98 protein-coding genes and 1 pseudogene (2 of these 99 only partly in view) are annotated in these 115,343 nt (G+C 35.4%); 70 read left to right on the forward strand and 29 right to left on the reverse strand.

Annotated elements, in window-relative coordinates; all coding sequences use genetic code 11:
- Positions 1-1,592, forward strand: the 3' portion of a protein-coding gene (gene menD / locus CLU82_RS17720; protein ID WP_100844351.1) for a 2-succinyl-5-enolpyruvyl-6-hydroxy-3-cyclohexene-1-carboxylic-acid synthase. It extends 70 nt beyond the left edge of the window; only the last 1,592 of its 1,662 coding nucleotides appear in the window; the start codon falls outside the window, past its left edge; its stop codon occupies positions 1,590-1,592.
- A gap of 62 nt (positions 1,593-1,654) precedes the next feature.
- Here the strand turns inward: menD and CLU82_RS17725 are convergent, their stop codons facing one another.
- Positions 1,655-3,007, reverse strand: a complete 1,353-nt coding sequence (locus CLU82_RS17725; protein WP_100844352.1) for a M28 family metallopeptidase — start codon at positions 3,005-3,007, stop codon at positions 1,655-1,657.
- Between the two features lie 128 nt (positions 3,008-3,135).
- Positions 3,136-3,309 (reverse strand): hypothetical protein, encoded by a 174-nt coding sequence (locus tag CLU82_RS20775; RefSeq protein ID WP_157813396.1) that lies wholly within the window; start codon positions 3,307-3,309, stop codon positions 3,136-3,138.
- A gap of 116 nt (positions 3,310-3,425) precedes the next feature.
- Between CLU82_RS20775 and CLU82_RS17735 the strand changes: the two genes are divergently transcribed.
- Together CLU82_RS17735 and CLU82_RS17740 are read left to right on the forward strand one after the other, a co-directional pair.
- Positions 3,426-3,743 (forward strand): roadblock/LC7 domain-containing protein, encoded by a 318-nt coding sequence (locus CLU82_RS17735; protein WP_100844354.1) that lies wholly within the window; start codon positions 3,426-3,428, stop codon positions 3,741-3,743.
- Positions 3,744-3,762: 19 nt separating this feature from the next.
- Positions 3,763-4,137: a hypothetical protein gene (locus CLU82_RS17740; RefSeq protein ID WP_100844355.1), complete on the forward strand. Its 375-nt coding sequence runs from the start codon at positions 3,763-3,765 to the stop codon at positions 4,135-4,137.
- Positions 4,138-4,573: 436 nt separating this feature from the next.
- Here the strand turns inward: CLU82_RS17740 and CLU82_RS17745 are convergent, their stop codons facing one another.
- Complete coding sequence (locus CLU82_RS17745) at positions 4,574-5,830, reverse strand: MFS transporter (RefSeq protein WP_100844356.1); 1,257 nt, start codon at positions 5,828-5,830, stop codon at positions 4,574-4,576.
- A 699-nt stretch (positions 5,831-6,529) separates the two neighbouring features.
- Between CLU82_RS17745 and CLU82_RS17750 the strand changes: the two genes are divergently transcribed.
- Together CLU82_RS17750 and CLU82_RS17755 are read left to right on the forward strand one after the other, a co-directional pair.
- Positions 6,530-6,871 carry a DUF2853 family protein gene (locus CLU82_RS17750; RefSeq protein WP_100844357.1) on the forward strand — a complete coding sequence of 114 codons (342 nt, stop codon included), beginning with the start codon at positions 6,530-6,532 and terminating at the stop codon, positions 6,869-6,871.
- Positions 6,872-7,011: 140 nt separating this feature from the next.
- A complete protein-coding gene (locus CLU82_RS17755) occupies positions 7,012-7,866 on the forward strand; it encodes a S1 RNA-binding domain-containing protein (RefSeq protein ID WP_100844358.1) in 855 nt (284 codons plus the stop codon).
- 68 nt (positions 7,867-7,934) lie between these two features.
- Here the strand turns inward: CLU82_RS17755 and CLU82_RS17760 are convergent, their stop codons facing one another.
- Together CLU82_RS17760 and CLU82_RS17765 are read right to left on the reverse strand one after the other, a co-directional pair.
- A complete protein-coding gene (locus CLU82_RS17760) occupies positions 7,935-8,765 on the reverse strand; it encodes a hypothetical protein (RefSeq protein WP_100844359.1) in 831 nt (276 codons plus the stop codon).
- 987 nt (positions 8,766-9,752) lie between these two features.
- The gene (locus CLU82_RS17765) at positions 9,753-10,607 is read right to left on the reverse strand and encodes a DUF3943 domain-containing protein (RefSeq protein WP_198520237.1); all 855 of its coding nucleotides are present in this window, start codon (positions 10,605-10,607) and stop codon (positions 9,753-9,755) included.
- 454 nt (positions 10,608-11,061) lie between these two features.
- Between CLU82_RS17765 and CLU82_RS17770 the strand changes: the two genes are divergently transcribed.
- From CLU82_RS17770 to CLU82_RS17805, 8 genes are all read left to right on the forward strand, one after another.
- Entirely contained in the window at positions 11,062-11,673 is a 612-nt protein-coding gene (locus tag CLU82_RS17770; RefSeq protein ID WP_100844360.1) for a TetR/AcrR family transcriptional regulator, read from the forward strand.
- 89 nt (positions 11,674-11,762) lie between these two features.
- Positions 11,763-12,587 carry an SDR family NAD(P)-dependent oxidoreductase gene (locus tag CLU82_RS17775; RefSeq protein ID WP_100844361.1) on the forward strand — a complete coding sequence of 275 codons (825 nt, stop codon included), beginning with the start codon at positions 11,763-11,765 and terminating at the stop codon, positions 12,585-12,587.
- 33 nt (positions 12,588-12,620) lie between these two features.
- Positions 12,621-13,874, forward strand: a complete 1,254-nt coding sequence (locus CLU82_RS17780) for a TolC family protein (RefSeq protein WP_100844362.1) — start codon at positions 12,621-12,623, stop codon at positions 13,872-13,874.
- A 100-nt stretch (positions 13,875-13,974) separates the two neighbouring features.
- Positions 13,975-14,874 carry an HlyD family secretion protein gene (locus tag CLU82_RS17785; RefSeq protein ID WP_100844363.1) on the forward strand — a complete coding sequence of 300 codons (900 nt, stop codon included), beginning with the start codon at positions 13,975-13,977 and terminating at the stop codon, positions 14,872-14,874.
- A complete protein-coding gene (locus CLU82_RS17790) occupies positions 14,874-15,800 on the forward strand; it encodes an ABC transporter ATP-binding protein (RefSeq protein WP_100844364.1) in 927 nt (308 codons plus the stop codon). Before CLU82_RS17785 ends, CLU82_RS17790 begins: the two co-directional genes overlap by 1 nt.
- Positions 15,797-16,534, forward strand: a complete 738-nt coding sequence (locus CLU82_RS17795; protein ID WP_100844365.1) for an ABC transporter ATP-binding protein — start codon at positions 15,797-15,799, stop codon at positions 16,532-16,534. Before CLU82_RS17790 ends, CLU82_RS17795 begins: the two co-directional genes overlap by 4 nt.
- Before the next feature lie 89 nt (positions 16,535-16,623).
- Positions 16,624-17,730, forward strand: a complete 1,107-nt coding sequence (locus tag CLU82_RS17800) for an ABC transporter permease (protein WP_100844366.1) — start codon at positions 16,624-16,626, stop codon at positions 17,728-17,730.
- Positions 17,730-18,851 (forward strand): ABC transporter permease, encoded by a 1,122-nt coding sequence (locus CLU82_RS17805; RefSeq protein WP_198520238.1) that lies wholly within the window; start codon positions 17,730-17,732, stop codon positions 18,849-18,851. The genes CLU82_RS17800 and CLU82_RS17805 overlap by 1 nt, the downstream gene beginning before the upstream one ends.
- 243 nt (positions 18,852-19,094) lie before the next feature.
- On the opposite strand, the gene CLU82_RS17810 is transcribed toward CLU82_RS17805, so the two are convergent.
- The 4 genes from CLU82_RS17810 to CLU82_RS17825 form a co-directional block, all read right to left on the reverse strand.
- On the reverse strand, positions 19,095-19,709 hold the full coding sequence (locus CLU82_RS17810; protein WP_100844367.1) for a DapH/DapD/GlmU-related protein: 615 nt from the start codon (positions 19,707-19,709) through the stop codon (positions 19,095-19,097).
- A 312-nt stretch (positions 19,710-20,021) separates the two neighbouring features.
- Entirely contained in the window at positions 20,022-20,582 is a 561-nt protein-coding gene (locus CLU82_RS17815) for a hypothetical protein (RefSeq protein WP_157813397.1), read from the reverse strand.
- Positions 20,583-20,755: 173 nt separating this feature from the next.
- On the reverse strand, positions 20,756-21,616 hold the full coding sequence (locus CLU82_RS17820; RefSeq protein ID WP_157813398.1) for a hypothetical protein: 861 nt from the start codon (positions 21,614-21,616) through the stop codon (positions 20,756-20,758).
- Positions 21,617-22,202: 586 nt separating this feature from the next.
- Positions 22,203-22,379 carry a histone H1 gene (locus tag CLU82_RS17825; protein WP_100844370.1) on the reverse strand — a complete coding sequence of 59 codons (177 nt, stop codon included), beginning with the start codon at positions 22,377-22,379 and terminating at the stop codon, positions 22,203-22,205.
- A 487-nt stretch (positions 22,380-22,866) separates the two neighbouring features.
- On the opposite strand from CLU82_RS17825, the gene CLU82_RS17830 reads away from it, so the two are divergent.
- The 5 genes from CLU82_RS17830 (at position 22,867) to CLU82_RS17850 (ending at position 31,349) form a co-directional block, all read left to right on the forward strand.
- A complete protein-coding gene (locus CLU82_RS17830) occupies positions 22,867-24,456 on the forward strand; it encodes a peroxidase, FMP-type (protein ID WP_100844371.1) in 1,590 nt (529 codons plus the stop codon).
- Between the two features lie 177 nt (positions 24,457-24,633).
- Positions 24,634-26,136, forward strand: a complete 1,503-nt coding sequence (locus CLU82_RS17835; RefSeq protein ID WP_100844372.1) for a ferritin-like protein — start codon at positions 24,634-24,636, stop codon at positions 26,134-26,136.
- Between the two features lie 42 nt (positions 26,137-26,178).
- A complete protein-coding gene (locus CLU82_RS17840; protein ID WP_100844373.1) occupies positions 26,179-28,470 on the forward strand; it encodes a hypothetical protein in 2,292 nt (763 codons plus the stop codon).
- Positions 28,467-29,852 (forward strand): radical SAM protein, encoded by a 1,386-nt coding sequence (locus CLU82_RS17845; RefSeq protein ID WP_100844374.1) that lies wholly within the window; start codon positions 28,467-28,469, stop codon positions 29,850-29,852. The genes CLU82_RS17840 and CLU82_RS17845 overlap by 4 nt, the downstream gene beginning before the upstream one ends.
- A gap of 6 nt (positions 29,853-29,858) precedes the next feature.
- Positions 29,859-31,349: an NAD(P)/FAD-dependent oxidoreductase gene (locus CLU82_RS17850; protein ID WP_100844375.1), complete on the forward strand. Its 1,491-nt coding sequence runs from the start codon at positions 29,859-29,861 to the stop codon at positions 31,347-31,349.
- Between the two features lie 360 nt (positions 31,350-31,709).
- On the opposite strand, the gene CLU82_RS17855 is transcribed toward CLU82_RS17850, so the two are convergent.
- Complete coding sequence (locus CLU82_RS17855) at positions 31,710-32,033, reverse strand: helix-turn-helix domain-containing protein (protein ID WP_100844376.1); 324 nt, start codon at positions 32,031-32,033, stop codon at positions 31,710-31,712.
- A 360-nt stretch (positions 32,034-32,393) separates the two neighbouring features.
- Here CLU82_RS17855 and CLU82_RS20780 point away from each other — a divergent pair, with 360 nt between their 5' ends.
- The 6 genes from CLU82_RS20780 (at position 32,394) to CLU82_RS17880 (ending at position 42,303) form a co-directional block, all read left to right on the forward strand.
- Positions 32,394-32,690: a hypothetical protein gene (locus tag CLU82_RS20780; protein ID WP_157813399.1), complete on the forward strand. Its 297-nt coding sequence runs from the start codon at positions 32,394-32,396 to the stop codon at positions 32,688-32,690.
- Positions 32,691-33,009: 319 nt separating this feature from the next.
- Positions 33,010-33,327 (forward strand): DUF6660 family protein, encoded by a 318-nt coding sequence (locus tag CLU82_RS17860; RefSeq protein ID WP_369829038.1) that lies wholly within the window; start codon positions 33,010-33,012, stop codon positions 33,325-33,327.
- A gap of 148 nt (positions 33,328-33,475) precedes the next feature.
- The gene (locus tag CLU82_RS17865) at positions 33,476-37,786 is read left to right on the forward strand and encodes a CusA/CzcA family heavy metal efflux RND transporter (protein WP_100844377.1); all 4,311 of its coding nucleotides are present in this window, start codon (positions 33,476-33,478) and stop codon (positions 37,784-37,786) included.
- A 10-nt stretch (positions 37,787-37,796) separates the two neighbouring features.
- The gene (locus tag CLU82_RS17870; protein WP_100845074.1) at positions 37,797-39,029 is read left to right on the forward strand and encodes an efflux RND transporter periplasmic adaptor subunit; all 1,233 of its coding nucleotides are present in this window, start codon (positions 37,797-37,799) and stop codon (positions 39,027-39,029) included.
- A gap of 92 nt (positions 39,030-39,121) precedes the next feature.
- Positions 39,122-41,149, forward strand: a complete 2,028-nt coding sequence (locus CLU82_RS17875; RefSeq protein ID WP_100844378.1) for a heavy metal translocating P-type ATPase — start codon at positions 39,122-39,124, stop codon at positions 41,147-41,149.
- Between the two features lie 287 nt (positions 41,150-41,436).
- Entirely contained in the window at positions 41,437-42,303 is an 867-nt protein-coding gene (locus CLU82_RS17880; RefSeq protein ID WP_100844379.1) for a DUF3943 domain-containing protein, read from the forward strand.
- 577 nt (positions 42,304-42,880) lie between these two features.
- Here CLU82_RS17880 and CLU82_RS17885 read toward each other — a convergent pair.
- Positions 42,881-43,117 (reverse strand): helix-turn-helix domain-containing protein, encoded by a 237-nt coding sequence (locus CLU82_RS17885; protein ID WP_100844380.1) that lies wholly within the window; start codon positions 43,115-43,117, stop codon positions 42,881-42,883.
- Positions 43,118-43,717: 600 nt separating this feature from the next.
- On the opposite strand from CLU82_RS17885, the gene CLU82_RS17890 reads away from it, so the two are divergent.
- From CLU82_RS17890 to CLU82_RS17900, 3 genes are read left to right on the forward strand one after another with little or no spacing between them, the layout of a single operon-like run.
- Positions 43,718-46,744, forward strand: coding sequence for a SusC/RagA family TonB-linked outer membrane protein (locus CLU82_RS17890; RefSeq protein ID WP_100844381.1), 3,027 nt, complete (start codon positions 43,718-43,720; stop codon positions 46,742-46,744).
- A gap of 17 nt (positions 46,745-46,761) precedes the next feature.
- Positions 46,762-48,180: a RagB/SusD family nutrient uptake outer membrane protein gene (locus CLU82_RS17895; RefSeq protein ID WP_100844382.1), complete on the forward strand. Its 1,419-nt coding sequence runs from the start codon at positions 46,762-46,764 to the stop codon at positions 48,178-48,180.
- A 7-nt stretch (positions 48,181-48,187) separates the two neighbouring features.
- Positions 48,188-50,839 carry a S9 family peptidase gene (locus CLU82_RS17900; protein ID WP_100844383.1) on the forward strand — a complete coding sequence of 884 codons (2,652 nt, stop codon included), beginning with the start codon at positions 48,188-48,190 and terminating at the stop codon, positions 50,837-50,839.
- Between the two features lie 69 nt (positions 50,840-50,908).
- On the opposite strand, the gene CLU82_RS17905 is transcribed toward CLU82_RS17900, so the two are convergent.
- The 4 genes from CLU82_RS17905 to CLU82_RS17920 form a co-directional block, all read right to left on the reverse strand.
- Complete coding sequence (locus tag CLU82_RS17905; protein ID WP_157813400.1) at positions 50,909-51,148, reverse strand: hypothetical protein; 240 nt, start codon at positions 51,146-51,148, stop codon at positions 50,909-50,911.
- A gap of 133 nt (positions 51,149-51,281) precedes the next feature.
- Positions 51,282-52,760: a MauE/DoxX family redox-associated membrane protein gene (locus CLU82_RS17910; RefSeq protein ID WP_100844385.1), complete on the reverse strand. Its 1,479-nt coding sequence runs from the start codon at positions 52,758-52,760 to the stop codon at positions 51,282-51,284.
- A gap of 112 nt (positions 52,761-52,872) precedes the next feature.
- Positions 52,873-53,790: an AraC family transcriptional regulator gene (locus CLU82_RS17915; RefSeq protein WP_100844386.1), complete on the reverse strand. Its 918-nt coding sequence runs from the start codon at positions 53,788-53,790 to the stop codon at positions 52,873-52,875.
- A 32-nt stretch (positions 53,791-53,822) separates the two neighbouring features.
- Complete coding sequence (locus CLU82_RS17920) at positions 53,823-54,206, reverse strand: hypothetical protein (protein ID WP_100844387.1); 384 nt, start codon at positions 54,204-54,206, stop codon at positions 53,823-53,825.
- A gap of 218 nt (positions 54,207-54,424) precedes the next feature.
- On the opposite strand from CLU82_RS17920, the gene CLU82_RS17925 reads away from it, so the two are divergent.
- The 24 genes from CLU82_RS17925 to CLU82_RS18040 all read left to right on the forward strand — a co-directional run bounded on the left by CLU82_RS17925 (position 54,425) and on the right by CLU82_RS18040 (position 86,925).
- Complete coding sequence (locus tag CLU82_RS17925) at positions 54,425-56,854, forward strand: aminotransferase class I/II-fold pyridoxal phosphate-dependent enzyme (RefSeq protein WP_100844388.1); 2,430 nt, start codon at positions 54,425-54,427, stop codon at positions 56,852-56,854.
- Positions 56,829-57,719 carry an RteC domain-containing protein gene (locus CLU82_RS17930; protein ID WP_232735267.1) on the forward strand — a complete coding sequence of 297 codons (891 nt, stop codon included), beginning with the start codon at positions 56,829-56,831 and terminating at the stop codon, positions 57,717-57,719. The genes CLU82_RS17925 and CLU82_RS17930 overlap by 26 nt, the downstream gene beginning before the upstream one ends.
- A 489-nt stretch (positions 57,720-58,208) precedes the next feature.
- The gene (locus tag CLU82_RS17935) at positions 58,209-58,544 is read left to right on the forward strand and encodes a helix-turn-helix domain-containing protein (RefSeq protein ID WP_100844389.1); all 336 of its coding nucleotides are present in this window, start codon (positions 58,209-58,211) and stop codon (positions 58,542-58,544) included.
- Positions 58,545-58,600: 56 nt separating this feature from the next.
- Positions 58,601-60,052 carry a DUF3945 domain-containing protein gene (locus CLU82_RS17940; protein WP_100844390.1) on the forward strand — a complete coding sequence of 484 codons (1,452 nt, stop codon included), beginning with the start codon at positions 58,601-58,603 and terminating at the stop codon, positions 60,050-60,052.
- Positions 60,053-60,058: 6 nt separating this feature from the next.
- Positions 60,059-62,146: a type IA DNA topoisomerase gene (locus CLU82_RS17945; RefSeq protein ID WP_100844391.1), complete on the forward strand. Its 2,088-nt coding sequence runs from the start codon at positions 60,059-60,061 to the stop codon at positions 62,144-62,146.
- Positions 62,146-63,027: an ORF6N domain-containing protein gene (locus CLU82_RS17950; protein WP_100844392.1), complete on the forward strand. Its 882-nt coding sequence runs from the start codon at positions 62,146-62,148 to the stop codon at positions 63,025-63,027. Before CLU82_RS17945 ends, CLU82_RS17950 begins: the two co-directional genes overlap by 1 nt.
- 24 nt (positions 63,028-63,051) lie before the next feature.
- The gene (locus tag CLU82_RS17955; protein WP_024981684.1) at positions 63,052-63,489 is read left to right on the forward strand and encodes a DUF1896 domain-containing protein; all 438 of its coding nucleotides are present in this window, start codon (positions 63,052-63,054) and stop codon (positions 63,487-63,489) included.
- The gene (locus CLU82_RS17960; protein ID WP_100844393.1) at positions 63,476-68,857 is read left to right on the forward strand and encodes an N-6 DNA methylase; all 5,382 of its coding nucleotides are present in this window, start codon (positions 63,476-63,478) and stop codon (positions 68,855-68,857) included. Before CLU82_RS17955 ends, CLU82_RS17960 begins: the two co-directional genes overlap by 14 nt.
- A 194-nt stretch (positions 68,858-69,051) precedes the next feature.
- On the forward strand, positions 69,052-69,423 hold the full coding sequence (locus CLU82_RS17965) for a hypothetical protein (protein ID WP_100844394.1): 372 nt from the start codon (positions 69,052-69,054) through the stop codon (positions 69,421-69,423).
- 159 nt (positions 69,424-69,582) lie between these two features.
- Positions 69,583-70,431 (forward strand): DUF3347 domain-containing protein, encoded by an 849-nt coding sequence (locus CLU82_RS17970; protein ID WP_100844395.1) that lies wholly within the window; start codon positions 69,583-69,585, stop codon positions 70,429-70,431.
- Between the two features lie 4 nt (positions 70,432-70,435).
- Entirely contained in the window at positions 70,436-71,053 is a 618-nt protein-coding gene (locus CLU82_RS17975) for a heavy metal-binding domain-containing protein (RefSeq protein WP_100844396.1), read from the forward strand.
- A gap of 30 nt (positions 71,054-71,083) precedes the next feature.
- Positions 71,084-71,650, forward strand: coding sequence for a DUF3347 domain-containing protein (locus CLU82_RS17980; RefSeq protein ID WP_100844397.1), 567 nt, complete (start codon positions 71,084-71,086; stop codon positions 71,648-71,650).
- Between the two features lies 1 nt (position 71,651).
- Positions 71,652-72,122: a heme-binding domain-containing protein gene (locus CLU82_RS17985; RefSeq protein ID WP_100844398.1), complete on the forward strand. Its 471-nt coding sequence runs from the start codon at positions 71,652-71,654 to the stop codon at positions 72,120-72,122.
- Between the two features lie 5 nt (positions 72,123-72,127).
- Complete coding sequence (locus CLU82_RS21105; RefSeq protein ID WP_100844399.1) at positions 72,128-73,408, forward strand: efflux RND transporter permease subunit; 1,281 nt, start codon at positions 72,128-72,130, stop codon at positions 73,406-73,408.
- A 10-nt stretch (positions 73,409-73,418) separates the two neighbouring features.
- The gene (locus CLU82_RS21110; protein WP_024981693.1) at positions 73,419-75,356 is read left to right on the forward strand and encodes an efflux RND transporter permease subunit; all 1,938 of its coding nucleotides are present in this window, start codon (positions 73,419-73,421) and stop codon (positions 75,354-75,356) included.
- Entirely contained in the window at positions 75,343-76,602 is a 1,260-nt protein-coding gene (locus CLU82_RS18000) for a TolC family protein (protein ID WP_100844400.1), read from the forward strand. Before CLU82_RS21110 ends, CLU82_RS18000 begins: the two co-directional genes overlap by 14 nt.
- Positions 76,599-77,846: an efflux RND transporter periplasmic adaptor subunit gene (locus tag CLU82_RS18005; protein ID WP_100844401.1), complete on the forward strand. Its 1,248-nt coding sequence runs from the start codon at positions 76,599-76,601 to the stop codon at positions 77,844-77,846. Before CLU82_RS18000 ends, CLU82_RS18005 begins: the two co-directional genes overlap by 4 nt.
- A gap of 2 nt (positions 77,847-77,848) precedes the next feature.
- Positions 77,849-79,066: an efflux RND transporter periplasmic adaptor subunit gene (locus tag CLU82_RS18010; protein WP_100844402.1), complete on the forward strand. Its 1,218-nt coding sequence runs from the start codon at positions 77,849-77,851 to the stop codon at positions 79,064-79,066.
- 161 nt (positions 79,067-79,227) lie between these two features.
- Positions 79,228-79,518 (forward strand): heavy metal-binding domain-containing protein, encoded by a 291-nt coding sequence (locus tag CLU82_RS18015; protein ID WP_100844403.1) that lies wholly within the window; start codon positions 79,228-79,230, stop codon positions 79,516-79,518.
- Between the two features lie 81 nt (positions 79,519-79,599).
- The gene (locus tag CLU82_RS18020) at positions 79,600-80,160 is read left to right on the forward strand and encodes an AraC family transcriptional regulator (protein ID WP_100844404.1); all 561 of its coding nucleotides are present in this window, start codon (positions 79,600-79,602) and stop codon (positions 80,158-80,160) included.
- Positions 80,161-80,238: 78 nt separating this feature from the next.
- Entirely contained in the window at positions 80,239-82,776 is a 2,538-nt protein-coding gene (locus CLU82_RS18025; RefSeq protein ID WP_100844405.1) for a heavy metal translocating P-type ATPase, read from the forward strand.
- A 34-nt stretch (positions 82,777-82,810) separates the two neighbouring features.
- Positions 82,811-84,055 carry a hypothetical protein gene (locus tag CLU82_RS18030; RefSeq protein ID WP_100844406.1) on the forward strand — a complete coding sequence of 415 codons (1,245 nt, stop codon included), beginning with the start codon at positions 82,811-82,813 and terminating at the stop codon, positions 84,053-84,055.
- Between the two features lie 9 nt (positions 84,056-84,064).
- A complete protein-coding gene (locus tag CLU82_RS18035; RefSeq protein WP_100844407.1) occupies positions 84,065-84,670 on the forward strand; it encodes a class I SAM-dependent methyltransferase in 606 nt (201 codons plus the stop codon).
- Between the two features lie 11 nt (positions 84,671-84,681).
- On the forward strand, positions 84,682-86,925 hold the full coding sequence (locus tag CLU82_RS18040) for a multicopper oxidase domain-containing protein (RefSeq protein WP_100844408.1): 2,244 nt from the start codon (positions 84,682-84,684) through the stop codon (positions 86,923-86,925).
- A gap of 145 nt (positions 86,926-87,070) precedes the next feature.
- On the opposite strand, the gene mobC is transcribed toward CLU82_RS18040, so the two are convergent.
- Positions 87,071-89,071 carry a conjugal transfer protein MobC gene (mobC, locus tag CLU82_RS18045; protein ID WP_100844409.1) on the reverse strand — a complete coding sequence of 667 codons (2,001 nt, stop codon included), beginning with the start codon at positions 89,069-89,071 and terminating at the stop codon, positions 87,071-87,073.
- Between the two features lie 207 nt (positions 89,072-89,278).
- On the opposite strand from mobC, the gene CLU82_RS18050 reads away from it, so the two are divergent.
- The gene (locus CLU82_RS18050) at positions 89,279-89,836 is read left to right on the forward strand and encodes a hypothetical protein (RefSeq protein WP_100844410.1); all 558 of its coding nucleotides are present in this window, start codon (positions 89,279-89,281) and stop codon (positions 89,834-89,836) included.
- A gap of 27 nt (positions 89,837-89,863) precedes the next feature.
- Here CLU82_RS18050 and mobB read toward each other — a convergent pair whose 3' ends face one another.
- Complete coding sequence (gene mobB / locus CLU82_RS18055; protein ID WP_100844411.1) at positions 89,864-91,150, reverse strand: conjugal transfer protein MobB; 1,287 nt, start codon at positions 91,148-91,150, stop codon at positions 89,864-89,866.
- Between the two features lie 7 nt (positions 91,151-91,157).
- Entirely contained in the window at positions 91,158-91,589 is a 432-nt protein-coding gene (mobA, locus tag CLU82_RS18060; RefSeq protein ID WP_100844412.1) for a conjugal transfer protein MobA, read from the reverse strand.
- A gap of 723 nt (positions 91,590-92,312) precedes the next feature.
- On the opposite strand from mobA, the gene CLU82_RS18065 reads away from it, so the two are divergent.
- From CLU82_RS18065 to CLU82_RS21040, 16 genes and pseudogenes are all read left to right on the forward strand, one after another.
- A complete protein-coding gene (locus CLU82_RS18065; RefSeq protein ID WP_024981706.1) occupies positions 92,313-93,080 on the forward strand; it encodes a ParA family protein in 768 nt (255 codons plus the stop codon).
- A 4-nt stretch (positions 93,081-93,084) separates the two neighbouring features.
- On the forward strand, positions 93,085-93,501 hold the full coding sequence (locus CLU82_RS18070; RefSeq protein ID WP_100844413.1) for a DUF3408 domain-containing protein: 417 nt from the start codon (positions 93,085-93,087) through the stop codon (positions 93,499-93,501).
- 2 nt (positions 93,502-93,503) lie between these two features.
- Entirely contained in the window at positions 93,504-94,136 is a 633-nt protein-coding gene (locus CLU82_RS18075) for a conjugal transfer protein TraD (protein ID WP_100844414.1), read from the forward strand.
- 38 nt (positions 94,137-94,174) lie between these two features.
- Entirely contained in the window at positions 94,175-95,023 is an 849-nt protein-coding gene (locus tag CLU82_RS18080) for a hypothetical protein (RefSeq protein ID WP_100844415.1), read from the forward strand.
- A gap of 206 nt (positions 95,024-95,229) precedes the next feature.
- The gene (locus tag CLU82_RS18085; protein WP_100844416.1) at positions 95,230-95,535 is read left to right on the forward strand and encodes a DUF4134 domain-containing protein; all 306 of its coding nucleotides are present in this window, start codon (positions 95,230-95,232) and stop codon (positions 95,533-95,535) included.
- A gap of 12 nt (positions 95,536-95,547) precedes the next feature.
- Complete coding sequence (locus tag CLU82_RS18090; protein ID WP_100844417.1) at positions 95,548-95,877, forward strand: DUF4133 domain-containing protein; 330 nt, start codon at positions 95,548-95,550, stop codon at positions 95,875-95,877.
- Positions 95,874-98,369 carry a TraG family conjugative transposon ATPase gene (locus CLU82_RS18095; protein WP_100844418.1) on the forward strand — a complete coding sequence of 832 codons (2,496 nt, stop codon included), beginning with the start codon at positions 95,874-95,876 and terminating at the stop codon, positions 98,367-98,369. The genes CLU82_RS18090 and CLU82_RS18095 overlap by 4 nt, the downstream gene beginning before the upstream one ends.
- 33 nt (positions 98,370-98,402) lie before the next feature.
- Entirely contained in the window at positions 98,403-99,035 is a 633-nt protein-coding gene (locus CLU82_RS18100) for a DUF4141 domain-containing protein (RefSeq protein ID WP_100844419.1), read from the forward strand.
- 3 nt (positions 99,036-99,038) lie between these two features.
- Positions 99,039-100,031 (forward strand): conjugative transposon protein TraJ, encoded by a 993-nt coding sequence (gene traJ, locus CLU82_RS18105; protein WP_100844420.1) that lies wholly within the window; start codon positions 99,039-99,041, stop codon positions 100,029-100,031.
- Positions 100,032-100,055: 24 nt separating this feature from the next.
- Positions 100,056-100,679, forward strand: a complete 624-nt coding sequence (traK, locus tag CLU82_RS18110) for a conjugative transposon protein TraK (RefSeq protein ID WP_100844421.1) — start codon at positions 100,056-100,058, stop codon at positions 100,677-100,679.
- A 10-nt stretch (positions 100,680-100,689) separates the two neighbouring features.
- Entirely contained in the window at positions 100,690-101,118 is a 429-nt protein-coding gene (locus tag CLU82_RS18115; protein WP_100845075.1) for a hypothetical protein, read from the forward strand.
- Positions 101,119-101,428: 310 nt separating this feature from the next.
- Positions 101,429-102,757 carry a conjugative transposon protein TraM gene (traM, locus tag CLU82_RS18125; RefSeq protein WP_100844422.1) on the forward strand — a complete coding sequence of 443 codons (1,329 nt, stop codon included), beginning with the start codon at positions 101,429-101,431 and terminating at the stop codon, positions 102,755-102,757.
- A 25-nt stretch (positions 102,758-102,782) separates the two neighbouring features.
- Positions 102,783-103,676: a conjugative transposon protein TraN gene (gene traN, locus CLU82_RS18130; protein WP_100844423.1), complete on the forward strand. Its 894-nt coding sequence runs from the start codon at positions 102,783-102,785 to the stop codon at positions 103,674-103,676.
- A gap of 27 nt (positions 103,677-103,703) precedes the next feature.
- The gene (locus tag CLU82_RS18135) at positions 103,704-104,264 is read left to right on the forward strand and encodes a conjugal transfer protein TraO (RefSeq protein WP_100844424.1); all 561 of its coding nucleotides are present in this window, start codon (positions 103,704-103,706) and stop codon (positions 104,262-104,264) included.
- Positions 104,265-104,275: 11 nt separating this feature from the next.
- On the forward strand, positions 104,276-104,716 hold the full coding sequence (locus tag CLU82_RS18140; RefSeq protein ID WP_100844425.1) for a DUF3872 domain-containing protein: 441 nt from the start codon (positions 104,276-104,278) through the stop codon (positions 104,714-104,716).
- A gap of 107 nt (positions 104,717-104,823) precedes the next feature.
- Positions 104,824-105,110 (forward strand): annotated as a pseudogene (locus CLU82_RS21040) (molybdenum ABC transporter permease).
- Positions 105,111-105,591: 481 nt separating this feature from the next.
- Here CLU82_RS21040 and CLU82_RS18150 read toward each other — a convergent pair.
- From CLU82_RS18150 to CLU82_RS18185, 8 genes are all read right to left on the reverse strand, one after another.
- On the reverse strand, positions 105,592-106,398 hold the full coding sequence (locus tag CLU82_RS18150) for a PRTRC system ThiF family protein (RefSeq protein WP_100844427.1): 807 nt from the start codon (positions 106,396-106,398) through the stop codon (positions 105,592-105,594).
- The gene (locus CLU82_RS18155) at positions 106,398-107,120 is read right to left on the reverse strand and encodes a PRTRC system protein B (RefSeq protein ID WP_100844428.1); all 723 of its coding nucleotides are present in this window, start codon (positions 107,118-107,120) and stop codon (positions 106,398-106,400) included. Before CLU82_RS18155 ends, CLU82_RS18150 begins: the two co-directional genes overlap by 1 nt.
- The gene (locus CLU82_RS18160; RefSeq protein WP_100844429.1) at positions 107,117-108,292 is read right to left on the reverse strand and encodes a hypothetical protein; all 1,176 of its coding nucleotides are present in this window, start codon (positions 108,290-108,292) and stop codon (positions 107,117-107,119) included. Before CLU82_RS18160 ends, CLU82_RS18155 begins: the two co-directional genes overlap by 4 nt.
- Before the next feature lie 17 nt (positions 108,293-108,309).
- Positions 108,310-108,528 carry a PRTRC system protein C gene (locus CLU82_RS18165; RefSeq protein WP_099715392.1) on the reverse strand — a complete coding sequence of 73 codons (219 nt, stop codon included), beginning with the start codon at positions 108,526-108,528 and terminating at the stop codon, positions 108,310-108,312.
- 17 nt (positions 108,529-108,545) lie between these two features.
- Positions 108,546-109,082, reverse strand: coding sequence for a PRTRC system protein E (locus CLU82_RS18170; protein WP_100844430.1), 537 nt, complete (start codon positions 109,080-109,082; stop codon positions 108,546-108,548).
- Between the two features lie 43 nt (positions 109,083-109,125).
- Positions 109,126-109,434: a hypothetical protein gene (locus CLU82_RS18175; protein WP_157813401.1), complete on the reverse strand. Its 309-nt coding sequence runs from the start codon at positions 109,432-109,434 to the stop codon at positions 109,126-109,128.
- A 141-nt stretch (positions 109,435-109,575) separates the two neighbouring features.
- Positions 109,576-110,649 (reverse strand): DUF932 domain-containing protein, encoded by a 1,074-nt coding sequence (locus tag CLU82_RS18180; protein WP_100844432.1) that lies wholly within the window; start codon positions 110,647-110,649, stop codon positions 109,576-109,578.
- Positions 110,650-110,692: 43 nt separating this feature from the next.
- On the reverse strand, positions 110,693-111,070 hold the full coding sequence (locus CLU82_RS18185) for a single-stranded DNA-binding protein (protein ID WP_100844433.1): 378 nt from the start codon (positions 111,068-111,070) through the stop codon (positions 110,693-110,695).
- Positions 111,071-111,842: 772 nt separating this feature from the next.
- On the opposite strand from CLU82_RS18185, the gene CLU82_RS18190 reads away from it, so the two are divergent.
- A complete protein-coding gene (locus CLU82_RS18190) occupies positions 111,843-111,986 on the forward strand; it encodes a hypothetical protein (RefSeq protein WP_198520239.1) in 144 nt (47 codons plus the stop codon).
- A gap of 471 nt (positions 111,987-112,457) precedes the next feature.
- Here the strand turns inward: CLU82_RS18190 and CLU82_RS18195 are convergent, their stop codons facing one another.
- The 3 genes from CLU82_RS18195 to CLU82_RS18205 form a co-directional block, all read right to left on the reverse strand.
- Positions 112,458-113,708 (reverse strand): type II toxin-antitoxin system HipA family toxin, encoded by a 1,251-nt coding sequence (locus tag CLU82_RS18195; protein ID WP_100844434.1) that lies wholly within the window; start codon positions 113,706-113,708, stop codon positions 112,458-112,460.
- A 60-nt stretch (positions 113,709-113,768) separates the two neighbouring features.
- Complete coding sequence (locus CLU82_RS18200) at positions 113,769-114,059, reverse strand: helix-turn-helix domain-containing protein (protein ID WP_100844435.1); 291 nt, start codon at positions 114,057-114,059, stop codon at positions 113,769-113,771.
- A gap of 144 nt (positions 114,060-114,203) precedes the next feature.
- Complete coding sequence (locus CLU82_RS18205) at positions 114,204-114,620, reverse strand: EamA family transporter (protein ID WP_100844436.1); 417 nt, start codon at positions 114,618-114,620, stop codon at positions 114,204-114,206.
- A 248-nt stretch (positions 114,621-114,868) separates the two neighbouring features.
- On the opposite strand from CLU82_RS18205, the gene CLU82_RS18210 reads away from it, so the two are divergent.
- Positions 114,869-115,343, forward strand: the start of a protein-coding gene (locus CLU82_RS18210) for an outer membrane beta-barrel family protein (RefSeq protein ID WP_100844437.1). The gene runs 1,982 nt beyond the window's last position; 475 of the gene's 2,457 nt are visible here — the first part of the coding sequence; its start codon is at positions 114,869-114,871; the stop codon falls past the right edge of the window.

The raw sequence follows: 115,343 nt of genomic DNA on the forward strand, positions 1-115,343 counted from the left end.
TTATCATATCTCCTGGTTCAAGAAACGCACCCTTAACAATAGGTTTTGCAAGTAATCCAGCTTTTCAATGTTATAGCATAGCTGATGAGCGTGTAGCTGCCTTTTTTGCTTTGGGAATCGCTCAGCAAACCCGAAAACCAACTGTACTTGTTTGTACTTCAGGTTCGGCTTTGTTAAATTATTATCCAGCACTTGCAGAAGCTTTTTACAGCGAGATTCCACTGATTGTTATTTCGGCAGACAGGCCTCAAAGTAAGATTGATATTGGTGACGGACAAACCATTCGTCAGCAAAATGTTTTTGAAAATCATTCTTTGTACAATGCCAATTTAACTGAGGAAGTATCTAAAGAAAATGATAGAAAAATCAATGAAGCAATTAATATGGCAATCGATAAAAAGGGACCGGTTCATATTAATGCGCCTTTTGAAGAGCCTTTGTATGAAACGGTTTCCGAGTCAAGTGTGAATAGTGAAATTTTTGCTTCCGCAAAAGAGCTACAGACAATCGATACTGCAACGTTACTGGAAAGCGCGAGTCTTTGGAACATAGCTACTCGGAAATTGATTCTTGTTGGGGTAAATGAACCCAATACAATTGATTCAGAAATTATTGAAGCTTTTGCAAATGATAAATCGGTGGTTGTAATGACCGAGACAACTTCAAATTTGCATCATCCAAGCTTTATAAATAGTATTGATACGGTTATAACTCCTTTTGCTGCAGAAGATTTTGAGGCATTTCAACCAGAAATTCTAGTTACTTTTGGTGGAATGGTAGTTTCCAAACGTATAAAAGCTTTCTTAAGAAAATACAACCCCAAACAGCATTGGCATATTGATACTTTGAGAGCTTATGACACTTTTGGTTGTTTGACGAAACACTTTGAATTAAATCCTAATACTTTTTTCAACTCCTTTTTGCCATTAAGAGCAAAAATTGAAAGTGATTATTTCAGTAAAATGGATGCGATTAGAATGTTGCGTAACGAGAAACACGAAATCTATTTGTCTAAAATTCCTTTTACAGATTTGAAGGTTTTTGAAAAAGTAATTCAGAGTTTGCCAAAGAATAGTCAATTGCAAATTAGCAATAGTTCAGCCATTAGATATGCTCAATTAATTCCTATTGATAGTTCAATTGAAGTGTATTGTAATAGGGGAACGAGCGGGATTGACGGAAGTACTTCGACAGCTATTGGTGCTGCGGTAGGAAATAACAATCCAACAGTTTTTATTACTGGAGATATTGGATTTTTATATGATAGCAATGCGCTTTGGAACAATTATATTCCTAAAAATTTCAAAATTATTTTAATTAATAACGGAGGAGGAGGTATTTTTAGAATTTTACCAGGGCATGAAGAAACTCCTGTTTTTAATACTTACTTTGAAACATCACATAAATTAACCGCAGAACATTTATCTAAAATGTATGGTTTGAATTATTTGGTAGCAAATGATGAAGCTAGTCTAATAAGTGAGTTGAATTCATTGTATGAACAAAATGACAAACCAACTATTCTGGAAGTTTTCACTCCTACCTTAGATAACAATGCAGTTTTATTGCAGTATTTTAAAGAGTTGGTTTAGGAAAACTAAATAGATTAAAATCCAAAAAAAGCGCCTGAGTTGGCGCTTCTTGCATTTTATATTTATCGAATTGGCTTTGGGAAAACAGCCAAACTTGGGTGCCCTAATTTATCGATTGCTTGAACTGCAAAAAAATAATTGTCTTTAGAGTAGGGTATTTGAGCCTGAGTATCTGTAACGAAAATGGCTTTTTGCCATTGTGATTCAGACGTACTTCTAATTAAAATTTGGTAGCCAAAAGGAGTTTTTCCTTCAGGAGCATTCCAAACCAGTTTAGAAAAATTTGTTAACTCTTTGACTTCAATACCTACATTTTTAGGCACTTTAGGTGACCAGGCCAAATTAGCTAAACTGGCTAAATTTGAGGCAGTTGTTTTTCTTAAATAATCGAAATCCATAAATTCAGGTAAATCACCATATTTTATACCATTTTCAGTTCTTAAATCTTGGTGTTGATGATCATAGTTTTCGTTCATTTCACACATACGTATTGCGGTAAATCCATTTTGACTAAATGGAGTGTGGTCTCCTCCACGCAAAAATCGATCGTTTCTGTATACTAATTCTACTTCTAGTTGAGGAACATATTGTTCCGTAGTAGTTTTTATATAGCGAGCTAATTGTCTTGAAGGACTATCATTATCACTATTTGTTGCTTTACGCATTTTAGCTTCATCTTCAGTTTCTAAATAAGGAATAGTTTCACTAAACACACGAACTTTTGTGTTATCACTCAACCGTGTACCATTTGATAAACTATTACCTATCATGTCATTATTAAACATAGCTAAAATATTCCATTGTTCTGTTTTGGCAGTGTCAGCGAGATGTTTTGCGCCATATAGTCCTTGTTCTTCACCAGTTACGGCAACAAATACAATAGTACAAGGGTAAGAACGTTTGCTGATAATCTTAGCAAGTTCCATCATAGCGGCTACTCCAGATCCGTCATCATTTGCTCCTGGAGCATCTGCCGTAATATTCATAACATCAGAAACACGAGAATCTAAATGTCCGCTAACGATTAGTATTCTGTTATCTTGTGGATCGTTTCCTTTTAATGTTGCCATTACATTTCCTAACTGACTGTCAACTGTTATTCTTTTTCCATCCGCTTTTACAGTGAAATAATCAATTTTTGACGTAAGTCGTCCATTTGATTCTAATGCATACTTGTCAAATTCTGATTTTATCCAAGCTTGAGCTGCACCTATACCGCGAGTTTTACTTTTGGTGTCACTTAAAGTATGTCTGGTGCCAAAAGAAACAAGTTTTTTAACGGTATTTTCTAAGTTTGTAGCTTTAATTTCAGTGACCATCTTGTTTATTTCAGGATCATTTAAAACGGTTTGAGAAGATAGAATAGAAGAAAAAAGGGTTAAAGGGATTAAGTAAATAATAGTTTTTAGTTTCATTTTTTATTATTTTGATGCTTTTTGGTTTTGAGCCAACTTTTCTAGAAGTTTATACTTCTAAATTAGATGATACTATTTTTTATTATAGTTTTTTAAAGTATTAACTTAATTTAATGGTTTCGATATTACTATTTATTTAAAAATTTTGAAAAGAAACCTTTTGATTTTGGCTTTTCATTATCAGTTGTTATTGCTGCTTTTTCTACTTCGTTTTGGATATTAGAAACTCGTAGTGTTCTAAAATTTTCTAGTTTTTTATTTAATTCATGTTTTAACAATTCGGTTTCTCTAGTGTTTTTCATATACATATTTTTTTTATAAAAATACTTTTTTTTTGTGATTTTTTTTTGTTTTTGTAATAAAAAAAAACTTAATTTTATGAAAAATATATGTATTTTTATACAAAACAATAATTTAAATGGATTTAAATCAATTAGAAAAAACAGGCTTAGAAGCTGCTTTAGTGTTTGATAAAAATGGTGATGTTGTTGATTCTTTAAATATAGAGAATTCTATAAATATAGCTGCAATGTCCAATGTTATTTTTACAATGTGTAAAGAGATGTTGGAAGATATGAAATTTAATGATTTGAAACAAATCGTACTAAAAACGGATTCAGGGTTATTAGTTGGAAATAAATTAAGTGATGATTTATTTTTAATTACAACTACGAATGATATTTCTAAATTAGGATTGCTTCTTAAAGTAATAGATAATTTAGTTCTTAAATTGTAACCTATTTAATATATATACTATGTCAGACTTTTTAAAACAATTCGGAGAAAATTTAAAAGAGAATATGCCTGGTTTTATTGCTGTTGCAATTGCTGAAATCAAGAGCGGGATTTCTTATTATTCATTAACAACCGTAGATTCTTTTGATCCAGAATTAGCATCAGCTTTTAATTTGGAAGTTGTAAAATCAAAAATGAATGTTATTGCCTCTTTGGGATTAAAAGAGAAAATAGATGACATTATTTTTACTCTTACTACGCAAATTCATATTGTGGATGTTTCAGATAATGGAGAGTATTTAATTTATTTGGCGGTAGATTCTTCAAAAGGGAATATTGGTATGACTAAGGCGATGCTTAATCGCTATAAAAAAGATATTGATAATAAAATTTAATTTATTATGCTGTAATAATACATTAAAAAGAAAGTTGATTTAAAATAAATAAATCATATTCTAATCGTCATTAAATAATAAAACATTTTAATTTAGAGAATATTTAATTCTCTATTAAGAGAAGACCTTAAGCATTTATGTTTAAGGTTTTTTTTTTTTAATATTTTGAATTGTGATGTTAGTAAGTATTTTGAATTGAAATACTCATATTTATTTAAAATTAAAGATTTCAATATTGCTGTAAAAGGAAATTATTAAAAATGGTATTGGGGTATCTAAATGAACAAATGTAATATTGAGGGCAAAAAAAAACACTTATAAAAAATATAAGTGTTAAATACTATTATGGATTATGTTGGACTAAGCTAAAAGGAATTAATTTTCAGCTTCAAATTTTATATTAAAGAATAATAGAAACTATTAAAGTTGCGAAAAATTAGGAAGCCTCTTTTTGAGAAAAAAGAGATTTTTTAATTTTGAGTTCAATGTTTTCTCTTTCTTCCTTTAGCATTATTGATAACCAATAGCATAAAACTAAAGCGGTAGAGCCAAGTGTCCCCATAAAAATCCAGTTTGCTTGATAGGAGTAAGCTTGAATGATTCCCATACTCGTTTTTGCACTTAAGATATGAGCAAAACTATAGCTCATTGTGAATACTGCTATATATCTTCCTTTTAGATCCATGTGTACTCTGCTCATTGCAAATGAATTAGCAAAAGGAAAGGTTAGCATAACACCGATAGACATTAAGCATACCATGACAATCAAAATACCATTCCAATCACTAACAAGCATTAGTAATAAGCTTATAGACATACAAAGAATTCCTAAAGAAATTATCTTAATTCTGTCTATGTTTTTCTCTTCAATATATCTTACTAGCGGAAGTTCAAAAAGAATTATAATTAAACCGCTTAAACTCAGTAATAAACCAGTTTCAAATTCAGTAAAATTAAATTGCTCTTTATGGTATAAAGGAAGTGTTGTAAACATTTGAAAAAATAAAATACCTGTTATCATTGTAATAAGCAAATGCAATAAAAAGGGTTTGTCATTAAGAATAATTTTATTTGAATTAATATCGCTTTTTATTTTCTTAAGTTTAAAAGGTAACTTTTTTTCTTTTACCAGTATGCTAAAAATTAAAATGGCAAGTATACAGGTTAAGCCATCAACCCAGAATAATCCACTATAGCCAACTTTCATAATTATTAATCCGCCTAAAACTGGTCCTATTAGAAAACCAGAGTTTATAGCAATCCTAGTTAATGTTAATGCACGTGTTCTAGTTTCTTTATTTCCATAAGTGTCTAAGGCTAATAGCATTGCTGGTCGATACATGTCGGCAATTGAAGTTAGAATTAAGATTCCAACACAAAGGCTTACAAATGAGGTCAAAAATTGTAAAACAATAAAAACGATACCGCTCATGAATAAACTAAAAATCATCACTTTGTAAAATCCTATTTTATCTGAAATTTTACCACTTAAATAAGAGCCAATTATAGAGCCAACTCCAAAGAAAACCATTATCCATCCAATTTGATTGTAAGAAAAGGATAGGTCATCCTTCATGTATTTGGAAAGAAAAGGGATTACCATAGTTCCTGCACGATTGAGGAAAGTAATAAAAGTAAGAATCCAAATTTCTCTGCTAAATCCTTTAAAATTAGATAAGTAGTTTTTAACCATGTTTTTTTTTTTAATTATTATATAGATTTGGGTTTGGGAGCAAAAGTGATTATTAAAAATATTACGTTATTTAATGATTTTTTTTTCACAACTATAAAATCTATTTTAATTTTCTAAAACAAATTTTAAGAAAATAAATATCGCGAATATTTTAGAATTATTATCAAAGTAATTAGACTATTTTTTTGTGAGGTCATAGATTTTTGTGCTTTTTTATAATTCGTAAACATACTAATTTGAATAATTAAATACTTACAAATTTTATCAAAAATTTAGGACATACTATTTTTATAACATTTTTATAAGTAGAAGTAAGTAAATATACTCAAATGGTAATTACATCTTAGATTTTAACAAAATATTGAAAAAATAAGTGTCCTTTTATTTTGGATGGATAAAAAAGATATTTAAAGGTTTAATAAATAATAAAGATTGAAAAGTATTTTTAATTAATATGGGGGTACTGTATCTGTATCAATATTGAATAATAATACAATTTTATTGTAGTATTTTATGGGAGTTGTATAATTGTAGTAATTAGACTTAAATGTTACGTAAGAACAATTCTCTATATAAATTTTTTAGTTAAACAAGGTAACAATAATTTTATGAAAAAATAATGAATAAAAATCGCACACATAAATAATAAATCACTAAATTTGAGTAAGTTATAAAGCTAACAAACTTAATTTTAATGTTATGAGCGCAAAAGATGTATTGATTGTAAAGTATGCAGCCGACTTGAAAGAAAAATGCGGTATTAATCCAGATATGGAGCTATTGACTAAGGTAACAATAGGTTGTGGTCCCTCGATATACAATCCGGATTCTTCCATTATAGCAGGTACACAACAATCAGAAATAGTTACGGTAAAGAAAAATTTTTTGATTAAGAAATTAGGTTTAGCTGACGGTCCAGCTCTTAAGGCGGGAATTGATGCTGTATTAGAACAATATGGAAAATCCAATAAAAATAAATATCGTGCAGTGGTTTACTATTTGCTAACTCTTCATTTTGAAAGAGAAAGTGCTTACAATTAAATTCAAGAATATTGTTTAGAAAAGCGTCTTTATGAGACGCTTTTTTTTTATTAAAAATGTTTTATAAATCACGTTTTCAAAGTTCGTATCTTTGCCTTTTATAAAATAGTTCGTCAAAAGCGAAATAGAATCTCAAGATAATGATTGAAATAGGAAAATACAATACACTTACTATATTACGTGATACCAAAGTTGGTTTGTTTTTGGGGAATCCAGAAAAAGATCCAGAAGGAATACACGATATACTTTTGCCTAATAAATATGTACCCAATGAATTTGAAATAGGTGAGGAGCTTATTATTTTTGCTTATTTGGATCATGAACAACGGCCAGTTGCAACTACTTTAGAGCCTTATATTTTTCTGAATGAGTTTGCTCTTTTGCGAGTGAATTACATTAATCAAATAGGGGCTTTTATGGATTGGGGAATGGAAAAGGATATTTTGGTACCTTTCAAAGAGCAAGCCCGTCCTATGGAAAAAGGAAAACGTTATTTGGTGCATTTGTTTTTGGATGAAAAAACAAATCGCTTGGTAGCTTCGAGTAAATTAAATCAATTTTTGAATAACGATCACCTAACTGTTGAAAAAGGTGAGGAAGTAGACTTAATTGTGTCACACATTACGGAATTAGGCATAAATGTTATCATTAATGAAAAACATAAAGGATTGTTGTACAAAGATGAAGTATATGATGATGCTATTCGAACAGGTGACCGTTTACGGGGATTTATAAAAAATATTAGACCTGATAATAAAATTGATGTAGCCTTGCAAATTCAAGGTTATCAAAGTATAGAGCCCAATGCTGAAAAAATTATGGACGAATTAAGGGCCAGTAGAGGTTTTTTGCGTTTAACAGACAATTCGCATCCAGAAGACATTAAGACAGTACTGAAGATGAGTAAAAAAAACTTTAAAAAAGCAATTGGAGCTCTTTATAAAGAAAAATTGATTGAGATAAAGGAAGATGGAATTTACCTAGTTAAGGAATAAAAAAAAGGCTAATCACTGTGATTAGCCTTTTTTAATAAAATTATTTTTTAGAATAAGTTTGTTAATTACTATTTTACGCTTTCAGATTTTAATATAATTTCTTTAATCACATCATCAAGTTCTTCGCTTGAAATAATTATATTATCCAAAAAAAATAATTTTTCTTCTTCTGTTGTATTGGTGTTTTTCAAAAGGTCTGCAATAGCCAGTAAGCGAGATAATGGAGCTCTAACTACGTGCGATTGTATCCAAGTTATTTCTTTTAATAAATTGTTTTGTTTTTCTATTTTTTTTGCATGAAGAATACTTTCTTTGAAACTATCGTCTAATCCATTAAACAGTTTTGGTATTAAAATGCAGATTAAGAAACTAAGAAAAATTAAGTTAGAGAAAACAGCAAAAAGTTCATTTGATTTAAAGTTCTTATCTGGAATTGTTATAAAATCAAAGGAATACAGAAGAATATAAATAATCGAAATATTTAGATTTAAAAGTGCTGGTGTGTATTTGTTTTTAAAAGAATACACAAAAACTGATAAAAAACAGGAAGCGAGTAAATAAAGAGAACTATTGATGCCAACATAGTAGAGCAGGAAGAAGCTTAGAATGTAGGTGTTGGCAATGAATAATAGTTTTCGGTATTCTATTTTTATCCCTTTTTTGAACCCCACCATTATAATGATTAAAACACATAATATGTCAATGAAAGTCATTAGATAATGACCAGAATCAACCGCCCATATAATAGAAGGTATTAGTGCGATAAGGCTTAATGGTATGATAAAAATGATAATATTAGAGAACATATCATCACGCCAATATTTCAAATCTTTATTTTGATTTAAAGAATTAAAAATAGTATTCTTTATACCCGAAGTATATTTTTCCCAAATTTCCATTTGTTTAGTGTATTAGGTTAATAACTAAAGGATAAGCAGGTAGGCCTTGAAAGTAAATGTAATGAAATTATACTAAAAATAGTAATAAACGAATTAAGCTTTTGTAAGATTATTTTTTGTAGCTGTTTTTTTTGCTTGGAGTCTGTTATTTTAATGATGGTCTAAATATAAGAGGATAAATAGCATCCAGAAAATAGAAAAGGATGCTAGTTAGAGTTTTGTGCGAAGAAAAGTTGATTGAGATAAAGGAAGGCGGTATTTATTGGATTAGCAAATAAAAAAAAAGAAAGACTAGTTATATATATACCTAGTCTTTCTCTTTTTATTTTTATTTATACCCTATAGGTTTAATTAAAAATAAAACTCTTTTGTACATTTTTAAAAGTATGTTTAACCACATTTAATACTATAGGCATATGTGTACCAGTATTTACAGCTCGTAAATCACTTTGTTAAATGGATTGTCTATAAATCAAAGCATTGTTGTAATTAGTAAAGGCTAAATTTTACATTACGACCATTGGTTAATCAATACATTGAAAGTTTACATTCTTTATACAATTTCTTGTTATGCCACAAAATTATTGTAATGTAAATCTTTTCCTGAACCTTTAGGTGTTACTTTTTATCAATTATAATTTTTAACAAACACTTTATTTATTGGCTTGTATTTTAAAATAGTTTTTGAAAAAATTATATAATTTAAAACCATAAAAATAAAAGCGACAATAATTTTAAATTCACTCAAAAAAATCATTTTTAAAGGTTAATAAATTAGTGAACAATCAGTGCTAATCTGAATTAATAACTAACAATAGTTTTACTATAAAGTATTGATTAGCAGTAAATAAAAGTAGTAATTATTTTTCCTTACGAATGTTAAATTCTAATTTATTTTTAAATTTTAACGATTTAATTTGCTTTTAAATTGTAATGAAAGAAATGATTTAATAAAAAGATTGTCAATGTATTAAAACTTCCAATTTATTAAAACTGTATATTTAAATTAAATCCCATAGCGCTTTTGTTGGTTCCTGGCCCATAACCGACCGGAGTCATATTCGTTTGAATTTTCACTTTTTCTTTATATCCGAAACTATCTAATAGAGTATTGAATGGATCCATAAGAAGTAAAGAAGTATATCCTAAGAATCTAGATTTTAAAACCCTGCGATCGTGTCTTAAAATAGTTTTTTTAGCATAAAAGAAACCTTCTCCAACAACAGATCCTAATACAGGTGTTATAATAAGATCTTGTTTGGATGGTATTTCTGCAAAAGCTTCAATTCCATATTCCCAGAAACAAGTGGACATGAATGCTGAATATAGAAAAGATTCAAAAATATTAAAACCACTACTTCTAGCTGTCATATAATAAACACCCCCAGAATATGGGTGTGTTATATAGTTAAGAACCCAGTCATCATCATCCCAAACTGGACCTGCTTTTACATTTTCCTTCCATTTCCATAAAACTCCCTTTTCTTTAATTTCATCTTTGTCCCAATTACTAACACTTTCTGGCATAACCCAAAGTACTCCAAAAGCAAGTGTAGCAGTTCCAGCATACATAGCACTTGCATATCCCAGTCTTCTCCAATCTCTTTTTGCAGGAGGGTAAGCAGTTCCATTTTTCAGCATTGCAGTACTGTCACCAATTGTAAGCATATTATAACTGTCTGCTTTTATTAGTTGAGCATCAGTGAAGGCAATTGAATTTGCAGTAAGAAATGTAGGTAGTGGGTTTTGGTTTATTGATGTTTCTTCTCCTCGTTGAGCAAAAATTACATTTTGAGAAAGTAAAAGTAGAATGGCGTATAAACCGTTTTTAAATGGATTCATTTTATGAATTGAATGCTGTTTGAAAGAAAACCAATTTATATTGGATTCAAAATTAAATATTTTTATAACTACTGAATTACAACTATTTTTAGATTGAAATTAGGATAGTTTTAAGACGGCGCAAATATAATTAATTAATTAAGAAAGGTAAGGATTTTTGCAGCTTAATCTCAAATTGTCAATTAAACGTAATTCATTAGTAAAGATGTTTATTCTCCTTTAATATTTTTCATGTGTTTTTTGTTAAATTCCAATAAGGTATTGCTGCCAGATTGTGTTTTATTAGGTGTGCTTTATATTAGAGTTAAGAAATTTTAACTGGCTTGAGACTATTTTTTTAAGTAAAATCTAAGGAGAGATGTGCATCCATTTTTGTTTTTAATCATTTGATTAAAATGTTTGATTAAATTAATTTTTTTTTTTTAATTTTAGAACTCAATTCAAAATAAATAAGATGCCCAAGATATCTAAAACAGAATCTGAATCTACCGAGGAGAAAATAAAAGAAGCAGCACGAAAGGTTTTCATGCGTAAAGGCTTTTCGGGGACTCGAACTAGAGATATTGCTGAAGAAGCTGGTATTAATCTGGCTCTGTTGAATTACTATTTTCGAAGCAAACAGAAGCTGTTTGATGAAATAATGCAGGAAAAATTTAAAAAACTATTTGGAGTTATAATACCGATTTTGAATGATGCTACTACATCCCTTGAAACAAAAATTGAATTGGTAGTTTCTGGTTATATTGATGTTCTTTCAGAAAGTGCCGACCTACCTATTTTTGTATTGAACGAACTCAGAAAGGAGAATACAAGTATCGTTCAGAATATTCCGTTCGATAAAGTCATTTTCCAATCCTCATTCATGAAACAGTTGAAAGAAAGGAGAAGTGATATAAATCCAGTTCACTTTCTGATAAGTATTTTAGGAATGACGGTTTTTCCATTTGTTGCTAAACCGATGATGTTATTTTCTGGTTTAGCAGATGAAGATTCATTTACTTTATTAATGAAAGAAAGAAAAGAATTAATTCCAATTTGGGTAAAAGCAATGTTAGAATCTACATAACAAGTTACAAGTAATCGAAAAATACTTTTAATGGCTTAAAAAAATATTTTATGAAGTAAGAACTTCAATGACTATAATAAATTAGAAAAATGAAAACAGCATTAATAACAGGAGGAACATCAGGCATTGGTTTATCAATTGCTAAAGAATTGATTTTATTAGACTTCAAAGTCTTGATCGTTGGAAAAAATCGTGAAAGAGGAAAAGCTGCTGAACAAGAACTCAATGCTAAACGTGCTCAATGCGCTCAATTTGTTGAGTTAGATTTGAGTAATATGAAAAACGTGAATCAATTTTCAGACCAATTTATGAAAGAGCATAAAAGTTTAGATGTCTTGGCAAACATTGCTGGTGTAATGCTACCCAAAAGACAAGAAACGGCTGAAGGTCTTGAAATGACATTTGCTGTTAATTATTTAAGCGGCTTGGTACTTTCAACCAAATTAGCTCCTTTATTAGAAAAAACAGAAGGTTCCAGAATTGTAAATGTAGGCGGTCCTGCATCACAAAATTTGAAACCAGTCCTTAATTTTGATGACTTGCAATCTGTTAAAAAATATAATGGTTTACTTATAGCCAATAAAACAGTTCATGCAAAATCGGTATTAACTCAATTACTTTCTGAGAAATATGCTAGTAAAAACATTGATGTCATCTCGTTTGCACCTGGTTTAATTCGATCTAATTTGGGAAACAATATGCCTTTGGTTATGCGAATATTATTTAAATTGATGTCACCAATGATGTCTGACACTTCTACAACTGGGGTTGAGGCTTGTTCTTCAAAAGAACTTCAAGGAGTAACAGGAATTCTTCTCGAAAAGAAAAAACAAACTCCTATAGCTTTTGAAAAAAATTACAAAGAAAAACTGTGGCTGTATAGTGAGGAACTTATCACTAAAATTATGAATTAATGAGTTTGAATGAATAATTAATAAATATGTAAAATGAAAAAAATAGTACTCACACTTTTATTTTTATTTCCCATTTCCTACACTTATTCACAATTAAAAATTGAATCTTGTCAGGAAAAAGCAAAGGCCAATTATCCGCTCATTAAGGAATACGACCTTATTTCAAAATCACTTGATTATACGCTTTCAAACGCCAATAAAGCTTGGCTTCCTCAATTAAGCGTTACTGGTATTGGTGGATATCTTATTAAAGGATTACCATCGGTATCATTGCCAGGCAGTGAACCAGCAGACAAAAAAGATTATATCTTTATAGGTATTGCACAAATCAATCAAAATATTTGGGATGGTGGCGCTACAAAAGCTCAAAAAAATATAGCCAAAGCAAGTGCCGAAGTTGATAAGGCGAGTACAGATGTAGCTTTTAATAGTATTAAAGAACGAGTAAATCAATTGTATTTTGGGATTTTGGTTGTTGATGAACAATTAAATCAATTAAAAATTCTGAACGAGAATCTAAATCGTAATCTGAACAGTGCAAAACTGTCAAAAGACAACGGTTTGGGATATCAATCGGATGTTGATGAAGTTAAATCCGAAATTTTATCCCTTGAACAAAAGAAAATCGAATTCAACTTTACCCGAAAGGGATATGTTGAAATGCTTTCCTATATGATAGGTGAACCCCTCAAAGAAGATGTTCAATTAGACAAACCAATAACAGTAGAAAATTATGCGTCATTAACCAATAATAGAGCCGAACTAAATTTATATGCCAATCAAATAAAACTAACAGAAGCTTCATCTTCTATGGACAAAGTTTCTCTTATGCCTAAAGTTGGTTTACTCGGTGCAGGTATCTTTATAAGTCCGGGAATGAGTTTGGGTACTTCCGAAGTTTCATCTTTGGCTGTAGCTGGATTAAGTATGTCATGGGATACTCATGGATTATACAAATCATCAAACAACAGGGAACTAGAGAAAATCCAAAAGGAACGAATCAATACTCAACAGGATTCTTTTTTGTTCACTAACAATCTTCAACTGCAACAAGCCTCAAACGAAATTGAAAAGCAAAAAGCAATCCTTATCAAAGATGACGAAATTGTGTTGCTAAAAGAGAAAATAACAAAAGCATACCAACTAAAAAAAGATAACGGCATGAGTCCAATGAACGATTTGATTACTGCTATAAATAAAGAAAGTGAGGCACGCAGTAACAAAGCATTACATAATGTACAATTACTTATGAGCTTATACAATTATAAAACAATAAAAGGAAATTGATTCTAATTGTTAATTGTTAATTATGAATTATAAATGATGGAATTCGGTTTTCGAACTTTTAAACCATTAAACAATATTAAACTTTTAAACTTCTTGAAATATGAAATATAAAATAATATCATTGGTAACCCTAACTTTCTTTTTGTTTTCGTGCAAAGACACAAAAAATGAGAATGATGCTTCAGGAACTTTTGAAGCCACAGAAGTAATCGTTTCAGCAGAAGCTAGCGGTCAGATTTTGGCACTAAATATTAATGAAGGTGATTTATTAAAAGAAGACCAACAAGTAGGTACTATTGACAGTACACAATTGCATTTGAATAAGACACAATTATCTCAAAATAAAAAGGCAATTCTATCAGGAAGACCTGATGTCAGTGTTCAAATTGCTTCTTTGCAAGAAGAACTCAAAAATGCAATAAGCGATAAAAAACGTATAGCCAATTTGGTAGCAGGAGACGTGGCTTCTAAAAAACAATTGGATGATGCCAATACTCGTATTACTGTTTTACAATCAAAAATAGATGCGCAAAAAAGTATGCTAAACACCACAACTTTATCTCTTAATGAACAAGGAAGTACTGTTAATGCTCAAATGGCGCAAATCAATGACCAATTAAAAAAATGTAACATCATTAATCCAATAAACGGCACAGTCCTGGTTAAATATTCTAATGCTTTTGAGATGACAATGGTAGGAAGACCGCTTTATAAAATTGCAGATGTGAAAAATATGATCTTGAGAGGGTATATAACTTCAAGTCAACTTTCACAAATTAAGCTAAATCAAAAAGTAAAGGTGTTTGTTGATTTTGGAAAAGAAGAGAAAAAAGAATATTCAGGAACAATTAGCTGGATATCTGACAAATCTGAATTCACTCCCAAAACCATTCAAACAAAAGATGAAAGAGCCAATTCGGTTTATGCGGTAAAAATTGCTGTTCCTAACGATGGTTATCTAAAAATTGGAATGTACGGTGAAATTAAAATAGCCCAGTAATGAGCGTAGTTTCAGTAAAGCATATTAATAAAAGTTATGCCAAGCAAAAAGCGCTGGATGATATTTCATTTGAGGTAGGTTCCGGCGAAATATTTGGCATCATTGGACCAGATGGAGCAGGAAAAACGACCTTGTTTCGTATTCTGACTACTCTTTTATTACCGGACAGTGGACAAGCTTCTGTAGTTGACTTAGATGTTGTAAAAGATTTTAAAGAAATACGTAATCATGTTGGATATATGCCTGGGCGATTCTCTTTATATCAGGACTTAACCGTAGAAGAGAATCTTACTTTTTTTGCAACTGTTTTTAATACCACTATTGAAGAAAATTACCATCTTATAAAAGATATTTACGAACAAATTGAACCTTTCAAAGACAGAAAAGCTGGTGCTTTATCAGGTGGAATGAAACAAAAATTGGCACTGAGTTGTGCTTTGATTCATAAACCATCAGTTTTGTTTCTGGATGAACCAACTACTGGAGTGGATCCCGTTTCCCGAAAAGAATTTTGGGATATGCTCAAAAGGCTGCAACAACAAGGAATTGCTATTTTGGTTTCTACGCCGTATATGGATGAAGCCACATTGTGCAACAGGATTGCCCTTATCACCGATGGGAAAATCTTAAAAATTGATTCTCCCAAAAATATAATTAAACAGTTTGATAAAATTTTATGGGCAGTTCAAAGTAGTAATATGCACACTCTTTTGTATGATGTTAGGTCGAATAAAAATGTACTCAGTTGTTTTGCGTTTGGAGAAAATCTTCACGTTACCATTGCAAATGAAGACTATTCGATGGATGAGTTAACACAGTTTCTAACAGAAAAAGGACATTCAGAAATCCATATTGAACCAATTGAAGCTACTATTGAAGATTGCTTTATGGATTTAGGCAATGATATTAAGACCACAGCCGTATGAAAGTAATTGAAGTAAATAATCTTGTAAAACGTTTTGGCGCATTCACTGCTGTCAATCAAATATCTCTTGAAGTAGAGCAAGGCGAAATATTTGGTTTTCTAGGAGCCAACGGAGCAGGTAAAACTACCGCAATGCGCATGTTATGTGGATTAAGCATACCGACCGAAGGCAGCGGAATTGTTGCAGGTTTTGATATCAAAAAAGAGCCTGAAATGATTAAGAAGAATATCGGTTATATGAGTCAGAAGTTTTCTTTGTACAACGATTTAAAAGTCTGGGAAAACATTCGATTGTTTGCCGGTATTTATGGAATGGATGAAAAAAGTATTGCTGACAAAACGGACAAATTATTGCACACTCTGAACTTTGAAAGTGAACGAAATACTTTGGTAAAAGATTTGCCATTGGGTTGGAAACAGAAATTAGCCTTTTCAGTATCGATATTTCATAATCCTAAAATTGTATTTCTGGATGAGCCAACAGGAGGAGTTGATCCTTTTACACGGCGACAGTTTTGGGAGCTTATTTATCAGGCTGCCGCCGATGGTATTACCGTTTTTGTGACAACACACTATATGGATGAAGCCGAATATTGCGACAGAGTTTCTATCATGGTTGATGGAAAAATTGAAGCTCTCGATACTCCCAAAAACCTCAAAAAACAGTTTGAAGCTGTAAGTATGGATGAAGTTTTCCAGAAATTGGCACGTAAAGCAACACGTCAAGCGGATTAAAAGAAGTTGATAGTTAATGGTTGATAGTTGAAAGTCCAAAGGGAAAAATTCGTAATTCAAAATTCGTAATTCAAAATTCGTAAATTAAAATGAAGCAGTTTATAACATTTGTAAGAAAGGAATTTTATCACATTTTTCGGGATGCACGAACGATGATGATTCTATTGTTGATGCCGATTATTCAAATTATTCTATTTGGATTTGCCATTACCACAGAAGTTAAAAATGCAAAAATTGCGATTTACGATCCTTCCAAAGATATTTCTACTCAACGAATTATTGAACGATTACAAGCCAGTGATTATTTTGAAGTAACCAGATATTTAAGCAGTTCTTCCGAATTGAACGAAGTTTTTAAGGATGGAAAAGTAGGTTTGGTTGTTGTATTCAGTGATAAATTTAATGAAACTCTGATGCATACAGGTAAGGCTCAAATACAATTACTTGCCGATGCTACTGACCCAAATACAGCAACAACTTTGACTAATTATGCATCGGCTATCATTGGTAGTTATCAGCGAGATTTAATGTCGCAAACCAATATACCTTTTCAAATTATACCAGAAACAAAATTACTATACAATCCACAGATGAAAGGCGCTTATAATTTTGTTCCTGGTGTATTAGGGATGATATTGATGTTAATTTGTGCCATGATGACTTCTATCTCCATTGTTAGAGAAAAAGAACTGGGAACAATGGAAATACTACTCGTTTCGCCAATGAAACCAATCTATATCATTTTAGCGAAAGCTGTACCTTATTTTTTTATTTCCTGTGTGAATCTGGCAACTGTGCTACTTTTATCTGTTTTTGTGTTGGGTGTGCCTATTGCAGGGAGTTTGTTTTGGTTAATTATTGTTTGTTTAATTTTTATAGTTGTTTCGCTCTCTTTGGGACTTTTGGTTTCGACCATAACTGATACCCAACTGGCTGCAATGTTAGTTTCTGGGGTGGTTTTTTTGATGCCGGTAATGTTGCTCTCGGGAATGATGTTCCCAACGGAAAACATGCCAATTGTATTGCAATGGATATCGAATATTATTCCAGCCAAATGGTTCATCATTATTGTAAAAGACATAATGATAAAAGGGGTTGGAATAGGTTCGGTTTGGAAAGAAGTTCTGATACTTTGTGCGATGGCATTGGTACTGATTATAGTTAGTTTGAAAAAATTTAAAATAAGACTGGAGTAATGATGCTGAAATTTTTATTAGAGAAGGAATTCAAACAGATTCTGAGAAATTCATTCCTGCCAAGAATGATAATAGGCTATCCTCTCATGGCTATTTTGGTATTTCCATTGGCAGCCAATTTTGAGGTAAAGAATATTAATCTTTGTGTTGTTGATAATGATCATAGTACGTATTCGAGACAATTGATTCAGAAGATTAGTTCGGGCGGGTATTTTAAATTGACCGAAGTTGCTACAGATTATAATCAGGGATTAAAAAGCATTGAAACCGATAAATCCGATATTGTTTTAGAGATACCATCACATTTTGAAAGAGACTTAGTGCGCAATCAAAATGCTAAATTGATGATTGCTGCCAATGCTGTTAACGGGACTAAAGGTGGTCTGGGGAGCGCTTATTTGTCAAGTGTTGTTGGAGATTTTTCGAATCAAGTTAGGAGTCAATGGATAAATCCTTCGCAAATGACATCTGGAAATAGTCCTATTATTGAGATTGTTCCTCAAAATAAATTCAACCCACATCTTAGTTATAGCATTTTTATGGTTCCTGCTTTGATGGTAATGATACTTACGATGTTATGCGGTTTCCTTCCTGCATTAAATATAGTTGGGGAAAAGGAAAGTGGTACTATGGAACAAATAAATGTAACACCAGTAACCAAAGGAATATTCATTTTAGCAAAATTAATACCTTATTGGATTATTGGGTTCATCGTGTTAACCATCAGTTTCGGAGTCGCCTATTTTGCTTATGGTTTAATACCTGCGGGAAATTTAGGAATCATTTATCTATTTGCAGCAATCTATATTTTGGGTGTTTCTGGTTTTGGATTAGTGATATCCAATTACTCCAATACCATGCAACAAGCTATGTTTGTGGTGTTCTTCTTTATGCTTATTTTGATATTACTTAGTGGATTGTTTACGCCAGTAGAAAGTATGCCCCAATGGGCTCAATTAATGACTACCATAAATCCATTAAAATACTTTATGCAGGTCATGCGTCTTGTTTACTTAAAAGGGAGCGGTATTTCGGAATTGGGCTCTCAACTCATCGCTCTTCTTAGTTTTGCTGTAGTTTTTAATACTCTGGCTATTTTGAGTTATAAGAAGAGTAATTGATGAGGTTTTTTATGAATGAAAGTTGACTAGTATTGACTAATTCTCTCAAAGTTAGGAATAACTTTATGATGGTTTATATAGGGGTTGCAGTTATCTGAAACCATTTATTTTTATAATTCAATTTTGAGTTTTTTCAAATTATTCTACTTTTTTTTCCATTATGCACAAATTTACCAAGTACAAAACCAGCAGCAAATTTAGCCAAATGCCTAAATCTTGTGTAATGGCTATTATAAGTAGTTTTTATTTTTCCTCTGCTATTTGTTCAACTAATTGAAGTCTTTTTACAATTGATTTTTTGGTTAAAATAGTTCCGGGAGACAAGACTGCATTGGCACCAATTTTTGAGTCATCACCAACGAGTGAACCAAACTTTTCAGAATTAGTTTCAATTACTTGAGAATTATAAAGAACTGAAATTTTCTTATGTTCTCTTTCGTTATAATGATTGGCAGATATTGACCCCGCTTCAAAATTGACGTTTCTACCAATAATGCTATTTCCTATGTAATTAAAATGGGCGATTGCTGTGTTTGAAAAAATAATGCTGTTTTTTATTTCACAACCGGGGCCAATTTTAACATTCCTATCTAAATAAATACCTTCTCTGAAATATGCATTAGCACCGATATGACAATTTTCTGAAATGATCGCAGGCTTTTTTATAGTGACTCCATTTTCGATAACAGCTGATTTATGAATTGCAACGTTATCTGTAATTAGATAATCTTCATTCAAGTTTGAGATTGCGCTTTCAATTATGCTTTTTAAATCATTTGTAATATTCCAAGGTTGCATATTTTCCATATTTTTAAATATTCTGGAAAAGTCTTTAATATAATCATCAATATTTATCATCTAAAAATTTATTTATGGATTCATAATTTTCTTACCACTTTTTTTGTCTCTGCGCTAAAATTGCCTATAATGTCAGTCTGTGAATAAACTCAAAAATACCCTCTGAGAATCGACTGTATGAGATTTTTCTCCGACAGGTCCGAATAGTTTCTTTTTTTTGATTTGTTTTCACAGCCTGACGTTCTGGCGCTACAAGAGGTTTGGGATTAAAGAGGCGAGTTTTTTCTATTAGGTACAAATTTTACAAGTACAAAACCATCTTTAAATTCCGCCAAATGCCCAAATATCTTGTAACGGTTGGCAGTAGTTTTTTTAGTTTTCAATTTTTACGATAATCTTTTTTTCAAAATTTCTATTATCAGAAGTGCTACAATTAAACGTAACTTCATAATCTTCAGACGTAAATACACTTTCGCTTTTAAATTCTTGACTAAATAAAATTACTTTATTAGCGCCTTCGCTAAGACCTTCATATATTTTTATTTGATTTTTTATTTCATCAATTTCAAATAAATTTTGATTTGCATTTATAATCAAATTTTTATATTTAAAAGGACGGTCAAATTTTAATGAATATGTGTCTTCTAATATATCATTATCAATAGATTGACCTCCTGAAAAGGCATAGCATTTTTCTGACAACCCTAAATCAAGACTTGCCATAGACTGGTATTTATATCCAATTATAAAAATTATATCATTTTTTAATACGTCTGTTTTTGTAAAATAATTATAATTTTTTTCATTATTTAGGTTACTACCTGTTGCTCCGCTAAATTCAATATCTGAAATGTAGTCATGCTCATTCAAACAACTTTGATTTACGACAATTAAAAAAAGATAAATTCCTATTATTTTAAGTATTTTTTTCACTTCTAATTTTTTTAAAATTACTGCCAACGTTCTGGCGCTACAAGAGGTTTGGGATTAAAGATGCGAGTTTTTTCCATTATGCACAAATTTTCCAAATACAAAACCATTTTTAAATTGAGCCAAATGCCCAAATCGCTTGTAACGGTTTGTTGGCAGTAGTTATTTTATTTCCATTATTCTGTTTTGTATGCATAATAGGTTGGATATTCTGTTTTTCGGACATTGGTAATTATATCAATGCAGTTTGTTTTAAAATTTTCTTCATATTCACTAACATTCATTTTTTCGCAACCGTCAATATTACTTTGACTAATTCCAAAAAACAAACGTCCCGTGACTAACACTTCACTAATACTATCTATTTTAAAAATTGTATTTTTTTCATCAGCTTTTACTATTCGTACTTTGGCAGTTGCTTCAGCTCTATATTCTGGAATATCAAAAGTAATAGTAAATAAACTATCAGTTTCTAAAATATTTGCCTCACTTGTTATTAAATTATTTAAGATTTGTTTTTTGCTAATTTGTATTGTGAATTCTTTTTCGGATTTAATTTTTACTTTTGCTTCTTGTCTTGGATTTGTATCTGCTAAAAATGAATATATTGTTATTACTCCAATTAATGAATTTAGCGCAAAATTATTATTCTTATTCTCCTTTTGTTCTTCATTTTTTTTATGAAAATAATGATAGGAAATTGGTAAAATTGATAAAGCAATTAGGTCTGTTAAATCTACAGTTCTATGGAAAGCAAAGTCTGTAATTTTTGAAATAAACTTGATGAATTGTTCAGAAATTTCAAGTTTCCAAAAAATAAATAAAACAAAAGTGAAAATATAAATTTCTTTGGTTTTGTTAGTAAAGAAAACTGAAATAAAATATGGAAAAATAAATAAACCCGCAAAATCGGATAATTTTCCCGTCATAAAATTATGAAACTCATATTTTAAATAAAAATCATTTAAGAGCAATAAGAACAAACTCAAAATAAAATAATTCGCTGTAAATAGATTTAAATTTATTTTAGTTTTCATTTATTATTGTGTTTTTCGTTATTCTGCGGGATAATTACTGCCAACTCGTATATATGCGCCATAAAATAGTATGTATACACTAATAATAGGCTAGCTTAACAAAGTTTTGTTTCGTTTTATTCTTAATTTCAAATATAGAAATATAAAATTACAAACCGCTACCCATTTTTTTTGCTTATTTCAGCCATTTTTGTGTTCTTCCCAGTAAAATAGGACTTTCGTAGAAAAACAATGCCCTGATACGAGCTTCCGTTGCCTACAAATTATCTTCCGCCCCCTACAAAAGATCTTCCGTCGCCTTCAAAAGGTCTTCCGTTGCCTACAAATTATCTTCCGTCGCCTTCAAAAGGTCTTCCGCTGCCTACAAATTATCTTCCGCCTCCTTCAAAAGATCTTCCGTCGCTTACAAATTATCTTCCGCCTCCTTCAAACATGCTTCCGTGTCCTGCAAATGAGCTTCGGATAACTTCAAAAGGGATATTCTCCTTTTTAGCATATATAAGCTATTCATTAAGTATCTTTTTTTTAGTACGTAATAGATAAAAAAAAAGCCCTTAAAAATTTTTAAGGGCTTTTTTGAAATAAATTATTTTTTAGATTCTTCAACAGAAACTTTTCTAAATTCTTTTAGAAGTTTCTCAATTTCTAAACTTGATTTACGAGCTCTTGCTCCCGCAGCTTTTACACCTTTTTCAACAAGTGATTCTGATTCAGTTTTAAATGTTTCAATTTCCGCATTAATTTTTGCAACTAAGTCTTTCATGATAATTTTATTTAAATTCAAGGTTACAAAAATAGAAGATTACTACACATAAGCAAATAATTTAGTGTCAAATCTTACGCGAAGGAGTGCTTTTCCAACCGAATGATGCTAACTGACGTACTAATCTGTTCACAATTAAGGCTAAACGGTTATGCTTGAAAATTACATTTTTGGTAAAAGCATTACGATATATGACTTGTATGTCATTTGTTAGCGATAAAATAGGATTTAAAAAGAGATCCTTTATACCCAAATATCGAGCTTTTATGACATTTTTTAATAATTCAGCCTATTATTCTGTCAACTTTGAATAGCCAATTATTGGATTTAATTCGCTTAGGAAAACTAACTGAACTACTATTTGATAATCTGAAAATTAGATATAAGCTTGAAAGAATAGGCTATTGATTTAATATAAGTGCCAATTAGCTTCCCAATATAAGTACAGCCTTAAATATACCAATTATTAACTTTAAAAAATGATATCATGTTAAAACGTAAAGACTCTTCAGATGAAATAAATTTACCTAATTCAGCCGCCAATTTGGTTGAAAAAGCAAAACAAATGTTATTTGGTGCCACTGAAGAAGAAGACAAAGGCATATTAGGAAATCTGATGGACAAATATTCAAAAGTCCAAATAGAAGATCCAATTAGACCTTTTTATGAGAATGACCTACCGAAAATAGCTAGCAATGTTGATTATGGTATTTTACAAGTATTAGAGGGTACTTGGGTTAGCTATAATAATGACAGTCAGAAAAAAATGATTGGAACTGGTATACATACTACCATTATGCCTTCTCCAGGTACAAATTCTGGAGGTATTCCTGGGAAATATAGTTTCGTATGTGAAGAGTATATAGAAAAATTGACTTTTGATCTAGTTCCAGGAGGAGTTCGCAATCGCGGTGGAGGTAATGAACAATTTTGTGGAGCTGTAAAATACGATCAAAGTATTAAGAGCGTAAACAGTGTAGAGGGTCAAACAGATCTAAAATACACTTCAATTCACGAGGAGAACGGTATGTATTTATGGCTTAGTGATGTATTTAATTATGCTGCTACTGAAAAATCTATTGAAGAAGACCGCGGTATACACGCTATATCACCAGATAACCCGAATAAAGATTTATATAAAAGCGGCTATCAGGATGAGACTCTTTTTCATGTTTTAAATGATGAGGGTAAAAAAGAATATGTAACTCTGGAAAATTTGAATGGACGACCATATTTGGATATTATTGCAGCCAAAGAACTTAAAAAAGGAGCAGGACAGACAGGCCCTTATTTTATACCAGATTATTCTATTTCCAGAAGCGGAGTAATTCCTCATGGAAGTACTATAACTTTATTAGGAGATTTGATTCCAAGTGCTCCAAAACCAGGAGATTCAGAACCAAAGCATTCCCCTTATTTAGTTGATGGTTCGCCACAATTTCCAGAAGGTGATGCAGCTTGGAAGTATGATCATCTTTCAATTTCGAGAACAATGGGAGGAGCTGGTGCAAACGAAACCAATAAAGCTATAAATCTTGATAAACCTGCACCTGCCTGGGTGCATGAAAAACTTGATGATGTAAATGATCCTGGAGAAAATAAAATCTATACACAAAGAATACTTGCTCATGATTTATATCCGTATTCGGTAAGACCAGATTTAAGACTTCGTGATTCCATCAAAGGAGAAAATATAAAAAATCACGTACTTATTCAGATGTCATCCAAAAATAAAACTGGGGCACAAGGAGGGATATTAAATGTTCCATTTGTAAATCGTTTTGTACCTACAGTCGAAATGAATATGCGAATGTGGATTGAAACAGTTGTAGAGGACGGAAGGGAAATTCTTCAGTTGCAATACGAACAAATTATATTTTTCGAATTTCATTTTGGAGATGACGGAGGTACTACGAGCTGGCCACACATACAGATTAATACACTCCGAAAAATAGAAGATGTTCCTGCCGATCAAAGAGCTTTGGCAGAAGAGCAATTCGGTATTAAAAAAACGGATGGAAGTTATAAACCTGAATCTTCTGCGGCAGCTTCAGGATGTCCTTACAACAAAGGATAAAATGTTTAAAAACTCCATAGTGTCTTTATATAAAGAGATACTGTGGAGTTTTTTGCATCTAAAGATTACAGTTTTTATAGATTTTAAAAGCATACTATTTATAAATACTAATAGTCATTGTTTTTCAAGGCTATAATCTTTGAATGATTAAATAGAAATTTAACTAAACAATATATTATGAATTTCAACCAGAAAAGAGACCATTTTATTTTACCAATATTAGAATGGGCAAAAAGTAATAATGAGCTAAAAGACACCTCTTCAAAAAAAATGTTTATGGCTGATAATAGTGTTATAAGTACTTATGACACGACAGAAAGTGAAAGTAAAAAACCATTTAAGGTACCTTCTCAATTTAATGGGAAAGACTACATTACGATGTTACTTCAAATAGATGCCGAAATTGAGCAAGGACTGATGTTGCAGTATTTATATTCTGCTTATAGTATGGGTGGGGCACAAATTCCAAAAGAGCATCAAGAAAAAGTACATACTTGGCAAAACATAATTTTGGGTATTGCAAAAGAAGAAATGGGGCATTTTATTTCGGTTCAAAATGTATTGAAAGTGATTGGAGCGCCCTTAAATTTTGGAAGAGAAAGTTATCCTTGGGATAGTCCTTTTTATCCTTTTCCTTTTACTTTAGAAAAATTTTCTATGAACTCACTTGCTAAGTATGTTTATGCGGAGGCTCCTGCTGATTGGCTGGAAAGTGATGATCCTTTGGCAAAAGAAATTTTAAAGAATGTAGATTCAACCGTATCAGATCCGCATACAGTTGGGGCCTTATTTATAGTATTGCTTCAATTAATCAAAGATCCTGAGGTAATATCTGATGAAACCTTTCAAGCTGCAACGTATAATTGCCAAGCTAAGTTTGATGAATGGGGAAGAGGATATACTGGAGGTAACAGAGGAAGTGATGGAAAAAATATTTATACCAAAAGCCCCGATGTATTGGTGGCACCATTATTATCTCGTGATGATGCTTATAATGCATTGTCAGAAATAGCAGAGCAAGGGGAAGGTTTAGATACAAAAGAGGATGCTACGCCATCTCATTTTGAACGGTTTTTGCATATCTACAAAGAATACAAAGAGATATTGGAAGTAAACGAATATTTTGAGCCTTCTCGTAATGTAGCTACGAATCCTTATGTGGGCTCTAAAAATGATGCAGCAGTGGATTCCAATTCTACTATTCCATCAATAGAAGATGGAGCTGATGAAATTACAAATCCAGAAGCAATACTTTGGGCAAATTTATGTGATATCCGTTATCGATTATTACTTAATTTCCTAAATCATAGTTTTTTATTGGATAATGGTTTTAACAATTCAGGGAATTCTTCTCCTCGTGGTATGATCATCAATTCTGCCTTCGGTGAAATGTATAATTTAAGAAGTTTGGCGACTATCTTAGTTCAAACTCCTACTATTGAAGATGGTAAAATAATGGCTGGGCCACCATTTACACTCCCTTATACATTTGATTTGCCTTTTGGAGAACACAATCGATGGAGATTACATCAAGATCTTCTGGAAGCATCAAATAACATCATAAAAGAGTTAAAGCACTTTAAAAACCAACCACATATTCAATATTTGAATGGATTACAAGAAGCCGATCAAAAATTACTACTTGCAATTGCGAACTTAACACAAGATAATCTGGTTTAGCTTTAAATTAATTCAATTAAAATATTTAAAAAATACTACGATATGAAAATTATAGAATTACGAATTCTTCCGCCTATTGCAATTGGCAGATTAGGAGAATCAAATGAACCAATGGCTGCGTATGATCTTCAATTATCAAAAGAAAAACCACTTGACTATAGAGAGATTACTCCACAAACGACTTTATCAGTAGATCCATACTCAGGAGAAATTAAAGCTCATGTGCCTACAAATATAAAATTCAAAGAAGTTACAAGTCTAGCTGATAGAAAAGGAAAGATACATCCGGTTTCTCCTTTTTTGGAAGTGTTTGCTATTACAGACCAAAATCCGAAGGATTTAGTACCTCTTACAGAAGAACTACTTAAGCAATGTCAATTAAGTTTAGAAGATATCAGCTGGGATGTAAATGTAGCCAACATAAAAATATTCAGAAGAACTGGGGATGTAAATGATAAAATGACAGCAACAATCAAAGGAATTAATTCACATGAATTAAAACCATTGTTAGCTGATTGTGAAAATTTTCTCCCAAACAAAAAACTACCGCTGGGTTCTATTCAGTATGTAAAACCGACAGCAGAATTTCCAGAATTAAGATTGCGATATACACCTGCTGGAGGAAAAGTGTATGGTTCAGATTTATACAGAAAAACAGGTCAAGGTGATAATGATATAGAGCTAGATCCGACTTTTAAAAGTGAAGATCAAATACTGTATGATAAAAACAAAGGAAAATGGCGTGATTACAAAGAAGGTAGCACTGCTAATATATTCTACACTGCTCCGGCACAAATTTTTGCGGGCTATTCATATACTGATGATAAACAAGAAAGTTGGCAGGTAAGCTGGGGATATGTTGATGATGAATGTGATGGTTTTGTAACTGTTAAACTAAAAGTTTCAGGTGAAAAGACATTAACAGCCAAAGCACATATCAGTGCTGGACCTCCTTCTTTCGCTCCAGATACTTTGCCAATTCGTGTAGTATCAGATGAGTTAGAACAAATTATATTGGGTACGGATATAGAAGGAGAAGTAAGTATAGAAGAAGCCGAAGAAATTATTCGCAGAGCTTTTGAGACCATTCGTTTGATGAATACAACGATTATGAATGGTAATAGTTATGAAGGGAAACAGAATGTTGCCAGCACTATGGTACGTCAAAATACAAATGATTTTGGACGTTTTTTTGAACCTATTATGGCAACCTCTCTTGTTGATAATCTTGCTTTGCAAGTATTACATGAAAGAGTGTTTAATGGTTTAAGTTCTGGGGCATCGCCTTGGTTTGGTGATTTATTACGTAAACCTACAGAAATAGGAGATTTATCAAGTAAAGCACTTCGAAAAATGCCTGCATTAATGCGTGGTGCCGATGGTAGGTCACTTACTTTTACCTATCGACAAATCAATATGATTGTAAAGGCAGCAGCTACTTCTATGTTTAAGGATATTAATCCGGATACGTTGCCAGTATCGTATGGCTCGCCTTTAGTTGCCAATAATTTAACAGCGCAATTACATTATAGAGGAACAGGAAATCCTATTGCAGTTTTACCAAGAACAGCAATATCAAATTGCTTTCCTGGACTGGAATTTGATTTTAGAAATCTTTGGAGAAGAGCATTTAATGGAATTGTCCTTATTGAAAATAATAATTATGTACTGGAATGCGATGAAATTTATAAATTAAAAGGTCATCGATTGGTTGCTATAGAACGTAAACCTACAATGGTACAAACCTTTGGACCTGTATTTCCAGAGGGACCAAGTGTACCCTTAAAAACAGATTCGAATCCAAACGGTGTTTCATTTATGGAATGGTCGAACTCTATGGTTGAAGTTTTGCAAAAACAAGGACAGGAAGTAATATGCCATTTTACAGCTGAGGAATCAACAGAAGAAGTAGTGGTTGATTTAAAGGAATTGGATAATCCGAAAAAGTACACTGCAGTAAAATTAACAGTTAATAAAATATTTGATGGCAATAGTGCTGCATTTTCAGATACTATTTTACAACCCGGTGAATTGACTCAAGGTCTTTGTGCTCCTTGGCAAAATGATTACCGTGAATGTTCTTGTTACTATTGGGCAGCCAGCAGACCTGATTTTGTAAATATCGTTCCAGATGAAAATGGTTTGAGTACAGGGGATTTATGGATGTCAAAAAAACGAACAGGATCTTACATCCCGGATGATTGGCAAAACTCAAGATTGATTTCCTACCAAGATCTCTTTGAAAATTGGCAAGGAGAACTCAATTTTATTATTGAAGGAAAAGATGCAATAGAAAGTAAGCCAGTAAAACCTAAATCAACAAAAAAGAAATGATAGCGGCTACTGAAAGTTTCATAGAGGAGGAAAAAAATGTGCCAATTGCAACGAAGTTGGCACAAATGATTGTCCCCCAATCAAGACCACGTTCTGCTACAGCACATTTGATAAAAGGAGGTCAATCGACTCAGATTTTTATTCCAAATGGAAGCAGACTTTATACTATTTCTCAGGAAGTAGAGCAAAGAATAACTTCTTTAATGGATCAAAAGAATGAAAAAGGTCTGCAAAATGAGTTAGTTCTTTTGGGACTGGACGCTCCGGAATATATTACGGACGAGCCATTACAAAGTCCTCGATTGTATGCTTTATCATTAGCAATAGCTCAAAAGTGCAATATGGGTTGTACGTATTGCTATGCAGATCAGGGTGATTTTGGAGGACCTACAAAAAATATGTCTTTGGAAACCGCTTTTAAGGCTATCGATTTATTGTTAAAAGATTGCCCCGAAGGTGGAAAAGCACAACTTACCTTCCTGGGAGGAGAACCACTTATTAATAGACAAGCGATTAGAGAAGCAACCATTTATGCAGAAACAATCGCAAAAAGCAAAAACATACAAGTCAGTTATTCTATTACTACAAACGGAACTTTGGTTACAGAAAGTGATGCAATCTTTTTTGAAGAATATGGCTTTTCGGTAACCATTAGTTTGGACGGAATAGGTAAAGATCATGATATTAATCGCCCAATGAAGGGAGGTAAAGGAAGTTATGATACCATTATAAAAAATATTCAGCCCTTATTGTCTTTGCAAAAAAAAATGCAGGTATCTGCGAGAGTAACAGTAACTCCTGAAAATACTAACCTTCCGGCAGTTTTGGATGAATTTATTCAGATGGGGTTTCATGGGGTGGGTTTTTCACCTTTGTTAAGATCCAGTAATGGACAAAACGAAATGAATAAAGAGCAGCTGTCTGTTATGTTAGAAAACATGATTGCTTGCGGACTTAATTTTGAGAAAAATGTATTAGCAGGAAAACGATATCCTTTTTTGAATATGGTTAATGCATTGAAAGAAATTTCCAAAGGAACCCATAGACCTTATCCATGCGGTGCAGGTGCAGGTTACATGGGCGTATCTGCGGATGAAGATTTATTTGCGTGTCATCGTTTTGTAAACGAAGATGTTGGAAAAATGGGCGATTTAAATAATGGCATACAAGCTGATCTTCAAAACAATTGGCTTGCTTCACGACATGTAAATAAACAAGACCCCTGTTCACAATGTTGGGCTCGTTATCTTTGTGGAGGCGGATGTCATCATGAAGTAATTGAAAAAGGAAGACCGGCCTGTGATTATATAAGATCATGGTTGTTCTATACCATTCAAGCCAATGAAAGATTATCACGATTAAAACCCAATTGGAATAATTAATTGTCGATGAAAACATTCCCTGAAATTTTTGATGTGTTTATTCTAGGAGCTGGCCCTGCTGGATTATGTGCTGCGATACGACTATTGGATATGGGATATTCGGTAGGTATGTTGGAGCAGGAGCAATTTCCAAGACCACAAATAGGGGAGTCACTTTCCCCCGGGATTCACAATATTTTTGAATATTTAAATGCGGATCATCTTTTAGAAGATTCAATGTATTTAAAAAATATTTCCGCTAAGGTAATTTGGGAAGATAAGGAGAATATTTATCATCGTCCGAGTCAAAACAATGGAGGGATAATTGTTGATAGAAGTAAGCTCGATCATGAATTACTTAAGTTCGCTGTTTCTAAAGGTTTATATTTAATACAGCCTGGGAAATTAAAACATTCCATAAGCTCCAAAAACATATGGATATTAGATATAATAAAGGATTCGACCGAAATTAAAATCAATTCAAAAATTGTATTAGACGCACGGGGTCGCAAAGGGTCACTTTTAAATGAAAGAGTTCCAATTGCTCCATCGGCTGTTGCAATGTGGACTCATGTCGATAATTCTATTTATAAAGAAGCATGTATTGAAGCTGTTGATAATGGTTGGTTATGGGGATCACCGGTTTGTGGAAATCGCTATCGGATTATGACTTTTACAGACCCAATCACACTAAAAAAGAATAAACAGTCACATCTTTTAGATGTAATGAGTAAAACAAAATTATTTTCTCCTTTTCTAAACAAAATTGAGAGTAGTTTTATAGAAACTTGCTCCGTTACTTCGTTTGTTAATCAGGTACCTTGGAATAATCAGTTTATAAAAATAGGGGAAGCTGCTTTTACATTAGACCCACTTTCTTCTACTGGTGTAGAAAAAGCAATGCGCTTTTCTTTGCAGGTGGCTATTGCCATAAATACCTATTTGAAAGATCCAGATTCACAACACCCAAAGGAGTTCTATGAAGAAAAATTGATTGAGTCGGTTGTAAATCATGCACATTGGACAGCAGATTATTATAGTCAAGCATGGGCTTGTTCTGAAGAGTCAGAATTCTGGATGAAAAGAGCCAACTTTCAACTTGATATCTCTAAAAACAAAACCGATTTCACACTGAAATTAGAAAAGGAGTTTAATAAAGAAAGGACTGTATTTGAAAAAAAACAAGTAGAACCAATCCCTGTTGATTTTGTTTTATACAGACTTTGGGATGAGGTAATTACTGTTTCTTCTAATATTACGTTTAAAACTGTTTATGCAATTGATAATGATTGTATAATACTAAAACAAGCCCTAATTCACCCTAATTTGGAGAGACCTTTAGTGTATCTGGATCAAGTAGAATTGTTTTTGCTTTTGAAAAACATGAATGGTAAAGTAGTTTCAAGCATTCTAGATCATTTGAATAATTATATGCCAATAGAAAAGGCAAAAAAAATACTTGTATTTCTTTTGTCAAATCAGCTGCTTACGGTAAGCCAAAAAGAAATAATAGTGTAATAGGAATTTTTATTTTCTCACGGATATCAAAATATAAAAGGCGTTAATTCATTGATGAAATTAACGCCTTTTTATACTATTTTAAAGGATTTTATTTCCCGATGCAGAAAATAACATTCCTTATTTTAATAGAGTTTTCAACTTTAGTGGTACAATTATGGTACAATTTAAAGCAAACTATCGCAAAACAAAACAAAGTATCCTTATCAAGATAACATAAACTCATAGGAGTTGTTTACACAAAAATAGTTATAAACTTTTAATATTGATTATATCATTGATATAAAAAAAGCTGAGTAATATATGATTAGAGTACTTACACATGAAGGTTAAAAAGTAAAAAGGTCAAAAATCTAAATATTAGATTTTTGACCTTTTTTCAATATCGTTTTGGATTTCTAAATAAGTTTTTACCCGACCAGACTTAATCCATTTCATTAACTCATGTCTATAAAAATAAATACGTTTACCTTGTTTATTAACTGGGATTTCCCTTTTACACACTTTACTATAAATTGTTGATACCGATAGATCCAAAAGTTTTGATGCTTCTTGAATGTTTAGAACTTCTTCTTTATTTTCTTCTACATTGGAAATTCTTACAATAAGTTTTTCCAAATGCTCTAATTTATCATGAATTTTGTTCATCATTATAGGTATTTGGTCAAAAGTAAATGGCTTCATGGTGATCGGTTATTTAAATCTCATGTAAAAGTATTTATTACCGACTTTGAAGATATAAGATGTCCTTAAAAAGGGGAGTTTGGCTTTTAATTTCTAATCATTATAGGTTATAGGACTATAAGAAATCTAATCCATTAAGGAGAAATGTTGGCTCTAATATTTGGTCTATTAGCCCCATCCGAATAAATTTGAACTATTGCATCGAAGATTTGTAAAAATTGAAAAATATTTCCAAGTAGTATTTGTTCTTATCTTTAGTTACTGTTAAGTTATCTTATTCAGTATTTTAAAATTTTTAATTTCAAAAGCATAAAATAAAAAAAAACTATTTTTACAGTCTTGAAACTTACAAACACCATATTGTCAATTATAATTCTGATTCTTTCCTGTATGCCTTGTGCAGATAAGGAACAAGATGTATCGTTTGAAAAAATGACTATAAACAATAGTTCAAAGCAACATCACAATAAAGATATTTGCTCCCCTTTATGTGTTTGTAGTTGCTGTGGATGTCAAGGTCACGTTCACAACACTATTTGTTCTTATAATATCTTTTCGGTTAAAACTATAATTGATAAAAATCTTCCTGAATACAAATCAATTATTACTTCCAATTTCTTCGGGAGTATTTGGCTGCCCCCACAAATTATTGCTTAATTTTTTTGATGATTAAAAGAATACAATTCTACTTGATAGAGTTAGTTACAAAGTTTTCTTTATTTAAATTAATTACAGTTATAGATATAATAATGGCAAAGCAAAAAACAAAAAGACCGAACAACCCTAAACCTAAATCCAAAAAGCCAATAACGGTTTACACTGTTATTCGTACTATAATGATAATACTACTTTTGTTGCTTTTGTTATTGGGAGTTGCTGCAAAATATTGGTACTACTACAATAAATATTACAAATAATTAATAATCATTATAAATAATTTATTAATTATAAAAATAAAAATCATATTTTTACAGTCTTGAAATTTACAAACATCATATTGTCAATTATCATCGTAGTACTTTCCTGTATGCCTTGTGCAGACAAGGAACAAGGCGTTTCGTCTGTAAAAGTAACTATAACCAATAGCTCAAAACAGCACCACGAAAAAGACACCTGTTCTCCTTTGTGCATTTGTAACTGTTGTGGTTGCCAAGGTTTCGCCTACAATACAATATGCAATTACAATTTTGTTGCCATTAAAAACATAATTGACAAAAAACTGCCTGAATACAAATCAATTCTTACTTCCAATTTCTACGGAAGCATTTGGCAACCGCCACAAATTAATGCTTAATTTTTTTTGATTAATGTTTAAATGAATGGCTATTAATGACTTGTGCATTAATAACACTATTAATTTTCATTAATCACTTTTACAGTATTTGATGCATTCAATTACTGTGAATTATAAATTAATTAATAAACATTAATCATTATAAATAGTGTTAAACAGAATCATTCATTTTAGTATAAATAATAAATTCATCATTGGTTTGATGACTTTATTCTTAATCATTTGGGGGGTTTGGAGTGCTTCCAAATTACCTATTGATGCAGTACCGGATATTACAAACAATCAGGTACAAATTATTACGCTTTGCCCCACTTTGGCAGGGCAGGAAGTGGAACAATTGGTAACTTTCCCAATAGAACAAAGTATTGCAAATCTTCCCGATTTAGAAGAAACCCGAAGTATTTCACGCTTTGGTTTATCAGTAATCACAGTCGTTTTTGATGATGATGTCAATATTTATTTTGCACGACAACTTATTAGTGAACGCCTCAAAGAAGCGATTAGTCAAATACCACAAGGAATAGGAACACCCGAATTAGGTCCCGTTAGTACAGGACTTGGCGAAGTGTACCAATATATTTTACATCCAAAAAAAGGAAGTGAAAATAAATATTCTGCAATGGATTTGCGATCTATGCAAGATTGGATAGTAGCAAGACAACTCAACGGAACTCCCGGAATTGCTGAAATAAATAGTTTTGGTGGTAAATTAAAGCAATATGAAGTTGGCGTGAACCCAAATCGCTTAAAAGCAATGGGAGTAACAATTCCTGATATTTTTAATGCTTTAGAAAAAAACAATCAAAATACAGGCGGTGCTTACATTGACAAAAAACCAAGTGCTTATTTTATTCGTGGTGTTGGTCTGGTTACTTCTTTAGAAGACGTAAGAAATATTGTTGTGAAGAGCAACCCAAATAGTGTTCCTATTTTTATTAAAGACGTTGCTGATGTCAAGTTTGGAAGTGCAGTGCGTTATGGAGCAATGACTTATAACGGGAAAGTAGATGCAGTTGGTGGTATTGTAATGATGCTAAAAGGTGCAAACAGTAATGAAGTCGTACAAAGGATAAAAGACAAAATGATTGTCATACAAAAATCATTACCAGATGATGTTGTAGTTGAACCATTTATTGACCGAAGCACCTTTGTTAACCGTGCCATTTCTACCGTTGAAAAAAATCTGATTGAAGGTGCATTAATTGTAATTTTTGTATTGGTTTTATTTCTAGGAAATCTTCGTGCGGGACTTATCGTAGCGTCTGCTATACCTCTTTCTATGTTGTTTGCTTTGGGATTGATGAAAGTTTTTGGAGTAAGTGCAAATCTGATGAGTTTAGGAGCCATAGATTTTGGTCTAATTGTAGATGGTGCCGTAATTATCGTAGAAGCTTCCCTCTATTTTTTAGAACACAATAAAACTAAGGTGAAACTGACACAACCACAAATGGATCACGCTGTAGAATATAGTGCTAAAAAAATGATGAGCAGTGCAGCTTTTGGCCAAATCATTATTATGATCGTTTATTTCCCAATTCTATCTTTGGTGGGAATTGAAGGAAAAATGTTTGGGCCAATGGCTAAAACAGTTTCGTTTGCCATTATTGGAGCAATGATACTTTCATTGACCTATATTCCTATGATGAGTGCCCTGTTTTTACCTAAGCTTATCAGTCATAAAAAGACATTTTCTGATAAGATGATGGACTTTTTGTATAAAAAATACGAGCCTCTTTTGGTAAAGGTTATTGAGATAAAATACAAAATAGTTGGAATTACTGTTGCATTGCTTTTAGTTACCTTTTTTATTTTTAGCAAAATGGGTGGAGAGTTTATCCCAAATTTAGCGGAAGGAGATTATGCGTTTGAATTTAAAATGCCTCTCGAAACTTCTTTATCCCAAAGTATTGAAACCTCAATGCAAGGCGCAAGAATTGTAAAACAATTTGACGAAGTAAAAATTGTAGTGGGAAAAACTGGAGCAGGCGAAGTGCCTACTGATCCTATGCCTCCTGGAGCAACCGATTTAATGATTATTCTGAAACCGCAAGACGAATGGAAATCAGGTAGAACTTATGATGAACTAGGTGATGCAATAGAAGAAAAATTAAGTGTGATACCCGGTGTTTTTATCGAAAAAAGTCAACCGATTCAAATGCGTTTCAATGAATTAATGACTGGAATCAAACAAGATGTCGCTATAAAAATATTTGGAGAAAACTTGGACAGCCTTTCCGTATATGCAAAAAAAGTCGAAAATGTGATTGTAAATGTAAAAGGGGTTTCATCTCCTCAAGTAGAACAAGTAGATGGTTTGCCACAAATCAATATAGAATATGACCGTTTGCGAATTGCTAATTATGGTCTAAATGTAGAAGACATAAATAGTATTGTAAGTACTGCTTTTGCAGGAAAAGCTGCAGGTGTAGTTTACGAAAACGAGCGAAAATTTGATTTAGTGGTGCGGTTGGACAGTACATCAAGAAGAAGTATTGAGGACGTGAATAATTTATTGATACCGACACCTTCAGGAAATCAAATACCATTATCACAAGTGGCAAAAGTTGATTTTAAATTAGGCCCTGCGCAAATTAGTAGAGAAGCTGGAAAACGTAGAATCGTTATTGGTTTCAATATACAGGATAGAGATGTACAAAGTGTTGTAAAAGAAATTCAAGACAAATTAGCAACAAAAGTAAAATTACCATCTGGTTATTATTTTACTTATGGAGGAACATTTGAGAACTTACAAAAAGCGTCTAATCGATTGATGATTGCAGTTCCTATTTCCCTATTATTGATTTTTATGCTTTTGTACTTTACATTCAATTCTATGAAACAAGCCAGTTTAATATTTTCTGCAATTCCAATGAGTGCAATTGGAGGAGTATTCGCATTAATCCTTCGCGGAATGCCTTTTAGTATTTCAGCAGGAATAGGTTTTATTGCATTGTTTGGAGTAGCTGTATTGAATGGAATTGTACTTATAGGTACATTCAACCAACTCGAAAAAGAGGGCTGGGATGACGTTATCAAACGCGTTATTGAAGGAACAAAAATCAGACTGCGCCCCGTTTTAATGACGGCTACCGTTGCCTCATTAGGTTTCTTACCAATGGCAATGTCACACAGTGCAGGTGCCGAGGTGCAAAAACCATTAGCAACTGTAGTAATTGGCGGACTGCTCTCAGCAACATTTTTGACTTTATTTGTGTTGCCTTTACTATATATCATATTCAATACAAAAATTAAAATAAAAGGAAAATCGATAACAACCATTTTAGTTGTCGGACTGTTTCTTTCATTCAGCAATGGTCAGGCACAATCACGCAAATCTATCGATGAAGTCTTGAATTTGGGTCTAAAGGATAATTTGCAATACAATATCAATCAGTCACAAATAACAAAAAACCAGCTTTTGATAAAAGGAAATAAGGAGTTTCCTAAAACTGGCATATTTGTCGAGAACGAAGATCTTCGCCCTTCGGATAAAACCGGTATTTGGAAAATTGGTTTACAACAAGCTTTCTATATGCCGCAAGTAAACCAAGCCAAGAAGAATTACTATAGTGAGCAAACCAAGTACTACGAGGTTAACAAAGAAGTAATCAATACAGAGCTGAAAAAAAACATCCGTTCTGTTTATTACCAATTATGGTATTTGCAAGACAAGGCAGCTTTATATCAGCAATTAGACACTATTTATGCAGGCTTACTAAAAACGACCACCATAAAAGTAAAAACTGGAGAAAGCGCTGGTATTGAGAAAATTTCAGCAAACGTGAAGTTGAAAGAAATTGAAACAAACATCACGCAGCTTCAAAAAGAAATGGTAGTGCAACAGCAAGTACTAATGCAATTATTAAATAGCTCAGAAGCCATTTTGCCTCTTTCAAAATCTTTAGAAAAGTTGGAATATGGTTTGCAGAATTCAACCGAAAATCATCCAAGTCTTCTGTTATTGCAACAAAACATAGCGATTGCCAATAGTGAAATTGCTATTCAAAAAAGCAATAATTTACCTGAATTTTCCGGTCGTATTTTTTCACAGAAATTATATGGTGTAGATGACCCGTATAGTGGTTTTTCATTTTCAACATTATTCCCAATATTCGGAAGCGGTGCCAATCATAATAAAATAAAAGCCGCCAGAACCGAAAAGGAAGTACAAGAACAACAACTGCAATACAAAACGCAAATACTTAAATCTGACCTGACTCAACGTCAAACCGAAGTGGAAAAAAGCTTATCTGGTTTGCAATTTTATGAAACTTTGGGTTTGCAGCAAGCTGATGAAATTATCAAAGCCGCTAACCAATCCTACCGAGCTGGAGAAACAAGTTATGCTGATTTCTCATTGTATTTGAGTCAAGCCATCGAAATAAGGAAAAATTATTTAGACAATCTAAATGCCTACAACCACGCCATAATTGAATTCAATTATTTCACAAATAAATAAATTAAAAAAAATGAAATCTTTAAAATTATATAAGAATCCCCTTTTGTTGTTTGCCTCTTGTCTTTTGCTTGTTTCTTGCGGTAAGACCGAAACTAAGCCAGAAGAAGAACAAAAAGCAACAACAGAAGAAGCAGCTCCTACAATCGCGTCACTCACAGCCGAGCAAATAAAAACGGTAGACATACAATTCGGGACTATAGAACAAAAACAATTAACGGCAACACTCAGAGCCAACGGCGCATTGCGAGTGCCTAACAATAACAAAGCCAATGCCACTTCAATGTACGGGGGTGTTATAAAAACCATTAATGTACAGTTAGGTGATTTTGTAAAAAAAGGTCAAGTAATTGCTACAATAGCTAATCCACAATTTATACAATTGCAGGAAGAATATTTGAGTACTTCCAGTAAAATAATCTTTGCCGAACAAGAATTAGCAAGACAGAAAGAACTCAATGCAGGGAATGCGGGGGCATTAAAAAACTATCAAAATGCCGATGCAGAACTAAAATCAATTAGAACTCGCCGCGCTTCTTTGCAACAGCAAATTCAGTTAATGGGTATTAATCCAAATAGTTTAAACAATAGTAATTTGCGTTCTGCATTGTCAGTGACCAGTCCAATAACTGGCACCATAAGCAATGTGTTTTCCAAAATTGGAAGTTATGTTGATGTGTCTTCACCAGTTGCCGAAATTGTAGACAATTCACAACTGCATTTGGATTTGAATATTTTTGAAAAAGATTTGCCTATGCTAAAGGTGGGGCAAATTATACATTTTAGAATTACGAATAACTCAGGACAAGATTACAATGCCAAAGTGTATTCAATAGGTGCAGCCTTTGAGAATGACAGTAAAAGTATTCCTGTGCACGCTACCGTTCAAGGTAATAAAACGGGACTAATAGACGGAATGAATATAACTGCAATTGTAAGTTTAAATAATGTTACTACTGACGCAGTCCCTACTGATGCCATTGTAAGTGCAGATGGAAAGGAATATATTTTCGTTGTAACCGATAAAAAAGCGGAAGAAGAACCACAAGAAGAAGAAAACAAATCCGAAGAACCAAAAAGCAAGGAACCAACAACAAATTTTGAAAAAATTGAAGTAGCAATAGGCGTTTCTAATATGGGTTATACCGCTATAACATTGGTAAAAGAGGTTCCTGCAAATGCAAAAATTGTAACAAAAGGTGCATTTTTTGTAAATGCAAAATTAACCAACAAGGGAGAAGAATAAAGAGTAATCAACCCATTGGTGTAATTATTATAAATAGCAGTTCACTAAAATTTTAAAAACTAATTACCCTAATGGGTTAATAAATCTAAAAAATGAAACACCAACACAAATACGATGCAAACGGCAAACAGCTTTGTTGCACATTGGAAGAAAAAATAAATCACAAAACCGACAAACAAACTGGCTGTTGTACAACTCACAATGAACCTGAAAATCATTCGGACGATGATGGACACGACCATGATCATTCAACCGAAGGAAAGTCTACTTTTCAATTGTTCTTGCCAGCAATAATAAGTTTTGCGTTATTACTCATTGCTATTGGTTTTGACAACTATTTTCCTCAATCGTGGTTCACAGGATGGGTGCGTATTGCTTGGTATGGAGTAGCTTATGTACCTGTGGGTTTTCCTGTAATAAAAGAAGCTTTTGAAAGCATTCGTAATGGCGAAATATTTTCGGAATTTTTATTAATGGTAATTGCAACTATTGGAGCATTTGCCATTGGTGAATATCCCGAAGGTGTTGCTGTTATGTTATTTTATGCTGTTGGCGAAGTATTTCAAACATTAGCTGTTCAAAGAGCAAAAAGTAACATCAAATTATTATTGGATCAAAGACCTGATACCGCTACAGTAATCAAAGATGGAAATACTATTGATAAAAAAGCATCTGAAATTACTATCGGCGAAATCATCCAATTAAAACCTGGAGAAAAATTAGCTCTCGACGGAAAATTACTTTCTGACAATGCTTCCTTAAATACATCTGCTTTAACGGGTGAAAGTAAACCCGATACGAAACAAAAAGGAGAAACTGTTCTTGCCGGAATGATTAATCTAAATACTGTTGTTCAGGTGGAAGTTACAACTGCCTATTCTGATAGTAAACTCTCAAAAATCTTGGAAATGGTTCAGGATGCAACAGCGAAAAAAGCACCAACAGAACTATTCATCCGAAAGTTTGCTAAAATTTATACGCCTATAGTTGTTTTTTTAGCAATTGCAATTTGTGTGTTACCTATGCTTTTTGTCGATAATTATGTGTTTAGAGAGTGGTTATACAGAGCATTAGTTTTCTTGGTTATTTCTTGTCCTTGTGCGTTAGTAATTTCGATTCCTTTAGGATATTTTGGTGGAATTGGTTCCGCTAGTAAAAACGGAATCTTATTCAAAGGTTCTACTTTTCTCGATATAATGGCATCAATCCAAGTAGTGGTAATGGATAAAACAGGAACGTTGACCAAAGGTGTTTTCAAAGTTCAAAAAGTTGTAGCCGTTGATATTCCCGAAGCCGATTTAGTAAAATATACATCGGCACTCGAAACCAAATCTACTCATCCTGTTGGAACTGCTATTATTGAATATGCAAAAGGCGCTGAAAAAAGTGTAGTCGTTACCGATGTCGAAGAAATTGCAGGACACGGACTAAAAGGCAGAGTAGATGGAAACGAAATCTTGGCAGGAAACGTAAAATTGATGAAGAAATTCAACATCAGTTACGATGCTGAAATTGACAATACGCCATTTACAATAATCGTTATTGCTATCAATCAAAAATATGCAGGATACTTTCTAATTGCTGATGAAATCAAAGAAGATGCCAAACAAGCAATCCAAAGTTTGCATAAAATAAATGTAAAAACAGTAATGCTTTCAGGCGATAAACAAGCTGTTGTTGATGCTGTGGCAAAAGAGTTAAATATAGATCAGGCTTATGGTGATTTATTGCCTGAAAACAAAGTCGAAAAAGTCGAGGAATTAAAATCTCAAAACTTAAAAATTGCCTTTGTTGGCGATGGCGTAAATGATGCGCCAGTAGTTGCCCTTGCTGATGCAGGGATTGCAATGGGCGGTTTAGGCAGTGATGCAACAATTGAAACTGCAGATATTGTCATTCAAAATGACCAGCCTTATAAAATATTTACAGCGATAAACATCGGTAAAAAAACCAAGCAGATTGTTTATCAAAACATTGGTTTGGCTTTTGCGGTAAAAGCAATTGTTCTTGTTCTTGGAGCTGGTGGTTTGGCAACAATGTGGGAAGCCGTTTTTGCAGATGTAGGTGTAGCATTGCTTGCCATTTTAAACGCAGTTAGAATACAACGAATGAAGTTTTAAAAATTCGATTAAAATAATGCTCTTTTCAACGAGAAGCATTCAATATTTCAAGAAAAGAACAAATCGAATAAAAAATAAAAGGATTCAAACTATAATTAATAAAAAATCAGATATAACGGTTCAAAAACTTACAAATTGAGTTGATCTATAATAGCATTCATATAAATACTTTTTCCTGCTCAAATAAATCTATTTAAGCAGGAAATTTTTATATGCTATTTGAAAGACGTCAAATCTGAGATATACACCTGATAACAATATTAAATAAAATATTTTTAACATTACCAATGATTCAAACAAAGAAAAATATTTACAGCTTACTTTTTACATTGATGGGAATTGCAACATTTGCACAACAAATCAGCACCAGTAGTACTAACCAATTCTCATTTGACAACTCTTTATTAACTTTTAATTCTAGTATTGATAAATTAGAAAATGACAATACTAACAGTTATCCTTTTGACAAAGAGGATTCATTCCAATTAGACTCTTCTTTTTATGTTAAAGATTCCCTTGTATATCCACCTACAACAAAAGATTATAGAAAATTAGGATATAATACCGCTCTTTTCGCAGGTACTACTGTTGTTATTTACGGTGTTTTATTGTTGCTTCCTGAAAGCGTAACGAAATGGGACAAAGAAGAAATGAGAAAAAACGGAATTACAGCCAAATGGAAAGAGAATGTGAAAGCGGGTCCTGTAGTAGATAGTGACAACTTTTTTTTTAATTATGTTACCCATCCCTATGCTGGAGCGGTGTACTATATGACAGCTCGTAGTTGTGGCTTTAATATCTTTGAATCCTTTACTTATTCGGCTATAATGTCAACTTTCTTCTGGGAATACGGTGTTGAAGCTTTTGCAGAGATTCCTTCAGTGCAAGATTTAATTATTACACCTATTGTTGGTTCTGCAATGGGTGAGGGATTTTTTTATGCGAAGAAAAGCATTCTTAAAAATGATTCCAGAGTTTTAAATTCGCGCTTTTTAGGAAAAACGTCTTTATTTTTTATGGATCCATTTAATACTATAATGGATGGTTGCGGCTACAAGCAAAAGGTAAAAACACAACTTAATGTAGCTCCGGTAGGATTCAATCCATATACTAAAAATACTACATGGGGACTTAGTTTTTCGGCCAGTTTTTAATTTTTTTGAAATAAGCTTCCCTCTCAAGTAAAGCCCAACAAACCAGAACTCAACAAACTCTATTATTTTCATACCAATCCATCCCTCAAAGATAAAATGGTGATTCCCGTAATGATGTATCCTAAATTCGAATACTCCCGATTTGACAAGTATTCGTTATAAAATAAAAAGATGCTTTTTATAGCATCTTTTTAGTAGTGGTATTTATTAAGATCAATTTTTAGTTTTTGTTATTTATGTTTAATTTTTTATCAACTTCTTAAACTCTTTTTAAAAAAATGAAATAATTGTTTTATGAGATTTATATAGTAAAAATAGACCAGTTAAAGTGAATAAAATTTTAAAAATCTCACTCTATTTTACTAACCCACGCACTAAATATATTCCGAAATTTATAAACTCCGGATACAATCATTAAGAAATTAAAAGGAAATAATATTTTATTTATTGTTTCTTTCATTATATTATTGAATTCGTCTTTATTTCAGCAAATTGCCTACAATTTGTTTTTTTTGCGAACCATAAAATGATCACAATAAGTTCATAAAGTTTCTTTTTATGTCTATAAGTGAAGTTTTCACAACGCCTTATCTGGCCAAAAGTCTTTTGGAGAACAATCTAAAGCTTTCGCAATTAAATTCAAATGTACAACATTGTATTTGGCTTTTTTTGATGGTGCTTCTATTTGAGAAATAAATGTAATGTTTTTACCAATTGATAATGACAGCTCTTCTTGTGTAACATTTTTAGTTTCTCTAATTTCTCTGACTTTAGAGATAACATAACGTTCTATTTCATCTAATGATTCATGCATAAGTCAAATTGAAACAAAAAACGATTAATATGTTATGTACTATAGTACATATTTGAAATATTGTTATATATTTGTAATTGGATTACATTGAAAAATGTATTTTTGCGATTCTTCAAATAAAACATTGAAGCATTCGCTTAGAATCTCGTATCAGAAAACTGGTAATTTTTAGCAACGAGGTAATAAGTATGATGCTCACGTCCTATGGCGTGGGCTCACTTATTGTTGCTCGGTATACCAGTACCTCTGATGCAGTAAGCTGAGTTCCATGCCATTTTTTTATGCCCATTATTTAGGCATAACTCAACTTCAATTCTTAGCACTGCTTCTTTTTTTAAGTTTCGCAATATCATTAATTATTAATGAATTAGTAGGGAAAGACACTGCCACCGTCTGGCTGCAACAGGCAACGGCAGTAGGCTTTCCTGTTTAAAAAACTTTTTAAAAAATTGCCAATGAATTAAAAAAAACACAAAAAAACACAAAAAAACTTTGTGCCTTAGCAGTACAACAAAAAAATGGCCCTCTAACTCGTCGGCAAAACTAGACTAGAGGACCGTAGCTAAATTAACTAACGTTTCACTTAACTAACCCAATATTATGAATAATTTTTCATTTTTCAGGGGTGGAAAGGCTTTTTGTTTCCTTTTTTTAATGGGTGTCATCCTGTCTTTTTCCCCTTTACAAGCCAACAATTCACTACGGCATAGTCTTGTAACTATCCAACAGTTTAAAATTCAAGGAACTGTAACCGATGGTGGCAATCCCTTAGCAGGCGTAAGCATTTCGATAAAAGGAAAACCAAATGCCACCGTAACAGATTACAATGGTCATTACACCCTTTCTGCCTCACCAGAAGATATTTTAGTTTTTTCGTATATAGGATACAGAACGCAACAGGTTTCCGTGCAAGGGCGCACCACAATCAACATCAGCTTACAGGAAAACACGACCAAACTTCAGGAGGTCAAGATCAATGCGGGATACTATTCTGTAAAGAACAGTGAACGCACCGGTAGCATTTCCAAAATAACTACCAAAGACATCGAGAAACAACCTGTTACCAATGTATTGGCCACGATGCAGGGGCGTATGGCGGGAGTAGATATCACGCAAGACACAGGAACTCCCGGCGGTGGGTTTCAAATAAAGATACGAGGACTCAACAGTCTTCGTGAAGAAGGCAATGAACCACTGTATATTATTGATGGCGTGCCGTATTCGTCGGAAGTAATCGGATACAGCAATACTACTAGTGGAATACCTACACCTACCAGTCCGTTAAACAGTATTAATCCCAACGATATTGAGAGCATAGAAGTTCTAAAAGATGCCGATGCAACGGCTATCTACGGTTCACGCGGTGCCAATGGCGTGGTACTGATTACTACCAAAAAAGGCAAGGCAGGGAAAACTAATGTAACAGTTTCTGCCTCCTCAGGAATTGGAAAAGTTACCAAAATGATAGACCTGATGAATACCCAGCAGTATCTGGAAATGAGAAGACAGGGTTTTGCCAATGATGGTGTTACTACATATCCCGATTGGGCGTATGACATTAATGGAACCTGGGATCAAAACCGCAATACCGATTGGCAGAAGGAACTTTTGGGCGGTACTGCGGTAATCACCAATATGCAGGCATCCGTATCGGGTGGTTCCGATTTAACTCAATACCTGTTGAGTGGTACCTATCACACTGAAACAACGGTACTCCCGGGAGATTTTGAGTACGATAAAGCGGCTGTTCATTTTAGCATGAACCATAGGAGTGAAGATAAAAAGTTTAAACTCACTTTTTCAACAGGCTATACCGCCCAAGACAATCTACAGCCTGAAACCGATATTAGCCGCACTGCACGAAATCTGGCTCCAAATGCCCCCGCTTTATATGATGCCGACGGTAACCTGAATTTTGAAAACAGTACCTTTAGAAATCCATTGGCAGCACTTCGCGCCATCACCACTGCAAAAACAAATGATCTTATTGCCAATACCGTACTTAGCTATCAAATATCCCCCAGTTGGGAACTCAAGGCTAACTTAGGCTTAACGGATTTAAAGAATGCTGAACAGCGACTATTGCCTTCGACGATGTATGATCCTGCCTATGGATTGGGAAGTAACCGCTCATCGATGTTTTCCAACAATACTCAAAGAAAATCATGGATTGTGGAACCGCAGCTTCGCTGGAACCATGATTTTGGAATAAGTAAAATTGACATACTGGTGGGGGGTACTGCGCAGCAGCAAACTTCTTCAAGGCTGTACCTGTTCGGATATGGTTTTGCCAGCAACAGCCAGATTACAGATATAGCTTCTGCCACGCAAAAATCCATTTATGTAAGCGATGAAACTCTGTATAAATACCAAGCCTTTTTTGGGCGGCTCAATTACAATTGGGATCAAAAATACATTGTGAACATAACAGGAAGAAGGGACGGCTCCAGCCGATTTGGTCCAGGTAAGCAGTTTGCCACTTTCGGAGCTGTAGGCGCCGCTTGGCTGTTCTCGAAAGAAAATTTCCTCAAGGAAAACACCGTTTTGAGTTTTGGAAAGCTTAGAGCGAGTTACGGCAGTTCGGGCAGTGATCAAATAGGGGATTATCAGTATTTGGATACCTATACTTCTTCAGGTCTGAATTATAATGGTGCAATAGGTTTGGATCCTACACGACTCTACAATCCAGATTTTAGTTGGGAAATCAATAAAAAATTGGAAGCTGCATTGGAAATGGGGCTTCTAAGTGATCGAATATTCTTTACGCTGGCTTGGTATCGAAATCGATCGTCCAATCAGCTGGTGGGAATTCCTTTGCCTGGCACCACTGGATTCAGCTCTATTAATGCCAATTTAAACGCGACCGTCCAAAATATGGGTCTGGAATTTACACTGCGAACCTTAAATTTTGAAAGTAGAAATTTTAAATGGACAACTAACTTTAATATCTCGGCTTCCCACAACAAACTGCTTTCTTTTCCAGGACTCGAAGGATCTACTTATTCTAATCGCTATGTTATCGGAGAATCTACAAGCATTGTAAAGACATATCAGTTAAATGGGGTCAATCCGCAAACCGGACTCTATGAAGTGGAAGATATCAATAAAGATGGAATGATTACTTCTTTGGAAGACAAAAAAAATATTGAGGATCTCACTCCAAAATATTTCGGAGGTTTAGAAAACCAGTTTCAATATGGAAATTGGCAATTGGATTTTCTTTTTCAATTTGTAAAACAGAAAAATTATGACTACAGTCCCAGCGTTCCTGGAGGAAGTTTCTTTAATCAGAATTCGGATATGACCAATGCATGGCAACATGCAGGCGATCAAGTTCCCTTTCAAATGAATACATCAGGTGAAAATGGGGATGCCGTAAATGCCTATTATAATTATCTGGACAGTAATGCCTCCATTGTAAATGCCTCTTTTATTCGATTAAAAAATGTTGCACTAAGTTATGACTTGCCACAACAGGCCATCAAAGGGGTGCACTGCAAAATCTCACTGCTGGGACAGAATGTGTTAACATTTACCCCATACAAAGGCGGTGATCCCGAATTTAAATATACTGCCTACCTGCCTCCGTTAAGAATAATCACGGCTGGTGTACAGCTTACTTTTTAACCTTAATACATACAGCCATGATATATATACTTATTATTTTTAAAAAGCTACTTCATAAAAGTGCTAAAGAATTGACTGCTAATAGTTGTTTCCTTATAGCGGTATGTCTAACACTAGCTGGCTGCGACAGCTTTGTGGAAGTGGATCTTCCTGCTTCACAACTGACAGCCAAAACCGTGTTCGAAGATGCAGGAACTGCTAATGCCGCAATGGAGGGTTTGTATGCCAAAATGAGAGATGGCGGCTTGTTAAATGGAAATTCAAATGGTGTTTCCTGTAATCTTGGCCTCTACGCCGATGAATTTGACTACTACTACGCATATGACGTAAGCAATTTTTATACCAATTCGCTATTTCCTGGTGAACTAGGTGTAAACGATATCTGGAACAAGAGTTACAGCCAGATTTATAGCGCCAATGCAGTTCTTGAAGGATTGGATAATTCCATATCCATTGCCGAAGCCAATAAAAAACAGTTGCAAGGGGAAGCTATCTTTGTGAGGGCATTGCTTCATTTTTATCTGTTAAATCTTTATGGCGATATTCCTTATATCACCACAACGGATTATCTGCTGAACAGCAAAGTGTCCAGAATGCCAGCCGATAAAATCTACAGCCTAATTCTGATGGACCTGAACAAAGCTGTTGAATTACTATCAGAGGATTATGTTTCGCCTGAGCGCATTCTTCCCAACCGAAGTACTGCTAAAGCACTTTTGGCAAGGGTCTATTTGTATATGGGAATGTATCCTGAAGCATCCAATGCCGCCTCTTCTGTGATTAATAATCCACTCTATAGCTGGGAAACGGATTTGGATAAAATCTTTCTAAAAGAAAGCCGCACTACAATCTGGCAATTTATGCCTAACACATCCGACAGCAATACTGCTGAGGGAAGTCTTTACATTTTTACTTCTGGTCCACCACCGGTCGTGGGGCTTAAACCGGATTTTGTAAATGCTTTTGAAGCGGGTGATCTGAGAAAAACACATTGGACAACTGAAGTGACTGACGGAGTCTCAACTTGGTACCATGCCTCTAAATACAAACAGCAATCCACCACTCCAAGCTCGGTAGAATATTCTATAGTGTTTCGTTTGGCTGAGCAATACCTAATCCGCGCCGAAGCCAGAGCGTATCAGGGCGATCTGATAGGTGCTAAGGAGGATCTAAATGTGATTCGAACTACTGCGGGACTTACCAATACAACTGCAGTTACCGCTGAAGAAATTATAACCGATATTCTCAATCAGAGGCGGTTTGAGTTGTTTACTGAATTTGGGCAGCGTTTTTTTGATCTGAAACGAACCGGAAAACTTGACGAGACCTTGTCTGCTTCTAAGACTGGCTGGAATACCACCGATAGTTTGTGGCCATTGCCTGCCCTTGAATTGAACTCCAATCCGAATCTGAATCCACAAAATCCAGGATACTAAAATCATTATGAAAGCAATGCTTATAGTAAGAAAAAAAATTGACTTCGAAATTTTGAGTTTAGTATTGGCTACACTTCTTTTGTTACTGTCCTGTCCCTGTATGGGGCAGGTACAACAAAAGAAGGCATTAACCGAGAACGATTACCAGAGATGGGGAACACTAGAAGTAAAAGCCATTTCTGACCAAGGGAAATGGGCAAGTTATGCGATGCGTTACGAAAACCACAGTGATACTTTATTTGTGCAGAACATCGCTAAAAATAAAAGCTATGTTTTCCCAAAAGGAAATGACGGTCGTTTTGGAGGGGAACAACTCTTTGCTTTTCTAGCTCCCGATTCAAAACTAAAAGTAATGGAGCTGCCCACAGGCAAAATTGCGGTTTATGACAATGTTAAGCGGTATGAGCTGGCAAAGGATGGCCAATATATAATCACCCTGAATAAAGGTTACGGTGAAAAATGCCTGATGCAGATCCGCAACCCAAATGGTAAGGTGATTGACAGTATTGACGGTATCTCTGAATATGTGTTAAATGCAGATAAGGATGCGATTGTGTATGCTTCGAGTCAAAAGGATTATAGCGAGATAGGGATTATTCATTTTACCCTCTATTCACATACTGCTGTTTCAAAAGCAAACGGCAGTCACTTTTTTAACTTGATGTGGGCTAAGGACTCTAAATCGGTGGCTTTTTTACGGGAGACAGATTCAGCTACTAAGGAAGTTACCGTGAATTATTATAGAATTGCTGATAAAAAGCTCTTCTCACTGGATTATGCCTCTAAAGCGGATTCAAAGAATATGGAAGTTTTTAAAAGGACCACATATGCCATTTCCGACGATGGAAAAAAAGTTTTTTTTATGTTAGCCAAAAAGAAGGATCCTAATTTAGAAAAGCCGGATGTGCCTGAAATTTGGCACGGCAACGACAAATGGCTTTATGCAGACAGACAACGGCAGCAGACTGAGGGCGATATTCCCAAAGTAGCTCTCTGGTATCCTGAAACGGGTTTATGTTTACAGATCAGCGATGACGAGCTACCGTCAATCATGCTGAGCGGACAACAGCAGTATGCTGTTTTATATAATAAGTTTTCCTATGGCCTGCAATCGAAATATTATGAAGAAGCGGATTTTTATTTAACCAATCTAAAGGATGGTTCCAAGGAGCTGATACTGAAAAAGCAATCCGTTGATTTGAACCAGATGGGCTTTGATCCTTTCAGCAACAGAATACTGTATTATCGGGAAAGTAATTGGTGGTTGTATGATCCTGTGAAAAAAACACATACCAACCTGACCAAAAAAGTTGCAATTCACTGGGACAACTATAATACTTCTGATGCTCCCCATCAATTTGGAGCCTATGGCAATCCGGGCTGGACCAATGATGGAAAGAATGTTTTATTGTATGATGCCTATGATATCTGGCTGGTGGCTATCGATGGTTCTTCTTGTAAGCGATTAACCAGAGGATACGAGAAAAACCTAGTTTACAGGATAACTCCCATTGAATATGACTGGCGATCACAGAGTAACTATGATGGAAGGAAACCCACCATTTTTGATCTATCCGAAGACCTACTGCTCGAAGCCACCAATAGTGAAAACTGGTCAACGGGATATTTTATTTACAATGATAAATCGAAAGAACAACCCATAGTATATGAAGCCAGTAAAATAGATGAAATCCGCAAGAGTAAAAACAGTGCTTATATCTTCCAGACTCAAACTTTCAATCAGTCGCCGCGATTGGAATTCAGAAGGAAAAACCAGACCGCTTCCAAAATTTTATTTCAGTCCAACAAACCGCAAAAAGAGTATTCTTTTGGAAAATCTGAATTACTGTATTACTACAATAGTAAAGGTCAAAAACTAAAAGCGGCGCTGTTCTATCCTGCCAATTATGACCCAACAAAAAAATATCCAATGGTAGTCCATATCTATGATGTAATGTCTGATGAACTTCATCAGTATGTCAATCCCAGCTTCTTGAATAGGGAGGGGTTTAATGTAACCAATTATACGCTCAATGGTTATTTTGTGCTGATGCCCGATATCATCTACCAGATGGGTAATCCTGGAAGTTCGGCCGTTGATTGTGTAACAGCCGGAGTCAATGCGGTTACAGGCAAAGGATTGGTGGATAAAGATAAGATCGGTTTGTTCGGGCATTCTTTCGGGGGTTATGAAACCAATTTCATCATATCGCAGACCAATATTTTTAAAGCCGCCGTTTCCGGAGCCGGAGTGAGCGACATCATTTCTTATTACTTTAATATCAGCAGGAATGGTTATTTTCAGTCTGATATGTGGCGATTTGAAAATCAGCAGTTCCGCATTGGAAAATCGCTGTATGAAGATAAGGAAGCATATGTCAGCAACTCACCCATTATGCACGCCGAAAACGTAAAAACCCCGCTGTTGCTATGGGCAGGTAAAAATGACAGGATTATTCCGTGGAATCAAAGCATTGCCTTTTATCTAGCGCTTCGAAAATTGGAAGTTCCAACACAGATGCACGTTTATCCTGACGAAGACCATTCACTAGAGAATCCAGAAAACCAGAAGAATCTCAGTCAGCGAATGATGGAATGGTTTGATTATTGGCTGAAAGGGGAAGCTGAATTTAAAGCAGTATCAAAAGAAACGGAATAGGGAATAAACATAAAAAAATAATGCAGTTTTTCAAAAAAACTGCATTATCTTCATTGAAAAATGATTTTACTAATTGCGGTGCAATTGTTGATTACAAGAAGTTTCACTTCCACCGTAGGCTGTAAAGCCCCCACTAAGACAGGCAGGTCCGGAACCCGGGCTACAGTCCACATTCTTCACTTCCTGACAGTTGTCTACAGGTGGATTGTGAATGTAAGCTGTAATCAAAACATCTGTTTTGCTTACATCCGAAGTGTTAGTACTTACTGCACCAGCACTGGCCAGAGCAAATGCTGCAATTGGCAGCATAAAGGCTCTTAAAATGGTTGTTTTCATAATGTTAAAATTTAAATTAATAGAATTTGATCTACTCTTTTCTACAGGTTTTCGATCGTTACTCCTGTCACCGGCCGGTATCTTTCAATAATATTTATATACTTTACTAAATTTTGGATTGGATTCTTTTCCCGTATCCGTATTTCAGCATATAATGTCCCGAAAGGATATACATCGCTGAATCGCCAGCGAAAAAGTTTTTCATTCGCCCCGCTTCTTCATCATACACGTAAAAACTCAAAAGATAAGTCTGTTTTGACAAATCATAAACGTCAACTACAGAAGCATACTTCCACACATCAATCTCTTCATATTTGCCTCGTAACAGGGAATTAACGAAAAGTAAGTTACCCCGTACTGTTGTGTGACGATTAACCATATACGGTGGTGCTGCCAATTTTATGTCCCCGGATTGTTTTATTTTTATCACTTCTAATTTTGCTTTAGTAGTAGTGTCAATGGTATTGGCACGATGCTCAACGGTTAGGTTTTCCTTTGTAATAATATATTGGTTGCGATAGTAGTAAGTGTAAATCAGTTTATGCAATGTGGCGCTATATTGTAGTGTACCATCGGTATCAAAAATTCCTTCCATCTGTTTTTGCAGAACCTGTGGATTGTATTTGATTTTTGGATTCTCATAGTTGTTGGCAATCCCCAGAATATTTTCTCCTGTCGGAGGTTTTTGGGTTCTAAAAGCCAGCTGCTCATCATTGATAAAGACTATATCTGAAAAATAGAATTGTTTTTCCATCATTACTTTGGCTTTCCAGTGGGAAATCAAACCTCTGTAAATGACAGGAACCGTCCCATCAATTACATAGAAATATGGAGCGTTAATCCGAATCTCGACTGCCTTAAAATTAAAATTCTCACGGTCCAATTGGATGGTGTATTTCTTTTTGCTTTTTAGATTGGAATCAATTTCAAGAATTTGGAGAGGTGCCAAACGATTGGCTAAATAAATTTTATTTTTATTAGTACCAGCAACATAATAAGATGTATTTCTTAAATCAATGCTGCCTACTTTGGCTGCTGTCGCTTGTGGAAAGCGTCTAATAAAAGGGTTTTCCTTTTGCATGATGTCTTCCGAGAAAAGAAATAATCCTGTAATGACCAAAACACTTCCTAAAACTAATAAGGATAGTCGAATCAGAATGCGGCTATTCATGGATCGCAATAAAATGGCGAATATTGCCAAAAACAGGAATGCCAGATTAAAAATAAGATGTTCTTTCCATCCTAACTTTTCCAAAATACCACCGCATGAACAGGGAATAAAATAACTGAAGTGCAGTATGATAACTATATAAGTAGTAAACATACTCATCAAGGCTACTGCAGCACATAAAGCAAAATATCTAAATCTAGGGACACTCAGTAGAACTGCAATAATCAGTTCCAGAACAATTACTGTAATAGACACAAAATCTGCAAAGGGACTTAAAAGGGGAGACTGTCCCAACTGAGCCTGAAAGTTTTCAAAATCCAATAGTTTACTGACTGCTGCATAGACAAAAAGTATAATATAGAGCAAACAAATAAACTCTAAAAACAAGTTCTGTATTTTGATATTGAATCTCATAGCTTCATAGATTTTAGTTCTACATAGCAAAATTCTGAATTCAAAAGCCAAAAGACTTGTCTTATTGGGAGCAAAACTTGGTCAAAACGGATAAAGTTTGAAAAAGTAAAATTTAACCTTCCAGTATAGAAGTAGAACCGGTTTCATTTCGCTTTATTTCATATGGAGAAAAACCAAATCGTTTTTTAAAGGATTTTGAAAAATTGGGATAATCGTTAAAACCATTCATCACCGATATATTTTTCAAAGGTATCGTAGTGTGTTCAATCATAAAATAAGCTCTTTTCAAACGCTCATCATTATAAAACTGGTAAATACTGGTCTTAAAAAAATGACGAAAGCCATCTTTTAATTTATGTTCATTAGTACCAAATTCAGATGAAAGCACTTTTAGCGATGGAAGCGGTTCTTCAAGGTGTGCTAATATATAGTCATAAAGTTTCTGAATCAATAGTGCATCAGCTTTTCGAGTTTTAAAATATTTCTCGTTTTCATTTTCGTACATCAAAGGACGATAAGAATCTTTACGGGCAGGAGTAACAAAATTTAATATAATTTCCGAACTATTAACTAACTTTCCAATAGTACAGGAAACAGAAACAGGCAAATGTTTATTAGGTGTAAAATCTAAAGCAATAGTTGTAGGCAATGAAACATTTGCATCGAGTACATCATAAAGTTGTTGCAAAGAAACTGTAGTAATAATGCCCGCCAAAGGCAGGTCTATCAATTCAGATTCCGAATAACCTAAAAAATAAGCAATTTCAGGAGTAAAGCTCTTGATAGAAAAAGAGGCGTCCAAAACAAGTGAACTTTGAGCTATAAATTGAAGTTTTCTATGGGCATTAACATAGCCGACATTAAAAATCGACTCTTTCATTTCTTCTGCGACCATATTAATTAAAGCAACTAGCGTTTCCAATTCGTCCTCATTGGAGCTTAAGGGAATGCTACTGCTAAAATTGCCACGTGCCATCTCAAATAACATTTGATGAATGGTAACAATACGTTCTTTATTGTACGCTTTCATAAAATTAAACTCTTAATTTTTCTTTCTAAAAACTAAATAAACCCTTTCAGATAAACTAAAGCATCTTCTTCTTTAGTGAAAATTTGAGTAGGTACAGAAGGTTTACTAATCTGTACATAAAAAGTGCTTATCGTCAACAATACTTTCTCGTGCACAATAAGACCAACGGCTTGTGTCAATATAGACCCAGATTGTGCCAAATAATCTCTACCTGATTTCTCAGTCGCAACAATACCACGAATATCACACAGAATAGGATAAGATTTTTCGTTTTGAAAATGAATTCTATCAGTTACAACACATTGGGCTACCTTAAGATCAATAATAGTATTGGGTTTATATTCAAAAAAAAGTATACCGTCGGTTATCCAAAACCGCGCAAAATCATTCTCATAAAGATCATGGGCTGCAATCATGTTCTATGAATTAAAGTTTTATAATTTAACAAAAATATAAACATTTATTAACAAGCGCTTGTTAATTTGGGAATATTTGTTGCTTTTTGCAGTATTTGTTGTTAATTCGGGAATTTGACTTGTCAATTTGGGAGTATTGAAGAAGTAGTTGAAATAACTTTCATTTTTTTTATGAAATTTATGACTCTATTTTAAAAAACACCAAAAATAAGTAACCAATGGCAAAAATTAGACACAATAACTTTATCGATACTGTGGATGAAGTTTTTTCGGAAGCAAAGAAAGAAGGCATACTGCACTTATATGCAGAAGACAAGGTATTAACAGGCAGGACAATCCAAATTAAGGGAAAAGAAATGTTTCATTTCGGGACAACTGGTTATCTGGGACTCGAACAAGATATTAGACTGAAAGAGGCAGCAATAACAGCCATACGTAATTATGGTACGCAATTCCCCCTTTCAAAATCATATATTTCACATCCATTATATAGTGAATTGGAAAGTAAAATCGAACAAATGTATGGTATACCACCTATTATAACCAAGAACAGTACATTGGGGCATTTAGCTATTATCCCAACGCTCATTAGAGATGAGGATGCAGTAATAATAGATCACCAGGTCCACTGGAGTGTGCAAAATGCTTGTCAACTTTTAAAACTGCGAGGAATTCCGGTAGAAATGATCAGACACAGCAATTTGGATATGTTGGAAGATAAAATAAAACAACTAAGTACTAAATGCAACAAAATTTGGTATATGGCCGATGGAGTATATTCCATGTTTGGGGATTATGCACCCATACCTGAATTATTGGCTTTAACTCAAAAATACACACAGCTAAATCTTTATTTTGATGATGTTCATGGAATGAGTTGGAAAGGCAAAAACGGTACTGGTTTTATTTTTGATGCTATCAAAGAATTACCTGAAAATTGCATTGTAGTGAGTACACTAAGTAAAACCTTTGGAGCCAGTGGGGCAACATTATTTTGCAAGAATCAAAAATTGAGAGACAAAATCAAAAATTTTGGAGGACCCTTAACTTTTTCCGCTCAGTTGGAACCAGCGTCTGTTGCAGCAGCAATTGCCTCTGCAGACATACATTTATCTCCTGAAATACAATTGAAACAAAAAGATTTGGCGGATAAAATTGCTCACTTCAATCAATTATTGACATTAGGAAGTCTTCCAATAATTTCAAAAAATGATTCACCAGTTTTCTTTTTAGGAATGGGTACACCCGCAACTGCTTATAACTTTTCGAAACGTTTATTCAAGGAAGGATTTTTTCTAAATTTGGGGATTTATCCTGCCGTACCAATCAAGAATACCGGAATTAGAATTACGCTATCCAGTCACAATCAGCAACAGGACATTACAGCCTTGTCCGAAGCGTTGGAATTCCATTTTCCTAAAGCGTTGGAAGAAACAAACAACAGTGAAAACAAAATCAGACAGGCTTTTGGAATTGACAGTAAAAAAGTAGAAAAGATTGTCGACTCAAATAATCAGCAACTTTTTATTGAAGAAAAAAATACCATTCAAGATATCGAAAAATCAGAATGGAATCAATACATGGGAAAATATAATATTTTCGATTGGGAAGGACTGGTTTATTTAGAGAATACATTCAGCCAGCATCCAGACCCGACAAACCAATGGGATTTTTATTATTACACTATTAAAGATAATAAAGGTGATACAATACTTATGACCTTTTTTACTTATGCCCTTTGGAAAGACGATATGTTGGCAACTGAATCTGTCTCCATCCATTTGGAAGAAATTAGAAAAACCAATCCCTTATACCTCACTTCAAGAGTATTGAATATGGGGACTCTATTTACTGAGGGAAAACACTGTTTTATCAATCAAGAACACCCTTTGGCAGAAAAGGCGTTGAAACTTCTTTTGGATAAATTAGAAGAAAAGTACAATGCTTTAAACGCAGATATGTTAGTTTTAAGAGATTTCGAAAAAGACAATTGCTTCAACAAAACAATTGTAGATCAAGGATATTTTAAAATAGACATGCCTGAATCTTGTGTAGTTCAAAACCATGTTTGGCATACCTACGAAGAGTTTACAGAAACATTATCTCCGCGTTCCCGTAAACATTTTAGTAAAGAGATAGAACCTTATGAAAAGTACTATGATGTTACAATAAAAGATAAATTGAGCAAATCAGAAACAGAAAGAGCATACCAACTATACCACAATGTAAAAGACAATAATTACGCTATCAATACATTTAAATATTCTCAAGAAGTTTTCGAAAACATGAATGAAAGTCAAAACTGGGAGTTCATATTATTAGCATTGAAAACAGAAACAGAAAATCCATTTGTAGGAGTTATGTTTTGCTACAAAAATAATAATCACACCTATGTCCCGGAATTAATAGGGATGGACTATAAATGGGCTAAAGAATACCAACTCTACAGGCAACTGTTATTTCAAACCATAAAAAGAGCTAATGAACTGCAGTTTCAAAAAATAGATTTTGGAGTATCAGCTTCCTTTGAAAAAAGAAAATTAGGAGCCCAAATAATTCCAAAAGTAGCCTATGTTCAGGCAAGAGACAATTACGCGATGGAAGTTATGAATACTTTGCAAAATGATTACAAATCAATTGCAAAATGACGAAGGCATATTGACAACTAATATTAAAAAGATGTTTGAAAAAGCAATTGAATCATTTAATACTGTCTGTAATGAAATTTTAGAGGCAAACGAAACAATGCAAAATAAGGCTTGCAATGGAATTGTATTGTGTAATAAAACATTAACGAACTTAAAAGAGATAGTCGATAAAAATGACTTCAACACTGTTCCAGAGGAGATTGATTTTTTCAAAAATATCAAACCCGTTCCTATGAGTTTATTGATTTATTTCACCGAAGTACGCTCCTGTGAATTAAGAATGCCTAAGGCGGGCAACACTTATAAGGTCCAATTCCTCCAAAAAGAACTGCGAAAAATCAATAAGTTTTTTTACAGAAATGCCGATTTTGTGCATTATATGGAACAAGGATACTGTTACCTAGACCATCAATTCTTTACCAGAAACCATCGGGATAATTTTCCTTTTACCCCCATGACAGATTACTACCAGTTTCCCGAATTTTCAACATCACAAGACATGCTTTGGGCAAAAGTAAAGGCAATGTACCGATTCATTCACTACATCCGGCAAGCACTAAAAAGACTAAAAGTCGATGATTCCGAAATATTTGAAGAAAAAAAACACAAAGTATTGGTATGGACAGGGCCAAAAACAGCTTTAACAGAATTGATTTATGCATTGTTTTCTAATGGGACAATTAATCATGGTGCTGCAGATATTAATAGTATAACAGCATCCTTTGAAGATTTTTTCAACATCAAACTAGATAACATCTATAAAACCTATACCGAAATCAAAGCCCGTAAAAGCAGTAAGACAAAATTTCTAGAAGAATTAACGTTAAACTTACAGCAAAAAATGTCGAGAGAAGACCAAGAGTAAAGTCGTAACTACGAAAGCACACAAGCAGTAAATCCATATTTAAAAGGATATACTGCTTTTTTTATGCTAGAACTAATCAAAGAATAATTCCTAGTAAAAATTAAGGTTTTTACAGATTTTAAATGTTAATTTTTTTCGTACTACGAAAGCCATTGGGATAAAATCCAATAAATGCCACTAAATGGACTAATCAATATCGATCTAAAACAGAAATCATCACTGTATTCATCTTTTATGACAGAATCACTCAAATAATTGAGGCCTAAAAAGAGAATATTTTAAATCGAATAAGAAATCATCATTTTTTAGAGAATTATTTTCCAGTAAAACCGAGGCTTTAAGAATTTTAAATGTTAAAATTTTTCGGAACTACGAAAGCCATTGGGATAAAATCTAAAAAAAGCAAATGAATTTTGTATAGGCATATTAAACAGTACCTCAATCTGAAAGAATTGCTATGAACTGTGTATTGAACTTAAAATATTGATCATGAATATTGACAGAATAGAATTTATGGCTTGGATGGAGCGAATAATGGAGCGGTTCGACATCCTTATGGAATTGGTAAGCGGGGCTAAAAATCAAAGTGCTATTATTGATGGAGAAGAGCTACTGGACAATCAGGATATTTTGCAAATGTTGAAGATAAGTACACGATCCCTACAGCGCTATCGTTCCTCCGGCAAGCTTCCCTATTATACAATTAGTGGGAAAATTTATTATAAGCTCTCAGATGTGCATCAGTTCATCAGAGAAAGTTTTACCGCTTCCATGCCCAAAGTAAAAGCCAACGGGCGACAAATAGTGCCAATAAATGACATTTAGTGCAAAACAGTGGAAGCTTCTTTTACTTTCGATATCGAACTTAAATATTTCAAATTATGAGCGAACAAACTTTAGATAAACCGCAATCTCCCGAACAATTATCCGAGATATTACTGGTGCTGGATAAAGAGAAAAAGAAAATTCAGGCTGTAAAGGGAATCGATGAAAATGGCAAGCTGGAAACCGTTGACCCTACAAAGAAGAACCAGAACCAGTTTATGCGGGTTGATAAGCAGGGTGATTTCTTTTCCAACTTCTTCTCTAATTTCTTCAGCCAGTTGAAGAACCCTACCAATTTCTCGTTCTTCAAAGTCCCTGTACCATTGGCTATTAATATGGCAAAAGAAATGCAAAAACAGTTAGATCATCCAACATTTGAAGGAGAACAACTAATGAAGCAACACGAAGTAAAATCGGAACTAGATAAAAATAATAAACAAGAAAATAAAAATAGTATGGAAACAAAACAGACAACATCGGAAACAAGCGAGTACCGCTATAAACCGGAACAGATTGATTGGGAAACAATGAACAATCTCGGACTGAACAAAGAAAAACTTGAAAAGATGAACCTCCTTGATCCTTTACTGAGAGGTTTTAAAACCAATGAGCTAGTGCCTGTAAGCCTTAATCTCGGCACAGCTGTTACCCGTATGGATGCACGGCTGTCTCTGCAACAAAATGATGAAGGGGCGGTTGTGGTTGCCATTCATGGTATCCGCAAAGAACCTAACCTGAATTTTCCTTTTTTCGGTCACGAGTTCACTAAGGAAGATAAAGACAACCTGCTTCAGGCAGGCAATATGGGTCGTGTAGTCAATCTGACCAATCCAAAAACGAATGAGAGCATTCCATCCATTGTCAGCGTGGACAGGCTTACCAATGAGCTTGTTGCACTGCGAACAGACAAAATCAAAATCCCTGATGAGATCAAAGGCGTGAAACTAGATGATGTACAAAAGCAAATCCTAATGGAAGGCAAACCACTTTATATAGAAGGAATGACTTCCAAAAAAGGAACTGCGTTTGATGCAACCGTACAATTCAATGCTGATAAACATTTTGTAGAGTTCCTGTTTGACAGGGGTAACTCCAATAAGCAGATGCAAGGTAATCAGCAAGCCCAATCGCAGGAAGTTCCGAAAACCTTTAGGGACAAAGAGCTGGATAAGGAGCAATATCAGAAATTCAAAGACGGACAAACTGTTTATGTCAGCGGATTGGTAGATAAGAAAGGTAAGGAATATAATGGTTACATCACCTTTAACAAGGAAACCAATAAAACAGATTTCTCTTTTCAAAATCCGAATAAGGTTAAAGAGCAGGCGAAGCCCACCGAAGCATACAAAACACAGACAGCTGTTAATTCAGAAGGTAAAACCAATGAAGCAACCAAGAATATCAAAGAGCCTTTGAAATCAGGCCAAAAAAATCCCGACAGTAAGGAACAGCAGGAACAACAAGAAGCAGCTCAAGCACCTGCCAAATCCAAAGGGCGTAAAATGTAATGTGTGATGAAAGTAGTTATTGCAGAAAAACCAAGTGTAGCAAGAGAAATAGCCGTCTTGTTAGGAGCCACCGAAAAGAATGATGGTTACCTGAAAGGCAATGGCTATTTTGTTACTTGGGCTTTTGGACATTTAGTAGGATTGGGTATGCCGGAAGATTACGGAATTTCAGGATTTCAGAAATTATCTCTGCCAATACTGCCCAATCCCTTTTTATTAACCGTTCGCAAGACAAAAAAAGACAAGGGCTATACGGCAGATACAGGAGCATTAAAGCAACTGAAAGTAATAGAACAGCTCATTGACCGTAGTGAAAAGATTATTGTCGCAACCGATGCTGGACGTGAGGGCGAATTGATATTTCGTTATATCTATGAATACCTCAAATGTAACAAACCCTTTGAACGTCTTTGGATTAGCTCGCTCACCGAAAAATCAATCAAACAGGGCCTTGACAACTTGAAATCCGGCAGCGATTTTGACGGATTATATCAGGCAGCACAGGGCAGGAGCCGAGCTGACTGGCTAGTAGGAATCAATGCTTCGCAGGCATTGAGTATTGCCGCAGGAAATGGCAACTATTCGCTCGGAAGAGTGCAGACACCTACACTGGTTTTGATATGTAAGCGTTATCAGGAAAACAGAAATTTTTCGGTGCAACAATACTGGCAGATACAGTTGTCCCATACAAAAGAGTTCACAGACTTTAAAAGCCTTTCCGAAAACAAATGGGAAGATAAAAAGCAGGCGGAAGATATATTAAAGTCAATCGAAAGAAATGGCAATACAGTTACGGTTACCGTTGTAGAAACCAAAAACGTGACGGAACAGCCGCCTTTGCTGTTTGACCTGACGGGTTTGCAAAAGGAAGCTAATAAAAAATTGAACCTGACAGCTGAAGAAACCCTGAACATTGCCCAAAGCTTGTATGAAAAGAAATTTATTACTTACCCGCGTACCGGAAGTAAATACATTCCAGAAGATATGTGGGGAGAGATTCCTAACCTTATCAGAGCTTTGCAGAATATGGGAGCTTTCAAGCAAGCGGTAACCAAACTGAAATGGGGACATTTCAATAAACGTATCGTGAATGATCTTCGTGTTACCGATCATCATGGTCTGCTGATTACGGACAAAATCCCTTCGGCTTTATCGGCAAGGGAAAATGCAGTTTACAATATGATTGCTTTTCGATTGCTGGAAGCTACCTCCCAAGCCTGTACTAAAGAAATAACCGATATTACTTTACAGGCTCTACATTATGATTTTGTATTGAAAGGCTGTAAGATATTGGAATCAGGTTGGCGTTCCATTAAAGGCAGTTTTTCAGATGATGATGTCGAACTTCTACAGGAATTACCCAAACTGAAAAAAGATGATGAACTCAAAATTAAACATGCCTCGGTCCTGGAGAAGAAAACCAAACCACCCGTGCTTTATACCGAAGCAGGACTTTTATCAGCTATGGAAACTGCCGGAAAGGAAATAGAGAACGAGGAAGAGCGTAAGGCATTAAAAAGCATAGGTATCGGTACACCAGCCACAAGAGCCACCATTATTGAAACCCTGTTTAGCCGTAACTATATTCAAAGGGAAAATAAATCCCTGATACCTACCGGTAAAGGATTACAGGTCTATGAACTTATAAAAGATAAAAAGATTGCGGACGTAGCGATGACTGCAGAATGGGAGTTGACTTTGCAGAAAATTGAAAACAACGAAAGTAATGCATATGCTTTCCAAAAAGAAATGGAAAACTATGCAGCATTAATTACCAATGAATTATTGCAAACTGCCATTGCACAAGAAAATCGGGCTATGCTTGACTGTCCCAAATGCAAAAATAGGCAACTGATTATAAGGGATAAAATTGTCAAATGTCCTGATGAGAACTGTAATTGGGTACAATTTCGAAATGTGTGTGGTGTGCAAATCAGTATAGCCGATATAGAAAACCTTGTAATCAAAAGAAAAACTACTCTCATCAAAGGGATGAAAAGCAAATCCGGAAAGAAATTCGATGCCTATATCGTATTAAATGAGAAAGCCGAAAGCTCTTTTGAATTTGAAAAATCTAAACTTCCGAAGAAATAATGAGTGATTCTATCATTACCCGTCCGGAAATTGAGAACCGCATTTATACTATAAGAGGACAACAGGTTATGCTCGACAGTGATCTCGCAAGGATTTATCAGGTAGAAACCAAAGTCTTTAATCAGACTGTAAAGCGTAATACAGACCGCTTTCCTGAATCCTTTTGTTTTCAATTGACACAGGATGAATTTGATGCAATTAACTTGAGGTCACAATTTGTGACCTCAAGTTTGAATTACGGGGGAAGACGTTATCTGCCTTATGTTTTTTCCGAACAAGGAATTGCGATGCTTTCAGCTGTACTCCGTAGCAATATTGCCATAAAAGTAAGCATCGAGATAATGAATGCCTTTGTGGAAATGCGCAAGATACTTGTTAATAACGCAGCCTTGTTTCATCGACTGGATAAGATTGAACTGAAACAGATAGATGCAGACCAGAAATTTGAAGAAATCTTTAAGGCACTGGAAAGCGGAAAGTTGTACAGTGAAAAGGGCATTTTCTATAATGGGCAAATTTTTGATGCCTATGCTTTTGTTTCCGATATTATCCGCAGTGCCCAAAGTTCCATTATCCTTATTGATAATTATGTAGACGATACTGTGCTAACCTTGTTGGGTAAGAGAAATAGTGATGTTACCGCAACAATCTATACTAAAAGCATAAGTAATCAGTTACGGCTAGATGTGCAACGATATAACAGTCAATATCCCCTGATTGAAGTTGAGGTTTTTTCGGATGTCCATGACCGTTTTCTCATAATTGATAATACTGAACTCTACCACATAGGAGCATCATTAAAAGATCTGGGTAAAAAATGGTTTGCATTTTCGAGAATGGATATTGAGGTTGGCAGGATGCTCCAAATTTTAGCCATTTAGCAAAATTCTAAATAAAAATATAGTATGAATACACAGCAAAAAGACCTGTCATATTTCAGGTTACGACTACAAGAATTATTAACTATAAGCTTTCCCGAAAAAGCGTATGATGTTAAATTTATTGACCAGCGTTCAAGTTGGGCTTCCAATGCTTATGAAGATGCTTTTCGAGCAGGAAACCCAATAAACCAATGTGATCATATTGCCGATTATGTCTTATTTGAAGGATTGCACTTTTCAAAATTTGATACCCTTTTTCAAGTAGTCTGCAATGAGTTTGATGCGAGAATGGCAGATGAAGAATTACGACCGTTTGCCTTAAAGATGTTGCCTATTTGCTACCCTGTTTTTACAAACTACAAATTAACGGATGACTTCGCCTATACAACGGAGTTTGATTTGCTCTATACGGAACTGACAGGAACCATAGCAATATGGATAGAGGAACATGGGCTTCAGTAAACGTCAACATCTCCAATCGAATATTGATTCCCTGCGAATTGCTTTTAAACTGGAAAAGGAGAACAGAAAAGCCTCCGCAGGCGAAAGACTGCTAATGATGCAATACAGCGGATTTGGTGGTCTTAAATTTGTGTTGAATCCTGCCCAAAATCCGATAGATATTAACCATTGGAGAAAGACCGAATATGAACTTTTTCCAGTTACACAGGAACTCCATCAGCTTCTAAAAGAAAATGCAACTGATGAAAAACAATACCGTAGATATGTGGACAGTATGCGGAGTTCTGTACTGACTGCATTTTACACACCACCTTTGATTATTGATGCTATTTCCACCACATTAAAAGAAAATGGTGTAAGCATTCAAAAACTTTTAGAACCATCTGCCGGTAACGGTTCTTTCATACAATCCTTTGCAGATAAAGATATGCCACAGGTTACCGCTTATGAAAAGGACTTGCTCACTGGAAAAATTTTAAAACAGCTCTATCCAGATAATACGATCCGCATTAGCGGCTTTGAAGAAATACCCGAAAGGGAAAAAAACAGCTATGATGTGGTAGCTAGCAATATCCCTTTCGGTGATACGTCCGTCTTTGATCTTTCCTATTCCAGAAGCAGGGACGCTGCAAAAGTACAGGCTGCCCGAAGCATACACAATTACTTCTTTATGAAGGGAGCCGAAATGCTCCGTGAAGGTGGTGTGCTGGCTTTTATCACTTCACAAGGTGTGCTGAACAGCCCGAAGAACGAACCCATACGCAAGGTATTGATGCAGGACAACAACCTAGTTTCAGTCGTTCGGTTGCCAAATAATTTATTTACCGACTATGCTGGTACAGAGGTAGGAAGTGATCTAATAATTCTGCAAAAGAATACTGCAAAACAAAGTTTGACCGAAGCGGAAGAACTGTTTTGTCAGAGTCAAATAACGGAATACAATACGCCAAGCAACGCCTTGTTTCAAGACAACGGAAGGATTATACATACTACACAGATGTTGGCTACCGATCCTTATGGACAACCTGCATTTGTCTATACGCACAGGGATGGTGTGGAAGGAATTGCCAAGGACCTAAAGCAAATGCTATCGGAAGATTTTGGAAAACATCTGGATATTGGCTTGTATAAAGGTGAACGAAACGATGCGCCAATCAAACAAATTCCTATAACACCAACGGTTGCAACTCCCGTTGCCGGATCTGCAACCATTTCACAGAAAACGCAGACATTAACTGCTCAAACAATAAATAAAGACATTGTAAAAGAAGAAAGGCAACTAAGCATTTTTGATCTCTTTGAAAATTCAAAAGAACTGGCGTCTTTTACCACTCCTGTTAAAGCAGTCACAACAACAAAACTACCAGCCAAAAGAAAAAGAACTGTGAGCGGATATCAGGGAAACCTGTTCAGCGGTTTGATGCAACAACCTCCCATTTCTACTTCTCCAGTAAATAGCAATATACCAAATGAGAGAAATACACAGGAAGTTATCGGCGATTTGTTTTCAGGACTGAAAGGAAATAATCTCTCCGAAAAGATTACCGCAGGCAACACCATTCCCGAACCAGCAATTTATACCAAAGAAATACAGTCTTTTCATCGTAACGATAGCCTTGCAGTGGATAACGGCTGGGTCGGCTATCTTAAAGATTTTGATAGCGATAAGAAACAGGCGATGTTTCATCCTTTGCAATTATCGTCCTTACAGAAAGGAAGAGCTGAAGCCTATATTTCTGTACGAGATAACTACCTCGATTTATATCAGAAGGAAGCCAAACTGCAAACCGAACATAAAGAAGAGAGAGAAACATTTAATAAGGTTTACGATGCCTTCGTAAAAAGGTACGGCAACCTGAACAGTGCCGATAATATCAAGCTTATCAAAACAGACAGTTCCGGTAAGGAAATGGCTTATTTGGAACGTGTTGTGGGCGGTGTGGTACATAAGGCGGATATCTTCCACCGTCCGGTAAGCTTCTCCATTACCACATTAGCTACCGATAATCCCGATGAGGCTTTAGCCGCATCATTGAACAAATACGGGAACGTTGATCTAGACTTTATGTCCAAAATCAGCGGTATATCATCCGACGATTTGAAAGCGGTATTGCACGGACGCATCTTTTATAATCCTTTGGAAAAGGAATATGAAATAGCTGAAAGATGGGTAGCTGGCAATGTGGTGGAGAAAGCCACAGCCTTAAAAAGCTATCTCGAAAGCAATCCCCATGATAGGCAGGCCAAAGAAAGCCTTACGTCTTTAGAAGAAGCCCGACCAAGACGTATCGAATTTGAAGAGTTAGATTTCAATCTTGGTGAACGCTGGATACCGACAGGGATCTATGCCCGTTTTGCTTCTCATCTTTTTGATACGGAGGTGCGTATCCAGTATTCTGAAACTTCCGATGACTTTTCTATAAAATGCGATCAGAAAAATGTACATATATGGGATAAATATGCCGTCAAGTCTGAAAGTCGAACATTTGACGGGATTGCTCTACTGAAAAACGCATTAGTCAATACTACTCCTGATATTACCAAAAAAGTAATGATTGATGATAAGGAAGTCAAGGTAAGGGATATGGAAGCTATACAGATGGCGAATACCAAGATTGATGAAATACGTACCGCCTTTACCGAATGGCTTCACACTCAAAACGATGAGTTTAAAAAAAGGCTGACCGACCAGTATAACGATACCTTTAACTGTTTTGTGCGTCCGCAGTACGACGGAAGCCATCAGGAATTTCCAGGACTGGACAGAAAAGGCTTAGGCATTAACGATTTATATTCGAGCCAAAAGGATACAGTATGGATGATCAAGCTGAACAACGGTGCGATTTGCGATCACGAAGTAGGAGCCGGCAAGACATTGGTGATGTGTACCGCAGCACAGGAGATGAAACGTTTGGGAATGGTACACAAACCTATGATAATAGGATTGAAAGCCAATGTCCATGAGATTGCAGAAACGTACCGTAAAGCCTACCCACACGCTAAAATTATGTATCCTGGCAAAGAAGATTTTACCCCACAGAAAAGGCAACGGATTTTCGGAGATATTAAAAACAACGATTGGGACTGCGTGATATTGACCCATGACCAGTTTGGCATGATACCCCAGTCGCCAGAAATGCAAAAGGAAATCCTACAAGTCGAACTGAACAGCGTGGAAGATAATCTTGCCGCTTTGGAAGCACAGGGCAAAGAGATTTCAAGGGGTATGCTCAAAGGTGTAATCATCAGGAGACAGAACCTTGAAGTTAGGCTGAAAACTTTGGAACATGACATCGAAAACCGAAAAGATGATGTAGTGGATTTTAAGATGATGGGCATCGACCACTTATTTGCTGATGAAAGCCACCAGTTCAAAAACCTGATGTTCAATACGCGTCATGACCGGGTTGCAGGTTTGGGCAATATGATGGGAAGCCAAAAGGCCATGAACCTGCTTTTTGCCATCCGCACCATTCAGGATCGCATACAAGGCGATATGGGTGCTACCTTTCTTTCAGGTACAACTATCAGCAATTCCTTAACCGAGTTATATCTATTGTTTAAATATCTCCGTCCAAGAGCATTGGAAAAACAAGGTATTAACTGTTTTGATGCGTGGGCGGCTATCTATGCAAGGAAAACGACTGATTATGAGTTTTCGGTAGCGAATAATATCGTGTCAAAAGAACGCTTCCGCTACTTTATCAAAGTGCCGGAACTGGCACAGTTCTATTCGGAAATCACGGATTACAGAACCGCTAAGGATATTGGTATAGATCGTCCGGAAAAGAACGAGGTACTTTATAATATACCGCCTACGCCCGATCAGGAAGTATTCATCCAGAAATTGATGGAGTTTGCTAAATCAGGTAATGCGACCTTATTGGGAAGACCTCCGCTAACAGATAGGGAAGAAAAAGCAAAGATGCTGATTGCTACGGATTATGCCCGTAAGATGTCCCTCGATATGCGGATGGTAAGCAGTAAATATAATGACCACCCCGATAACAAAGCTTCTCATTGTGCAACCAATATTGCAAAGTATTACCAAAAATTCCATGCGCAGAAAGGAACGCAGTTTGTTTTTTCAGATTTAGGCACTTACAAGCCAGGAGAATGGAATGTATATGGGGAAATCAAGCGCAAACTTGTAGATGATTATGGTATACCGGAACATGAAGTCCGTTTTATACAGGAAGCTAAAAATGATAAGCAACGCAAGGAGCTTATAGGCGGTATGAATGAGGGGAAAATCCGTGTGCTGTTTGGTTCTACCGGCATGTTGGGAACTGGTGTAAATGCACAGAAAAGAGCTGTTGCCGTTCATCATTTGGATACCCCGTGGAGACCAAGCGATCTTGCTCAACGTGACGGAAGGGCTGTGCGAAAAGGCAATGAAATTGCCAAATTTTTCGCCGATAACAAGGTGGATGTAATTATCTATGCAGTCGAAAAATCGCTGGACAGCTACAAGTTTAATCTTTTGTACAATAAACAGCTTTTTATTGACCAACTCAAAACCAACAATCTAGGAAAGCGAACCATTGATGAGGGGAGTATGGATGAAAAATCGGGAATGAATTTCTCTGAATACGTAGCTATACTTTCGGGAAATACGGATTTATTGGAAAAAGCAAAACTGGAAAAACAGGTCGCTGGATTGGAAAGTGAGAAGCAGGCATTCAATCGTTCCAAGTTCAGCTCCAAATACAAGCTGGAAGATATTTCTGCGACACTAGAGTCTGCCAAGTCACGATTGGAACGAATGGGTCACGATTGGAAAAATCTGCAACAGCGCTTACAAAAAGGGCAGGATGGAACGATACTGAACCTTGTACAGCTAGACGGATTGTCACCTAATGCCGATGTGAAACAGATTGGGACCAAACTTAACCAGATTGCGGATAAAGCCCGTACTGGAGGTCAGTATGACGAAATAGGCAGCCTGTATGGGTTTACATTATTGGTTAAAACTGAAATATCCGAAAAAGAAGGTGCTGATATTAAAGTCAATCGTTTTTTGGTACAGGGTGAAGGCAATATAAAATACACTTATAATAATGGCTTGATTGCTAATGACGCAAAGCTTGCGTCAATGAATTTCCTTAGTGCTTTGGAAAAAATACCTAGCTATATTGATCAGGAACAAAAGAAAATTACCGAATTACAAAAAGACCTGCCTGTACTTCAGGAAGTAGTCAATGGTATATGGACGAAGGAAAGCAGGTTGAGTCAACTGAAAACGGGATTGGCGGCCATTGACAGGAAAATACAGTTGTCTATTACTTCCGAGCCCAAAGAACAGAAAGAAGCTATAAAAATAAATAATGTTCAGGAAAGGTCTTCTGTAGGTTTGAAAGCAATGTAATTTCATTGGTAAAAACAAAACATTCTTTTTTATTTGGTAGTAAATTTTGAAAAACACCTTAATTTTTTGTCTTCTGATGCGTAACTATGATAGCTAACTTGTTAAGAAAAGTGTAGCGAAAATGTGATTTTTAACACGTTGTTAGTAAAAAATCAATATAAATTGATTAATTTTGGATTTAAATTAAACTACAAATGAATACATTTCACATTTTAGTAATAGTATTATTTGGTTTCTTATTGATACCAAGTAATTCTTTTGCCTGTGAAAATAATTCAACAAAACATTCTTCTACAAAAGAGACATCTTCAAATATGGACAAAGACGATTGTTGCAAAAATGACAATCATTCCAAAACGAAAAATCACGAAGGTTGTGGAGGAAAATGTAACCATTCTAGATGCAGTTGCGCTACTTCTTGCAACAGTAGTACTGTTGCTATTAATGAATTGAAATTTAATAGCAATCTTTTTAATTTCTCTTCTGAAAAACAAAAATTTTATAATTACAAAACCACTATTTCTTCTGGTTTTAATTCTCTTTGGCTTATACCTAAAATAAGCTAAAATCTATAGTTGATAGCCATAATTATATCTTATTGATAACTATTATTGGTCTCCAAATCATTTATTTTATCGGTTAATTTCAATTTCAAGATGATGGGTATTCTATGATTTCATTTTTGTTATTGCTTAACTAATTCAATTTAACATTATTTACATACAATGAACTCATTAAAAAAAATAATGATAGCAATACTTCTATTGTTATCAGTAGTGGTATCCAACGCACAAATTAAAAATGCTAAAATAGAGTCCGTTAAAATTTACGGAAACTGCGGAATGTGCGAAGCCAAAATAGAAAAAGCAGGTAGTCTAAAAAATGTCGCAAACGTTGACTGGAACGCAGATACAAAAATGGCTGTCCTTAGTTATGATCCTAAAATAACCAGTCAAGACGAAATACTCAAACGTATTGCATTGTCAGGTTATGACAGTGATAAATTTCTTGCTCCAGATGATACATATTCAAAACTTGCAGGATGTTGTCAATATGATCGTGAGGCAAAAGTTCCTGTTAAAACAGAACCAAAAAGCGAAATGACAGGAATGGAAAGCAACAGACTTTCAACAACAGCTGAAAATCAAACCGTAAATCAACTACAGCCAGTTTTGGACAATTATTTTTTACTGAAAGATGCTTTAGTAAAAACAGATGCTAAAACAGCTTCTGAAAAAGCAGCAGCATTATTATCTTCGATTACTGCAGTGAAAATGGAAATATTAAAAATGGATGAACATGTGATTTGGATGAAAATCTTAAAAGATTTAACTGCCGATTCCAAAAGTATTTCTGAAACACAAGATATTAAGAAACAAAGAGATTTTTTCAAATCATTATCTAAAAACATTTATGAATTGATTAAAGTTTCCAAACCTACTGAAGCGATCTATTACCAATACTGCCCAATGCAAGATGCCAATTGGCTAAGCAAAGAAAATGCTGTTAAAAATCCATACTATGGCTCACAAATGTTGAGTTGTGGTAAAACTATAGAAACAATAAAATACTAAAAAGATGAAAACACTAATTATTGTATTAAGTGCATTTTTTGCATTTAATTCAGCAGTAACAGGACAAACTGTTACAAAAAAGGAAGAACAAAAAACAATTTACGTTTGTCCTACACATCCTGACAAAACAAATTCAAGCTCAGGTAAATGCCCACAATGTGGGATGGATATGGTAAAAGTCACCGAAAAAATTGATTTGCACCCGCAAAAAGGAAGTCAGCCTCAAAGTAAAATTGTGACAAAATATGTTTGTCCTATGGATGGATCAACTTCTGATAAACCAGGTAAATGTTCTAAATGTGCAATGGCAATGGTAAAAACCACAGAAAAAATTGATTTGCACCCGCAAAAAGGAAGTCAGCCTACGAGTAAAACTGTGACAAAATATGTTTGCTCGATGGACGGCACAACTTCTGATAAACCGGGTCAATGCGCTAAATGTGGAATGGGTTTGGTAAAAGTCACCGAAAAAGTTGATTTGCACCCGCAAAAAGGAAGTCAGCCTCAAAGTAAAATTGTGACAAAATATGTTTGTCCTATGGATGGTTCCACTTCAGATGTACCTGGAAAATGTCCTAAATGCGGTATGGATATGACGCAAACAGAAGACCATAAACACTAATCTAATCTTTCAATAACAAAAAAAATAAAAATGAAAAATATAATTCTTTCAGCAATAGCAGTAGCAATCACAATGGTTTCTTGTAATCAAAAAAATAAGCAAGAAGAAACAGTTAATTCAGAAATAAGTAAACCTGAAACTGCAACTGTAAAAGTCAATCCTACTTCTTTTTCCATTAAAGAAATTGTAACGGATTATTTGTCTTTAAAAAATGCTTTGACTAAAGACGATTCTAACGCTACTGCCGATGCAGGAAAAGCATTGGTAGAGACTTTGGGAAAAATAGATATGAAAAAATTATCTGGTGAACAAATGAAAACCTATATGGATATTGCCGATGATCTCAAAGAACACGCTGAACATATTGGAGATAATGCGGGGAACATAGCACACCAAAGAGAGCATTTTGTTTTAATGAGTAAAGACATCAATGATTTGATAAAAACTTTTGGAACTGAACAAAAACTGTATGAGGACTTTTGCCCAATGGCTGATGAAGGAAAAGGTGCTATTTGGATAAGCGAAGCGAAAGAAATCAAAAACCCTTATTTTGGTTCAGAAATGCTTACTTGTGGTTCTGTGAGAAAAGAATTCTAAGATGAAAAAAATCTTCAAAAAGATATTTTTTATTGGATTAATTATTTTTTTGCTGATACAGTTATATCAGCCTGCTCGCAACATTGCGTTGGAGCAGGATTTAACTGCAAATTTCACAAAAGTATATAATGTTCCTAAAAATGTTGAAGCGATATTGCGAACCTCTTGTTATGATTGTCACAGCAATAACACCAATTATCCGTGGTATTCCAACATTCAACCCGTTGGAATTTTTATGAAAAATCATATAAATGAAGGAAAAGAGAATTTGAATTTCAATGAATATGGAAATTATTCACAACGCAAACAGAATAGCAAATTAAAAGCTATCAGCAAACAAATTAAGTTGAATGAAATGCCTTTGGCTTCTTATACTTTGATCCATAAAAACGCAATACTTTCAAGTAGTCAAAAACAGGAAGTAATGGATTGGATTGAGAAAACTAGCGATAGTCTTTCATCTAAATACTAAACATTATGGTAGAAAAATTAATATCATTTTCATTAAAAAACAGATTTGTCGTATTGCTCGTTTCGGCCTGTTTATTTGCTTGGGGTGTTTATAGCGTGCAACAAAATCCCATTGATGCCATTCCCGATTTGTCCGAAAATCAAGTGATTGTTTTTACGGAGTGGATGGGCAGAAGTCCGCAGGTTATTGAATCACAGGTAACCTATCCTTTGGTTTCGAATCTTCAGGGAATTCCAAAAGTTAAGAATATTCGTGGTGCTTCTATGTTTGGAATGAGTTTCGTATATATCGTTTTTGAGGACAACGTAGATATTTATTGGGCAAGAACAAGGGTTTTGGAAAGGCTGAATTATGCTCAGCGCCTTTTGCCCCAAAATGTGGTACCTACGCTTGGTCCTGATGGTACAGGTGTTGGTCACATATTTTGGTATCATTTAGATGCAAATGGTATGGACTTGGGTGAGCAAAGAGCCTTGCAGGATTGGTATGTGAAATTTGCGCTACAAACTGTTCCCGGGGTTGCAGAAGTAGCTTCTTTTGGAGGTTTTGAAAAGCAATACCAATTGGTTTTAGACCCTTTGAAAATGCAATATTATAAAGTCACTATGATGGAAGTGATGAATGCTGTTAAAGCCAATAATAATGATGTGGGAGGACGGAAATTTGAAATGAGTGATATGTCATACATCATAAGGGGTTTGGGATATATAAAAAGCATAAAGGACGTAGAAGAAATTGCCATCAAAAATTACAATTCTATTCCGGTGCGGGTAAAAGATATCGGTTCCATTCAAATGGGAGGCGATTTGCGTTTGGGTATTTTTGATGAAAATGGCACAGGAGAAGTCGTCGGTGGTATCGTAGTTATGCGATACGGAGAAAATGCAGATAATGTCATAAAAGCGGTCAAAGCCAAAATGAAAGAAGTGGAGAAAGGACTACCCGAGGGCGTAACTTTTAAAACCTCTTATGACAGAAGCGAATTGATTGAGAAAGCAATTGAATCTGTCAAAGGAACGCTAATCGAAGAAATGATTGCCGTTTCAATAGTGGTGTTGCTTTTTCTTTTTCATTGGCGAAGCGCATTAATTATCTTGATACAAATACCAATTTCGGTGGCGGTTGCCTTTATCTTCCTGCAGGCTTTTGGAATTTCTTCAAATATTATGTCGCTCACGGGAATTGCTTTAGCAATTGGTGTTTTGGTTGATGACGGAATTGTAATGGTAGAGAATGCGTATAGGACAATTTCTGAGAAACAGGAAGAAATGGATAATAACCAATAAGTTACGTAAAATGAAAGATAAACTGAAAAATATATTCAAAAAAGAAAATGACCCGTTATCTTCCGATGAGAAACTGAAGCTAATTGAATCCTCTTCCAAATTGGTCGGACCGGGTGTTTTTTATTCGACAATAATAGTAATTGCTTCATTTTTACCCGTATTCCTGCTTACGGGAATGGAGGGTAAATTGTTCAGTCCATTGGCTTGGACAAAATCTTTTATACTAATTGTGGATGCGTTTTTTGCGATTACACTTACTCCTGTGCTGATTAGTTTTTTACTCAAAGGCAAACTTCGTACAGAAAATAAAAATCCGATAAACAGAAAATTGGAAAGCATTTATACTCCAATTTTGACGCTTTGTTTAAAATGGAGAAAAACAGTTTTGGCAGTCAATATTGTGGCGCTGTTAATTGGTGTGTTAATGTTTACAAGACTTGGTTCTGAATTTATGCCTCCGCTCGACGAAGGTTCTGTTTTATTTATGCCTGTAACATTGCCCGATGTGTCCAATTCTGAAGTGAAACGAATTTTACAGGTTCAGGACCGATTGATAAAATCAATTCCCGAAGTGGCTCACGTTTTAGGAAAAGCAGGAAGAGCCAATACAGCAACGGACAACAGCCCCATAAGTATGATTGAAACAATTATTTTGCTGAAGCCCCACAACGAATGGAGAGAAGGCAAAACAAAAGCGGATATTATAAATGATATAAACAATAAACTGCAAATACCGGGAGTAACCAATGGTTTTACACAACCGATTATCAATCGTATCAATATGCTTTCGACAGGTATCAGAACCGATGTGGGAATAAAAATCTACGGGGAAAATTTAGACACCATTAATGCTTTATCACAAAAAATAAAAATGGCATTGGATGGAACTTCGGGAGTAAAAGACTTGTACGCTGAACCTATTACGGGCGGAAAATACATTGATATTGAACCCAAAAGAGAAGTTATTGGCAGATACGGACTAAGCATCGATGATATTAACAATGTAGTGGAAGCTTCAATTGGAGGTATGAAACTCACCACAACCATCGAGGGAAGACAGCGTTTTTCGGTAAACGCACGATATGCACAAGAATATCGAAGTAGTATTGAAGCCTTGAAAAAGCTACAAGTACAAACAATGGATTTTGGCCCAATTCCTTTGGAAACGGTTGCCGATGTAAAAATAAGCGATGGCCCGCCAATGATAAACAGCGAAAATGCAATGCTTCGTGGAAGTGTATTGTTTAATGTTCGTGACCGTGATTTAGGAAGTACCGTCAAAGAAGCACAGAAAAAACTGAATGAAATGATAACCAAAATGCCCAAAGGGTATTATGTGGAATGGAGCGGTCAATGGGAAAACCAAATCAGAGCCAACAAAACATTGGGTTTAATTCTGCCAATTGTTGTCGTGATTATTTTCCTCATTCTCTATTTCACTTATCATTCTATGAAAGAGGCTTTGATTACAATGATAACGGTTCCGTTTGCATTAATCGGGGGAGTTTTTATGGTGTATTTCTATGGGATTAATTTATCGGTGGCTGTAGCAGTCGGTTTTATTGCTTTGTTTGGTTTGGCTGTCGAAACAGCTATGCTAATCACTATATATTTGAATGAAGCGATGAACAAAATGGTCGAAAAACACGGTAACAGCAAAGAAACCCTAACAGAAGAAATAGTGAGAGAGTATATTATTGATGGTTCTGCCAAACGATTGCGCCCAAAACTGATGACAGTTTCTGTTTCATTATTTGGATTAATCCCCATTCTTTGGGCAACGGGAACAGGAGCAGATGTGATGCTCCCAATCACTGTTCCGCTCATAGGAGGAACAATTACTTCAACAATTTATGTATTATTAGTAACCCCGGTTGTTTTTGAAATGGTGAAACTTCACGAGTTAAGAACAAAAGGAAAAATTAGTCTCATAGATGCAAAACATTAAATTTTATATCGCCCTGAGTTGTTTGGTTTTAAGCTTTACAAATACTAAAGCCCAAACACTTACTTTGGATAATGTCTTGAGTACCATCAAGACAAATAATCCCCAATTGAAAATGTACGATGCCGATATTCAGAGTATGGATGCTTCGGCCAAAGGAGCCAGAAGTTGGATGCCACCGCAAGTGGAAACGGGTTTCTTTATGACTCCGTACAATTCCAATCTATGGAAAGCCGACGAAATGGGGCCAGGAATGGGGAGTTATATGTTGGGAGTAACTCAAATGATTCCGAATGCTTCTAAGCTAAATGCCAATGAAAATTTAATGAAAGCAATGTCATCAGTCGAAAGTGAAAATAAAAACTTCACGCTCAATCAATTAAATGCATTGGCCAAAACCTATTATTATGAATGGATTATCATTAAGAAAAAAATAAAAATTGCCCAAGACAATCTTTTGCTTTTAGATTATATGATTAAGAGTATGGAAATACGCTATCAATATAATATGGACAAATTGCCGTCCTATTACAAAGCAAAATCACAATATGCCACTTTGCAAAGTATGATTGTGATGTTGGAAAATGATGTATCACAGCGAAAATATATGCTCAACACATTAATGGCTCGTAATAAAAACGAGGATTTAGAAATTGATTTCAATTACGAGATTAAAGATTTCAATCTCTTCGAAACCGATTTGTCTCCCTACATCAACAACCGTAGTGATATCAAAGCCATTGATAAAACCAAAGAAATCAACAACCTAAAAATAGAGGTTGAAAAAGTGGCAACCAGACCTGAATTTGGTGTAAAATACGACCATATGTTCGCTTTTGGCAATCAGCCACAACAATTTTCATTGATGGGAATGGTCACTATTCCAATGCCTTATTCAACCAAAATGAATAAAGCCAATATGGAAAGCTATCGAATAAAAAACGAAAGTTTGGATTGGCAAAAACAGATGATTGCGAACGAAGCAAGCGGTATGATAAAAGGAATGAATGCTGAGTTTTTGAATCTGAAAAAGCAATACCAAATTACGCAGGACAATATTATTCCAGCTTTGAAACGAAATTATGATACCGCCATTTTAGCTTGGCAAAATAACACCGGAGATTTATTCGTAGCCTTGGATGCGTGGGAAGCGATGAATATGACTCAAATCGATGCTTTCGACAAATTAAAATCGATTTTAGCGACACAAGTAGAAATAGAAAAACAACTTGAAACCGAAAAATTATGAACAGATATTTAAAATTTGCAATACTATTTTTGGTCGTAGTTTTTATTGGAATTACAATCTATTTTTTTGCAACAAAATCAGGAAAACATTCTGAAATGGAACATCAAAATGAGGTTTACACTTGCTCGATGCACCCTGAAGTTATCAAAGACAAACCGGGCAGTTGTCCTATTTGCGGAATGACTTTAGTAAAAAAAGTAACCGAAGACCATTCTGAAAAAAATGACTCTATCAACGATCTTTTGAAACCTACTGATAGTTTTGTTGTGGGAAATTATCAAACCACAACGGTAAAAGACACAGTTATAAATAGCGAAATCAGTTTACCCGGAATAGTGAGTTACGATCCGAATTCATCTGTAAATATTTCAGCGAGAATAAGTGGTAGAATTGAAAAAATGTACGTCAACTATAAGTACCAAAAAGTGACCAAAGGACAAAAAATATTTGAAATATACAGCCCTGAATTATTGACCGAACAGCAAAATTTTATCTATTTGATTTCCAATGACAGTCAAAACACATCGATTATTAATTCCGCCAAGCAAAAATTATTACTTTATGGAATGTCCAATAATCAAGTTAACACATTGGCTTCCGCTAAAAAGGTGAATCCTGTAATCGTTATTTACAGTCCCGCTAACGGAATCATCACGGGAACCGAAAAGATGACTAGTTCTAGTGTTTCTCCTATGTCCAATACAAGTAGCAACACAGAAACTTTGGATGTCAAACAGGGGAACTATATTACAAAAGGGGAAGTTGTTTTCAAGTTAGCGAATACAGATAAAGTTTGGGGTATTTTCAATGTTTTGCAAGGTTACAATAGCCTTATTAAAATCAATCAGTCTATTGATATTTCTTCTGAATTGGATGAAAAGAATAATATTTACGCAAAAATAAATTTTATTGAAACACAATTGAATTCGACTGATAAAACCAATAGGATTCGGGTGTATTTGAATAATTCAACTCTAAAATTGCCCATTGGAACAAGATTACAAGGTATAGTGCAATTAAATTCTACAAAGGGATTATGGTTGCAAAAACAAACTTTGGTCAGTCTAGGTAACAAAAAAGTCGTTTTTCAAAAATTGGACAATGGTTTCAAAGCAACAGCAATACAAACGGGTATTGAAATTGATGATTTTGTTCAAATTATAGGAGGCGTTTCTGTGGGAGATACAATTGCCAAAAACGCACAATATCTAATTGACAGCGAAAGCTTCATTAAAACCGAATAAAGATGAAGACATTAAAAATAATCACTTTACTATCAATACTACTTATGGTAATGATAGCTTGCAATTCGAAAAACAAGGAAGATCATAGTGGACATAAAATGACTGATGAAACAACTTTCTACACTTGCTCGATGGATCCTCAGATAAAAGAAGACAAACCAGGCAAATGTCCCATTTGTCATATGCATTTAACTCCCGTAAAACTCGATAAAACTAACTCAAATGAAATAAGTTTAAGCAAACAGCAAATCCGATTGGGTAATATTAGTCTTCAGTCTATTACAACATCCCAAAGTAGTGTAAACCAAAATTACACGGGTACTTTAGCTATAAATCAGGATAAAATCAATTCCGTTTCATCAAGAGCGATGGGGCGAATTGAAAAATTATTTTTCAAAACAGTTGGAGATTATGTTGCCAAAAACCAAGCGGTATATCAATTATACAGTGAAGATATCGCCATAGCCAAACAGGATTATTTCACGGCATTCAAGCAACTGTCAATGCCAGGAGATTTTGGGAAAAACGCAAAAAACATGCTAGCCAGCGCGAAGCAAAAACTTCTTTTTTATGGTCTTACCAATGCCCAAATTGAAAACATTAAAACCAATAAAGATGTTTCACCAAATACCATATTTTACAGTTCTCATAGCGGAACAATTTCTGAAATTGTAGCTACAGAAGGAAGTTATGTAATGGAAGGTTCGGGAATAATAAAAATCGCTGATTTAAACAGCCTTTGGTTAGAAACACAAGTAAACGTAAATTATGCCAAAAACCTTAAAATAGGTCAAAAAGCCAATGTTACTTTTAGTGATTTCCCAGATAAAACAATAAATACCCAAGTTGCCTTTATCAATCCTGAAATAAATCCAGATACCCGATTGCTGTTAATTCGAATGGAAATTCCAAATCAGGGTTTACAGTTAAAACCAGGAATGCAGGCGGTTGTAAAATTGACACAATCAAATGCTAAAGGACTTTTTATCCCGATTGATGCAGTTATTCGAGAAGAAAACGCTTCCTATATTTGGGTTGAAAAAAGACCGGGAATATTTGAAAATGTTATGGTAGAAACAGGAACAGAAACCAATGGAATGATTGAAATCAAATCCGATTTGGATCCCTCAAAAAAAGTAGTGATTACAGGTGCTTATGCCATAAATAGTGAATACAAATTCCGGAAAGGAAGTGACCCAATGGAGGGAATGAAAATGTAAAAAATACTCATTGGGCATCGAAAATAATCAAGCTCTTTAAAAAAGAGTAAATGGTCTGGGAGAATTACATAAATCAAAAAAATAATAGTATAACAATTTACAAAACAGTAAACTATATATTTATATAACAGAAAGTAATCTGTAAATTAAAATCCGATAAAATGAAAAAAATAATCTTTTCAGCCATAGTAATGGCATTTGTATTGGTTTCCTGTAACCAAAAAGACAAAGAAGCTTCAACGGATCATTCTAATGTGATGAGCAATGATAGTACAATGATGAATAATGACAGTATAATTATAAACGACAAAAACAGTACAATGAAAAATCATGAAAAAATGTATGCATGCCCAATGCACCCGGAAGTGCAAGGAAAACTGAATGACAAATGTTCAAAATGTGGAATGAAATTAACAGAACTTGTTCCTGAGAAAAAAGAAGAAAACAAATAACACCTAATTTGGGGAAGAAACTATAATTAACCTTGTTATGAACTTAGCAGGGTTAGTTTATATTAATTAAACCTGTTTACTATGAAAATTTATATCAAAAATATGGTATGCGGCCGTTGTAAAATGGTAGTAAAGTCTGTATTTGAAAGTATGGGAATTAATCCTTTTTCAGTTGAGTTAGGGGAAGTTGAATTGAAAAGTGACATTAACGAAAATCAAAAAAGCGAATTGTTAAAAAAACTTCGTGCAATTGGCTTTGATTTAATTGACAATAAGAAAAGTAAAACAATCGATAAGATTAAAACATTGATTATTGATTTGGTTCAAAATAAAAACAATGATTTGAAAAGTAACTTATCCAGTTATATTTCACAAGAACTCCATCAAGACTATAACACCTTGAGTAATCTGTTTTCGGAAGTTGAAAATACTACTATTGAGAAGTATTTCATCAATCAGAAAATTGAGAAAGTAAAAGAATTGATTATTTATGATGAATTATCTTTAAGCCAAATTGCCTACTCTTTAAATTATAGTACTGTTTCGCATTTGAGTAATCAATTCAAAAAAGTAACTGGTTTTTCGCCAACTTACTTCAAGAACATAAAAACCATTAAAAGAAAGCAAATAGAAGATTTGTAAATCTTGCATATCATACCCAAAATTGTGCAAATGCAAAAAACAATTATGATAGAAATTTGTATTAAAATAATATAGAAGATGATACATACTTACAGCATTACCGGTATGACTTGCGATGGTTGTCGCTCTAAAGTCGAAAAAGCATTGAATACTATTGAAGGAGTTGAGGCAAAAGTTGCATTAAATCCACCCATCGCAACTATAACTATGGAAAAACATATTCCAACAACACAGTTACAAGAAGCATTGACAGCAGTTGGGAAATACACCATAGAAATGAATAATGGCAAGATCCTAGTACAGGCACCAGCTAATGAAACTACAGCAAAATCCTGCTGCTCTACGCATTCTCATGAGCATAAAAAAGAAACTGTTATACCAAGCAATGCTCAGGGAAAATACTACTGTCCAATGCATTGTGAAGGCGAAAAACTATATGACAAAGCAGGCGACTGTCCTGTATGTGGAATGGATTTAGTAAAAGCACCCGATTTAACAGTTAATAAAGCCTTATATACTTGTCCGATGCATCCTGAAGTAATTAGTGAAATACCAGGTTCGTGTCCTATTTGCGGAATGGATTTGGTACCGATGGAACCTAGTGATAGTGAAGACCAAAAAACTTATAAAAATTTAGTCAAGAAAATGAAAGTGGCAGTAATTTTTACCGTTCCTGTTTTTGCTATCGCAATGATAGAAATGATGCCAAACAACCCATTACTTAAAATAATGGATGCTACAAAATGGAATTGGGTACAATTTATTCTGACACTTCCTGTTGTTTTTTATGCGTGTTGGATGTTCTTTGTTCGTGCCTTCAAATCTATTATTACTTGGAATTTGAATATGTTTACCCTTATCGGTATAGGAACTGGAGTTGCTTTTTTATTTAGTTTGGTCGGCATGTTTTTCCCAGACATTTTTCCTAGTGAATTTAAAACAGAACATGGGGCAGTATTACTGTACTTCGAGGCTACAACAGTTATTCTGACTTTAGTTTTATTGGGGCAACTACTCGAAGCCAGAGCACACAGCCAAACCAGCGGAGCTATTAAAGCATTACTTAAATTGGCACCAACTGAGGCTACTTTAGTAGCAGATGGAGGTGACAAAGTAATTTCTATTAATGATATCAAAAAAGGTGATTTACTGAGAGTAAAACCCGGAGATAAAATTCCAGTTGACGGAAAAATTACCGATGGCGAAAGTAGTATTGATGAAGCGATGATTACAGGAGAACCAATACCCGTTGACAAAAAGAAAGACGATAATGTTATTGCCGGAACCATAAACGGTAACAAGTCCTTTGTAATGATTGCCGAAAAAGTAGGTTCAGAAACTTTGCTTTCCCAAATAGTGCAGATGGTAAATGATGCTAGTCGTTCAAGAGCACCAATTCAAAAATTAGCCGACAGTATCGCTAAATATTTTGTACCCGTAGTGGTGATTATCTCCGCAATAACATTTTTCGTTTGGGCAAAATTTGGCCCAGAACCAGCATTGGTTTATGGATTCATTAATGCAATTGCGGTATTAATTATTGCTTGTCCTTGTGCATTAGGATTAGCTACGCCAATGTCGGTAATGGTTGGCGTTGGTAAAGGTGCGCAATCTGGTGTACTTATAAAAAATGCTGAAGCTTTAGAAAACATGAATAAAGTTAATGTGTTAATTACTGACAAAACAGGAACAATAACCGAGGGAAAACCTTCTGTTGAGAAGATATTTTCTTCAAATAATGAAGAAAATAATTTGCTTAAAAACATAGCTTCATTAAACCAATACAGCGAACATCCATTAGCACAAGCTGTAGTCAATTATGCTAAATCAAAAACAGTTTCATTAATCGAGGTAAAAGATTTTGAAGCCATTGCAGGCAAAGGAGTTATTGGAACTGTTGACGCTAAAAAAGTAGCATTAGGAAATAAAAAACTAATGGAACAAGTCAAAGCAATCGTTTCAGATGATTTAGAAAATAAAATTATTGCTGAACAAAAATTAGGTAAAACGGTTTCATACATAGCTGTTGATGGTATTGCTGTTGGTTTTGTATCAATTTTCGATGCCATTAAAGAATCAAGTGCAGCAGCCATTAAAGAGTTAATGCGTCAGGGTGTTGAAGTAGTAATGCTTACTGGAGACAATGAAAACACAGCTAAAGCGGTTGCTGATGAATTGGGGTTGACGTCATATAAAGCAGGATGCTTACCCGAAGACAAACTCAAAGAAATTAAAAAATTGCAAGCAGAAGGCAAAATTGTGGCGATGGCAGGCGATGGTATAAATGATGCTCCAGCATTGGCACAAGCAAATATTGGAATTGCAATGGGAACAGGAACAGACGTAGCTATAGAAAGTGCTAAAATAACTCTAGTAAAAGGTGATTTGCTAGGTATCGTAAAAGCCAAGAATTTGAGCCACGCTGTAATGCGAAACATCAAACAAAACTTATTTTTTGCTTTCTTCTATAATGTTTTAGGAGTTCCAATTGCAGCGGGAGTTTTGTATCCATTTTTTGGAGTTTTATTATCGCCAATGATTGCAGCTTTAGCAATGAGTTTTAGCTCGGTTTCTGTAATTGTAAATGCTTTGCGATTAAGAAGTTTGAAATTATAAAAAGCATTAGAAATAATTTATAGCTGTATAAAAAATGAACAACCTTACTCAAATAATCCAACAATACAAAGTTGATACCGAAAGTGTTTACAACACTTGGTTTGTAGATAACGACCAACGATTAAAAGCATTTAGGACTATTCGGCGAGGTGTTTTACAAGTTATTGAGGATATTAAAAACAAATCGTTTCCAAACGATTTTAAAGGCAGTAGTTTAGAATTTGTATTAAGTTGTATAGCAGAACAAAAACAAGTCTTTGTTGGCGTAGCACATCCTTTTTATTGGAAACCAAAATTAAGAATTCCAGATATTTACGAAAACCAAAACAATAAAATTGCTTTTGGTCAATTTCTCGAAAACTGCATTAATGCCAAAACGGAAGAACAAGTAGTAAAAGAAATTGTAAAATTAGACGAACTCAAAGTAAAAGGGCTTGGACCAGCAGTCGCTAGTATTTTATATTTCTTGCATCCGACTTGGTTTCCACCATTCAATACAGCAATTCTTAACGGATTTAATTTTCTTTTCAAGGACAAAAAGAAACTAGGAAGTTGGACAGAATATTTAAAAATAAGAGAAACTTTAATCGAAACTAACAGTAAACATAAATCTGAATTATCAAATGATTTAGGAGCCATTGCGGGATTATGTTTTGAAATTGGAACACAAAAAATGCTTATTGGGAACGATGAATATTTAAGCGAAGAAGAACGCAATAAATTTGAAAAGAACATCTTAAAACGCCAAAAAGAAATCCAGGAAGAAAAGTTAGCAGAAAATCTTCATAACGAAATGCAATATCATTTATTAAAAATTGGAGTTTCATTGGGTTTTGATGTAACACCAGCGAGTAATGATAAGAGCAAATCGTTTGGTGGACAAAGTTTTTCATTTATATCAATAAATAAATTTCCAGAACTTCACACAGATAAAGACACACAAAATACCATAAAACTAATCGATGTTTTATGGTTTCAAAAAGGAAGTAACAAAATTATTGGAGCATTTGAAGTCGAAAAAAGCACCAGTATTTATTCTGGTATTTTACGCTTATCTGATTTGTATTTTAGTATTTCCAATGGAGAAGAAGTCTTTTATATTATTATTCCAGACAGTCGGGAGAAAGATGTGATCCAACAATTAAATCGGCCAGTTATAAAAAATTCAAAAATGAACATCAAATACATACTTTTTTCAGAATTAAGGGCGAATTGTGATGCGATTTGCAAGTTTGGAACTGACCATTCTATTATGGAAAAAATCGCAAAATCAATTTAAAAAATAACTATGACAAATAAAACACATTGGGAAAACGTGTACGATACGAAACTGCCTAACGAAGTAAGTTGGACTCAAGAAAAACCTGAAACTTCTTTACAATTAATTGCAAATTGTAAATTACCCAAAACAGCCAAAATTATAGATATTGGAGGAGGAGACAGTAACTTGGTAGATTATCTTTTAGAACAAGGTTTTGAGAATATTACAGTTTTGGATATTTCTGAAAAAGCTATTGAAAAAGCCAAATTCCGATTAGGTAAATTATCCGAAAAAGTGAAATGGATTGTTTCCGATATTACAGAATTTCAACCCAAAGAAACGTATGATATTTGGCATGACAGAGCAACCTTTCATTTTCTCACTGAAAAGGAACAAATTGAAAAGTATAAAACACTTGTTCAAAACTATGCAAGTAATTATTTAATAATGGCTACTTTCTCTAATAATGGACCATTAAAATGCAGTGGATTAGAAATTGAACAATATACCATTCGAGATTTAGTTGGTTTATTTTCGGATAAATTTAAAATTATTGACAGCTTTTATCAAGACCATCAAACACCATTCAATACAGTGCAAAATTTTGTGTTTTGTATTTTTAAAAGAATTTAAAAAATCAAATAATGAAATTAAAATTATCAATTATACTATTATTTCTTGTTTTGAGTGCATCAGCCCAAAAAATCGTTCGCTACGATTTATATGTTCGAGATACAATTGTAAACTTTACAGGCAAATCAAAAAGAGCCATTGCCGTAAACGGACAAATACCAATGCCTACTTTAACATTTACTGAAGGCGACATTGCAGAAATTTATGTGCATAATGAGTTAAATGAAGATACTTCTTTACATTGGCACGGCTTATTTTTACCCAACAAAGAAGATGGTGTACCGAATTTGACACAAATGCCAATAAAACCTCATACTACACATTTGTATAAATTTCCAATAATACAACACGGCACACATTGGTATCACAGTCACACAGGATTACAAGAACAAATCGGAATGTATGGAAATTTTGTAATGCTCAAAAAAACGACTGACCCAACTTTTAGAAATGGAATTGATGATTTACCAACCGTTCCAATTGTTTTGAGCGAATGGACGGATATTAAACCGGAAAACGTACACCGGATGTTGCATAACGCAAACGATTATCCAGCAATAAAAAAAGGAACAACCCAAAGTTACACAGAAGCTATAAAGCAAGGGTATTTTGGTGTAAAAGTAAAAAACGAGTGGAAGCGGATGAATGCAATGGATGTAAGCGATGTATTTTATGATAAAATCCTCATGAATGGTAAGCAAAGTACGGACGTTAAAAGTATTGATGGCAAACCTTTAAAAGGAGGTGATAAAGTTCGTTTGAGAATTTCCAACGGTGGGGCATCTTCCTATTTTTGGCTTACCTATGCAGGAGGTAAAATTACCGTTGTTGCAAACGATGGTAACGATGTCGAACCAGTAGAAGTCGATAGATTAATTGTTGGAGTTTCTGAAACTTACGATGTAGTTGTGACTATTCCTGCGGATAAAACGGCTTACGAATTTTTGGCTACTACCGAAGATAGATTATATTCAGCCTCTTATTTTATTGGCGATGGTATCAAACAACTTATTGAGCCTCTTCCTAAACTTAAATATTTTGAAGGGATGAAAATGATGAACGGAATGATGAAAATGAACGGAGACCTTGACGATATGGGAATGCAAATGAGTCTCAATCAAATGGATATGAACGTGGTGATGTACCCGGAAATTACAGGTGAACAAAAAAAGAAAGCCGAAAAAAAAATGGTGGATATGAAAATGACCGAAGCCGATTATAACAGTAATGCTCTTTCGGATATTACAACCTTAAATTATGCAATGCTGAAATCGCCAACTAAAACCACACTCCCAAAAGATGCTCCAGTAAAAGAGTTAAAATTTGAACTCACAGGAAATATGAACCGCTATGTTTGGAGTTTAGATAACAAAGTTGTCTCAGAAGCTGACAAAATTTTAATTAAAGAAGGTGAAAATGTCCGCATTACAATTTATAATAATTCGATGATGCGACACCCAATGCACTTACACGGGCACGATTTCAGATTATTGAATGGTCAAGGCGATTATGCACCATTAAAAAACATTGTGGACATTATGCCAATGGAAACCGATACCTTGGAATTTAATGCAAATGTAAAAGGTGATTGGTTTTTTCATTGTCATATCTTGTACCATATGATGAGCGGAATGGGCAGAGTTTTCAGTTATGAAAACCAAGCACCAAATCCCGAAATCCCAAACCCAAAACTTGCACAACGTAAATTGTTTGCAGACGACAGGAAATTTCATTTTATGGCAGAAAATGATTTTGCAACAAATGGTAACGATGGCGAAGCAATGTACCAAAGTACTCGTTGGAGCATTGGAACAGAATGGAGATTAGGATATAATGATATGCACGGTTACGAAACCGAAACCCATATTGGAAGATACATTGGCAAAATGCAATGGTTGATGCCGTTTGTTGGTTTTGATTGGCGTTACAGAGTAATGCCTGATGGTGAAGTTGAAAAAAATATGTTCGGACAAACAAATACAAAGGATAATCGGCATTTTTTAAGTGTTGGTGTAAATTATACTTTACCATTGTTAATTGTAGCACAAGCAGAAATATTTACGGGAGGTTATTTTAGAATACAATTTGAACGAAAAGATATTCCTATTTCAAAACGATTAAGAATGAATTTAATGTGGAATACGGATTATGAATATATGGCAGGTTTACGATATATTCTAGGAAAAAATATGGGACTGACAACACACTATGATAGCGACATGGGTTGGGGTATTGGAGTAAGTTTGAATTATTAATTCAATTAAGCATATAGAGCTTCTTAGTTTCTAGGATAATCAAATTGAAACTAGGATAACACGCCCAAATGGCGTCAAAATCTCGAAAATCTTATAATTTTCAGTTTTTTGTTTTGCGAATTGCTTGAATGGATATCTTTTTTTATTATCTCTTTTTAATCAGGTATTCTAAATCAGGATCATTTTTAATACGCTCCAATTCAGTTTCAATAATCTGAACAATATCCTGTTTTATCTGGCGGTAATTGGCCTCTATTTCCTGTTTCATATTGTCTTCTCCATTCTTCGTTACAAATGATAAAATCTCTGGTATCTTTTGATATGCTTTGGTTTCAGCAGCTACTTTTTCATTGTCGACAAGAATTTCAGCATGGAATATTTTCTGCTCGATGCGTTCATCAAAATTGTCCGACACAGCACCTACAAAAATACCTTGGGTCAATGTAGATATTTTAGATGCAGGAATGAGGCTGTCCAATTGAGTGGAAATTGATGTCGACGTATCATTACGGTTGATTGATAAACTTTGTCTTTTCTGTAATACTTTTCCAAAGCGTTCCGATAGATTTTTGGCAGTTTCGCCTACAACTTGACCACTGAAAATATTGCCCACAGTGTTCTGAATTACCTTGCTCTCTTTGTCTCCATAATCTCTAGTTAACTGTGAGTAATCCTGAAAACCCAAACATACTGACACCTTATTACTTCTGGCTGTTGCAATGAGATTATCTAGTCCTCTAAAGTAGATTGTAGGCAGCTCATCTATAATAACCGAACTCTTTAATTGTCCTTTTTTATTAATGAGTTTTACAATACGTGAATTGTACAATCCCAGCGCAGCAGAGTAAATATTTTGACGATCGGGATTGTTTCCTACACATAATATCTTCGGCTCTTTTGGATTGTTGATGTCTAATGAAAAATCATCTCCTGTCATAACCCAATACAATTGCGGTGAGATCATTCTTGACAAAGGAATTTTTGCCGACGCTATCTGTCCCTGCAACTGGTCTTGTGCGCCGCCTTGCCAGGCATCCATAAAGGGAGAAAGATAATTCTCAAGATCAGAATAGGAAGTCAGAATAGTAAATACGTCCGAATACTTTTTATTTAGTAATTCAATGGCGTGAGGAAACGTACAGTATTTGCCATTTTCATAAATCTTCAAAAACCAAATGATGGCAGCTAATAAGATGATTGGAGACTCTACAAAGAAATCTCCCTGTTTCTGTATCCAGCTTCTGTTAAGATTTAGCATTATCGTATAGGCAGATTCGTAAGCATCAGATATATCGGTCATAAAATCAGGATTTATGGGATTGCAACGATGACTTTTTCTAGGGTCATCAAAATTAATGATGTAGAATTTAGGTTTTACTTTGTATTTATCCGTGTGTATTAGCAAATGGTTATATGCAATTGTAGATAGGTCGTCGAATTTAAAATCATAGATATACATTGAAAAACCTTTTTCAATATGCTGTTTGATATAGTTATTTACAACAGCATAGGATTTGCCTGAGCCGGGTGTGCCTAATACAATGGTTGCCCTAAAAGGGTTTACAATATTAATCCATCCATTATGCTGTTTTTTATTGTACCAGAACTTAGTCGGCAGATTCACGGAATACTCGTTTTCCATTAGTTTGGTTTCCTGCATAAAACTTTCGTTCTCATTATTGAATACATCGTCCATTAGGTTGGTACGGAGCAGCCGGCTAATCCAAACTCCTGTTACCATCAGCGAGATATAGCCCAAACCTGTGGTAAGGATATAAAGAAATGTAGCGATGTTTAATGGCAGTTTTAATAAGGGTGTGTTCAGAAAAAACAGCACAAACCCAATTCCCAACGTCATATATATTTTAGACCATGTTATTTTTTCATTCTTGACACCTTTTGTTCCCAAACAACTCAAAGCCAGCAAGAGCAAAGCAAATATTTTGGTGTAAAGCGTATGGGAAAACAGGCTCACCGTTCGATCAAAGTTTCTCAATATTTTATTGACTACCTCCAGTGTCCAGCTCCTTTCTAAAAAGAATCCATAACAGAACCAGTAAAAGTGCATCAGTACAATCAGTATACTTACCGCTCTCATAAATGCCATAATCTTGGCTAAACCTCTTAAATCGTCTTCTCCTTGCATTTTTCAAATATTAAATGTTCGGGCGTTAATTTAAAGGATGTGCAGAGTGGCTATAAAAAAGTGGCAGACATTAGCGGTGCGTGACAGTGTTTGGCGTTAATTGGTTCCAATCAAGTTCAGATTTTATAACGATTTTTTTATTAAATTTAAACTCTTGATTTTTTTGACTTACTCATCAATTTGATAATCAATATTAAAGGAAATAATATGAATTGGAATAATCCTGATGCTGATCCTAGAGAAAGTGAAGAGGAATATGAAGCTCGGAAAAGAGAAGAAAGTGAGGCTGCTACAGGGCTAATGTTTATGGTCGTTGAGGGTTTTATTTTTGTCTTAAAAATAGCTGCTATTTTCGGTATGTTTTTTTATGCCGGATTTTTACTGTCTCAAAAGTTCTGGGGAGTGGAAACCGACAAATTTAAAATTTGGAGTTTCTCCTTATTATTTACCTACCTTATTTTCTGTATTATTTATTTCTTTAAAGGAACTATCATTGGCTTGCAGGCAAAGAACAGGAAATTATGGATATTACCGTGGGTAATCTGTGTGTTAATATGCTGTATTATTCCCGCATTTATAGTAAAATCATTCGTTGCTGGTATGTTCAATCTAACAGAACGACAAGGTTTATTGTGTATTGGACTGAGTTGGGGAGCATTTATACTTTTTTCATTATATGTTTATGGTATTTATCAGTTCAAGACACCAACTGTTCCGAAGATTTTGTACTGGAGCTATGCTTTGGGATTGAAAGTATCTTTATAATCATGAGTTCAAAATAAACAACAAAATCTACTGACCTCTTTTACGTTTTCTCTTCTTTTTCATCTTATTGGCAAAATCTTGTTCTTCGTAATCTTCACCCTGTGCTTCGGGAAGTAAGGCACTCAATGTTTCGATCAAACCATCTTCATGTTTTTCTGAAGTATTCAGGAAGTCGAACAAATGATGTGGTTGTTCTGCAGGAAGATCTGTGTCATTTGGTTTTGATATTTTAGATTGTAGTTCAACTGGCTTTTTAATGTCGGGTTTGATATTATGGTTCCAATAATCATTTAAGGTATTGGCAGAAAGTTCTTTGCCTAAACGTGAACCGTTCCAAATTGCTTTAGAATTATGGTCTATAAAAGTTATTCCGTAAATACGCCCTGTGTCATTTCTCCGTACCACTACGTTAATGCCCTGTTCACCTAATCTTTTTTTAAAAGCCTGCTCATCACTTGTTGATTGCAGGGCAATGGTAACAGTAGCTTTAATGGTTGGCTTTGTCGGGTGGTCTTTCAAAGCCTCTTTGCTTTTTGCAAAATGTAATTCCAAAGTCGGTAGCCCTGCATTCTTTCCGAATAAGGAAGCCTTGAACGGATGTCCAGCTCTTTCTCCTTTTTCATTTAAAGGAATGTACAATAAGCCTTGGCGAATTTTTCCCTGCAATTCTCCCTCTACTTTTTCAGTGGTAATATTGAACAGGGAAAGTAATGCATTGTATTCTCCCAACGTCTGGAACTTATAATACTTAGGTAGGTGACGGACAACCGAAGCAATCTGGCTTTTTATATCTCCTATTTGGTAATTCACAGGATGGAAAATATTATCATTTTGCTTGTGCTCTTTCTCTGTAGCTGATAGAAGTCCGTATTTACTTTCGAGTTCACGACATACATTCATAGATCGTCTTTTTTCGAACTTATCCGAAATCTTTTTGCCTTCTTCATCCACACAAACTGATACAATATGAATATGGGTGCGATCAATATCCGTATGCTTGAATACTACAAAAGGTTGTTCCCTATAACCCAGTTCCTGCATATACTCCTGAGCTATTAGTTTGAACTTTTCATCACTTACATTATCCTTTGGGTCAGGATTAAGAGAAATATGCAAAGTTTGCTTTTCGGTATTACGGTTGGCAATCAGATAAGGTTCAAAAGAGCGAACCAACTGAGCAACGGAATACTGTCCATTAGGTGTTTCTATTATTCTATTAGTAAATAGAATTTGCCCGTTATCTTTTTCCACTTTGAGTTGATTGTATGCCAATGCACCATATAAATTGCTTCCTCTTCCGATTTTTGCTATCATTTCAGTACTATTTTTTCAAATGTTTGGCTTCAAATTCTTCTGTGAGCTGGATTATTTTTTGACATAACACTGCCATTTCAGCCGTTTGCTTTTCCAATTTGTAGAGATAAGCTGCCGCTTTTTTCTCTGAAAAATTGCGATAAAGTAGTTTTACAATTTGATTGTAATTCACGCCAATAGAGCGGAACTGGTTGTGAAAAGAGGTTAGCCTCATATAAAAATCCAACACAGCTTTGTCTATTTTAACCGTTTTAATTTCCCTTCCAAACAATACGAAAATGATAAATTTTGCTTTATTGGTCATTCCCGATGCTTCAAAAAGAGATAATAATTTGATATTTTCTTCGTCCGTAAGGCGAAAAACGTGGCGGTGAATACTCGGATCGTTCTTCGGAGTTCGTCCGCCTTTATTCTGTTTTTTATTACTGTTTTCGTTCATCACTAATCCATTTTTAACTTCAACAAAAATCCTGACTTCGGAAGGGTTTTCAGCTCCCGGCAGGGCAAGTTGTTTTGAGGCACGAACGGAGTTTGGAGTGCCTCAAAACACAACTTGCCGTGTTCTGGCGAACACAAAAATCCGCCCTGCGGGACGGATTAAATAAAGCAGGGAAAAACGGCTTCGGGTCGTTCACTTTATAATCTGATCTATCGAAGTGCTCTTGCATAAATCCATTAATAAAAATCATTTTACAAAGTAAACTTCTCTTAAGTAGAGTGTTGCACAGTGTCGTAGTGCCAAACAGTGTCAATGAGCGCCAATTCGTACCACTTTAAAATAAGGACGTATATATCTACATTTCTTTGTGCCTGCAAGCGGATCTAAACAGATAATTATGTTGGTACGTAGTTTCTCAATTATGTATTTAGTCGCTTATGTATATACAAGCGTAAGGGTGTGGATAGATGCAGATGAGGATATAAAATTACATAGTTGCATAAGTGCAGATTTACAGATCTGAGTTTGTACACAAATAGGTCTGATAATGCAAATTTATTTGTATACCTACCTAAAGACAGATGTACATATGTCAGTATTCAAGTAGTGTAATACGTGCTTAAGTGGCTATATAACTATCTACAAAATTACATATGTATGGGCGATAGTTGATAAGTATCTATCTATGTAGAGATATAAGTGAATAATTAAATAGAGTTAAAAATGAAAACAGAACACAAAACAGTATTCATTGCTTTTTCGTCCCAAAAGGGAGGAGTTGGCAAAACCACCTTTACGGCACTTGCGGCCAGTACACTACATTATCGTCTTGGCTACAATGTAGCCGTATTCGATGCTGATTTTCCACAACATAGTTTAATGAAAATGAAGACTCGTGATTTGGCTATGGTGATGGAAAATGAGTTTTTAAAACGGATGGCATTCAAACAATTTACGACTATTAACAAAAAAGCTTATCCGATCATTCAGCATAAAGCTGAAGGTGTATTGGAGGCTGCGCATGATTTTTTAGAATCCACTTCCGTTCCGGTTGATTTTATCTTTTTTGACCTTCCGGGAACAGTAAACACTCCTGGTATTTTGAAAGCTCTGGCGGGGATGCACCATATTTTCACGCCTATTGTAGCAGATCGTGTAGTTATGGAAAGTACACTCATTTTTACCCAGCTAATGAAGGATGTTATTATGAAAAAAGGAGAAACCTCCATTAAAACCATTAATCTGTTTTGGAATCAGGTAGATGGTCGTGAACGCTCACCCTTGTACGATGTTTATAATAAACTTATTGATGAGTTGGGCTTAAGTCTAATGCAATGTCAGATTATGAACAGTACACGTTTCCGCAAGGAGAGCGAAGCGGGTGCAAAGACTGTTTTTCGGTCAACTTTAATGCCTCCCGATGAACGATTGATGAATGCTTGCCGCTTAGACCAGTTTATGACGGAATTTTTAAGAATCGTTCAATTGTAATAGCATGGAAAAAGACAATAAGAAAAAAGCAATTCCCGAAATCAACGAAGAGTTAATGATGAATTTGATGGTAGATGGAATAAAGAAGGAGGGATTACAACTTCCGCAGGAAGAACCAGAAACTCCGATAAAACCATTGCAGGAAAAGTCTTTAGCGAAGGAACGGAACAAAGGCAAAAAAGTAAATGATCGGGATTACGAAAGTATATTTTTCAAAAGGCCTGACACCAATGCCCGGGATGGCAAAACGGTATATATTCGACCGGATTTTCATGAGAAACTGTCCCGAATCGTACAGGTAATAGGCGAAGATAAGATAACTATTTATGCCTACTTAGATAATCTTCTCGAATATCATTTTCAGGAGTTTGGTGAGCAGATTATCACAAGTTTCAACAATAAATACAAACCTATTTTATAATTATGGAAACAGTAATCGTAATATGCCTGCTCATTATTATTGCGCTCTTGATGCAGGATAAGATAATTATCAAGAAAAGGACGGAGCAAAAACCAACTCAGGAAAAACCTAATCCGAACCTACCTGATATTATGGGACAGCCCAAACCAATGAGAAGCCTTTCAGTGCCAAAACGTGCCACTGAAAGCCAAAGTAAAAAGCGGAAACATGAAATGAATAATTTTGATATTGAAATCGACGAGGTAGATGTCGATATACAAATTCCGCAGGAAGAACTGGATGAAGTTTTTGGAAATATGCCTGATTTTGAGGAAGAGGAAGAAGAATGGAACAGATATGGAATATCTGGTAGGAATGACGGTTTTGCCCAAGGGGTTACCTTTGAAGAACTAAGCTCTGCGGGGATGTTGCTGCAAAAAAACAAATTGGAGCCATCTCAAAAGGAAACAGTGGTTGCTATAGTTCAGAAAATACAAGGAACTGAATTATTCAGCCTATTGGAAAATTCCATAGAAAGTGCGTCCCGTAAAATAGCGGAGCTGTTGGACGGGAGCCTTTCTTCTGAAACTAATTCTAGTTCTTCCACTTTGCGGAAAAATGATTTGAGTGATTTTGACATTGGGGAGTTTGTCTAAAAAGACGACTTCCCTTTGTTCTTTAAAAACAGAATATTATGGAACGAGAATTACCGACAGTGAACATCGAAGGAACTGATTTTTTTGTAGATGTTATAAAAAATGAGCTGAAGGAAAAAGGCAACCCTCAAAACAGGATGAGCATTAAAAATATGCTGTATGTTGGTGACGGTTACCGTTTTCAGTATGATATGACAATCAATAATTTTCTTCCTTTTGGAGCATCAATGGCTCTGGGCAATAACAACCATTCAAAGGAAATAAAAATCCCCAATCTTGTAGAGCTCGATCCTATAGGTATGGCAAAAAAGTACAACCGAACAATAGAAGAAATTTCGGGAAAGACAGATTTTGAATTGACGATAAAACCGGGAAGTCCGATTGATTTGCGATGGAACAAAAAAATATTGCCAACATTGGATATTGCTGGACACACCTTTTATGTTGATTTAGTGATGGACAAGCTTCGACCAAAAGATGACTTTAAGTCCAAAGGAATAGATTTATCTGAAATAAGGGAGTATTATGATCGTTATTACCAGGCATATATTATTCCTTATAATCCAAAAACGCGTGAATTTCAGGAAGTGGGTATTCGAACCATTACCGAACTGCCCAAGGAAATCATAGTGATAAAATTTCCGCATCTTAGTGAATTGGATAATGTTGGCTGGAACATAAAATATGGTTTTGGGCCCGGACACCTTATAAAAGAAGATACTCTTCAATTACACTTTAAAGCGAGAACACTACCATGGAAGGAAACCAATATTCCAGAAAATATTAAGCTAAACCTTGAAGAACAAAAATTGGAACAAAAAGAGAAAATAGAAGCCAAGAAATTGTCAGATATATTCCCTGAACAAAAAAAGGGTAGAAAAATGTAAAACATTCATTTTATGGATAAAAAAAAGAAGCGTCAGAGCCAAAAGTTCTGGCGTTTTTTTATGCACAAACATTAATCATAATGCCACTCACTACCAAGTAATTCCACAAACTGCCGCTTTGTTATAGCTCTTCGTTTTCCATGAGATATTTGTCTGGATAATCTGCATGGAGCAGGCTAAACATAACAATTTAAAATGTTAAAATCATGGAAAAACAAAGAAAAAAAATCCTGCTGGCAACAATGGTAATGCTGACAGGCTTCAGTGTGTTGGCACAGGGAGACGGTTCAGCTGGTATCACCGAAGCCACACAAATGGTTACGTCCTATTTCGATCCTGCCACACAACTCATCTACGCTATTGGAGCCGTGGTAGGTCTCATTGGAGGGGTTAAAGTGTACGGTAAGTTCAGTAGCGGAGATCCCGATACAAGCAAGACAGCAGCAAGTTGGTTTGGTGCGTGTATCTTCTTAATCGTAGCCGCTACCATTTTACGTTCATTCTTCCTTTAATCCCACGGGCTTATGAATTACAATATCAATAAAGGCATCGGAAGAACAGTAGAATTTAAGGGGTTGAAAGCACAATACTTGTTCATTTTCGCAGGCGGACTGCTTGGTACACTGATTCTTGTAATGATTATGTATATGGCTGGCGTAAACTCTTATATCTGCCTGTTGCTTGGAGCAGGCGGTGCTTCGCTGATTGTATGGCAGACCTTTTCATTGAACAAAAAGTATGGGGAACACGGCCTGATGAAAATTGGGGCAAGAAAAAGACACCCACGATACATCATCTGTCGCAAGCCGTTACACCGCTATTTAAAGTTCACTTCTAAATCGAATGCCTTATGAGAAATGTAGCCAAGACCACAACACTGGAAAATAAGTTTCCCTTACTTGCGGTAGAAAACAATTGTATTCTATCAAAGGATGCAGACATTACCGCTTGTTTTGAAGTGCGTTTGCCGGAACTGTTCACGGTGGCTTCTGCTGAATATGAAGCTATTCATTCCGCTTGGCACAAAGCCATCAAGACTTTGCCCGATTATACAGTTGTCCATAAACAGGACTGGTACATCAAGGAAAACTATGCGCCAGACATTGCGAGCGATGATTTGAGCTTTTTAGGTAAATCTTATCAGCAGCATTTTAACGAACGCCCTTTTCTGAACCATTATTGTTACCTATTCCTGACCAAGACCACTAAGGAAAGAATGCGAATGCAGAGCAATTTTTCATCGCTTTGCAAAGGTGCTCTTATACCAAAAGAAATCAGGGACAAGGAAGTGATCCATCGTTTCATGGAAGCCGTTGGACAATTTGAACGTATTGCAAATGACAGCGGATTTATGGGGCTACGACGTTTAACGGAAGAAGACATCATTGGTACGGATGAAAAACAGGGACTACTGGAACAGTATCTAACACTGTCAAGGGAGGCCGGAACACCAATGCAGGACATTGCACTCGGACCAGAAGAAGTCCGTGTCGGCAACAAAAGATTGTGTCTGCACACCTTATCCGATACGGACGACCTGCCTTCGGCAGTATCAGCAGATACTCGTTACGAAAAACTATCTACCGACCGGAGCGACTGCCGTTTGTCGTTTGCTGCTCCAGTGGGCTTGTTGCTAAACTGCAATCACATCTACAACCAATATCTGTTTTTGGATAACAGCGAAGACAACCTGCAAAAGTTTGAGAAGTCTGCAAGGAATATGCATTCACTGGCTCGTTACAGCCGTGCCAATCAAATCAATAAAGAATGGATAGAGCGATACTTGAACGAAGCACACAGTTTTGGGCTATCCTCCATCAGGGCACACTTCAACATCATGGCTTGGTCGGATGACCCGAGTGAATTTAAACAGTTAAAGAACGACTGCGGTAGTGCTTTGGCTCTGATGGAATGCAAGCCCCGTCATAATACCACCGATGTAGCTACGCTCTACTGGGCAGGAATGCCGGGAAATGCTGGCGATTTTCCAAGTGAAGAAAGCTTTTATACGTTCATTGAGCCTGCTTTATGCTTATTCACTGAAGAAACCAACTATCACAATTCACCATCGCCATTTGGGATCAAGATGGCAGACCGTCTGACCGGAAAACCCATCCATTTAGATATTTCCGATTTGCCAATGAAGCGTGGCATTATCACAAACCGGAACAAGTTTATATTGGGGCCATCAGGAAGTGGTAAATCTTTCTTTACCAATCACATGGTTAGGCAATACTATGAGCAAGGAGCACATGTCCTGCTTGTTGATACCGGTAACTCGTATCAAGGGTTGTGCGAACTTATAAAAGGAAAAACCAAAGGCGAAGACGGGGTTTACTTCACTTACACAGAAGACAATCCCATTGCCTTCAATCCTTTCTATACAGATGATGGCGTGTTCGACATAGAGAAAAGGGAGAGCATCAAAACATTAATCGTGACCTTGTGGAAACGTGATGACGAACCGCCGACCCGCTCCGAAGAAGTAGCATTATCCAATGCAGTAAGCGGTTATATCGAACGCATCAAGCAGGATGATACCTATCCTTCATTTAATGGCTTCTACGAATATGTGCAGGGGGATTACCATAAGGTATTGGAAGAAAAACAGGTGAGGGAAAAAGACTTTGACATTGCCAATTTTCTCAATGTACTGGAACCGTATTACAAAGGAGGCGAATACGATTACCTGCTAAATTCCGATAAGCAGTTAGATCTTCTTTCCAAACGCTTCATTGTGTTTGAAATTGATGCAATCAAAGACCATAAAATCCTCTTCCCAATCGTGACGATCATCATCATGGAGGTGTTCATCAACAAGATGAGAAGATTGAAAGGTATCCGTAAACTCATTTTGATTGAAGAGGCTTGGAAAGCGATTGCCAAGGAAGGCATGGCTGAATATATAAAGTACCTATTCAAAACGGTTAGGAAGTTTTTCGGCGAGGCTATAGTAGTAACACAGGAAGTCGATGACATTATCCAATCACCCATTGTCAAAGAAAGTATTATCAATAATTCTGATTGCAAAATCCTGCTCGACCAGCGCAAATACATGAATAAGTTTGATGACATACAGGCCATGCTTGGACTTACGGACAAGGAGAAGGGGCAGGTACTTTCCATCAACATGAACAATGACCCATCACGGCTTTACAAGGAAGTATGGATTGGTTTGGGTGGAACCCATTCGGCAGTATATGCCACAGAAGTGTCCGTAGAAGAATATCTCGCCTATACCACCGAAGAAACTGAAAAAATGGAAGTGATGAAGCTTGCTGGTGAACTGGATGGAAATGTAGAGCAGGCCATCAAGAGGATAGCCCTGCAAAGAAGAGAAAAGTAAAACAATTATTAATCATTTAAAAATAAAAGAGAAATGAAAAAAATACTATTCATGGTGTTGACAGCTCTAATGCTGGCTATAGCACCGTCCGCAAAAGCCCAATGGGTGGTTACAGACCCCACAAACCTGGCTTCAGGCATTCTTAACAGTGCCAATGAAATTGTACAGACTTCATCCACGGTATCCAATGTTATCAAAAATTTCAAGGAAGTGGAAAAGGTATATAATCAAGGCAAGGAATATTATGACAAGCTGCAAGCCGTCAACAATCTTGTGAAAGATGCCCGTAAGGTACAACAGACCGTACTATTGGTTGGAGATGTTTCCGAAATGTATGTTCAGAATTTTGGCAAAATGATGAACGACCCCAATTTTTCTGCCCAGGAATTGATGGCTATCGCCAATGGTTATGCGGCACTGCTTAATGAAAGTACAGCACTGCTGAAAGAACTCAAACAGATCGTAAGCTCTTCCAGCTTGTCATTGAATGACAAAGAGCGTATGGATATTATTGACCGTGTGTACAAAGAAATTAAGGAATACCACAGCCTTGTACGCTATTATACGAACAAAAATATATCAGTAAGCTTTCTAAGGGCAAAAAAACAGAATAATAGTAAAAGAGTACTCGAACTCTACGGGACTGCTAACCAAAAATACTGGTAGGTTATGGAACCTAATAATCTTCATGAGGTTCTGCGCTCCTTGTATGATGAGATGTTGCCACTGTCCGCCGATATGGCGGCAGTGGCTAAAGGAGTGGCTGGGTTGGGAGCCTTATTCTATGTAGCTATTAAAGTATGGCAAGCACTAAGCAGGGCAGAACCCATTGATATGTACCCTTTGCTCCGTCCTTTTGCATTAGGCATCTGTATTATGTTTTTCCCGACAATGGTTTTAGGAACCATCAATGCAGTGTTAAGCCCAGTGGTTCAAGGGACGCATGCCATCCTCGAAAATCAGGTACTTGACCTGAACGACTTACAAACAAAAAAGGATCTGTTGGAACGGGAAGCCATGCTTCGAAATCCTGAAAATGCCTATTTGGTATCTAACGAAGAGTTCGATAAAAAGCTGGAAGAACTGGGCTGGTCACCATCTGATCTGGTCACGATGTCGGGGATGTATATGGAAAAAGAGATGTACAGGATTGAGCAGTCTGTAAAAAACTGGTTCAGGGAATTGCTGGAAATCCTATTTCAGGCAGCTGCTCTGGTGATTGACACCATACGTACTTTCTTTTTGATTGTATTGTCCATACTCGGTCCAATTGCCTTTGCCATATCGGTCTGGGATGGTTTTCAATCCACACTCACGCAATGGCTTACCCGATATGTCAGTGTGTATTTATGGCTACCTGTAGCAGACCTGTTCAGTTCCATGCTTGCCAAGATACAATCCCTGATTATAGAAAAGGATATCGAAATGCTTGCTGATCCGACTTTTATTCCAGATACCTCAAATACCGTGTATGTGATTTTTATGATCATCGGTATTGTGGGATATTTTACGATACCAACCGTGACAGGCTGGATTATTCAGGCTGGCGGTGCAGGAAATTTCAACCGTAATGTGAACCAAACTGCAATGAAAGTAGGAAATATTGCCGGAGCTGGAGCAGGTTCGGCAGCAGGAAATATCGGGGGTCAACTACTTAAATAATGTAAAACTATTAATCAGTAAAAAATGGAATTTAAAACGCTAAGAAATATCGAAAACAGTTTTCGCCAAATCAGATTGTATGCCCTTGTATTTGCCGTTTTCTGCATAAGTGTTACAGGATATGCCTTATGGCAGTCGTACCACTTTGCGGAGGAACAACGCCAAAAGATCTATGTACTGGATAATGGTAAGTCACTGATGTTGGCACTTTCACAGGATGCATCCATCAATCGTCCAGTTGAAGCAAGGGAACATGTAAGACGTTTTCACGAACTGTTCTTTACACTGGCTCCCGATAAGAACGCTATAGAAAGCAATATGAGACGTGCGTTTAATCTTGCCGATAAAAGTGCCTTTGATTATTACAAAGACCTTTCGGAAAAGGGATATTACAACCGTATTATATCAGGTAATGTGCAGCAGCGTATCGAAGTGGATAGTGTGGTCTGCAATTTTGACACCTATCCCTATGCGGTCCGCACCTATGCGAAACAGTTCATCATCCGTTCCAGCAATGTGACCAAACGTAATCTGATTACTTCCTGCTATCTGGTCAATTCCGTCCGTTCGGACAATAACCCGCAGGGCTTCAATATAGAAAAATTTTCAGTGGTCGAAAACAAGGACATTGAAGTTATCGAACGCTAAAAATAATCGTATGGAAACATTTTCAGATTTAAACACTTTCGCTATAACCCTTACCGAAAAAGGATATAGCGGTTATTTCCACACTCAGGGCGCGTATCCCGGAAAGCTAAAAGACAGTATCTGTGAATACCTCGAAAGTTGCCAAAAGGGTGCCGACAATTTGCCTAAACTGGAATTGTTGCTGACAAGCTATCTGCAATGGTCGGGAGAAGATAAGCCTCGTGTAGAATGCAGTATGTGGGTAAAATACTTGAACGGCAAATTCTCTCTCAACAGAATGGAGGTAGCAAAAAAAGATGGCTTCGGACAACTGATGAAAAAATCAGCTCTGACAGACCTTTCTATACTATCCGTACCCAAAGCGATTGCTTCAATCTCTTTGGTTAGTGAAGAACCGAAGCAAGAGGCAGAAAAAAGTCCAAAGCGTTTCAAGCTATAACAAAAGAAATTAGAAGGCTATGAAAAAATTAAGAACAACTATGGACAGATACTTTGACAAGCTGGATAAACGTTGGCGGGTATTGCCAATACAAAAACAGCATCAATGTATGCTGTACTTCTTTGTGGGTTATCTGCTACTTACTGTGGGGGTCATTGGCAAAGTAGGGTATAAAACTTCAAAGTCCCGAAACGATATAGGCATTGAGCATATCGTGAACCCCATCCACAAAAAAAATGAAAGTCCTACAAAAATGAAAGTCCTACAAAATTGCAGGATACATTAACAACAATTTTAAAATATAAGATTTATGAAAGAAAATGAGAACAAAAAAACGGTTGTTCGGGTAACGGAAGGTAACCCTGCAGCAACCGATGAGGTACTGCAAGACAGTACACAGGATAAAGTCCAGAAGCTAAAAAAGCCACTGATATTTGGTTTAATGGGAATCGTATTTGTAGGCTGTATGTACCTGATCTTTAAACCGTCTTCCGAGAAAAAGGAAATCGAGAAAATCGGACTGAACGAGGTCGTGCCACAGGCTACGGGTGCAGGAATGCCTGACGATAAGGGTAAGGCATATGAAGAGGAAATGCTGGAACGTAAGAATCAGGAAAAACGGAACGATCTCACATCTCTTTCTGATTACTGGAATGAAGACGGAAAAGGAGAGACGGGAGAGGAGCTGTCTGAAGAGGAAGAAAGCTACAGTAATGCCAACGGATCTGGAAAAAACAGTAATCCCGCTTTGAACAGTTACCGCAACGTGCAAAGTACATTGGGCTCTTTTTATAAGGACGATAATTCTGAAACGAAGGAACTCCGTAAGCAATTGGAAGAATTAAAGGAAAAACTAGCTGAGAAAGACGTTCCTGCGGGAGTAACGGTAGATAATCAATTGGCATTGATGGAGAAATCTTATCAGATGGCTGCAAAATATCTTCCTTCTGGTACAAATACGGGAGAAGCTGTACCAGCCAATAGTGCTGTTTCTAAGTCTTCTTCCTCTACACAAAAAGAGCAGTTTGTGGCATTCAGTTCTACAAGAAAGAACACCGTATCTGCCTTGTGCCGTGAGCCTACCGATAGTGTCTTTTTAGCTGATTGGAGTCAAAACAAGAACAGCCGTTTTTATACTGCAGGTGCTTTAGAGCAAGTGGTACAACCCAAAAACAGTATCAAAGCCTGTGTACAGGAAACGCAGACCATTATCGGTGAAAGCGGTGTACGCCTCCGCTTATTGGAACCGGCCCAAACGCCTAATCGTACCATTCCCAAGGGAACAATTTTAACGGCTAACGCCAAACTTGAGGGAGGACGTTTACAGATGAAGGTTATTTCCATAGAATTGGACGGAAACATCCTCCCGGTTGATATTACGGTTTATGATCTGGACGGTCAGCAAGGTTTGTATGTGCCGTATTCGCCCGAAATGAATGCCCTTACCGAGATGGCTGGCAATATGAGCCAACAATCTGGTACAAGCCTGATGCTTACCCAATCAGCAGGACAACAGGTTGCCGCTGATTTGAGCCGTGGCGTAGTTCAGGGCATTTCGGGTTATTTCTCCAAAAAAGTGAAGACACCGAAAGTTACTCTAAAGGCAGGGCATCAACTGTTCCTTGTTTCCAAAAAATAATGTTAAACGAAAATAGAATTAAACAATGAAAAATTACTTTAAAACCTTTTGGGCATTTGCCCTAATCATTGGCTTTGCCGTATCTTCTTTTGCACAGGACAGTGCAAAAACTTCTCTTACATTGGGCAAGATAGAACCATACTGTATGGAAGTTACTTATGACAAGACTTCGCATCTGATTTTTCCAACCGCTATCCGCTATGTGGATCTGGGCAGTGAATACCTGATTGCAGGAAAAGCTGAAGATGCAGAAAATGTACTTCGTGTAAAAGCATCGGTAAAAGAGTTTGGGACCGAAACCAATTTTTCGGTGATTACCAATGACGGCCATTTTTACAGTTTCAATGTGCATTACAGCTCATCCCCCGAGGTGTTGAGTTATGACCTGCTGACAATGCAAAAGACAGTGGATAAAGCTAGCGGAAACGACGTGCTTTTTGAAGAATTGGGTAATAACTCACCATCACTGGCAGGCTTATTATTGGAGACCATTTACAAAAACGATAAGCGCATTGTAAAGCATATCGGAGCGAAAAGTTTCGGCATACAGTTTTTTCTCAAAGGAATTTACATCCATAATGGTAAATACTATTTCCATACGGAACTGATAAACCGTACCAATGTTCCTTTTCAAATTGATTTTATCAATTTCAAGGTAGTAGACAAGAAGATAGCAAAGCGTACCGTGGTACAGGAAAAATCAATGATACCACTACGCACTTACAAGCCACTGGGTGAGATTGACGGCAAAACAACAGAACAAAATGTGTTCCTGTTAGACCAGTTTACCATTGCGGATGACAAGATGTTGCTGATTGATATTTTCGAGAAGAACGGAGGAAGGCATCTAACCCTTCAGGTAGAAAATTCCGATTTGATTAAGGCTCGTTTGATTACCGATATGCACTTGAAATTTTAATAATCCATTAAACGTATTAACAGAAAAATGAAAAAGTATATCTATACGGCGATGTTTATCCTTATAGGCTTCACTATCGCACAGGCACAACGAATGCTGCCTAAACAAAAAGGGTTGGAAGTAAACGCAGGAACCTTATCCGATGACCATCCAGGCAGGAACTACTATCTCAATATCGGTATGACTGTAAACGGTAAAAATGGCAATTACCAGCTTTGGGCTTTGGAATACACGCACCAATATGATGAGTATAAAGACCTCTGTTTACCACAGGAAACCTATACAACCGAAGGTGGTTACAGTTTCTTTCTGCTGGGTGACGCCCGTAAGAGCATTACCCTTAATACAGCCATAACTGGTGTACTGGGTTATGAAAGTATTAACCGAGGCAAAAATCTGTTGTATGATGGGGCAAAAATATTGACTGAAGACAACTTCATTTACGGTGCAGGCGGACGGCTGTCTTTTGAAACATATTTGTCCGACCGTTGTGTATTGATCCTTCAGGGGCGCACTAAAGTTTTGTGGGGTACTGACTTGGAACAGTTCCGAACTTCAGTAGGTCTGGGATTGAGGATTAACTTTTAAAATATAAAACTATGACAGCATTTTTCAATAGATTCAAAATAGGCTTACTGCCAATGTATGTATTGCTGGCAATCCTGATAAGTTCTTTTACATCCTGCAGTAAAGACGAACTTGAAATACAAAATGATTTCCCTTTTGAGCTAAAGGTGATGCCCGTACCCAAAGAAATTGCTAATGGCAATACCGTGGAGATTAGGATAACGATACAGCCAACCGGCAATTATAATAACACGCAATATTATCTTCGCTACTTTCAGTTTGATGGACAAGGAACTTTGCAGTATTATGAAGAACCGCCGTATCTGCCCAACGATTTGTACCCGTTGCAGGCGAAGCAATTTAGGCTCTATTATACTTCGAACTCCACTGTATCGCAATCCTTTGACGTATGGATTTCGGATAATTTTGGAAACGAAAAGCAATTGAATTTTGAGTTTAACAGCAACGACTAAAATAAATATTAATAAAAACCGACTTCTAAATAGGTCGGTTTTTTGATTTTTAACTTTTCTCATAAGATGATTTTGTTTAAATTTACTTGGATTATAATCTTTATAATATGGATGCAGTTACTTCTCAATTGGCACTGGGTATTATTCCCCTTGTTATAGCATAGGACTTATCTACTGGATAAGCCGCAGAAAGTTTTACAGACGTAATATGGCTGGTTTGGAAGGTTTTTCGAGTTTTGAGGCATCTTTGTTTGTCTGCTTCTTGGAACGAATAGGCAAGTGGCTTGCATACGGCTTGATTGTTATTAGCATTCTTTTTTTGTGGTCATATTCAAGGATGAAAAAGGATAAGGAAAAACAACAGCAAGGAGTAAAAACAGAGCTGTCTGTGTAACGTTAATATTCAAAAGCGCAAAAAAAATAGCTAAAAGATGGATATTAAATTGTTAAATACTTTGTTTAAATAAAAATATATAAAATATTGTTATTTAAATATTTAGGAGATATTTGTAAATGTAATTCTATGTTATCTAACATAGGAATAGGAACATTTGGTAATTCCGATGTAACTGTTTTTTTTAATTATAAATTTAAGAAATAAAACCTTAGACCGTAAAATGTTAAAACCCAACTTTAACCAAGCGACCTTCTTTTGCTTCTTTTCTTTGGTCGCTTATGCGGAAAGAAAAGAAGTCCGCTAAAACTATGAAAGGGATAATGTATATCCCTTAGAAATAGAATGGCAACCTGTTTGATAAAATACGGAGTGAGGAAGCGAAGGGTGTATTTTGGCAAAGTGGTTGTACCGATTTGACGCAAAAAGACTTTTCCGACCATCGGAAGGGAGTGTCTTTTTGCCGCCCGATTTTCGGTTATCAGGCGACTTTTATGGGGTGGGTACGAAAGTCCTTCAGATTGTGGAAAAAGCCCCTGTACGGCGTCATACCATATCGAAACAAGTTCCATAAAAGCGAACAGCCCATCTGGGTTAGAGAGGAATTGATAAACAAATCCTGTTTCTCCAATGCTTCCGCTAAACTGCAACTTGGCGTGTCGTCCTCTTGTTCGGACTGCTTCAATAATTCTCCAAATTCTTCGGTAATCATTGGCAGGCTTGCCACCGTTTCGTATTTTTCCGAATCGGGTTGGTGAATGTTTCCTATGGTGGATAGCAAAACTTGTCCTGTATGCTGGCTGTTGCCAAAATCCAACCAATATTTCGGTTCGTCCCTGTGGTGTCTGCGGCTGCTTATTTCACTGAGTATTTCAGCAACACCAAACCTCGCCTGTACATTGTCCACGCAGGTGATGTAAATAGTTGCCTGTGCTTCTTCGGGTATTCTGCCCAAACTGTCCTTTTCAAACTTTACGGTTTCGGCTTTCCAATTTGTCCCTGAAAAGCGGTTTGCACGGTTGATGAGTGCAACGGATTTGTATAACCCTGTTTCACTTTCAGCAAAACGCTGTCTTCCTAAATTGGCAGTGGTCACAATATCATCATCCCATAGACAGACACGTAAGCCTGTGTGTCCCAATTCGATTAAGCTGTGGTTCATTTCCATTAAAGCGGTCAAAACCTTTGAGCCTGTACCACCTGCACCGATTAAGTTTACCGCAATGGGATTGGTGGGGTTTATCAGATAGTTATCTGTAAAATGTACTTTTAGTTTCTCGGTATTCATCACAAAATATTTTTAAGGGTTTTGTTGTTCTTTTTTAATACATCTTTAGGAAAGGTTTCGTTTGTTTCAATCAGCTTTTTCCAAAGGCTTACGCAATTCCCTTTTATGGGATTTTGTTTTCCTAATAAATGGCTGAAATAACTGTTAAAAAAGTAGTCTTCCCAAGCACTTATAAATTCCTCCACGGAAGCGGAATTTTTAATATCTATGCTTACTGTTCCCATACATACTTTGCCATCTTCATAAATGTTGAAGAAAGGAGCAAAATACAATGGTGTCTTTTCTGTTGGTCTTCTGTCAGTAGTAAGAGCAAATACAGCAAGGCTGTTTTTACTGGCATACCAAAGCATTGGCGGTACATATGCTTTGCCGTTGGGTATGCCCAAGCCGTTCACAAAAAAGAATTGCTGTTCCTGTGCTTTGGTGTACCAAAGCACCGTGCCTTTTTCGCTCGGATTGATATGCAGTATATTGGTCGGCAAAATTCCTTTTGGCTTTAAAAAGGCTTTGTCCTTTTCTTTGTCGGTGTGTAACGCCTTTGCCAGCACTTTAGCTTCATTTACGGTCAGTGGATGGGCATTGACAGGATTTCCGTTTTTGTCCATATCAAAATGCTCCACATATATATCGGCGTTCGTTCCTTTGGTTTGGTAAAAAACCAATGCGGATTTTGGGTGGTACAGCGTTCCGAAATTCTCGGTTATGTCGTTTGCGTTGTTCATTTTCTTGTCGTTTTATAATCATACAGTAGTGTGCAGAGTTCGTCCAAAAGGGCAAACAGGCGGTTCTCAAAATCAAGATTAGTTTTGGTAATGCTGCTTCCGTCAAAGCGTTTGCAAATGGTCGGTTCTTCCATTGCTCCATACTCGTTAAACTCATTGTTAATACTGTCGGCAAGTCTTTCATACAGCCAGCCTGTGGTATCTGCTATAAAAGAGATGTATTTTTCCATTCCAACAGTTTCGGATTCGTTTTCATCATTATAGGGGTCTTCTTGGGTTATTGGAGCGTTTCGGAAAATGCTCTCGTGTGGATATTGCGTATAAAGGGCAAAGGCATTGCAAGCCACTTTTTGACACTCTTGGTCGAATATATCACGGCTTTTAAAATGGTTTAAACGCTGTTCAAATACCTGTAAATTGATACGGTTGAACAGTTTTTGTTCTATTCGTTCGCCTATCCATTCGGCTTTTACAATCTCTGCAATACAGCTGTCCGTTTCTTGGGTATAATCATCCTGTTCGACCCAATCGTTCATCATTTCGTACATCCAATATAAATAGCTATTTTCCTGTCTGTAATACGGTATATCGGCAATATGGTACAGATAACTGCAAACCGAAACAAGCAATTGAGCCGTCTTTTTACGCTTTGGGTCATTGAGCATTTGAAAGAGTGGTACAATTGGAATATAGTACAGGGTTGTACCTGTGCTGTATTGTTCTTCGCTCGTAAAAAATGTTTTCTTACTATCCTGTACCAAACGTAAAGTATTCCAATTGACATTGTTCTTTTTTAACTTGGTTTCAGCATCCCACATAGCCAAAGCTATATTATAGGGATAGCCATAATCCTGAGTTTGTAATGGTTCAATGTCGTAATGTTCTGCAAGCTGGGAAAGCGACTTGTAAAAATCTCTTTCCATTTTTGCTGTTTTCGTACAAGCCTGTACGGATTGCACTGTTTTCAGTTTAGGCAGAAAAACACACTTTAGAAAACCATTGGAAGCATTGCTATCGGTACGGATTTCTGTTTGTCTTTCCGAACCTCGTTTGCATCTTTGGCTCTCTGCATCCAATGGGCGAACTCGCCTAATTGTTGATGCAGTTGCCGTTGTGTTTTTTGTTCGGGTATGCTGATAGTTCCCGATAGGATATTGCGTTGCATAGTTCATCGTTTTTGATTTTTGGTTTAACCTTTTGTCCCCATTACGCTTTCCAATTTGTATTCTATCCTATCATCACGGATAATTGGGGCAGATACTTTTGCCGTGGTTAGTATGGGATACGTATTGGCATAAAAATTCAATACCGCTTCCACACTCCAACGTGGTTCGGGGTCGGTTAGTCTGATGTCCTGTCCTTTATCTTTAAGTATAAATACTCTTTCTAATTGTGTTGCTAATAACATAACTCTTGGATTTTGTATTAAACATTAGGTTGCTCTGTTGCAAACAAACCTGTTGAAGAAAATTTGTCTGATAGTTCCGATTTGCGTTTTCGTATCTCGTCAGCCTTTTCGGGGAACTCCGTCATTTCGGGTACTTTCATCCATGCATCACGGAATTTGCCTTCTTTTTCCAATTCATCCGCTTTTGCCATTCCTTCTTTAAATTTCTTGTCTTTGGCTTCCTGTTCCTTTTTCTCTTTTTCGCCTTTTTCCTTTTCCATTGCCGATTGCTTTTTAGCTTCTTCCAACTGTTTCATAAAGGCTTCCATATTTATCATTAAACCTGAAGCGGTTTGCAAAGGAGTTGTTATCTGCTGAAAAAATCCCTCGTCCAATTCTTCTGCCGTTCCTCTAAGATTAAGTGGTGGTATTAGTTGTTTTGCGTTATCTCCGCATTGTTCGTTTTGAAGTATTATAGAAACAATAAGGTTGTTTTCTATGCCCTTTGAAATAGTGAGTTGTAAATCTCCTGTAATGCCCATTTGTGCTATCTGATTGAAAAAATTTGTGTTCATCGTTCTAAAAATTTAATTGTTGTTTAATGGTTCTTTTTTAAGACTATCTACGGTCAACGAACGACTCAATTTTCAAAGTTGCTCTTCTGTTTGCCCAATAAACATACTCAAGGGCTCCTTTCTTCGTTCTGAATCGTCTGCCGTTTACGTTCCAACGTACTTTTATCCTACGGATAGTTGATGGTGTTCTGAATGCATCATACGTAATTCCAGTAATTTCAGTCTCTTTTTTAATCTTGGCAACTTCGATATATACCCCCTTTTGTTCAACATTAGGATAGTGTGTTGACAGTAAGAGGTTGTTATTTGGGTCAAAGATTTCAAAACGGACAAAATCTTTGTTATTCAACATAATGTGGAGCAGTTCTGATAAATTGAAATTCCAATTAAGCCCTATGTTTTTTACCTGGTATTCCTTATATGTTATAATTCCGATATTCATAGCTGTTGTTTTTAAAGGCTATCACCATTCAAGGCGATTGCCTGTGGTTATTTAATTAAGGTTTAAGATTTCCGCTCCGTCTGTTGCAAATGAGGTGCATAGTTCAAAAGCCTTTTGCGACTTTAGCTGTGCCGTTCCACCCATTACAATACTTTGTAACTTGGCTTCATCATCCTTGTAACTGCGTACATTTTGGTAGTAGCCTGTTACAGCATTGTACGCCCCGAACAATGTACCTTTGGTGGTGTCCATTTGTTGAGTGTCGCTTGTCATAGCGTATGCAAAGGCATCTTGCACCACATTTTTAAACACTGTGGAAACTTCATCTTCCGCACCCTTTTTAAGCAAATCCAATGTTTCCTTGTTCGGGCAAAGCGCCAATTGGATTAGCTTTCTTACTTCTCGGTCAGTAACCTTTACCTTAACCCACTCATTGAAGATGCCCTCTAACTGTGTGCTTAGGGTATTCGCCAATCCCATAATCTTGTGGGCGTTCTCAATACGCTGTTTTGCTCCCGAAGTATGTTTGATACGCACTACGTTGGTCATACTGCGAAGCGAGGCATTAAGGGTATTTTGGCAAACAATGCGGATAGGGGTGAAGGCTGCTGTTATGCTTCCACTGCCATCGTGGGAAGTGGTTAGGAAAATGTACTTTTCCGTAACATCATCGCCATTACCCACTCGGATATAATCGGGCAGTTTGGCTGTGATAAATATGCGTTCGCCCTGTCCCAATGCCCCTGCGGTTTCATACATTATGCCTTCGCCACCCCCTACAATAGCATCAAAGAAATTGAATGCCTCACGGTTTTGTACGATGTGGTAGTCTTTGCCAACCACACCCAATACGGCATTGTTATCGGTACGGATATTGGCGTAATAGTTGGGTACTTCCAGTTCACTACTGCCTATTTCGATACCGTTTGCCGTTTCAATGATTCCTGAGCCTTTGGTATATAGCGGACTTTTAGCCACTTCATAGTCTAAGCCTGCCTGTTTTATGGCTTCCGAACTTGTTGGGTAGTCCTCTACAATTTGCCCTAAACCATGCCACGCTTTTTGGTTTACGCTAAAGAATGAATAGTTTCCTGTTTTCTCGTTGAAATTGATATTATGTGCCATGATATAATGATTTAAAAAGTTTAAAAAAGGTTGATGCTAGTTGTTAAAATGGGAGGTCGTTCTCTGGCTTGTTAGTGGTTGTTCCTGTGGTAGCCTGTACCGTTTCCGATTTTTTACCGCCACCATGCGTTTTGATTTGCGAGGTGTTGAAGTTCAGACCTGCGTACACTTCTCCGTTATTGCCTGTCCATCCTCTTGCACTTACTCTGCCCGTGAGTTCCACAAGAGTACCTTTCGTGAGTATGTTTGCTACTTTTGAGTTAAGCCAATAAGCACAATCAAAGTAGGTTGTCTGCTCAATACGTTCGCCCGCTTTATTTCGGTAGCTGTCATTGATGGCAACTGAAAAATTCACTACTTGTCTGCTGTTTGACAATGTGCGTACCTGCGCATCTTTTGTCACTCTTCCGATAATGTTCATGATTTCTGCTTTTTTAGTGGATTAATTTTTTTTGGAATTTTATTTATTTGGCAATGAGAGGAGGTGCTGTTTTGTTTCATCATTACCATTTTTAATATTTTATTTTTCATTGCTGACATTTTTTTTATTCGTCTAAAGAGCCGGAGTATGCTATGTTTTGTTTCATGAGCATAAAAAGGTTAGTGTTTAGCAATAGCAAGGCTTTGACAAAAAATACAACCCGGATGGGTGGAGATTTTTTGTCAAATACGCAGGACCCGGCCTTGCTATTGCGTTAAGAACACGGAATTACCTTTGCTCCTGAAATAAGACAAAAGCATACAGGTTCTTTGAATACAAAAATGAAGGGGAAGCAACGAAGAGATTGGGAAATGGTTCTAATGATCAGAAAATTTCATCAATATGACAAAATCTCTAAATCGATGTTTAAGATTTTTTTAAAAAACTACTGTTGATAGAGTTATTGATTAATAATATTAGATGCAGTTACAGCACAAGTAGTGGGTGCTGATGTTGTTATACGGCTAAATAACTACATAGTTGTTCACTAATATTAAGTGTTCGCGTTTTCGTGAACGTAAGCATAACGTGAACATGATGAATGAGCAGACAAATGCTATATCTCTGATGATGATTCAAAATCATCCTTCAGGAAACCTCACAATCATTATTGATTAATCTATTTATTATATTTGCATGATAGGCTAATTACAGTACAGCACAATAGGCTAGTTTATGTTTTACTTCATATTTGTGTACATACATCCCTATTATGGAAGGCAATGGCAGGATGGAAAGATTCCTAATGAATGTGATGTTGGCCTCTGGAGGATTCCCTTGGACTGCTATTCCTGTTCAAGAACATGATCCTTACATGGCAGCTCTTGAAAGCGCAAGTTTGGGAGTTGATATATAGTTCTTTATAATATTTTTTTCAAGACTTGTAAGTGAAAGCTTAAAGGGGAAACCAGTCGCAAGAATATAAATAGTTATGCGTCATTATAATTCTCGAAAAAAAATCAGCTCTTGTTTGTAGACTTGTTTTTGTTCAAAATCATAAGTGATTTTTCTGACTGCATCAGACATTTTGATAAGACCAAGAACTTAACGAATTCAATGCCTATCTATTAAACTATTAATATCGATTGCAACATTATTTTTTGAATTGTAATCAACGGAAAAACTAACTAATTTATCTTTTGACCAATAACAGTCAGACGCTTTAGCTTTAATTATGATTTTTGAAAAAAATATTGAAGCATTCCAATTTATTTCAGCTTCTAACGCTTTATCATCTTAATGATTTTCCCATTTAGACTTAAATGGCTTAATTATGTTTTGGATTTCTTTTATGTTGTCTTGAATCATAATTACTCTTGTTAAATATCTAAACGTGGAATGCTTTCTCCATCAATTCTTGTTCGCTTCTGGGGATTCCTATCTCTTTAGCTATTGTTCTCCAGTTGCTTGTTACCTTGAGCACTTCCTGTATAATGGTTTCCATTTGTTGTTTGTTTAGACGAAAATATTCTCCGACGTTTTTTGCCAATTCAAAATCAAGATCATTGTTATCTGTGTCTATGTTTAAGGCTAAACCGTCTTTGTCGATAGAGGGATTCAGGTCATAGGCCGGGGATAGTATCCAGCCTTCTTTGGTTAGTATGAATCCGTGATTTCTTAAATGGTCATCTGTGTTAGAAATGGCAATATTGAAGATTATTCTGCGCCATAGCTGGTGTAAATTAGTCTCAATGTTTGTTCCGTAGTTGCTAATGAATTCAGCTATATCTAAATAACTTGCTGGATTATCCCGGATAGTATCTTCATTATTTCTGGTCATTGTCATGGCGGATGCAAAGTGAATTCTTTCTCCGTTTTCCCGGTCAAAACGTTTTGTAAAAAAGGTGTGGTAGTTACCCATTATTTTTTCTATTCGGCATGGTGTCATTTCTATTCCAGCATTTATTGCCAGTTGATAGGCTAGAAATTCCCAGGCTGCTTTATCTGTTGTATCTGTTTTAGATGGAAATTTGGCAATCCAAAGACTTTTATCTGCATCAAGGACATTGGCTTTTGGTCTTGCTCCGCCTAATGAGGAACCTGGAGCCATTAAAACGGATAACCATTTTTTTACTTCATCATTATCATCGTCATTTTCAAAATTAGCCGCTGCGTTTTGCAATTCACGAATGGATGACCATGGTGGAGTAGAAGCTGTTTTATTGTTGTCTAGAAAATCTTCTTCGGGGTTTGTTTTAAAACGCAATGCTCCCATACGGCTTTCATCGTATACTCCTAAAAGAAAATCAATATCGTACAGTGTTTTAGGTTTTTCATTATTTTCTCTTGCTAACTGAGCTTCTCTTCGTTTCATTAGTGTACGTCCCCAAGTGTCGGGCATGCTGTCTAGGAATATGCCAAAGTTTTCTTTCTGGTTTGGGTATTGTGGACCACCGTATAATTGAATGTCCGGGTCGAGTATAAATTTTTGTTCTGATTTAAGCCACTCGTTATCGTATTTAAAGCTGAATGTTTTTTTACTTTTGGCTTGTTGTGCCGATAGTATACCAATGATTTTTGGTTCAGACATTTCTTTCCAATGTGCGTAAACGTATATGTCGGTTTTGTTGGTGGACATTAGGAATGGTTTTGGTTTTTGATGGTTAGGGTTTAATTGACTGTACTCGTTATGATACTATTATTTTAAGAGTTCAAGATCCTGGAGTTTTCTTCCCAGTTCATCATCTGCAGCGAGTTTTAAAAAATCATCCTGAAGTCCTAATACTCTTAGCACATTAAAATAAGCACCAATAGCAACGCTAGGATTACCTTTTTCTATTTGATATAAAGTAGTCCTAACAATATCTGCTCTTTCTGCTACCTGAATAGCAGTTAGCTTTCTTCTTTTTCTGGCTAGTTTTATGTTTTCTCCCATCTGCTCTAATGTCATTTGGTGCTTAGGAAAAACGGTTTGTTTCTTTCTGTTCATTGTTCAAAATGTTCATTATTATGAACAAAAGTAGTATTTATGTTCATAGTAACAAACATTTTTGTTTTTTTTATCTTTAAAAGTTAGAGATTTTCGATCTTTTATGACTATTTGTTTTAATTGCTATTTTTAAGAATTATTGGTTTAACTGTATATAATTATAATAGTACCTCCAATGATCATAACAACACCTATAATTCCAAGAGGACTTATCTTTTCATTCAAAAAAAATACTGATAAAATTATAGCGATCGCAACACTTATTTTATCAACTGGCGCTACCTGAGAGACTTTTCCAATTTGTAAAGCTCTGAAGTAAAATATCCACGAGAGTCCGGTTGCGATTCCTGATAAACATAAAAAAATCAGATTTTGCTTTGTTAATAAATGAATAGTATTGGTACCTCCTCTAAAAAAGGCAATTCCCCAGGCCAGGATTAGAATTATAACAGTTCTAATAGCAGTAGCTAAATCGGTATCAACTCCTTTGATTCCTATTTTAGCAAAAATCGCAGTGAGCGCCGCGAAGAAAGCAGAAAGTAAAGCAAATATCCACCACATAATTCTATTTTTAAATTTAACTTAACATCATAAAATGGTTGGCTAAATTTAAGACTAAGTTTTAGTTTTTTTACTAGGGTATTAAAATATTTGTAGTTTTCAGGTTGTTAATCAAAAAAAATAAATGGAATTTGAAACGATTCCATGCTGTTTTAAATGTTATTTCAACATTAAATAAGTAAAAGGAGTTTACTTATTCAGGATAAATTCAGATTTACTGTATTATTTTGGCGTCATAAATTTTTGATATGCGTTATTTTATACTAAGCCTTTTTCTTTTGTTCTCATTTACAGCTGTTGCACAATTGTCTATTGTAAAAGGTAAAATTACAGGTAAAGTGATTGATTCGGAAACAAAATTACCTATAGAAATGGCAATAGTCAGTATCTATAGAATAGGAGAGACCAGCGCTTTTTATGATTTGAGCACAGATCGAAATGGTGTTTTTTCAATTAATAATCTTTTAAATGGCGACTATCGTATCACTATAGATTTTATAAGCTATCAAACGTTAGTTTTAAATTCTGTAATCATAAAACCTACAGCTATAGCAGTAAATCTTGGTAATGTTTTACTTGTCTCATCGTCCAATGAACTTGATGAAGTAAAAATAGTTGCAAAGACAGCAACGCTACAAAATAAGATTGATAAAATGGTTTATAATACTTCCAATGATCTTACAAGTCAGGGTGGAGTTGCCACTGATGTTTTGAAAAAGATTC

Origin of the sequence: Flavobacterium sp. 5 (genome assembly GCF_002813295.1) — a bacterium.
Classification (GTDB): Bacteria; Bacteroidota; Bacteroidia; order Flavobacteriales; family Flavobacteriaceae; genus Flavobacterium.

Coding starts and splice junctions, on each gene's coding strand:
- CLU82_RS17725 (WP_100844352.1), bottom strand. CDS start 3,007: ATGAAACTAAAAACTATTATTTACTTAATCCCTTTAACCCTTTTTTCT.
- CLU82_RS20775 (WP_157813396.1), bottom strand. CDS start 3,309: ATGAAAAACACTAGAGAAACCGAATTGTTAAAACATGAATTAAATAAA.
- CLU82_RS17735 (WP_100844354.1), top strand. CDS start 3,426: ATGGATTTAAATCAATTAGAAAAAACAGGCTTAGAAGCTGCTTTAGTG.
- CLU82_RS17740 (WP_100844355.1), top strand. CDS start 3,763: ATGTCAGACTTTTTAAAACAATTCGGAGAAAATTTAAAAGAGAATATG.
- CLU82_RS17745 (WP_100844356.1), bottom strand. CDS start 5,830: ATGGTTAAAAACTACTTATCTAATTTTAAAGGATTTAGCAGAGAAATT.
- CLU82_RS17750 (WP_100844357.1), top strand. CDS start 6,530: ATGAGCGCAAAAGATGTATTGATTGTAAAGTATGCAGCCGACTTGAAA.
- CLU82_RS17755 (WP_100844358.1), top strand. CDS start 7,012: ATGATTGAAATAGGAAAATACAATACACTTACTATATTACGTGATACC.
- CLU82_RS17760 (WP_100844359.1), bottom strand. CDS start 8,765: ATGGAAATTTGGGAAAAATATACTTCGGGTATAAAGAATACTATTTTT.
- CLU82_RS17765 (WP_198520237.1), bottom strand. CDS start 10,607: ATGAATCCATTTAAAAACGGTTTATACGCCATTCTACTTTTACTTTCT.
- CLU82_RS17770 (WP_100844360.1), top strand. CDS start 11,062: ATGCCCAAGATATCTAAAACAGAATCTGAATCTACCGAGGAGAAAATA.
- CLU82_RS17775 (WP_100844361.1), top strand. CDS start 11,763: ATGAAAACAGCATTAATAACAGGAGGAACATCAGGCATTGGTTTATCA.
- CLU82_RS17780 (WP_100844362.1), top strand. CDS start 12,621: ATGAAAAAAATAGTACTCACACTTTTATTTTTATTTCCCATTTCCTAC.
- CLU82_RS17785 (WP_100844363.1), top strand. CDS start 13,975: ATGAAATATAAAATAATATCATTGGTAACCCTAACTTTCTTTTTGTTT.
- CLU82_RS17790 (WP_100844364.1), top strand. CDS start 14,874: ATGAGCGTAGTTTCAGTAAAGCATATTAATAAAAGTTATGCCAAGCAA.
- CLU82_RS17795 (WP_100844365.1), top strand. CDS start 15,797: ATGAAAGTAATTGAAGTAAATAATCTTGTAAAACGTTTTGGCGCATTC.
- CLU82_RS17800 (WP_100844366.1), top strand. CDS start 16,624: ATGAAGCAGTTTATAACATTTGTAAGAAAGGAATTTTATCACATTTTT.
- CLU82_RS17805 (WP_198520238.1), top strand. CDS start 17,730: ATGATGCTGAAATTTTTATTAGAGAAGGAATTCAAACAGATTCTGAGA.
- CLU82_RS17810 (WP_100844367.1), bottom strand. CDS start 19,709: ATGATAAATATTGATGATTATATTAAAGACTTTTCCAGAATATTTAAA.
- CLU82_RS17820 (WP_157813398.1), bottom strand. CDS start 21,616: ATGAAAACTAAAATAAATTTAAATCTATTTACAGCGAATTATTTTATT.
- CLU82_RS17825 (WP_100844370.1), bottom strand. CDS start 22,379: ATGAAAGACTTAGTTGCAAAAATTAATGCGGAAATTGAAACATTTAAA.
- CLU82_RS17830 (WP_100844371.1), top strand. CDS start 22,867: ATGTTAAAACGTAAAGACTCTTCAGATGAAATAAATTTACCTAATTCA.
- CLU82_RS17835 (WP_100844372.1), top strand. CDS start 24,634: ATGAATTTCAACCAGAAAAGAGACCATTTTATTTTACCAATATTAGAA.
- CLU82_RS17840 (WP_100844373.1), top strand. CDS start 26,179: ATGAAAATTATAGAATTACGAATTCTTCCGCCTATTGCAATTGGCAGA.
- CLU82_RS17845 (WP_100844374.1), top strand. CDS start 28,467: ATGATAGCGGCTACTGAAAGTTTCATAGAGGAGGAAAAAAATGTGCCA.
- CLU82_RS17850 (WP_100844375.1), top strand. CDS start 29,859: ATGAAAACATTCCCTGAAATTTTTGATGTGTTTATTCTAGGAGCTGGC.
- CLU82_RS17855 (WP_100844376.1), bottom strand. CDS start 32,033: ATGAAGCCATTTACTTTTGACCAAATACCTATAATGATGAACAAAATT.
- CLU82_RS17870 (WP_100845074.1), top strand. CDS start 37,797: ATGAAATCTTTAAAATTATATAAGAATCCCCTTTTGTTGTTTGCCTCT.
- CLU82_RS17875 (WP_100844378.1), top strand. CDS start 39,122: ATGAAACACCAACACAAATACGATGCAAACGGCAAACAGCTTTGTTGC.
- CLU82_RS17880 (WP_100844379.1), top strand. CDS start 41,437: ATGATTCAAACAAAGAAAAATATTTACAGCTTACTTTTTACATTGATG.
- CLU82_RS17885 (WP_100844380.1), bottom strand. CDS start 43,117: ATGCATGAATCATTAGATGAAATAGAACGTTATGTTATCTCTAAAGTC.
- CLU82_RS17890 (WP_100844381.1), top strand. CDS start 43,718: ATGAATAATTTTTCATTTTTCAGGGGTGGAAAGGCTTTTTGTTTCCTT.
- CLU82_RS17895 (WP_100844382.1), top strand. CDS start 46,762: ATGATATATATACTTATTATTTTTAAAAAGCTACTTCATAAAAGTGCT.
- CLU82_RS17900 (WP_100844383.1), top strand. CDS start 48,188: ATGAAAGCAATGCTTATAGTAAGAAAAAAAATTGACTTCGAAATTTTG.
- CLU82_RS17905 (WP_157813400.1), bottom strand. CDS start 51,148: ATGCTGCCAATTGCAGCATTTGCTCTGGCCAGTGCTGGTGCAGTAAGT.
- CLU82_RS17910 (WP_100844385.1), bottom strand. CDS start 52,760: ATGAGATTCAATATCAAAATACAGAACTTGTTTTTAGAGTTTATTTGT.
- CLU82_RS17915 (WP_100844386.1), bottom strand. CDS start 53,790: ATGAAAGCGTACAATAAAGAACGTATTGTTACCATTCATCAAATGTTA.
- CLU82_RS17920 (WP_100844387.1), bottom strand. CDS start 54,206: ATGATTGCAGCCCATGATCTTTATGAGAATGATTTTGCGCGGTTTTGG.
- CLU82_RS17925 (WP_100844388.1), top strand. CDS start 54,425: ATGGCAAAAATTAGACACAATAACTTTATCGATACTGTGGATGAAGTT.
- CLU82_RS17930 (WP_232735267.1), top strand. CDS start 56,829: ATGATTACAAATCAATTGCAAAATGACGAAGGCATATTGACAACTAAT.
- CLU82_RS17935 (WP_100844389.1), top strand. CDS start 58,209: ATGAATATTGACAGAATAGAATTTATGGCTTGGATGGAGCGAATAATG.
- CLU82_RS17940 (WP_100844390.1), top strand. CDS start 58,601: ATGAGCGAACAAACTTTAGATAAACCGCAATCTCCCGAACAATTATCC.
- CLU82_RS17945 (WP_100844391.1), top strand. CDS start 60,059: ATGAAAGTAGTTATTGCAGAAAAACCAAGTGTAGCAAGAGAAATAGCC.
- CLU82_RS17950 (WP_100844392.1), top strand. CDS start 62,146: ATGAGTGATTCTATCATTACCCGTCCGGAAATTGAGAACCGCATTTAT.
- CLU82_RS17955 (WP_024981684.1), top strand. CDS start 63,052: ATGAATACACAGCAAAAAGACCTGTCATATTTCAGGTTACGACTACAA.
- CLU82_RS17960 (WP_100844393.1), top strand. CDS start 63,476: ATGGGCTTCAGTAAACGTCAACATCTCCAATCGAATATTGATTCCCTG.
- CLU82_RS17965 (WP_100844394.1), top strand. CDS start 69,052: ATGAATACATTTCACATTTTAGTAATAGTATTATTTGGTTTCTTATTG.
- CLU82_RS17970 (WP_100844395.1), top strand. CDS start 69,583: ATGAACTCATTAAAAAAAATAATGATAGCAATACTTCTATTGTTATCA.
- CLU82_RS17975 (WP_100844396.1), top strand. CDS start 70,436: ATGAAAACACTAATTATTGTATTAAGTGCATTTTTTGCATTTAATTCA.
- CLU82_RS17980 (WP_100844397.1), top strand. CDS start 71,084: ATGAAAAATATAATTCTTTCAGCAATAGCAGTAGCAATCACAATGGTT.
- CLU82_RS17985 (WP_100844398.1), top strand. CDS start 71,652: ATGAAAAAAATCTTCAAAAAGATATTTTTTATTGGATTAATTATTTTT.
- CLU82_RS21105 (WP_100844399.1), top strand. CDS start 72,128: ATGGTAGAAAAATTAATATCATTTTCATTAAAAAACAGATTTGTCGTA.
- CLU82_RS21110 (WP_024981693.1), top strand. CDS start 73,419: ATGAAAGATAAACTGAAAAATATATTCAAAAAAGAAAATGACCCGTTA.
- CLU82_RS18000 (WP_100844400.1), top strand. CDS start 75,343: ATGCAAAACATTAAATTTTATATCGCCCTGAGTTGTTTGGTTTTAAGC.
- CLU82_RS18005 (WP_100844401.1), top strand. CDS start 76,599: ATGAACAGATATTTAAAATTTGCAATACTATTTTTGGTCGTAGTTTTT.
- CLU82_RS18010 (WP_100844402.1), top strand. CDS start 77,849: ATGAAGACATTAAAAATAATCACTTTACTATCAATACTACTTATGGTA.
- CLU82_RS18015 (WP_100844403.1), top strand. CDS start 79,228: ATGAAAAAAATAATCTTTTCAGCCATAGTAATGGCATTTGTATTGGTT.
- CLU82_RS18020 (WP_100844404.1), top strand. CDS start 79,600: ATGAAAATTTATATCAAAAATATGGTATGCGGCCGTTGTAAAATGGTA.
- CLU82_RS18025 (WP_100844405.1), top strand. CDS start 80,239: ATGATACATACTTACAGCATTACCGGTATGACTTGCGATGGTTGTCGC.
- CLU82_RS18030 (WP_100844406.1), top strand. CDS start 82,811: ATGAACAACCTTACTCAAATAATCCAACAATACAAAGTTGATACCGAA.
- CLU82_RS18035 (WP_100844407.1), top strand. CDS start 84,065: ATGACAAATAAAACACATTGGGAAAACGTGTACGATACGAAACTGCCT.
- CLU82_RS18040 (WP_100844408.1), top strand. CDS start 84,682: ATGAAATTAAAATTATCAATTATACTATTATTTCTTGTTTTGAGTGCA.
- mobC (WP_100844409.1), bottom strand. CDS start 89,071: ATGCAAGGAGAAGACGATTTAAGAGGTTTAGCCAAGATTATGGCATTT.
- CLU82_RS18050 (WP_100844410.1), top strand. CDS start 89,279: ATGAATTGGAATAATCCTGATGCTGATCCTAGAGAAAGTGAAGAGGAA.
- mobB (WP_100844411.1), bottom strand. CDS start 91,150: ATGATAGCAAAAATCGGAAGAGGAAGCAATTTATATGGTGCATTGGCA.
- mobA (WP_100844412.1), bottom strand. CDS start 91,589: ATGAACGAAAACAGTAATAAAAAACAGAATAAAGGCGGACGAACTCCG.
- CLU82_RS18065 (WP_024981706.1), top strand. CDS start 92,313: ATGAAAACAGAACACAAAACAGTATTCATTGCTTTTTCGTCCCAAAAG.
- CLU82_RS18070 (WP_100844413.1), top strand. CDS start 93,085: ATGGAAAAAGACAATAAGAAAAAAGCAATTCCCGAAATCAACGAAGAG.
- CLU82_RS18075 (WP_100844414.1), top strand. CDS start 93,504: ATGGAAACAGTAATCGTAATATGCCTGCTCATTATTATTGCGCTCTTG.
- CLU82_RS18080 (WP_100844415.1), top strand. CDS start 94,175: ATGGAACGAGAATTACCGACAGTGAACATCGAAGGAACTGATTTTTTT.
- CLU82_RS18085 (WP_100844416.1), top strand. CDS start 95,230: ATGGAAAAACAAAGAAAAAAAATCCTGCTGGCAACAATGGTAATGCTG.
- CLU82_RS18090 (WP_100844417.1), top strand. CDS start 95,548: ATGAATTACAATATCAATAAAGGCATCGGAAGAACAGTAGAATTTAAG.
- CLU82_RS18095 (WP_100844418.1), top strand. CDS start 95,874: ATGAGAAATGTAGCCAAGACCACAACACTGGAAAATAAGTTTCCCTTA.
- CLU82_RS18100 (WP_100844419.1), top strand. CDS start 98,403: ATGAAAAAAATACTATTCATGGTGTTGACAGCTCTAATGCTGGCTATA.
- traJ (WP_100844420.1), top strand. CDS start 99,039: ATGGAACCTAATAATCTTCATGAGGTTCTGCGCTCCTTGTATGATGAG.
- traK (WP_100844421.1), top strand. CDS start 100,056: ATGGAATTTAAAACGCTAAGAAATATCGAAAACAGTTTTCGCCAAATC.
- CLU82_RS18115 (WP_100845075.1), top strand. CDS start 100,690: ATGGAAACATTTTCAGATTTAAACACTTTCGCTATAACCCTTACCGAA.
- traM (WP_100844422.1), top strand. CDS start 101,429: ATGAAAGAAAATGAGAACAAAAAAACGGTTGTTCGGGTAACGGAAGGT.
- traN (WP_100844423.1), top strand. CDS start 102,783: ATGAAAAATTACTTTAAAACCTTTTGGGCATTTGCCCTAATCATTGGC.
- CLU82_RS18135 (WP_100844424.1), top strand. CDS start 103,704: ATGAAAAAGTATATCTATACGGCGATGTTTATCCTTATAGGCTTCACT.
- CLU82_RS18140 (WP_100844425.1), top strand. CDS start 104,276: ATGACAGCATTTTTCAATAGATTCAAAATAGGCTTACTGCCAATGTAT.
- CLU82_RS18150 (WP_100844427.1), bottom strand. CDS start 106,398: ATGAATACCGAGAAACTAAAAGTACATTTTACAGATAACTATCTGATA.
- CLU82_RS18155 (WP_100844428.1), bottom strand. CDS start 107,120: ATGAACAACGCAAACGACATAACCGAGAATTTCGGAACGCTGTACCAC.
- CLU82_RS18160 (WP_100844429.1), bottom strand. CDS start 108,292: ATGAACTATGCAACGCAATATCCTATCGGGAACTATCAGCATACCCGA.
- CLU82_RS18165 (WP_099715392.1), bottom strand. CDS start 108,528: ATGTTATTAGCAACACAATTAGAAAGAGTATTTATACTTAAAGATAAA.
- CLU82_RS18170 (WP_100844430.1), bottom strand. CDS start 109,082: ATGAACACAAATTTTTTCAATCAGATAGCACAAATGGGCATTACAGGA.
- CLU82_RS18175 (WP_157813401.1), bottom strand. CDS start 109,434: ATGTTGAATAACAAAGATTTTGTCCGTTTTGAAATCTTTGACCCAAAT.
- CLU82_RS18180 (WP_100844432.1), bottom strand. CDS start 110,649: ATGGCACATAATATCAATTTCAACGAGAAAACAGGAAACTATTCATTC.
- CLU82_RS18185 (WP_100844433.1), bottom strand. CDS start 111,070: ATGAACATTATCGGAAGAGTGACAAAAGATGCGCAGGTACGCACATTG.
- CLU82_RS18190 (WP_198520239.1), top strand. CDS start 111,843: ATGGAAGGCAATGGCAGGATGGAAAGATTCCTAATGAATGTGATGTTG.
- CLU82_RS18195 (WP_100844434.1), bottom strand. CDS start 113,708: ATGTCCACCAACAAAACCGACATATACGTTTACGCACATTGGAAAGAA.
- CLU82_RS18200 (WP_100844435.1), bottom strand. CDS start 114,059: ATGAACAGAAAGAAACAAACCGTTTTTCCTAAGCACCAAATGACATTA.
- CLU82_RS18205 (WP_100844436.1), bottom strand. CDS start 114,620: ATGTGGTGGATATTTGCTTTACTTTCTGCTTTCTTCGCGGCGCTCACT.